The organism is Mesorhizobium sp. ES1-3, assembly GCF_020164795.1.
Classification (GTDB): Bacteria; Pseudomonadota; Alphaproteobacteria; order Rhizobiales; family Rhizobiaceae; genus Mesorhizobium.
The window spans coordinates 54,761-170,103 of sequence record NZ_JAIUGW010000001.1; the positions used below are offsets into that span (position 1 = coordinate 54,761).

99 protein-coding genes and 1 riboswitch (2 of these 100 running past the window's edge) are annotated in these 115,343 nt (G+C 63.8%); of the genes, 59 read left to right on the forward strand and 40 right to left on the reverse strand.

The window, feature by feature from the left end; translation table 11 throughout:
* The 7 genes from LB536_RS00310 to LB536_RS00340 form a co-directional block, all read left to right on the forward strand.
* Positions 1–380, forward strand: the 3' portion of a protein-coding gene (locus LB536_RS00310; RefSeq protein WP_224589675.1) for an SDR family oxidoreductase. Its footprint begins 376 nt before the window's first position; 380 of the gene's 756 nt are visible here — the last part of the coding sequence; its start codon lies off the left edge, out of view; it ends in the stop codon at positions 378–380.
* 10 nt (positions 381–390) lie between these two features.
* A complete protein-coding gene (locus LB536_RS00315; protein WP_224589676.1) occupies positions 391–1,260 on the forward strand; it encodes an aldose 1-epimerase in 870 nt (289 codons plus the stop codon).
* A 97-nt stretch (positions 1,261–1,357) separates the two neighbouring features.
* Complete coding sequence (locus LB536_RS00320) at positions 1,358–2,515, forward strand: fumarylacetoacetate hydrolase family protein (protein WP_224589677.1); 1,158 nt, start codon at positions 1,358–1,360, stop codon at positions 2,513–2,515.
* 293 nt (positions 2,516–2,808) lie between these two features.
* A complete protein-coding gene (locus tag LB536_RS00325) occupies positions 2,809–3,744 on the forward strand; it encodes a substrate-binding domain-containing protein (protein WP_023794606.1) in 936 nt (311 codons plus the stop codon).
* Positions 3,745–3,861: 117 nt separating this feature from the next.
* Positions 3,862–4,848: an ABC transporter permease gene (locus LB536_RS00330; RefSeq protein ID WP_140811731.1), complete on the forward strand. Its 987-nt coding sequence runs from the start codon at positions 3,862–3,864 to the stop codon at positions 4,846–4,848.
* Positions 4,849–4,851: 3 nt separating this feature from the next.
* A complete protein-coding gene (locus LB536_RS00335; protein WP_140759885.1) occupies positions 4,852–5,643 on the forward strand; it encodes an ATP-binding cassette domain-containing protein in 792 nt (263 codons plus the stop codon).
* 26 nt (positions 5,644–5,669) lie between these two features.
* A complete protein-coding gene (locus LB536_RS00340; protein WP_224589678.1) occupies positions 5,670–6,692 on the forward strand; it encodes a LacI family DNA-binding transcriptional regulator in 1,023 nt (340 codons plus the stop codon).
* 310 nt (positions 6,693–7,002) lie between these two features.
* Here the strand turns inward: LB536_RS00340 and LB536_RS00345 are convergent, their stop codons facing one another.
* Positions 7,003–7,593: a TetR/AcrR family transcriptional regulator gene (locus LB536_RS00345; RefSeq protein ID WP_224589679.1), complete on the reverse strand. Its 591-nt coding sequence runs from the start codon at positions 7,591–7,593 to the stop codon at positions 7,003–7,005.
* A gap of 491 nt (positions 7,594–8,084) precedes the next feature.
* Between LB536_RS00345 and LB536_RS00350 the strand changes: the two genes are divergently transcribed.
* From LB536_RS00350 to LB536_RS00385, 8 genes are all read left to right on the forward strand, one after another.
* The gene (locus LB536_RS00350; protein WP_224590065.1) at positions 8,085–11,261 is read left to right on the forward strand and encodes an efflux RND transporter permease subunit; all 3,177 of its coding nucleotides are present in this window, start codon (positions 8,085–8,087) and stop codon (positions 11,259–11,261) included.
* Positions 11,262–11,276: 15 nt separating this feature from the next.
* On the forward strand, positions 11,277–12,428 hold the full coding sequence (locus LB536_RS00355) for an efflux RND transporter periplasmic adaptor subunit (RefSeq protein ID WP_140757625.1): 1,152 nt from the start codon (positions 11,277–11,279) through the stop codon (positions 12,426–12,428).
* A gap of 197 nt (positions 12,429–12,625) precedes the next feature.
* Positions 12,626–13,315 carry a GntR family transcriptional regulator gene (locus LB536_RS00360; RefSeq protein WP_140757626.1) on the forward strand — a complete coding sequence of 230 codons (690 nt, stop codon included), beginning with the start codon at positions 12,626–12,628 and terminating at the stop codon, positions 13,313–13,315.
* Between the two features lie 26 nt (positions 13,316–13,341).
* On the forward strand, positions 13,342–14,448 hold the full coding sequence (locus LB536_RS00365) for a mandelate racemase/muconate lactonizing enzyme family protein (protein ID WP_224589680.1): 1,107 nt from the start codon (positions 13,342–13,344) through the stop codon (positions 14,446–14,448).
* Positions 14,449–14,717: 269 nt separating this feature from the next.
* Positions 14,718–15,482, forward strand: a complete 765-nt coding sequence (locus LB536_RS00370) for an SDR family oxidoreductase (RefSeq protein ID WP_140811755.1) — start codon at positions 14,718–14,720, stop codon at positions 15,480–15,482.
* Between the two features lie 466 nt (positions 15,483–15,948).
* Entirely contained in the window at positions 15,949–16,923 is a 975-nt protein-coding gene (locus LB536_RS00375) for an ABC transporter substrate-binding protein (protein WP_224589681.1), read from the forward strand.
* A 76-nt stretch (positions 16,924–16,999) separates the two neighbouring features.
* On the forward strand, positions 17,000–18,073 hold the full coding sequence (locus LB536_RS00380; RefSeq protein ID WP_224589682.1) for a glycine betaine/L-proline ABC transporter ATP-binding protein: 1,074 nt from the start codon (positions 17,000–17,002) through the stop codon (positions 18,071–18,073).
* Entirely contained in the window at positions 18,070–20,049 is a 1,980-nt protein-coding gene (locus tag LB536_RS00385) for an ABC transporter permease (RefSeq protein WP_224589683.1), read from the forward strand. Before LB536_RS00380 ends, LB536_RS00385 begins: the two co-directional genes overlap by 4 nt.
* Positions 20,050–20,068: 19 nt before the next feature.
* Here the strand turns inward: LB536_RS00385 and LB536_RS00390 are convergent, their stop codons facing one another.
* Positions 20,069–21,427: an NAD(P)-binding domain-containing protein gene (locus LB536_RS00390; protein ID WP_224589684.1), complete on the reverse strand. Its 1,359-nt coding sequence runs from the start codon at positions 21,425–21,427 to the stop codon at positions 20,069–20,071.
* 259 nt (positions 21,428–21,686) lie between these two features.
* On the opposite strand from LB536_RS00390, the gene LB536_RS00395 reads away from it, so the two are divergent.
* A complete protein-coding gene (locus tag LB536_RS00395; protein ID WP_140507935.1) occupies positions 21,687–22,403 on the forward strand; it encodes a helix-turn-helix domain-containing protein in 717 nt (238 codons plus the stop codon).
* A 163-nt stretch (positions 22,404–22,566) separates the two neighbouring features.
* On the opposite strand, the gene LB536_RS00400 is transcribed toward LB536_RS00395, so the two are convergent.
* The 4 genes from LB536_RS00400 to LB536_RS00415 are packed head-to-tail and all read right to left on the reverse strand — an operon-like array spanning position 22,567 to position 26,350.
* Positions 22,567–23,607, reverse strand: coding sequence for a heme-dependent oxidative N-demethylase family protein (locus LB536_RS00400; RefSeq protein WP_224589685.1), 1,041 nt, complete (start codon positions 23,605–23,607; stop codon positions 22,567–22,569).
* Positions 23,608–23,616: 9 nt separating this feature from the next.
* The gene (locus LB536_RS00405) at positions 23,617–24,582 is read right to left on the reverse strand and encodes a PDR/VanB family oxidoreductase (protein ID WP_224589686.1); all 966 of its coding nucleotides are present in this window, start codon (positions 24,580–24,582) and stop codon (positions 23,617–23,619) included.
* Complete coding sequence (locus LB536_RS00410; RefSeq protein ID WP_140811743.1) at positions 24,579–25,175, reverse strand: dimethylamine monooxygenase subunit DmmA family protein; 597 nt, start codon at positions 25,173–25,175, stop codon at positions 24,579–24,581. Before LB536_RS00410 ends, LB536_RS00405 begins: the two co-directional genes overlap by 4 nt.
* A gap of 41 nt (positions 25,176–25,216) precedes the next feature.
* Entirely contained in the window at positions 25,217–26,350 is a 1,134-nt protein-coding gene (locus LB536_RS00415; RefSeq protein WP_224589687.1) for an aminomethyltransferase family protein, read from the reverse strand.
* Between the two features lie 287 nt (positions 26,351–26,637).
* On the opposite strand from LB536_RS00415, the gene LB536_RS00420 reads away from it, so the two are divergent.
* The 15 genes from LB536_RS00420 (at position 26,638) to LB536_RS00490 (ending at position 42,254) form a co-directional block, all read left to right on the forward strand.
* Entirely contained in the window at positions 26,638–26,925 is a 288-nt protein-coding gene (locus tag LB536_RS00420; protein ID WP_140757636.1) for a hypothetical protein, read from the forward strand.
* 11 nt (positions 26,926–26,936) lie between these two features.
* The gene (locus LB536_RS00425) at positions 26,937–27,314 is read left to right on the forward strand and encodes a hypothetical protein (RefSeq protein WP_023771056.1); all 378 of its coding nucleotides are present in this window, start codon (positions 26,937–26,939) and stop codon (positions 27,312–27,314) included.
* 32 nt (positions 27,315–27,346) lie between these two features.
* Complete coding sequence (locus LB536_RS00430; protein ID WP_027142261.1) at positions 27,347–27,508, forward strand: hypothetical protein; 162 nt, start codon at positions 27,347–27,349, stop codon at positions 27,506–27,508.
* Between the two features lie 14 nt (positions 27,509–27,522).
* A complete protein-coding gene (locus LB536_RS00435) occupies positions 27,523–28,929 on the forward strand; it encodes an APC family permease (protein WP_140507951.1) in 1,407 nt (468 codons plus the stop codon).
* A 45-nt stretch (positions 28,930–28,974) separates the two neighbouring features.
* On the forward strand, positions 28,975–29,664 hold the full coding sequence (locus LB536_RS00440) for a hypothetical protein (protein ID WP_224589688.1): 690 nt from the start codon (positions 28,975–28,977) through the stop codon (positions 29,662–29,664).
* A complete protein-coding gene (locus LB536_RS00445) occupies positions 29,661–29,990 on the forward strand; it encodes a hypothetical protein (RefSeq protein ID WP_140813094.1) in 330 nt (109 codons plus the stop codon). The genes LB536_RS00440 and LB536_RS00445 overlap by 4 nt, the downstream gene beginning before the upstream one ends.
* Before the next feature lie 84 nt (positions 29,991–30,074).
* Positions 30,075–30,971 carry a class II glutamine amidotransferase gene (locus LB536_RS00450; protein ID WP_140813093.1) on the forward strand — a complete coding sequence of 299 codons (897 nt, stop codon included), beginning with the start codon at positions 30,075–30,077 and terminating at the stop codon, positions 30,969–30,971.
* Positions 30,972–30,975: 4 nt separating this feature from the next.
* Complete coding sequence (locus LB536_RS00455) at positions 30,976–31,698, forward strand: GXGXG domain-containing protein (RefSeq protein ID WP_140757639.1); 723 nt, start codon at positions 30,976–30,978, stop codon at positions 31,696–31,698.
* 6 nt (positions 31,699–31,704) lie between these two features.
* Entirely contained in the window at positions 31,705–33,033 is a 1,329-nt protein-coding gene (locus tag LB536_RS00460) for an FMN-binding glutamate synthase family protein (RefSeq protein ID WP_140757640.1), read from the forward strand.
* A gap of 31 nt (positions 33,034–33,064) precedes the next feature.
* Positions 33,065–34,372 (forward strand): type III glutamate--ammonia ligase, encoded by a 1,308-nt coding sequence (glnT, locus tag LB536_RS00465; protein ID WP_224589689.1) that lies wholly within the window; start codon positions 33,065–33,067, stop codon positions 34,370–34,372.
* 38 nt (positions 34,373–34,410) lie between these two features.
* On the forward strand, positions 34,411–35,664 hold the full coding sequence (locus LB536_RS00470) for a sarcosine oxidase subunit beta family protein (protein ID WP_224589690.1): 1,254 nt from the start codon (positions 34,411–34,413) through the stop codon (positions 35,662–35,664).
* 14 nt (positions 35,665–35,678) lie between these two features.
* Positions 35,679–35,954: a sarcosine oxidase subunit delta gene (locus LB536_RS00475; RefSeq protein WP_140507961.1), complete on the forward strand. Its 276-nt coding sequence runs from the start codon at positions 35,679–35,681 to the stop codon at positions 35,952–35,954.
* Positions 35,955–36,180: 226 nt separating this feature from the next.
* Complete coding sequence (locus LB536_RS00480; RefSeq protein WP_224589691.1) at positions 36,181–39,162, forward strand: sarcosine oxidase subunit alpha; 2,982 nt, start codon at positions 36,181–36,183, stop codon at positions 39,160–39,162.
* Entirely contained in the window at positions 39,155–39,781 is a 627-nt protein-coding gene (locus LB536_RS00485) for a sarcosine oxidase subunit gamma (RefSeq protein ID WP_224589692.1), read from the forward strand. The genes LB536_RS00480 and LB536_RS00485 overlap by 8 nt, the downstream gene beginning before the upstream one ends.
* Before the next feature lie 103 nt (positions 39,782–39,884).
* Positions 39,885–42,254: a DUF1989 domain-containing protein gene (locus LB536_RS00490; protein WP_224589693.1), complete on the forward strand. Its 2,370-nt coding sequence runs from the start codon at positions 39,885–39,887 to the stop codon at positions 42,252–42,254.
* Here LB536_RS00490 and LB536_RS00495 read toward each other — a convergent pair.
* Positions 42,221–42,514: a hypothetical protein gene (locus tag LB536_RS00495; protein ID WP_224589694.1), complete on the reverse strand. Its 294-nt coding sequence runs from the start codon at positions 42,512–42,514 to the stop codon at positions 42,221–42,223. The two genes, LB536_RS00490 and LB536_RS00495, sit on opposite strands and share 34 nt — an antisense overlap.
* Here LB536_RS00495 and LB536_RS00500 point away from each other — a divergent pair.
* Positions 42,507–44,216 carry an APC family permease gene (locus LB536_RS00500; protein WP_224589695.1) on the forward strand — a complete coding sequence of 570 codons (1,710 nt, stop codon included), beginning with the start codon at positions 42,507–42,509 and terminating at the stop codon, positions 44,214–44,216. The genes LB536_RS00495 and LB536_RS00500 overlap by 8 nt on opposite strands.
* Before the next feature lie 77 nt (positions 44,217–44,293).
* Here LB536_RS00500 and LB536_RS00505 read toward each other — a convergent pair whose 3' ends face one another.
* From LB536_RS00505 to LB536_RS00520, 4 genes are all read right to left on the reverse strand, one after another.
* Positions 44,294–47,440, reverse strand: a complete 3,147-nt coding sequence (locus LB536_RS00505; protein WP_140813084.1) for an efflux RND transporter permease subunit — start codon at positions 47,438–47,440, stop codon at positions 44,294–44,296.
* A gap of 258 nt (positions 47,441–47,698) precedes the next feature.
* On the reverse strand, positions 47,699–48,841 hold the full coding sequence (locus LB536_RS00510; RefSeq protein ID WP_224589696.1) for an efflux RND transporter periplasmic adaptor subunit: 1,143 nt from the start codon (positions 48,839–48,841) through the stop codon (positions 47,699–47,701).
* Positions 48,842–48,895: 54 nt separating this feature from the next.
* Positions 48,896–49,501: a TetR family transcriptional regulator gene (locus tag LB536_RS00515; RefSeq protein ID WP_224589697.1), complete on the reverse strand. Its 606-nt coding sequence runs from the start codon at positions 49,499–49,501 to the stop codon at positions 48,896–48,898.
* 190 nt (positions 49,502–49,691) lie between these two features.
* Positions 49,692–51,323, reverse strand: coding sequence for an acyl-CoA synthetase (locus LB536_RS00520; protein ID WP_224589698.1), 1,632 nt, complete (start codon positions 51,321–51,323; stop codon positions 49,692–49,694).
* A gap of 202 nt (positions 51,324–51,525) precedes the next feature.
* On the opposite strand from LB536_RS00520, the gene LB536_RS00525 reads away from it, so the two are divergent.
* From LB536_RS00525 to LB536_RS00540, 4 genes are all read left to right on the forward strand, one after another.
* A complete protein-coding gene (locus LB536_RS00525) occupies positions 51,526–52,491 on the forward strand; it encodes a sugar-binding transcriptional regulator (RefSeq protein ID WP_224589699.1) in 966 nt (321 codons plus the stop codon).
* 82 nt (positions 52,492–52,573) lie between these two features.
* A complete protein-coding gene (locus LB536_RS00530) occupies positions 52,574–54,628 on the forward strand; it encodes a bifunctional aldolase/short-chain dehydrogenase (protein ID WP_224589700.1) in 2,055 nt (684 codons plus the stop codon).
* 86 nt (positions 54,629–54,714) lie between these two features.
* The gene (locus LB536_RS00535; protein ID WP_140757654.1) at positions 54,715–54,972 is read left to right on the forward strand and encodes a type II toxin-antitoxin system RelB/DinJ family antitoxin; all 258 of its coding nucleotides are present in this window, start codon (positions 54,715–54,717) and stop codon (positions 54,970–54,972) included.
* A gap of 2 nt (positions 54,973–54,974) precedes the next feature.
* Positions 54,975–55,247, forward strand: coding sequence for a type II toxin-antitoxin system YafQ family toxin (locus LB536_RS00540; RefSeq protein ID WP_224589701.1), 273 nt, complete (start codon positions 54,975–54,977; stop codon positions 55,245–55,247).
* A gap of 92 nt (positions 55,248–55,339) precedes the next feature.
* Here the strand turns inward: LB536_RS00540 and LB536_RS00545 are convergent, their stop codons facing one another.
* The 3 genes from LB536_RS00545 to LB536_RS00555 form a co-directional block, all read right to left on the reverse strand.
* Entirely contained in the window at positions 55,340–56,392 is a 1,053-nt protein-coding gene (locus tag LB536_RS00545) for a substrate-binding domain-containing protein (protein ID WP_224589702.1), read from the reverse strand.
* Positions 56,393–56,441: 49 nt separating this feature from the next.
* Entirely contained in the window at positions 56,442–57,437 is a 996-nt protein-coding gene (locus LB536_RS00550; RefSeq protein ID WP_224590066.1) for an ABC transporter permease, read from the reverse strand.
* Positions 57,438–57,518: 81 nt separating this feature from the next.
* On the reverse strand, positions 57,519–59,030 hold the full coding sequence (locus tag LB536_RS00555; protein WP_224589703.1) for a sugar ABC transporter ATP-binding protein: 1,512 nt from the start codon (positions 59,028–59,030) through the stop codon (positions 57,519–57,521).
* Positions 59,031–59,167: 137 nt separating this feature from the next.
* On the opposite strand from LB536_RS00555, the gene mtnK reads away from it, so the two are divergent.
* A complete protein-coding gene (gene mtnK, locus LB536_RS00560; RefSeq protein WP_224589704.1) occupies positions 59,168–60,442 on the forward strand; it encodes an S-methyl-5-thioribose kinase in 1,275 nt (424 codons plus the stop codon).
* A complete protein-coding gene (gene mtnA / locus LB536_RS00565; protein ID WP_224589705.1) occupies positions 60,439–61,533 on the forward strand; it encodes an S-methyl-5-thioribose-1-phosphate isomerase in 1,095 nt (364 codons plus the stop codon). Before mtnK ends, mtnA begins: the two co-directional genes overlap by 4 nt.
* An 11-nt stretch (positions 61,534–61,544) precedes the next feature.
* On the opposite strand, the gene LB536_RS00570 is transcribed toward mtnA, so the two are convergent.
* The 4 genes from LB536_RS00570 to nanR all read right to left on the reverse strand — a co-directional run bounded on the left by LB536_RS00570 (position 61,545) and on the right by nanR (position 65,367).
* The gene (locus LB536_RS00570) at positions 61,545–62,342 is read right to left on the reverse strand and encodes a sugar phosphate isomerase/epimerase family protein (protein ID WP_224589706.1); all 798 of its coding nucleotides are present in this window, start codon (positions 62,340–62,342) and stop codon (positions 61,545–61,547) included.
* A gap of 54 nt (positions 62,343–62,396) precedes the next feature.
* A complete protein-coding gene (locus LB536_RS00575) occupies positions 62,397–63,242 on the reverse strand; it encodes a phosphogluconate dehydrogenase C-terminal domain-containing protein (protein ID WP_224589707.1) in 846 nt (281 codons plus the stop codon).
* 44 nt (positions 63,243–63,286) lie between these two features.
* Entirely contained in the window at positions 63,287–64,579 is a 1,293-nt protein-coding gene (locus LB536_RS00580; protein ID WP_224589708.1) for a ribulose-bisphosphate carboxylase large subunit family protein, read from the reverse strand.
* A gap of 74 nt (positions 64,580–64,653) precedes the next feature.
* Positions 64,654–65,367, reverse strand: coding sequence for a transcriptional regulator NanR (gene nanR, locus LB536_RS00585; protein ID WP_263488777.1), 714 nt, complete (start codon positions 65,365–65,367; stop codon positions 64,654–64,656).
* Between the two features lie 351 nt (positions 65,368–65,718).
* Here nanR and LB536_RS00590 point away from each other — a divergent pair, with 351 nt between their 5' ends.
* From LB536_RS00590 to LB536_RS00635, 10 genes are all read left to right on the forward strand, one after another.
* The gene (locus tag LB536_RS00590; protein WP_224589710.1) at positions 65,719–66,741 is read left to right on the forward strand and encodes an ABC transporter substrate-binding protein; all 1,023 of its coding nucleotides are present in this window, start codon (positions 65,719–65,721) and stop codon (positions 66,739–66,741) included.
* Between the two features lie 73 nt (positions 66,742–66,814).
* Positions 66,815–69,289, forward strand: coding sequence for an ATP-binding cassette domain-containing protein (locus tag LB536_RS00595; protein WP_224589711.1), 2,475 nt, complete (start codon positions 66,815–66,817; stop codon positions 69,287–69,289).
* Positions 69,286–70,320 carry an ABC transporter permease gene (locus tag LB536_RS00600; RefSeq protein WP_224589712.1) on the forward strand — a complete coding sequence of 345 codons (1,035 nt, stop codon included), beginning with the start codon at positions 69,286–69,288 and terminating at the stop codon, positions 70,318–70,320. The genes LB536_RS00595 and LB536_RS00600 overlap by 4 nt, the downstream gene beginning before the upstream one ends.
* Positions 70,321–70,427: 107 nt before the next feature.
* Positions 70,428–71,255: a phosphogluconate dehydrogenase C-terminal domain-containing protein gene (locus tag LB536_RS00605; RefSeq protein ID WP_224589713.1), complete on the forward strand. Its 828-nt coding sequence runs from the start codon at positions 70,428–70,430 to the stop codon at positions 71,253–71,255.
* A gap of 262 nt (positions 71,256–71,517) precedes the next feature.
* Positions 71,518–72,459 carry a D-ribose ABC transporter substrate-binding protein gene (locus LB536_RS00610; RefSeq protein WP_224589714.1) on the forward strand — a complete coding sequence of 314 codons (942 nt, stop codon included), beginning with the start codon at positions 71,518–71,520 and terminating at the stop codon, positions 72,457–72,459.
* 143 nt (positions 72,460–72,602) lie between these two features.
* On the forward strand, positions 72,603–73,265 hold the full coding sequence (locus LB536_RS00615; RefSeq protein WP_224589715.1) for a DUF2291 family protein: 663 nt from the start codon (positions 72,603–72,605) through the stop codon (positions 73,263–73,265).
* Positions 73,262–74,806 (forward strand): sugar ABC transporter ATP-binding protein, encoded by a 1,545-nt coding sequence (locus LB536_RS00620; protein ID WP_140813068.1) that lies wholly within the window; start codon positions 73,262–73,264, stop codon positions 74,804–74,806. Before LB536_RS00615 ends, LB536_RS00620 begins: the two co-directional genes overlap by 4 nt.
* Positions 74,806–75,870: an ABC transporter permease gene (locus LB536_RS00625; protein WP_224589716.1), complete on the forward strand. Its 1,065-nt coding sequence runs from the start codon at positions 74,806–74,808 to the stop codon at positions 75,868–75,870. The genes LB536_RS00620 and LB536_RS00625 overlap by 1 nt, the downstream gene beginning before the upstream one ends.
* Before the next feature lie 2 nt (positions 75,871–75,872).
* Complete coding sequence (locus LB536_RS00630) at positions 75,873–76,907, forward strand: Gfo/Idh/MocA family protein (protein ID WP_224589717.1); 1,035 nt, start codon at positions 75,873–75,875, stop codon at positions 76,905–76,907.
* Complete coding sequence (locus LB536_RS00635) at positions 76,904–78,805, forward strand: hypothetical protein (RefSeq protein ID WP_224589718.1); 1,902 nt, start codon at positions 76,904–76,906, stop codon at positions 78,803–78,805. Before LB536_RS00630 ends, LB536_RS00635 begins: the two co-directional genes overlap by 4 nt.
* Here LB536_RS00635 and LB536_RS00640 read toward each other — a convergent pair.
* Positions 78,753–79,466, reverse strand: coding sequence for a transcriptional regulator NanR (locus LB536_RS00640; RefSeq protein WP_027145252.1), 714 nt, complete (start codon positions 79,464–79,466; stop codon positions 78,753–78,755). The two genes, LB536_RS00635 and LB536_RS00640, sit on opposite strands and share 53 nt — an antisense overlap.
* 189 nt (positions 79,467–79,655) lie before the next feature.
* Between LB536_RS00640 and oiaX the strand changes: the two genes are divergently transcribed.
* Entirely contained in the window at positions 79,656–80,906 is a 1,251-nt protein-coding gene (gene oiaX / locus LB536_RS00645) for a 3-oxo-isoapionate-4-phosphate decarboxylase OiaX (protein WP_224589719.1), read from the forward strand.
* A gap of 8 nt (positions 80,907–80,914) precedes the next feature.
* Positions 80,915–82,237, forward strand: coding sequence for a four-carbon acid sugar kinase family protein (locus LB536_RS00650; RefSeq protein ID WP_224590067.1), 1,323 nt, complete (start codon positions 80,915–80,917; stop codon positions 82,235–82,237).
* A gap of 58 nt (positions 82,238–82,295) precedes the next feature.
* Here the strand turns inward: LB536_RS00650 and LB536_RS00655 are convergent, their stop codons facing one another.
* Positions 82,296–82,835 (reverse strand): Lrp/AsnC family transcriptional regulator, encoded by a 540-nt coding sequence (locus tag LB536_RS00655; protein WP_224589720.1) that lies wholly within the window; start codon positions 82,833–82,835, stop codon positions 82,296–82,298.
* A 48-nt stretch (positions 82,836–82,883) separates the two neighbouring features.
* On the opposite strand from LB536_RS00655, the gene LB536_RS00660 reads away from it, so the two are divergent.
* From LB536_RS00660 to dhaL, 4 genes are all read left to right on the forward strand, one after another.
* Entirely contained in the window at positions 82,884–84,059 is a 1,176-nt protein-coding gene (locus tag LB536_RS00660) for an MFS transporter (RefSeq protein ID WP_140757674.1), read from the forward strand.
* A gap of 101 nt (positions 84,060–84,160) precedes the next feature.
* Positions 84,161–84,305, forward strand: a riboswitch (FMN riboswitch).
* 77 nt (positions 84,306–84,382) lie between these two features.
* Positions 84,383–84,856: a 6,7-dimethyl-8-ribityllumazine synthase gene (locus LB536_RS00665; RefSeq protein WP_224589721.1), complete on the forward strand. Its 474-nt coding sequence runs from the start codon at positions 84,383–84,385 to the stop codon at positions 84,854–84,856.
* A gap of 173 nt (positions 84,857–85,029) precedes the next feature.
* Positions 85,030–86,037: a dihydroxyacetone kinase subunit DhaK gene (locus tag LB536_RS00670; protein WP_224589722.1), complete on the forward strand. Its 1,008-nt coding sequence runs from the start codon at positions 85,030–85,032 to the stop codon at positions 86,035–86,037.
* Between the two features lie 10 nt (positions 86,038–86,047).
* A complete protein-coding gene (gene dhaL, locus LB536_RS00675) occupies positions 86,048–86,683 on the forward strand; it encodes a dihydroxyacetone kinase subunit DhaL (protein ID WP_224589723.1) in 636 nt (211 codons plus the stop codon).
* Here dhaL and LB536_RS00680 read toward each other — a convergent pair.
* From LB536_RS00680 to LB536_RS00690, 3 genes are read right to left on the reverse strand one after another with little or no spacing between them, the layout of a single operon-like run.
* Positions 86,680–87,120, reverse strand: a complete 441-nt coding sequence (locus LB536_RS00680) for an RpiB/LacA/LacB family sugar-phosphate isomerase (RefSeq protein WP_224589724.1) — start codon at positions 87,118–87,120, stop codon at positions 86,680–86,682. The genes dhaL and LB536_RS00680 overlap by 4 nt on opposite strands.
* A gap of 26 nt (positions 87,121–87,146) precedes the next feature.
* Positions 87,147–87,905, reverse strand: coding sequence for a triose-phosphate isomerase (locus tag LB536_RS00685; protein ID WP_224589725.1), 759 nt, complete (start codon positions 87,903–87,905; stop codon positions 87,147–87,149).
* A gap of 18 nt (positions 87,906–87,923) precedes the next feature.
* Positions 87,924–88,694, reverse strand: coding sequence for a DeoR/GlpR family DNA-binding transcription regulator (locus LB536_RS00690; RefSeq protein ID WP_224589726.1), 771 nt, complete (start codon positions 88,692–88,694; stop codon positions 87,924–87,926).
* A 272-nt stretch (positions 88,695–88,966) separates the two neighbouring features.
* On the opposite strand from LB536_RS00690, the gene fba reads away from it, so the two are divergent.
* A complete protein-coding gene (gene fba, locus LB536_RS00695) occupies positions 88,967–90,031 on the forward strand; it encodes a class II fructose-bisphosphate aldolase (RefSeq protein ID WP_224589727.1) in 1,065 nt (354 codons plus the stop codon).
* A 55-nt stretch (positions 90,032–90,086) separates the two neighbouring features.
* Here the strand turns inward: fba and LB536_RS00700 are convergent, their stop codons facing one another.
* From LB536_RS00700 to LB536_RS00745, 10 genes are all read right to left on the reverse strand, one after another.
* Positions 90,087–91,028 (reverse strand): sugar phosphate isomerase/epimerase family protein, encoded by a 942-nt coding sequence (locus tag LB536_RS00700; RefSeq protein ID WP_224590068.1) that lies wholly within the window; start codon positions 91,026–91,028, stop codon positions 90,087–90,089.
* Positions 91,029–91,076: 48 nt separating this feature from the next.
* Positions 91,077–92,594: a glycerol-3-phosphate dehydrogenase gene (locus LB536_RS00705; RefSeq protein WP_224589728.1), complete on the reverse strand. Its 1,518-nt coding sequence runs from the start codon at positions 92,592–92,594 to the stop codon at positions 91,077–91,079.
* A gap of 46 nt (positions 92,595–92,640) precedes the next feature.
* On the reverse strand, positions 92,641–93,681 hold the full coding sequence (locus tag LB536_RS00710; RefSeq protein ID WP_224589729.1) for a 2-hydroxyacid dehydrogenase: 1,041 nt from the start codon (positions 93,679–93,681) through the stop codon (positions 92,641–92,643).
* A gap of 10 nt (positions 93,682–93,691) precedes the next feature.
* Positions 93,692–95,245: an FGGY-family carbohydrate kinase gene (locus LB536_RS00715; RefSeq protein WP_224589730.1), complete on the reverse strand. Its 1,554-nt coding sequence runs from the start codon at positions 95,243–95,245 to the stop codon at positions 93,692–93,694.
* Positions 95,245–96,369 carry an ABC transporter ATP-binding protein gene (locus LB536_RS00720; protein WP_224589731.1) on the reverse strand — a complete coding sequence of 375 codons (1,125 nt, stop codon included), beginning with the start codon at positions 96,367–96,369 and terminating at the stop codon, positions 95,245–95,247. The genes LB536_RS00715 and LB536_RS00720 overlap by 1 nt, the downstream gene beginning before the upstream one ends.
* Entirely contained in the window at positions 96,366–97,484 is a 1,119-nt protein-coding gene (locus LB536_RS00725; RefSeq protein WP_224589732.1) for an ABC transporter ATP-binding protein, read from the reverse strand. The genes LB536_RS00720 and LB536_RS00725 overlap by 4 nt, the downstream gene beginning before the upstream one ends.
* A gap of 2 nt (positions 97,485–97,486) precedes the next feature.
* Complete coding sequence (locus LB536_RS00730; protein ID WP_224589733.1) at positions 97,487–98,344, reverse strand: carbohydrate ABC transporter permease; 858 nt, start codon at positions 98,342–98,344, stop codon at positions 97,487–97,489.
* A 9-nt stretch (positions 98,345–98,353) separates the two neighbouring features.
* Positions 98,354–99,277 (reverse strand): carbohydrate ABC transporter permease, encoded by a 924-nt coding sequence (locus LB536_RS00735; RefSeq protein ID WP_224589734.1) that lies wholly within the window; start codon positions 99,275–99,277, stop codon positions 98,354–98,356.
* Positions 99,278–99,429: 152 nt separating this feature from the next.
* Entirely contained in the window at positions 99,430–100,875 is a 1,446-nt protein-coding gene (locus LB536_RS00740) for an extracellular solute-binding protein (protein WP_224589735.1), read from the reverse strand.
* Between the two features lie 45 nt (positions 100,876–100,920).
* Complete coding sequence (locus LB536_RS00745) at positions 100,921–101,895, reverse strand: sugar-binding transcriptional regulator (protein ID WP_224589736.1); 975 nt, start codon at positions 101,893–101,895, stop codon at positions 100,921–100,923.
* Positions 101,896–102,158: 263 nt separating this feature from the next.
* Here LB536_RS00745 and LB536_RS00750 point away from each other — a divergent pair, with 263 nt between their 5' ends.
* A complete protein-coding gene (locus LB536_RS00750) occupies positions 102,159–102,884 on the forward strand; it encodes an MgtC/SapB family protein (RefSeq protein ID WP_140757810.1) in 726 nt (241 codons plus the stop codon).
* A gap of 26 nt (positions 102,885–102,910) precedes the next feature.
* Here LB536_RS00750 and LB536_RS00755 read toward each other — a convergent pair whose 3' ends face one another.
* From LB536_RS00755 to ftsZ, 7 genes are all read right to left on the reverse strand, one after another.
* Positions 102,911–104,203, reverse strand: a complete 1,293-nt coding sequence (locus LB536_RS00755; RefSeq protein WP_224589737.1) for an amylo-alpha-1,6-glucosidase — start codon at positions 104,201–104,203, stop codon at positions 102,911–102,913.
* A gap of 16 nt (positions 104,204–104,219) precedes the next feature.
* Positions 104,220–105,260: an ABC transporter ATP-binding protein gene (locus LB536_RS00760; protein WP_224589738.1), complete on the reverse strand. Its 1,041-nt coding sequence runs from the start codon at positions 105,258–105,260 to the stop codon at positions 104,220–104,222.
* Between the two features lie 21 nt (positions 105,261–105,281).
* Positions 105,282–106,127, reverse strand: a complete 846-nt coding sequence (locus LB536_RS00765) for a carbohydrate ABC transporter permease (protein ID WP_224589739.1) — start codon at positions 106,125–106,127, stop codon at positions 105,282–105,284.
* A gap of 30 nt (positions 106,128–106,157) precedes the next feature.
* Positions 106,158–107,003, reverse strand: coding sequence for a carbohydrate ABC transporter permease (locus LB536_RS00770; protein ID WP_224589740.1), 846 nt, complete (start codon positions 107,001–107,003; stop codon positions 106,158–106,160).
* Between the two features lie 75 nt (positions 107,004–107,078).
* The gene (locus tag LB536_RS00775; RefSeq protein ID WP_224589741.1) at positions 107,079–108,350 is read right to left on the reverse strand and encodes an ABC transporter substrate-binding protein; all 1,272 of its coding nucleotides are present in this window, start codon (positions 108,348–108,350) and stop codon (positions 107,079–107,081) included.
* Between the two features lie 36 nt (positions 108,351–108,386).
* Positions 108,387–109,430 carry a LacI family DNA-binding transcriptional regulator gene (locus tag LB536_RS00780; RefSeq protein WP_224589742.1) on the reverse strand — a complete coding sequence of 348 codons (1,044 nt, stop codon included), beginning with the start codon at positions 109,428–109,430 and terminating at the stop codon, positions 108,387–108,389.
* Between the two features lie 176 nt (positions 109,431–109,606).
* Complete coding sequence (gene ftsZ, locus LB536_RS00785) at positions 109,607–110,644, reverse strand: cell division protein FtsZ (protein WP_140757689.1); 1,038 nt, start codon at positions 110,642–110,644, stop codon at positions 109,607–109,609.
* A 437-nt stretch (positions 110,645–111,081) separates the two neighbouring features.
* On the opposite strand from ftsZ, the gene LB536_RS00790 reads away from it, so the two are divergent.
* From LB536_RS00790 to LB536_RS00800, 3 genes are all read left to right on the forward strand, one after another.
* Positions 111,082–113,142 carry a N,N-dimethylformamidase beta subunit family domain-containing protein gene (locus LB536_RS00790; protein ID WP_224589743.1) on the forward strand — a complete coding sequence of 687 codons (2,061 nt, stop codon included), beginning with the start codon at positions 111,082–111,084 and terminating at the stop codon, positions 113,140–113,142.
* 188 nt (positions 113,143–113,330) lie between these two features.
* Entirely contained in the window at positions 113,331–114,029 is a 699-nt protein-coding gene (locus LB536_RS00795; protein ID WP_140813540.1) for a GntR family transcriptional regulator, read from the forward strand.
* 248 nt (positions 114,030–114,277) lie between these two features.
* Positions 114,278–115,343, forward strand: the 5' portion of a protein-coding gene (locus LB536_RS00800; protein ID WP_224589744.1) for a glutamine synthetase family protein. 290 nt of this gene lie beyond the right edge of the window; 1,066 of the gene's 1,356 nt are visible here — the first part of the coding sequence; its start codon is at positions 114,278–114,280; its stop codon lies off the right edge, out of view.

A 115,343-nucleotide genomic window follows, 5' to 3' on the forward strand; every position in this document is an offset into this window, starting at 1 on the left:
CCTGCGCGCCGGGCATGAAGGCGAAGGCGTATGGCAAGATCGTGAACTTCTGCTCGATCACACTTAATGGCCGGTGGGATGGCTACGTACCTTATGTCGCATCGAAGGGTGCGATGCTGGGCCTCACGAAATCGCTGGCACGGGAACTGGGGCCGCATGGCATCACCGTAAACGCAGTGTCGCCGGGTGCCGTCGTTTCCGAAGCAGAAGAACGGGTGTTCGGCGAGCGGCTCAAGGAATACAGTGATTGGATCGTGGCCAACCAGAGCCTGAAGCGCCGCATCGAACCGCATCACGTCGCCGATCTCGTGCTGTTTCTTGTTTCGCCTGCCGCAGACATGATCAGCGGTCAGGACATCCACGTCGACGGTGGCTGGTAGCGTTCCGTCGATGACGAACATCGACACCATCGAACTTGCCGACGAACGCGCCAGGGTGGTTGTCAGCCCTCGCCAGGGCGCGGCGATCCTGCGCTACGATGCGCTTCGCTCCCACGGCGCGTTCACACCTGTGATAAAGCCGTCGGAAGGATTGATGAAATTCGGCTCCCAGTTGCTGGCGCCGTGGTCGAACCGGATTTCCGGCGGCGGCTTCGAATTCGACGAGCGTTTCCATGCGATAGAACCCAACGTCGAGGGCGAGCCGTTCCCGCTTCATGGCGACGCCTTTCAAAAGCCTTGGCGTCTGACGCAGCGGACGGGGACCGAGGCGGAGTTCGTTCTGAGCGATGGGGCGATCGGACCCTATCGCTATCATGCGAGCGTGCTCTACGCACTGGAGAACGGCGTGTTGAGCGTTGCTTTGACCATTGAGAACCGGGCCGCGATCCGGCTGCCTTATGGCATTGGCTTCCATCCATGGTTTCCGCGCAACGCGCGCACATCGCTCCAGGCATCGGCCAAGAGCGTCTGGCTCGAGGATGAACGCCACCTGCCGACCAGGATGGTGCCGCTCATCGACCACCCCAACTGGGATTTCTCGAAACGTGCGCCGCTTCCCGATACCTGGGTAAACAATGCGTTTGAGGGATGGAATGGACGCGCCTCGATCGTCCAACCCGATGATGCCATAGTCGTCTCGATCGAAGCGCCGCCGCCTCTCGGCGTCTTCATTCTCTACTCGCCGGCGCGAGACGCCGATTTCTTCTGTTTCGAACCTGTCTCGCATACGGTGGATGCTCATCACATCGGCGGCCTGAGGACACTCGAGCCGAGGGAATCGATGGCTTCGCGGATGCGACTACGCTGGCATGAGCTTTGATTGCCGGAGAAGCGTGTAGCGTTCGGCACGAATTGACTTGAAGAGAGGCCGTCGGAATTTCACAGTCCGGATTGTCACGCCCAACAACGAGAGAACGATGACGAACATGACTAACCTCCCCGGTGACGGTGTCTTTCTCGGCCGCGCCCGATTGCCGGCCGCCTCGCATCCCATGGTGGTCACGGTGCGTGACGGCACTGTCTTCGACATCACGTCGAGCGCGGCGCCTACCGTGCGTGACGTCTGCGAGTTGGCCGATCCGGCCGGCCATGTGGGCTCGGCCAAGGGCACGCCGATCGGCCAGCTCGATGACATCGCGGCCAACAGTTTCGAAGCCACGCGTGATCCGGCAAAACCCTTTCTGCTGTCTCCGGTCGACCTGCAGGCGATCAAGGCATCCGGCGTCACCTTCGTGGTCAGCCTGCTCGAACGGGTGATCGAGGAACAGGCGCGCGGCTCGGCGGAAAAGGCCGACGCCATCCGCGCCGACATTGCCGGTCTGATCGGCCATGACCTTTCGAAGCTCAAGCCCGGTTCGCCCGAGGCGATGGAGATCAAGGCCAAGTTGATTTCGCGCGGCGCCTGGTCGCAATATCTGGAAGTCGGCATCGGCCCGGATGCCGAGATCTTCACCAAGTGCCAACCGATGGCCTCGGTCGGCTTCGGCGCCGACGTCGGCCTCCATCCGGTGTCGACCTGGAACAATCCGGAGCCGGAGATCGCCATGATCGCCGCATCGAGCGGCAGGATCGTCGGCGCCACAATCGGCAACGACGTCAATCTGCGCGACGTCGAAGGGCGCTCGGCGCTGCTGCTCGGCAAGGCCAAGGACAACAACGCCTCGGCCTCCCTTGGCCCCTTCATCCGGTTGTTCGACGACACGTTCTCCATCGCCGACGTGAAGCAGGCCGTAGTGCGCCTGAAGGTCGAGGGAGACGATGGATTCTCGCTGGAGGGGGCAAGCTCGATGGCCGAGATCAGCCGCTCGCCGGAAGAGCTGGTTGCCGCGGCCATGGGGCCGCACCACCAGTATCCTGACGGACTGGCGCTCTATCTCGGCACGATGTTCGTGCCGTCGAAGGATCGCGGCGAAAAGGGCAAGGGTTTTGCGCACAAGGTCGGCGACATCGTCACCATCTCGTCGGAAAAATTCGGCGCGCTGGTCAACCGCGTGCGGCTATCGCCCGATTGCCCGCACTGGACCTACGGCGCCAGCCATTTGATGCGCGACCTCGCCAGGGCCGGCCTGCTCTAAGCGGTTCTTCGGGGACTTCGCCCCAAGTGACCGCCCAAACATGATCGGGACAGTCGCCTCGGCTGAGCCTCGGCGACGATCATCCGACTGCCCGGAAAAAATCATCCCAACTGATGCGATCTGATGGGGTCGTTGATGGCGCCGCGTCAGGCGCCAATTACGACTTGCAGATGGAGGCTTGCCATCCGCCGAAAAAGGGAATGCTCTTAGGCATCCGAGCGGCGCTGGCAAAAGACGCAATCCGGCTGAAGCCGGAACAACGGACGGATCATCTTCAACCGGGAGGAAATCAAATGCTGACGAGATTGAGACTTGTGCTCTACGGCCTGCTGATCGCGCTGACGGTCATTCCGGCAGCCGCGCAGGCCAAGACGTTCTACTGGATTTCACATGGCGGACCGGCAGACCCGGTCTGGACCTACTTCCTCGCCGGCGCCAAGCAATGGGCCAAGGACACCGGCAACACCGTCAACACCTCGTTCCACAATGGCGACGTCGCCTCGCAGCAGGAAGCGGTGCGCGCCGCCCTCTCGGCCAAGGCCGACGGCATCGTCACCACCAGCCCCGATCCGGGCAGCCTGGTCGAGATCGTCAAGGAAGCGCGCGCGGCCAACGTCCCGATCATCAACTTCAACACGCCCGATCCCAAGGCCAATTTCAACGCCTATGTCGGCGGCGACAACGTCACCTTCGGCAAGCACTGGGCGCAGTATCTGGTCGACAAGGGCCTGGTGAAGAAGGGCGACTTCGTCTGGATGCCGGTCGAGATCCCCGGCGCCACCTACGGCGTGCAGGAAGAAGAGGGCATCAAGAGCGTCTTCGGCCCGCTCGGCATCACCTATGAAGTGACCGAAGCGACGCTCGACCAGGCCGAGGTGATCAACCGCATGGTCGACTACCTCACCGCCCACAAGGGCAAGGTCAAAGCCATCATCGGCCTGGGCGACCTCGTTACCGGTTCGATCAAGCGCGTGTTCGACCAGGTCGGTGTCAAGCCGGGCGAAATCCCGGTCGTCGGCTGGGGCAACTCGCTCGACACCACCCAGGAAGTGCTGAACGGCTACGTCAATGCCGGCCAGTGGCAGGACCCGCAGGCGACCAGCTATGTGGCGCTGTCGCTCGCCAACATGGCGGCCAGCGGCATTCCTCCGGGCTTCAACGTCATCACCGGCGCGCTCTATGAGAAGGACACCGCGGCGGTCTACGACAAGATCCTGTCCGGCAAATAGTCCGCGATCCCTGGCGCCGCGCATCTCGCACGGCGCCAGATATCTTCCTGTGCCGCGGCCATGTCCACCCGATACGGTGGAGGTCGCTGCCCGTTCCAACCATGTCGCGGGTTCCCAGTGGAAAATCATTCGCTCACCCAACGCCTGATCGCGCGGCCGGAATTCGGCCCCTTCGTTCTGCTCATCGTCGAGATCGCCGTTTTCTGGGGTTTCAACCACGACTTCCTGTCACCGCAGAACATCTCCAACACGCTGGCCTTCACCGTCGAGCTCGGCCTGATAGCGCTGGCGATGACGCTGTTGATGACGTCGGGCGAATTCGACCTTTCCGTCGGGTCCCTGTTCGGCTTCTCGCCGGTGCTGATGTGGACGCTGTTCAATGCCGGCGTCACCTCGCTGGAGATGGGCTTCGTCGTCGCGCTGGTGGTTGCCGCCTTTATCGGCCTGGTCAATGGCTGGTTCGTCACGCAGCTCAAGATCCCGTCCTTCCTGGTGACGCTCGGCATGCTCCTGGTGGTGCGCGGCAGTGCGCTTTTCATCACAGACGGGTTTCCGCAGCGCACCTGGAGCGCCGAAGGCAGCTGGCTGGCGAAGGCGCTGGTCGGCGATTTCTTCATCGGCCCGTTCCGCATCTACATGTCGCTGTTCTGGTTCATCGCCGCGGCGATCGCGCTCGGCTATGTCTTGACGCAAAGCCGGACCGGCAACTGGATCCAGGCGGCGGGCGGCAATCCCAACGCGGCGCGCGCACGCGGCGTCAATGTCAACCGCGTCAAGGTCGGCCTGTTCGTCCTCTCGTCGCTCATGGCCTCGCTTGCCGGCGTCATCTCTTCGCTGCGCACATCAGCCGCCAACCCCAACAGCGGCACCGGCTACGAACTCGAGGTGATCGCCATGGTGGTGATCGGCGGCACGGCGCTGACCGGCGGGCGCGGCACCATCATCGGCACGGTGCTCGGCATCCTGATCCTGCGCGTCATGCGCAACGGCATCGTGCTGATCGGCGTGCCCGGCCTTGCCTACAACATCTTCATCGGCGCGATCATCCTTGGCATGATGGCGTTGCATTCATGGCTGGAACGCCGGCACCAGGCGGGGACTTGAACCATGGCCGAGCCACTGATCCGCATGCAGAACATCCGCAAGTCCTATGGGCGCGTGCAGGCGCTGGTGGACGCCAATTTCCATGTCAACGAGCGCGAGATCGTCGGCCTGCTGGGCGACAATGGCGCCGGCAAATCGACGCTGATCAAGGTTCTCTCCGGCGCGGTGCCGCTGACCAGCGGCGATATCTTCATCCGCGGCAAGAAGGTCATCCTGCGCAGCACCAGCGACGCCATCGCGCACGGCATCGAGACCATCTACCAGGACTCGGCCCTGGTCACGCAATTGTCGATCGCGCGCAACCTGTTCCTGGGGCGTGAGCCGATCAAGCCGCCGCGTTTCCTCAACCGCATGGACCAGGACGCCATGAACACGGTCGCCCGCGATCTGCTCAAACAAGTAGGCATCTCCAAGAACATCCCGCCGACGACGCCGATCGGTTCGCTCTCCGGCGGCGAGCGCCAGGCGGTCGCGATCGCGCGCGCCATGCATTTCGACAGCGACCTGATCATTCTCGACGAGCCGACCAACAATCTCGGCGTCGCCGAAACACAAGGCGTGCTGAGCTTCGTGCGCAACGCCCGCGATTCCGGCCACTCCTGCATCTTCATCGCGCACAACATCCACCATGTCTTCCAGGTGGTCGACCGCATCGTCGTCATGCGCAGGGGCAAGGTCGTCGCCGACGACATCGATCCGAAGACGACGACCGTGACGGAAGTCGAGCGCATCATTACCGGCATGTCGGACAAGGACATCCGCGACGCTCTCGCCGACGGCAAGCCGGGGCACTGAGGAGCATCGACGCATAGGGTCGCGGCATGAAGGCCACCGTTTCCGACATTGCCAGGAACTGTGGGCTGTCGACCGCAACGGTCGACAGGGTGCTCAACAATCGGCCCGGTGCGAGCGCCGCCAACAGGCAGCGCGTCATGGAGGCCGCCAAGCAGCTCGGCTATCTGCCGGTCGCCGACCAGGTGACGCTTCCCTCGAAGCCCGCAAACCTAGAATTCCTCCTGCCGATCGGCAGCAACGCCTTCATGCAGGACCTGGCAAAGCATATCGAGGACTACGCCTCGCGCCTGCCCCTTGTGGCGTCCTGCCGGATCCACAATCTTGCCGGCATCTCGCCCAATGCGCTGCGGACAGCGGCCGAAAGACTGTCGCTGCGCGCCAACGGCGTCGGCGTCATCGCGGTCGATCACCCCAGGACACGCAACATCCTGCGCGACATGGTCGAGGCCGGCATTCGCCTGGTGACGCTGGTGTCCGATATTCCGGCCGCACCCCGCTCGGCCTATGTCGGGATCGACAACCGCGTGGCGGGACGGACGGCAGCACTCTTGATGGGACGCTTTCTCGGCGGCCGCGAGGGGCAGCTGGCGATGGTCGTCGGCTCGCGCTCCTATCGCGGCCATGAAGAGCGCGAAATGGGCTTCCGCTCCGTGCTTGGCGAGGACTTTCCCAACCTCACCGTCAGCAGCGCCGTCGAGATCAACGACGAGCCGGACGCAAGCTATGCCGAGACCATGAAGGCGCTGCACAACGAACCGGAACTGCTCGGCATCTATTGCGTCGGCGCCGGGCGCTCCGGAATTGCCAAAGCAATCCGGGAAGCCAGGCCCAACCGCAAGCCGGTGTTCATCTGCCACGACCTGACAAGGGAAACACGCGGCTATCTTGTCGACGACCTCGCCGACGTCGTCATCGATCAGAACGCCAGGCTGATCGCGGAGCAGTCGGTCATCCAACTGCTCGGCTCGATCGCATCATCGGCGCCCTATCTCACGCGCAAATTCATCGAGCCGCGACTGATTTTCAGGGAAAACGTGCCGGTGCAGTGAGGTCGCACTTCCTGAATTCACGCAGCGTTACGGCGAATCTGCACAGCAGCTATGCACAATTCATTGTTGCCGAATCATTGGGCAATTCGTAGTTTCTGGTTGTCGGCCATCTACTCCTCCCAGATGCGATGCCGACGCTGAGTGGGGTGCACCTCCTCCCGCACCACATTCGAAATCGAGCCCGCTGCCACCTCCTCCCGGCAGCGGGCTTTTTTCGTTCAGTCAACGGGAATGCTGCGCAGCCTGCCAGGGCAGCAGGTATCACCTCGGTCATGCGACCGGCAAAATCACCGACAGCCACGGCAAAACTTTAACCGGCGGCAGTGCCCCGGAAGGAAACGATCAGCCCTTCCGCCATGCGCACGAACTGCGTGCTGGGGCCCTCGGCACCGACGGTCTGCACGCTGACGCGCGCGCCTTCAAAAAGCAGCGACAGCGTATCGGCGAGAAGTTCGGCCTGGCCGATGCCGGCATCCCGGCAGAGCCCGACCAGGCGTTCGCGCTGGGCTTCCTTGAGTTCCTTGATCACGCGCCTTGCCGGATGATCGGGTTCGGTCAGTTCGGCGGCGGCGTTGGCCATGTCGCAGCCGCGGCCGTCGGTGTTGAGCATGGCGGCGGCCTTGTGAACCCAGGCGTGAAGCTGGGCAAGCTTGTCGCCCGGATGCTCGGCCTCGAACGTTTCCCACATCGCGCCAGCTTTCAACGCGTTGGCGCGCAGGCATTCGACGATCAGTTCGTCCTTGGACTCGAAGTGACGATAGAGCGTCATCTTGTTCGTGCCGGCAGCCTCGGTGATGGCGTCGACGCCGACGCCCTTGATGCCGTGCTTGTGGAACATGTCACGCGCCGTCTCCAGAATCCGATCCCGGGGACGAGAGCGCTCCACGACGCCGTCTGTCATCATGATCTCCTTTCGTTTCCAAAAAACCCTCGGCCACCTCTTGACTAGGGTGTTACCGGTCTGTAACTTCCAGAATGTTACTTACTGGTAACACCTATAACGTCCGTCGTCAATAACAAGGTCGTGAACTGGTCCTACCAGATCGAGATGGACGAAAAGACTGCCAATCATGCGGCTTCGGCCGGTGAAGAGATGAAAAACGGTTCGCGAGCATGGGCTGCGAATCGACAGACAAGGAGCCGGCCAATGCCACAGCGCCGCGATCTTACCATAGATGAGGCCGTCCGGGATCCGATGATCCGGCTGGTCATGAAAGCAGATGGGGTCGACCCCCGCGCCTTCGAGAACATGTTGCGCTCGCTCGCCGATGGGCAGCGTCGCGAGGTGCCGTTGCTGCGTTCACGGGAAGGGTCCCGTGACCGGCACGGCCAATTGTCCAGAGTCGCCAGCGCCTTCGGGCGGGCAAGAGCGGCTGGAGAGGCGTGCGTGTCGTGGTAAACTTCTTCATCCATCGTCCGATCTTCGCCTCGGCCATCGCCATCATCATGGTGCTCGCCGGGACGATTTGTTATTTCCTGCTGCCCGTTTCGCAGTTTCCCGACATCACACCGCCCCAGGTCGTGGTCAGCGCCCACTATCCGGGCGCCAGCGCGCAGGTGGTGGCAGACACGGTGACGACGCCGCTGGAGCAGCAGATCAACGGCGTGCAAGGCATGACCTACATGTCGTCGACGAGCTCCAATGACGGCTCGTCGACCATCACCATCACCTTCGATGTCGGCTATTCCCTGAGCACCGCCGCCGTCGACGTGCAGAACCGCGTCTCGCAGGCGGCCTCGTCGCTGCCGGCGATCGTCAACCAGGGCGGCGTGACGATCAAGAAGCAGAACCCGAATTTCGTCCTGATCGTCAACCTGACCTCGCCCGACCATTCCGTCGATCCGGTGGCGCTCTCCAACCTTGCCTATCTGCAGGTGGTGGATCCGCTGAAGCGGCTGCCTGGTGTCGGCGACGTGCAGATCTTCGGCGAACGGCGCTATTCGATGCGTGTCTGGCTCGACCCGGACAAGCTCGCCAATCTCGGCATCACCGCCGTCGACGTCCAGAACGCCATCGCCGAACAAAACGTCCAGGTGGCGGCCGGCAAGATCGGCCAATCGCCGGCGCCCGCCGGCACCGCCTTCGAGATGCAGGTCAACGCCGTCGGCCGGTTGAGCGACCCCAAGGAATTCGGCGACATCGTCGTGCGTGCCAACACCGATACGGGTTCGCTGGTGCGGCTGCGCGACGTTGCTCGTATCGAGCTCGGCGCCCTGCAATATTCGTCGTCGGCCTTCTTCGGCAAGGACCCGACCGTGGTGCTCGCCGTCTATCAGATGCCCGGTTCCAACGCGCTCGATCTGCAGCAGCGCGTCAAGGACAAGATGCAGGAACTGTCGGCCCGTTTCCCCAAGGGCGTCGACTATGCGATGCACTACGACACGACGCGCTTCGTCTCGGCCTCGATGCATGACGTGCTGATCACGCTCGGCGAAGCCCTGGTGCTCGTCGTGGCGGTGGTGTTCATCTTCCTGCAGAGCTGGCGCACGACCATCATTCCGACCATCGCCATTCCTGTGTCGCTGGTGGCGACACTTGTCATCATGGAGATGATGGGTTTCTCGCTCAACATGCTCTCGCTGCTCGGCATGGTGCTGGCCATCGGCCTTGTCGTCGACGACGCCATCGTCGTGGTCGAGAATGTCGAGCGACAGCTCGAGGCCGGACTGAAACCACTGGCGGCGACAAAAGCCGCCATGGCCGAGGTGACAGGCCCCATCATTGCGACCACGGCGGTGCTGATGGCCGTGTTCGTGCCGGTTGCCTTCATTCCCGGCGTCTCCGGCAAGCTCTATAACCAGTTCGCACTGACGGTGGCGATTTCCGTCGGCATCTCCGCCTTCAACTCGCTGACGCTCAGCCCGGCGCTCAGTGCTGCCTTCCTGCGCCATCGCGGCGAGACGCAATTCTTCCTGTTCCGTTGGTTCAACACAGGCTTCGACAGACTGTCGCATGCCTACGCCAATGGCGTGCGCATCCTTATCCGGCTGCGCTGGATCATGCTCGGCCTGTTCGCGGCCGGCCTCGTCGCCACCTACTTCGTCTGGCAGAAGCTGCCCTCGACCTTCCTCCCGGTCGAGGACCAGGGCTATTTCTTCGTCGTCATCCAGCTGCCCGACGGCGCTTCGCTGGAGCGCACCGATGCGGTGGCACAGAAGGCGCGCGACATCCTGCAGGCCACGCCCGGCGTCGACATCGTCGGTTCGATCAGCGGCCTGAACTTCCTGACCAGCGCAGCGCAGTCGAACTCGGCGGTCGAGTTCGCCATCCTCAAGCCGTGGGAGGAGCGTGGCCCCGACCAGAGTGCCTCCAAGCTCGTCGCCGACGTGCGCGGCAAGCTGATGCAGATTCCGGAGGCCTTCGCGCTCTCGTTCGATCCGCCCTCCATCCCTGGCATCGGCACCACGGGCGGCTTCGAATTCGTCGTCGAGGACCTCACCGGCCGCGGCAGCACGGCCCTCAACGATGCCACGCAAGCGGTGATCGCCGAGGCGCGCAAGCAGCCGGAAATCAATCCGCAGCAGCTGTTCTCGCCTTTCTCGACCTCGACGCCGCAGTTCAACTACGATCTCGACCGCGCCAAGGCGAAGCTGCTCGGCCTCAACCTGCCCGACGTCTTCAACACGCTGCAGATCTATCTCGGCTCGCTCTACGTGAACGACTTCAACCTGTTCGGCCGCACCTTCCGGGTGACCATCCAGGCCGACAAGGATTCACGTGCGGGTGCGGCTGATATTTCACGGCTTTATGTGCGCAATGCTTCCGGCGGCATGGTGCCGCTCAGCACGCTGGGCAAGCTGGTGCCGTTCGTCGGCCCGGAAACCGTGCCGCATTACAACAACAACGCCTCGGCCACCATCAATGGCGGCGCTGCGCCCGGTTATTCGTCGGGCCAGGCAGTCGCCGCCATGGAACGGGCCGCGGCGACAGCACTGCCCAGGGATTTCGGCTTCGAATGGACCGGCATCACCTTCCAGGAGCTCAAGGCAGGATCGATCGCGTCGGTGGTCTTTGCGCTGGCCATCGTCTTCGTCTTCCTGATCCTGGCAGCGCAGTACGAGAGCTGGGCGATGCCGTTCATGGTGCTGCTGGCGGTGCCGCTCGCCCTGTTCGGCGCGTTCGCCGCACTTTGGGCGCGCGGCATGCAGATCGACGTCTATTCGCAGATCGGCTTCGTCATGCTGATCGGCCTGGCGGCCAAGAACGCGATCCTGATCGTCGAGTTCGCAAGACGGCGGCGCGAGGAAGGCCTCAGCATCATCGAGGCGTCGATGGAGGCCGCGCGGCTGAGACTACGGCCGATCCTGATGACCGCGTTTGCCTTCATCCTCGGCGTGGTGCCACTGATGATCGCCACCGGCGCGGGTGCCGCAAGCCGTCAATCGATCGGCACCACCGTGTTCGGCGGCATGGTCGCGGCGACCATCCTGTCGCTGGTGTTCGTGCCGGTCTTCTACGCGGTCATCGAGCAGCTGCGCGAACGGCGCGGCGGCGACGAGCCCGCCTCTCAACACACTGAACCAACGGCCAAACCCGCCTTCCCTCCCCTGGCGGAAGCGGCTGAATAAGATTGGAGACTCACTATGCGTAAATGGAAAATCGCGTTGGGAACGGCAGTCGCGCTGGGTGCGATCTCGGTGGCCAGCGTCCACCTGCTGGACATGGGCAATCTCAGCCTGAATGCCGGCACGGCCGGGGCGGCGCCCGCTCCAGCGGCGTTCGTCATGCCGGTGCCGGTGGCGAGCGTGGTCAAGAAGACGATCCCGATCTATCTCGACTATGCCGCGCGGACCGAGCCGATCCGCAGCATCACGCTGCAGGCGCGCGTCCCCGGCTACCTGCAGGAACAGACGGCGCAAGACGGCGCCGACGTGCGGCAGGGCGACCTGCTCTACAAGATCTCGCCTGACGATTTCCAGGCCGCGCTCGACCAGGCGAAGGCACAGGTTCAGCGCGATACGGCGACGCTCGATTATGCGCGTTCCAATCTCGGCCGCGGTACCGAGCTCGCCAAGAGCGGTTACCTGGACAAGGACAGCTTCGACCAGCGCACCAGCACCTTGCGCGAGGCGCAGGCGTCGCTGGCGCTCAACCAGGCTGCCGAGCGCACGGCCGAGCTCAATCTGAGCTACGCTGAAATCCACGCGCCGTTCCCCGGACGCCTGGGCCGCAACCAGGCTTCCGCGGGAACGCTGGTCAGCGTAGCCGGCACCGTGCTCAACACGCTGGTCCAGCTCGATCCGATCTACGTCACCTTCAATCCGAGCGAGACGGATCTGGCGCAGATCGAGGAAGCGCGCGCTGCCGGCCCGATCGAGGTCGAGGTCCTGCTTCCGGGTGAGACCGAAGCCCACCAGAAGGGCGAGCTCACCTTTATCGACAACACGATCGATCACTCGACCGGCACGATCACCGCACGCGCCACCATCGGCAACGCCAAGTTCACGCTCTTGCCTGGCCAGTATGTTCGCGTGCGGCTGCACGTCAAACAACAGCCCGATGCGCTGATGGTGCCGCAGGTCGCACTGGGATCAAGCCAGCTCGGCAAATATCTCTACGTTGTCGGCAAGGGCAATACGGTCGACCAGCGGCTGGTTTCGCTGGGGCCGACCAGCGGCGACATGGTCGCCATCCTTAGCGGCGTCGCCGAAGGCGACCAAGTGATCACAGGCAATCTGCAGAAGATCGGCCCCGGAATGCCGATTTCGCCTCTCCCACAGAAACCGGCTACCTGACTCCCCCGCAGGCCCGGTTTCCGCGCGGCGCCCTCGACCTTTTCTCAGGCCGAGGGCGCCGTTTTCACGAGCAAGCCGACCGGAGCGGCGACGTCTGCGCGGCCGGCCGTCGGAAACTGAGAAATCAGACCACGACCTCTTGTTAGATTGTCGACAATCTGATTGTCTTGCCATCTGTTCTCGCTGGAGTGGGCCGGATGGTGAAGACGGAGTTCGGTCCGATTGCCGACACGACACGCCGTGCCGAAATCGTGGCACTGCTGCGGCGCGCGATCCTGACCGGTCAGCTTGAGCCCGGCCAGAAGCTCAACGAGCTCAGGATTTCCGAACAGATGCGGGTCAGCCGCGCGCCGCTGCGCGAAGCGATGCGCGAGCTGGCGCAGGAAGGCATCCTGACGAGCGTCCCCTATGCTGGCACCTTCGTCATCAATGTCACCGCCAAGGACATCGACGACGCCTATTCGCTCAACAAGGTGCTGGACGAGTTCGCCATCGAGCGGATGTGGAAGCAGCGCGACCAGCGTTTCTTCGACGAACTCGACCGGCGCCACGAGGCGGTGAAGCAGGCGACGCGCGACCGCGACACCACAAGGCAGATCGAAACCGCGCTGCAACTGCATGGTCTGATCCATGAATGGGCCGACAATTCGGTGCTCCTGGAAACCTGGCAAAGGCTGGCGAGCCGGCTGCAGATGTATTTCGCCCTGCATCAGCGCGCCCGCAACGAGCCGGTGCCTGCAGAGGACCTGCACGAGACCTATGTGGCGCTGCTCAAGGGCTCGGACATTCGCGCCGCCCAGCGCCATGCGCGCGAGCATATCGACCTCGATTTCGAAGAGCTTCTCGCCTATGCGCGCAGCCTTGAAAAGCGCGCGTCGAAGAACTGACACCCCTGCGGACAACGGAAAGCAAAGTGAAGATCGAAACCATCAAAGCCTATCGCGTCGTGCAGCCCTTCGTGGACGGCCCCTACCGCATGTCCAAGGGGCGGGTCGCCGACTGCTTCGACGCGGTGATCGTCGCCATCACCTCGGACAGCGGCGTGACCGGCTGGGGCGAGATGGCGCCGCTCGGCAATTTCTACTCGGCCGCGTTCCCGGCCGGCACGCGTGCCGGCGTGCCGGAAATCGCGCCGCATCTCATCGGCCAGGACCCGCGTGGACTTGCCGGCATCGGCAGGCTGATGGACACCGTGTTCAAGGGCCACCCCTACATCAAGTCCGCGCTGGACATGGCGTGCTGGGATCTCGCCGCCCGCGCGGCCGGCGTGCCGCTGGTGATGCTGCTCGGCGGCAAGGAAAGCGACACGGCCGAACTCTATAAGGTCGTCACCCATGGCACGGTCGATCAAATGGCCGCACTTGCCGGGCGCATCGTCAAGGACGGCTTTCACCGGCTGCAGGTCAAGGTCGGCGGCAATGTCAATGACGATATCGAACGCGTCACCGCGGTCGCCGCCTCGGTGACGAAAGGCACTGTCATTTTCTGCGACGCCAATGCCGGCTGGACGCCGTACCAGGCGCGCCGGTTCGCCGATGCGACGCGGGCGATCGACTATACGTTCGAGCAGCCCTGCACGACGATCGACGAGAACATGTCGGTGCGCCGCATGCTCGACAAGCCGATGGTGCTCGACGAATCCGTCACCTCGCTTGAGGCGATGCTGGAAATCCACCGCAGGGGCGCGGCCGACGGGCTGACGCTGAAGATCTCGCGGCTGGGCGGCGTGACGCAGACGCGGCTGATCCGCGACGTCGCCGTCGATCTCGGCTTCATGATCACGGTGGAAGACACCGGCGGCGCCGAGATCGACACATCAGCCATGGCGCATCTGTCGCTGTCGACGCCAGAGGAGCGCCGGCTGCACGCCATCGCCTTCCATGAATGGGTCACGGTGCGCACCGCGTCGAATGCGCCGCCGGTCACCGGCAGCCGCATGGGCATTCCAGACGGCCCGGGCCTCGGCATCGATGTGGATCCAAGCATGCTGGGCAAGCCCTTCTTCGAGATCGGCCGCTGACGATCCGCAGCACCAAGGCAACGCCGCCGACGCCGGCGGCCGCCGCCATCATCAATGATGTTCTCGCCCAACGGCTGGTCGGCCGCGACGCCTTCGACATTGCCGGCGCCGAACATATGTGCCTGCCCTTCTGGACCGGCGTGCAGTCGATCAATGACCGCACCCGCTCAAGGCCTGGTCCGGTGACCGGCGCCCAAAGGCTTGCGACTTCTGAGATTGATCAAAGTACGGCAACGCGCATAACCTCTCTCAACAAGGGAGGGCTACCAATGGATCTTTTCAAACTGGACGGCGATGTCGCGCTGGTCACCGGTGCCGGCAGCGGCATTGGCCAGGCAATCGCGATCGGGCTGGCCGAGGCAGGCGCCGATGTCGCCTGTTTCGGCCATACGTCGAAGGGCGGGTTGGACGAAACCGCTCACCGGATCACGGCACTCGGCCGCCGGGCGCTGGTGCTGACCGGCACCGTGACCTCGGATAGCGATCTCGCGGCGGCCATCGATCGCATAGAGGCCGAACTCGGTGCGTTGACGGTCGCCGTCAACAATGCCGGCATTGCCGGCTCCGAACCAGCCGAGACACTGCCGCTGGAAAAGTGGCGGAAAGTGCACGAGGTCAATGTCGCGGGCGTATTCCTGTCCTGCCAGGCCGAAGCGCGCAAGATGCTGGCGCGGGGCAAGGGCTCGATCATCAACATCGCCTCGATGTCGGGCACCATCGTCAATCGCGGGTTGACGCAGGCGCACTACAATTCCTCGAAGGCCGCCGTCATCCATATGTCGAAGAGCCTCGCCATGGAGTGGGCCGATCGCGGGCTGCGCGTCAATGTCGTCAGCCCGGGCTACACGCTGACGCCGATGAACAAGCGCCCCGAGGTGGCCGAAGAGGTTAAGATCTTCAAACGCGACACGCCGATGGGACGCATGGCGGCGCCCGAGGAAATGGTCGGGCCGACAGTGTTCCTGGCCAGCCGCGCGTCGAGCTTCGTCACCGGCCTCGACCTGATCGTCGATGGCGGCTACGTCTGCTGGTAAACAGGGCATGCCAGCCATGTCCCGCCTGCGTCGGCCGGCTTCGCTTGCAGTCTGAAATTCCGCCGCGAACATAGCGTTAGTCGTTGCGCGGCATGAACGTTGGTATATATAATTTCATCCTATGAAACGGCGCTGGCGAGATGGGGCTTGCTGGGGCTATAGCCGAGAGCAATTCCGCCGGAATGCTTGGGATCATGGGACCTTGATGGCTCGCAGCTTGCAGGGCGCCGCAGGACTGGCAATTGATCCGCGGATGATCGCCATCGCGGCGATCGATCGGCCATGAGACTGCCCGCCTCGGCAGCGTCCGTCATCACCGAAATCGAGCATCATCACGCCTGCGCCGTCCTTGGCCGCGACATGGCGACAACGGCCTTGCGCAACAGCCAGCCTTTCCAACACAATCAAGAAAAGACGCAAGAAGGGAACGACCGATAACCGTCACAGCTTGAAGGAGAACCAAGCAATGCCACTTCGCAGTGTGATTTCGAAATTCTCAATGGGAGCTTTTGCATTTGCCGCGGCAAGTGTCCTGACGCCAACAGCGCAGGCAGCGGCACCGGAATCCAACGACCCGATCAAAATCGCGCTGTTCGACTGGACCAGCGTCAACCTCAACGCCAAGATTCTCGGCGGCATCCTGGAAAAGCTCGGCTACACCGTCGAATACCCGACCGCCGATTATCTCTCCAGCCTGACCACCGGCCTCACCAATGGCGACCTCGATGTCGGCCTGGAGTACTGGGACACCACGGCCGGCGAAGCCATGAAGGCCTCCGATGCCACCGGCCAGACCGAACGGCTCGGCAAGCTCGGCCCGAAGGCAAAGGAAGAGTGGTGGTTTCCCGAATATATGAAGGAAAAGTGCCCGACTTTGCCAGATTGGCATGCACTGCTCGACGCCACCTGCGCGGCATCGTTCTCGACCGCCGAGACGGCGCCGAAGGGGCGCTATCTCGGCGGCCCGGTGACCTGGGAAGGTTTTGACGACGAACGCGTCGCGGCGCTGAAACTGCCCTTCACGGTCATCCATGCCGGCACCGATGCCGCGATGTTCGCCGAACTCGATTCCGCCTATCAGCGCAAGGCGCCGATCATGCTGTGGATTTATTCGCCGCATTGGGCGCCCGCAAAATACAAGGGCGAATGGGTGCAATTCCCGGAATATACGCCCGAATGCTACAACGACCCGAAATGGGGCGTGAACCCGGACGCCAAATACGACTGCGGCAAGCCGCATGGCGAGATCTGGAAATACTCCTGGAACGGCATGAAGGACAAATGGCCGGTCGCCTACAAGGTGGCCAAGGCCTACACGGTCGATACCGATGAGTTGAACAAGATGAGCGGCGAGATCGACCTCGACGGCAAGACGCCGGAAGACGTCGCCGCCGCCTGGATCGCCGCCCACGAGGCCGACTGGAAAGCCTGGGCGCAGTGATCGCTCCGACTGGAAAAGGGAGACCTGGCTGGTACCAGCTAGGTCTCAATTCCTAGTGTTCCAGAAGGACGACTGAATGACGGAAGCTATTGAACAGGCATCAAACGCGACGGGAAAGGATCCCCGCCCGATAAAACTTGCCTGCCATAATGTCTGGAAACTGTTTGGGGCGAACGCCGCCAACTTCATCCGCGAGCGCAACGGCAAGGCCAGCACGACCGACATAGCCGCGGCGGGGCTAGTCGGCGCGGTGCGCGCCGTCGATCTGGAGATCCGGCAGGGCGAGATTTTCATCATCATGGGTCTGTCGGGGTCCGGCAAGTCGACGCTGGTGCGCTGCATGTCGCGGCTGGTCGAACCGACACATGGCAAGGTCGAGTTCGAAGGCAAGGATCTGCTCGAGATTTCCGATGCCGCGCTGATAGAACTCAGGCGCCACCGCATGGGCATGGTGTTCCAGAACTTTGCCCTGCTGCCGCATCTCAACGTGCTCGACAACATCGCCTTCCCGCTCAGCATCCAGGGACAGGATCGTTCGACACGCGAGGCGCGCGCCCGCGAAGTCATCGAACTCGTCGGCCTGCGCGGGCGCGAGCATTTCTATCCGCGCGAATTGTCCGGCGGCCAGCAGCAGCGTGTCGGTATCGCCCGCAGCCTGGCGACGAAACCCGAGATCTGGTTTCTCGACGAGCCCTTCTCGGCGCTGGACCCATTGATCCGCCGCGAAATGCAGGACGAGCTGATGCGGCTGCAGACCATGCTGCACAAGACCATCGTCTTCATCACCCATGATTTCGACGAGGCTATAAGGCTCGCCGACCGCATCGCCATCATGAAGGACGGAGAAGTCATCCAGATCGGCACGCCGGAGGAACTCGTGGTCAATCCGGCGACCGACTATGTCGCCGAGTTCACCCGCGACGTCGACCGCGCCAAGGTGATTTCGGCGCGCAGCCTGATGCGTGCCTGCGACGGCGCCGAGCATGGCGGCACGGTGGCGCCGGAGGCCAAGATAGCGAGTTTCTCGGCCAGCATCGTCGCCGCAGGCAAGCCTTTCGCGGTGATCAACGGCACCGGCAAGCCGATCGGCGAAGTGACGCCGCAAGCGGTGATCGATCTGCTGGCCGGCATCGAGCGAGCCGGCGCATGACGGTAACGGCAAGCGCCAGCCAGGCAAGGCCGCCGATTCAGCGGTGGCTGGTGATCTGGGTGCTCGCGCTTGCCGCCGTGCTGGTGGTGTTCCTGCTGCACGACAAACTGCCATGGGCCGTCAACTATCCGGTCGAGGCGGTCGTTCCCGTCGCCGACTGGGTCAGCGCGCTGATGGGCTGGATCAAGTCGAACCTGTCCTGGCTGACCCGCTCGATCACCGCGGTGCTCGGCGTGCCGCTCGACTTCGCGCTCAATCTCTTGGCCAAGAATTTCAAGTTCGGCCATGGCGCCGACGCTTCCGTGTTGCCGCGCTTGTCCTGGGTTGGCGTCTGCGCTGCGGCGTTCCTTGCCGGCTACGCGACCGGTGGCAGAAAACTCGGCATGCTGGTTGGCGGCTGCTTTCTCTACATCGCGCTGTTCGGCCAGTGGACCAGCGCCATGCTGACGCTGGCGCTGATCTCGATCGCCGTGCCGTTCTGCATCGTCACCGGGCTATTCCTCGGCATCTGGGCGTGGCGCAAGCCGTGGGCGGAGCGGTTCATCGTCTCCCCCGCCCTCGACCTGATGCAGACGATCCCGACCTTCGCCTATCTCATCCCGATGCTGCTGCTGTTCGGCAACAGCCCGGTCTCGGCGATGATCGCCACCGCCATCTTCGCCACGCCGCCGATGGTGCGGGCAACGATGCTCGGCCTGTCGCGGGTGCCGTCCGAGATCGACGACTTCAGCGAAATGGCCGGCTGCACGGCGCGGCAGAAATTGTGGCGCGTGCTGTTGCCGTCGGCGCGGCCGACGCTGATGGTCGGCGTCAACCAGGTTATCATGCTGGCGCTGAACATGGTGATCATCGCCTCGATGATCGGCGCTGGCGGGCTCGGCTACGACGTGCTGCTCGCCCTGCGCGCGCTGAAGGTTGGCGAGGCGATGGAGGCCGGTCTTGCCATCGTCGCGCTCGCCATCGCGCTCGACCGTCTGAGCCAGGCCATCGCCCACAAGCAGGCAACAGGAAATGTCCACCGGTCGGCGAGCCCGCGTTTCTGGCGGCGCTACCCCAGTCTGACGCTGGCCATCGCCATCCTTGTCGTCACGACGCTGCTCGGCCTGTTCGTGCCGGCCTTCGCGGCCGTGCCGAAGGCGATCACCTTCACCACCGCGCCACTGTGGAAAGCGGCTGTGAACTGGGTGACGATCAACTTCTTCGACATCATCGAGGCGTTTCGGGTGGCGTTGATCCTCAATGTGCTCAATCCGGTGCGCGCCTTTTGCGAGGGATTTCCGTGGCTGGGCGCGGTGTTCTTGCTCGGCCTTGCCGGCTACCAGCTGTCAGGTTTGCGGCTGGCCGCACTTGTCGCGGCACTCACCGCCTTCTGTGCCATCACAGGCCTTTGGGAAAAGACCATGGCGACGGTCTATCTCTGCGGTATCTCGGCCTTCATCGCCTGCCTGGTCGGCATTCCGATCGGGCTTGCGGCGGCGCGCAGCGACCGTTTCGAAAAGATCGTCACGCCCATCATCGACACGTTGCAGGTGCTGCCATCCTTCTGCTTCATCATTCCGGTGGTGATGCTGTTCCGTGTCGGCGATGTCACCGCGATGATCGCCACGGTCGCCTTCGCCGTGGTGCCGGCAATCCGCTACACCAATCACGGCATCCGGCAGGTGCCGCCGGCTCTGATCGAGGCGGCGAAGGTTTCGGGGTGCACGCCGCGCCAGACCTTTTTCCGGGTGCAGCTGCCGCTGGCGCTGCCGGAGATCATGCTGGGCGTGAACCAGACCATCCTGATGGCGCTGGCGATGATCATCATCTGCGCCATGGTCGGCACGCGCGATCTCGGCCAGGAAGTGTTCATCGCATTATCGAAGGCCGATTCCGGCCGCGGCATCGTCGCGGGCCTGGCCATCGCTTTCATCGGCATCGTCGCCGACCGGCTGTTCAATGCGTGGACGGCGAAGGCCCGGGCAAGGCTGGGATAGTCAGCAAGATGCGCCGCGGCTACTCCGCCGCGACGCCCTTCACCTCGAGATAACTCTCCATGGAGTCGTCCAGCGCCTGTAGCCAGGGCGTGTGGTGCAGCGGCGCCATGGTGCCGGTCATCAGCGAGCGGTAGGCGTGGTCGCGGAAGCTCATAATGTCTTCCGCCTTGTGATGCTCCCACTCCATGAAGGTCTGGTTGACCGCCTCGACGTCGAAGCCGGGATAATCGGTCTGGTCCATCAATTCCTTGGTGTAGTCGCCCTGGAACCAGATCATCTGCTCGGCGTCCTCAAGCGTTTCCTCGCGGGCGCGCCATTTCGCGCCGTGCGCCGCCATCGCCTCGGCCGAGGGCAGCTTGATGCGGCCCATGATGACGTCGCGCGCGAACCAGGCCTGAGCGTCGAACATGTTGAAGGTGTAGAACTGGTCCTGCATGCCGATGTAGGAAAGCTTCGGGTTCTTCTCCCAGACGACGCCCTCGTAGAGCGAGTCCGGCCACATGCGGTTGGCGGTCTTGAGCTTGAGATCGTCGGTGAGGAAGGGGAAGGAATGGAGGTAGCCGGTGCACAGGATGATGGCGTCGACGTCCTTGGTCGTGCCGTCCTTGAAATGCGCCGTCTTGCCGACGACTTTCTGCAGCAGCGGCACCTCTTTCCAGTTCTCGGGCCATTTGAAGCCCATCGGCTTCGAGCGATAGCTGGAGGTGATCGATTTGGCACCGTATTTGTAACATTGCGAACCGATGTCCTCGGCCGAATAGGAGCGGCCGATGATCAGGATGTCCTTGCCCTTGAACTCCATGGCGTCGCGGAAATCATGGCTGTGCAGGATGCGGCCGTTGAAGGTCGAGAAGCCCTCGAAATAGGGCACGTTGGGCACGGAGAAGTGCCCTGAGGCGACGACGACATTGTCGAACTCTTCCGAATAGGTGACGTCGTTGGTGCGGTCATGCGCGGTGACGGTGAATTTCTTCGTCTCGTCGGAGAAGGTGACCATGCGCACCGGGCTGTTGAAGCGCACCCATTTGCGCAAGCCCGATTTTTCGACGCGGCCCTTGATGTAATCCCACAGCACGGCGCGCGGCGGATAGGAGCCGATCGGACGGCCGAAATGCTCCTCGAAGGTGTAGTCGGCGAATTCGAGACACTCCTTCGGACCGTTCGACCAGAGATAGCGGTACATCGAGCCGTGCACGGGATCACCGTGCTCGTCGAGGCCGGTGCGCCAGGTGTAGTTCCACAGGCCACCCCAATCGGACTGCTTTTCAAAGCAGACGATCTCGGGAATGTCGGCGCCCTTGTCGGCCGCCGATTTGAAGGCCCTGAGCTGGGCCAGACCGGACGGTCCGGCTCCGATGACGGCAACGCGAGTTTTCATTTCCGGGCCTCCATTTTTTTGATTTCCCCAGCGAAACAAATTTCACTGACAGTGACAGTAATTGGCCGCTTGGTGCTGTCAACAGACATCTGCGGGAACGGCGTTTACGCGCAGCGGATTCCTGGCGAAAAACCCACGGCGGCCGCGATGGCCGCACTGCCGCGTGCGACATAAGATGGCTTGCCGTTGCGGTTGCGCTCCGTATCGGCACCTGACATGTTCACCTTGAGTGAAATAAATCCTGACGATCGGGGGCGACATGGCAAAGGCAATTTCGGATACCAAGGCTCCCGCGAGCGCAAAGGCAAAACCGTCGCCGAAAGTGTCGGCGGACGGCAGGACCATCCGCGCGCCGCTGACACAAAACCCGCACGCCATTCGCGACACCCGCGAAAAAGTGCTGGAGGTCGCGATCGGCCGCGAGGTGCGGGCCTTCCGCAAGAAGCTCGGCATCACCGTCGCGGATCTCGCGGTCGCCACCGACATTTCGCTGGGCATGTTGTCCAAGATCGAGAACGGCATCACCTCGCCGTCGCTCACCACCTTGCAGGCACTGTCGCGGGCGCTGGGCGTTCCCGTCACCGCCTTCTTTCGCCGCTTCGAGGAGGAGCGAAGTGCTGTCTTCGTCAAGGCCGGCCAAGGCCTCGATGTCGAGCGCCGCGGCACGCGCGCCGGCCACCAGTACAACCTGCTTGGCCATATCGGTTCGAACACCAGCGGCGTCGTCGTCGAACCCTATCTGATCACGCTGACCGAGGATTCGGATGTGTTCCCGACCTTCCAGCACGAGGGCATGGAGTTCCTCTACATGCTCGAGGGCGAGGTCGTTTACCGGCACGGCAGCAATCTCTACCCGATGAAGCCCGGCGACAGCCTGTTCTTCGACGCCGACGCGCCGCATGGGCCCGAACAACTGACGAAACTCCCGATGCGCTATTTGTCGATTATCTGCTATCCGCAGAACAGCGCGGGTTAGGCGGGCCGCCGCAGCCCCCCTCACCCGGATTGCCAACCGAATTGCGAAGAGCAATTCGGGGCAATTCGACCTCTCCCCAAGGGGAGAGGAGTGCGCCGGCGCCAAGTCTCTTCTCCCCTCGGGGAGAAGGTGGCCCGAAGGGCCGGATGAGGGGGCCTTGCTTTCAATCCGGCCCAAATCCCGCTGATGTCGGGCTGTCGTCATCCAGCTTCGACAGCCACTCGACCAGCGTCGAACGATAGCGCGTCAGGCCTTTGTAGGTGGCCAGTTCCTCGGGCAGATCGCGGATCACGCGGTGCAGGCGGCGCGCCCATTTCGGCTGCGTCACCAGCTCGTCCATCTTGATCAGGTAACAGCGGATCGGGAAGACGATGCCGTTGGAACGCGGCAGCCGCCAGAAGCTTTGCAACTCGACCCGCAGATGCACCTTGTCGCCGACGTTTTCGGGCGTCACGGTCGTACGATCCGGTCCCCACTTGTGATAATTTTCGGGGCTGGTGTCGAGGCGCGGATTGATGGTCATCGTCCAGTTCAGCCGCCGCGCCGGTTTGCCCTGCTGGATATTGGTGAGGAATTTCAGCGCCCTGACGAAAATCCCCTTCTCGTGCGCCAGCGGCACCGGCGCGTGCCACTCGAAGAAATTCATGCCGATGTCGAAATCGAGCGACCAGTCGGCCTGGGTGGTGACCATGCCGGCATCCATCCACAGATTGCCGTCGCGCTGGTCGAGGATGCAGAAATCGCCCTGGCTCTGGCGGGTGATGTATTCCATCGGCCCGTAAGGCAGCGTCGAGGTGTCGCCGAAGGTGAAGGTGTCGTCGATGCCGAGCGGCCGGTTGATCCAGCGCCAGCGATCGCCGTCCCGCGTCAGCGTGAAATGCTCGGGATAGCCCAGTGCCTGCTGCTCCATCAAAAGTTCCAGCAGGTCCCAGCCGGCGAGCGTCATGTGCGGCAGCGACTGGCAGCGCAGCGGATCCTCGGCCAGCACCATCGCGCGGTCCTGCATCTCGGCGACATAGTGCTCGTCGACGTCGATCAGGTTCTCCAGCACCGAGCCTTTCGGGCCGACGACATGCGGCTCTATGTTGACCGCATACATGTAGCTGTCTTCGTGGAACGGAAACGGGAACCGCCTGATGTGCTCAGGGCTGTTCCTGAAGGTGAAGTCGTCGCGGAACGTTTCCTTGCGAAAGGTGATGCCCAAGCTCGCCTCCTATCTTTCCAAGACCAACGATTTGCCCTCGAAGCGCGAGACGCACGGCATGATCTTCCTGCCGGAACGGTGGTCTTCCTCGCTCAGCCAATGGTCGTTGTGGATGAACTTGCCGTCACAAGAGATGACGTTGGTCTCGCACTGGCCGCAGACGCCGCCACGACAGAGATAAGGCGGATCGACGCCGGCCGCCTCGATGGCTTCGAGCAGGCTCTGCTGCTCGCCGACGCGGATGATCTTGCCGCTGACGGCAAGCGTCACGTCGAATGGCAAACCGGGCTGCGGCGCCGCGAAATGCTCGAAATGCACGGTCTCCGGCGGCCAGCCGAGCGCGGCGGCACGGTCGCGCACCCAGTTGATCATGCCGGCGGGGCCGCAGACATAGAGATGAGTGCCCAGCGGCTGCGAGGACAGCAGGCGGTCGAGATCGATACGCTCCTCGCGGTCGTCATGATAGAGCCGGACGCGACGGCCGTAGCGTTCGCTCAGCACATCGGCATAGGTGCCGAGCGAAGCGGTGCGGCAGGTGTAATGCAGTTCGAAATTGCCGCCTTCGCCTGCCAGTTGCGCGGTCTGCGCCATGAAGGGCGTGATGCCGATGCCGCCGGCGAGCATCAGGTGCTTTTTGGCGCGCAGGTCGAGTGAGAACAGATTGACGGGATAGCTCACCACCATCTCCAGCCCCGGCCGGACCTGGTTGTGCATGAACAGCGAGCCGCCACGGCCGACATCGTCGCGCCGCACCGAGATCGTGTATTCGCGCGTGTCGAGCGGCGAGCCCATCAGCGAATAGGGATTGAGCCTGGTGCGCTCGCCATCGCGCATCTCGACCACGACATGGGCGCCGCCGGAAAAGGTCGGCAACAGCTCGCCGTCACGCCGGCGAAAATGGAAACGGGTGACCAGTTCGTTGACCGGGACGACATCGCTGACGACGACGTCGAGCTTGGTGGTTCCGGTGCTCATCGGAAGATCTCCTCCATCGGAGGAATTTCACTGCGGTCTTCGGCATTGATGCAGACGCCCTGGAAGGCGGCGAGGCGCCGGGAGTAGTGATCGCGTACCAGGAGAAGCAGGCCACAATGCGAGCAGGTCGCCGGCTGCGTCGTCACATTCTCGGTGATGCCCTTGCAGTGCACGCACTGCATGCGCCGTGCCAGCGAGCCGCGATGCTCGGTCTGCATGGAGGTGTGGTCGATGCCGGCTTCGAGCGCCACCTGCATGGCCTGGCCGATCAGCCCTTCCGTGCCGGCGAGGTAGAGGCGCAGACCCATATGCGCGTTGGCCAGCGTCTGCTTCAGACGCGGCAGCAGACTGGCGAAGGACGGTGCGATATGCAGTTGCGCCGGCTTCAACGCTTCGAGAGCGGCACCATATTTGCCTTCAGGACCGGCAATGAAGACGATTTCGGCGCCGTCGAAGAACCCGGCCGGAGCCCTGACGGCCATGTCCGTTATCGCGAGCGCGCCTTCCGCATCCGCCAGGAAAAGATGATGCTTGCCCGGCTGCGGAGACAGGGTCCCGTAAATAGGCCGGCTGATGATGGTCTTGGCTGCCATTCTGTCTTTGTGCCTCGAAACCCCTCGCTGTCGATTATGCCTCAGCCTTTCGCCGTGCGCTTGGTCTTCTTGGGATCGTCGAACGGCAAGGGCTGCGCCGTCGCCTTGATCGACCCGCTCTTGTTGCGGATTTCGAGCTTGGTGTCCTTGACCGCGCAGTCGACGTCGAGCCGGGCGATGCCCATCGATTTCTCGACCAGCGGCGAATACATGGCGCAGGTGACAACGCCGACTTGTCTGCCGTCGCGATAGACCGGAGCGCCCTCGTCGGCCGGCTCCTTGCCGTCGAGCAGGACGCCGTAGATCTTGAAGCGCTCCTTGCCTTTCAGGCGATAGTGCTCTTCGGCGCCGCGGAAACCGGTCTTGCCGGGGCTGACGGTGAAGTCGAGGCCGAGTTCCCACAGCGTGTCGCCGGGACCTTCATTCTCGAACGGGTATTTCTGCGAATTGTCATAGGGATAGAACAAGAGGTAGCTCTCGACGCGCAGCATATCGAGGGTGGTGAAGCGGCACTGAATGATGCCGGCGCTCTTGCCCTCGTCGAGGATCCTGTCCCAGATCGTGCCGGCATCCTGGCCACGGCAGAAGATTTCGTAGCCGCGCTCGCCGGTATATCCGGTGCGCGAGATCATGACGGGGAAGCCGAACAGCTGCGTCTGCATGTGATGGAAGTAGTTGAGGTGGCGGATGCCGGGCACATGCTTGGCCAGATAGTCGACCGCCGTCGGCCCCTGCAGCGACAAATCGTGCAGATTGTCGTCGAAGCGCAGCGACACGTCCCGGCCCATCGCCGCTCGCTGCAATTCCTCGTGGCCGGTGCCCGAGCCGTGCACCACCATCCAGGAATTTGGTCCCGTGCGGTAGAGGATGCAGTCGTCGGTGAATTTTCCTGCTTCGTTCAGCATGCAGGCATAGGCCGACTTGCCGGGATAGATTTTTTCGACGTCGCGCGTTGTGGCGAGGTCGATGAGATGCGAGGCGTGCGGCCCTGTGATGTGCACCTTCTTCAGGCCGGAAACATCCATAAGCCCGGCCTTGGTGCGGATGGCGGTATATTCCTCATCGGCATCCTTGTCGTAGGTCCAGGCGGTGCCCATGCCGCTCCAGTCTTCGAGTTTCGACCCCAGAGCGCGATGGCGGTCCGCCAGGGTTGAAAATCTCCAGGATGCCGTCATCCGCTCGTCCTCCGTTCGAAAATCCTGATGTTCCCTGCTCCTTTGCCCAAGGCCGGAGCTTTGGATTGAATATTGACCGCAAACGCGGGAAGCCTGCAATCCCCTTGAAGCAAATAATTTCATTGTCAGGCAAAATTGTTCACTCGAAACGAGCGGTTAACGCCACGTAAATTCGTCTTGACAAGTCCGGGATTCGGGCGGAGTTTATGAAAAAAATTTCACTCTCTTGAAAGAGAGCGGCGGGCGGTGGATTCGGAACCGGGCGTCGGCGAAGAAGGGGAAAACCGATGTCAGACCTGCACCAGCGCATCGAGGCGCTGTATCGCTCCGATTTGCGCGGATCCGCGCTCCTGATCGTCTGCCTGTGGGCGACGATCCTCTTCGTCCTCTTCATGACATGGCCATACATTCCGCAGGGCGGCATCAAGGCCGTCGTCGCCATGGCCGCCGCCGCGGTGCTCATCTTCAACACGGCGGCCATCCTGGCGATGGTCAAACACTACAAGGAAGACAAGGAGTTCATCTACGGGCTCGACATCAAGAACGCCGACGCATCCCGCAACCGCAAGTCCTGAGGGGAGAAACAATGTCCCGCTATACGCCGCCGGAGCAGAGCAAGGCCGGACAAGTCTTCGACATCGCCGTTGTCGTGGTCGCCATCTTCGTGGCGCTGTGGCTACCGCTGAAGCTTGGTCTTGCCGGTGCCGCGAAATCCATCGATGCGCTCGATGCCAAGACCTGGGAAGCGCTCGGGCAGAATCCGACCATGGCGTCGATCTGGGAAAAGCTCGGCTATACGCCGGAGACCGCGCACGACGTCATCCAGAACCGGTTCCACTATATCATCGACTGGCCGACGCTGATCATCATGGCGGCCGTGCTGATCGGTTATTTCGTGTTCCTGTTCCGGGCATCCGACCGCGAATATCGCGATGTCATCAACGAAAAGTTCGACGACAAGTAAAGTTTGGCGACGAAGAATTTGGGGACACGATCATGTGGGTGGCACTCTCTTACGCATGCTGGGGCATCTCGATCGTCCTCGCGCTGTGGATGCTCTACGACTGGTTCAAGGTCGATACCAACTACTCCGAGGACGTTCTGACCTCGTCGCGCGAAGGCGAGCTTGAAGCCGTTTCCGAAAAACACCGGATCTGAGTGGGGATTGATCGATGACGGTCGCGCTTGAAAACACCACCACCACCACAATACACGGCGACCGGGTATCGCTGCTTCGGGTGCTTGGCCCGGCCCATGTCTGGGCGCTCGGTGTCGGCATCGTTCTGGTCGGCGAGTTCACCGGCTGGAATTTCTCGGCCGACAAGGGCGGCGCGCTGGCGGCCCTGATCGTGTGCTGGGTCGTCGGGCTGCTCTACACCTCGGTGGCCATGATCGATTCCGAGGTGACGTCGACGGTGGCCGCCGCCGGCGGCCAGTATGCGCAGGCCAAGCACATCGTCGGCCCGCTGATGGCCTTCAACGTAGCGCTGTTCCTGGTCTTTGCCTATACGATGCTGGAAGTGTCCGACGCCATCCTGCTCGGCGACACCATCGTCGCCAAGGCGGGAGTCGAAGGGCTGACCCACAATTCCTTCATCGCCGCCACCATAGTGGTCCTGGCTTGGCTCAACTATCGCGGCGTGCTGATGACGCTCAACGTCAACTTCGTCATCACGGCCATCGCCTATGTCTCGATCGTCGTTCTGTTCTTCTCGGTCAGCCCGTGGACGCAAGGCGCGGTGCTGAAGCTCAACGAACTGGTCACTCCAGGCAATGCGCTGCCCTATGGCTGGATCGGTGTCATCGCCGCCTTCCAGTTCGGCATCTGGTATTATCTCGGCATCGAAGGCACCACGCAGGCGGCCGAGGAAGTGCGCTCGCCGGCACGCTCGCTGCCCTACGGCACCATGGCCGGCATGATCACGCTTCTGATCGCCGCCGCCATGACCTGGTATGTCTGCGCCTCGCTGATGCCCTGGGAATATCTCGGCATCACCTATTATCCGCTGTGGGATGCCGGCAAGCTGACCGGAAGCCCGCTGCTCGAGAACCTTCTGTTCATAGCGACGCTGCTCGCCGCGCTTGCCTCCGCCAATGGCTGCATCAACGACGCGGCGCGCGCCTGGTTCTCGCTCGGCCGCGACCGCTATCTGCCGAGCTGGTTTTCGGCGGTGCATCCGAAATATCGCACGCCCTACCGCTCGATCCTGTTCCTGCTGCCGATCGCGCTGGCTTTCGCCTTCATCGCCGATCTCAACCAGGCTATCACCTTCTCGATCCTTTCGGGCGTGCTGCAATACACTTTCATGAGCATCAACATCATGATGTTCAGGAAGAAGTGGCCGCTGGGCTCGATCCGCCGCGGCTACACGCACCCCTTCCATCCGCTGCCGGCAATCGTCCTGTTCTGCCTGTGCGTGGTGACCTTCTTCGCCATCTTCCTCGGCTTCGGCTCGCAGTTGATCGCCATGGTCGCCTTCTATTTCCTGATCTCGCTGTGGTTCCATTTCTACCGCTACAAATTCGTGCGGCGCGGCGACCAGTTCACCATGCCGTGGCCGAAACCGCAGGGCTATTGATGGGAGTAGGCCCGCCCAGGATCTGGACGGGCCTTGCACGATAAAATGTCCGAAGTGACATCAGCACTGCTTGCCGGGGCAATTGTCCTGGCTCTCGTCCTTCATTTTGCGTGGCTGGCACGCCGCAGCCGCGACAGGGCCTCGGCAGCGCTCGCCGCCGATACGGCCAGCATTCGCACTGTCGTCGCGGACGCGACCAATGTCTCTGACGGCACGGCCGGCGTCATCACCTGGGAAGGTTCCTGGAACGGCCAGCGCGTGCAGGTGCGCACCATCGTCGACACGCTGGCGACGCGGAAACTGCCGGCGCGCTGGCTTAGTGTTTCGATCACCGAGAAGGTCGCGGTGTCAGCCATTTTCGACATGATGATGCGGCCGGGATCGCCGACGACGTTCTCCAATTTCGATCATCTGGACCATACGCTCCCGAAAGCTCCGGGATTTCCAGCCGAGGCGGTGCTGCGGACGGACCGCCGAGGCACGCGTTTTCCGCAAGGCATCATCGCCGGTCATCTCGAAGCCTTTGGCGATGGCCGCGCCAAGGAACTGCTGATCACGCCAAACGGAGTGCGCATCGTGTGGCTGCTAGCCGAGGCCGAGCGGGCACGCTACGGTGTCTTCCGGCAAGCCGCGTTCGGTGACACGCGGATCGATGCGACGCTGATCGAGCGGCTGCTCGTCTCTCTCTCGAAGCTGCGCGACGCCATCAACCGAAGCGAACGGCAGGCCGCATGAGCACTTCAAACACTTCGCCGGCACCAGTGAGCCCTTATCTCGTCCTGGGCGCCGCAATCGTGCTGCCGGCAAGCGGTCATGTCATTCTTGGCGTACCGGTGCGCGGATTGCAGTTCCTTTTCTTCATGGTGATCCTCGCGTGGGTGACCGCCAAGATTTCGCCGCCGGATGCCAGCTTCGTCGGCCGTCACGCCGGCGGCTTCCTGATCTATGCGCTGTCGATCCTCGACGCCTACAAGATCGCTCGCATCCGTACCGCCAAATGGGCTCATAATGCACGATCGGACGGCGATGATACGCGGAGCGGCATTGAGCCACATACGTAACCAGAGGAAAATTTTTTTCATCCCATTGAATTCGGTGATTTCATTCGGTACATCATCTCTAGTCACAAACGTCGGGAGGCTGACATGTGCGGAATCGTTGGACTTTTCCTGAAGGACAAGGCGTTGGAGCCGAAGCTCGGCGCGATGCTGTCGGAGATGCTGGTATCGCTCAGCGACCGCGGCCCTGACAGCGCCGGCATCGCCATCTATGGCGCGACGTCAGGCAACGAGGCCAAGATCACCATTCAGTCGCCGAAGCCGGAACGCGATTTCCGCGGCCTGGACGCCGAACTCGCCAAGGCTCTCGGAGCGCCGGTGAGCATTGCGGTGAAATCGACCCACGCGGTGGTCAGGACCGCGCCCGACAAGGTCGACGCGGCGCGTGAAGCCCTCCAGTCGCTTAGGCCCGACATCCGCATCATGGGCGCCGGCGAAGCGGTGGAGATCTACAAGGAAGTCGGCCTGCCCGAAGCCGTCGTCGATCGCTTCGACGTGCGCAAAATGACCGGTACGCATGGCATCGGCCACACTCGCATGGCGACGGAATCGGCGGTGACGACGATGGGCGCACATCCCTTCTCGACCGGCGCCGACCAGTGCCTGGTGCACAATGGTTCGTTGTCCAATCACAACAATGTCCGCCGCGAACTGGTGCGCGAGGGCATGAAATTCGAAACCGAGAACGATACCGAAGTGGCGGCCGCCTACCTTTCCTCGCAAATGGCGCATGGCAAGAACCTCGGCGAGGCGCTGAAAGGCACGCTCTCCGACCTGGACGGTTTCTTCACCTTCGTCGTCGGTACCAAGAATGGTTTTGGCGTGGTGCGCGATCCGATCGCCTGCAAGCCCGCCGTGATGGCCGAGACCGACCAGTATGTCGCCTTCGGCTCGGAATATCGCGCGCTGACCAAACTGCCCGGCATAGACAATGCGAGGGTCTGGGAACCGGAGCCCGCAACCGTCTATTTCTGGGAGCATTGAGTTCATGCCGGCAACCTCCAAGGCAATGCGCGACAGCCATGCGCGCGTCTTCGACCTCGACATCCTGTCGCTGCGCGAACTCAACCAGGCGCTGCACAATCTGGCTCCCGGTTCGAACGAGACGGCGTGGGAAGTGCTCAACCCGAAAGGCAACCATTCGGTCGCCGTCGGCGTCGACCAGCCCGTCAGCATCGATGTGCGCGGCAGCGTCGGCTATTACTGCGGCGGCATGAATTCGGGCAGCACGATCACCGTGCACGGCTCGGCCGGCCCGGGCGTCGGCGAGAACATGATGGCGGGTTCGATCGTCATCAAGGGCGACGCCAGCCAATATGCCGGCGCCACCGGCAAGGGCGGGCTGCTGGTCATCGAGGGCAATGCCTCCTCGCGCTGCGGCATCTCGATGAAGGGCATCGACATCGTCGTGCACGGCAATATCGGCCATATGTCGGCCTTCATGGCGCAGTCCGGCAACCTCGTGGTGCTGGGCGATGCCGGCGACGCGCTGGGCGATTCCATCTACGAGGCGCGGCTCTTCGTACGCGGCAAGGTCGACAGCCTGGGCGCCGACTGCATTGCCAAGGAGATGCGGCCCGAGCATCTGGAGTTGCTGCAGGGCCTGCTCGATCGCGCCGGCGTGACCGGCGTCAAGCCGTCGGAGTTCAAGCGCTACGGCTCGGCGCGCACGCTCTACAATTTCAATATCGACAACGCCGACGCGTATTGAGGCAGCATGACCTATCGCAACCCGCCGACGACGCCGCGCAAATCCGCGACTTTCGACGACTACACGCTTTCCGAAATCCGCCGTGCCGCTGCGACCGGCATCTACGATATCAGAGGTGCCGGCGCCAAGCGCAAGCTGCCGCATTTCGATGATCTTCTGTTCCTCGGCGCCTCGATCTCGCGCTATCCGCTGGAAGGCTACCGTGAGCGCTGCGACACGTCAGTCGTGCTGGGGTCGCGCCATGCCAAGAAGCCGATCGAGCTGAAAATTCCGATCACTATCGCCGGCATGAGCTTCGGCTCGCTGTCCGGCCCGGCGAAAGAAGCGCTCGGGCGCGGCGCGACGCTGGCGGGCACCTCGACCACGACCGGCGATGGCGGCATGACCGAGGAAGAACGCGGCCATTCCAAGCAACTGGTCTATCAATACCTGCCGTCGCGCTACGGCATGAACCTGCGAGACCTGCGCCGTGCCGATGCGATCGAAGTGGTGGTCGGCCAGGGCGCCAAGCCCGGCGGTGGCGGCATGCTGCTCGGCCAGAAAATTTCCGACCGCGTCGCCGAGATGCGGACGCTGCCGAAGGGCATCGACCAGCGCTCGGCCTCGCGCCATCCCGACTGGACCGGCCCGGACGATCTCGAGATCAAGATCCTCGAGCTGCGCGAGATCACCGACTGGGAAAAGCCGATCTACGTCAAGGTCGGCGGCGCCCGCCCCTATTACGACACGGCGCTTGCGGTGAAAGCCGGCGCCGACGTCGTCGTCGTCGACGGCATGCAGGGCGGCACGGCGGCGACGCAGGAAGTGTTCATCGAAAATGTCGGCCAGCCGACGCTCGCCTGTATCAGGCCGGCGGTGCAGGCGCTGCAGGATCTCGGCATGCATCGCAAGGTTCAGCTCATCGTCTCCGGCGGCATCCGCAACGGCGCCGATGTCGCCAAGGCGCTGGCGCTCGGCGTCGACGCGGTGTCGATCGGCACCGCCGCGCTCGTCGCGCTCGGCGACAATGATCCCCGCTGGGAGGCGGAGTACAACGAACTCGGCACCACTTCAGGCGCCTATGACGACTGGCATGAGGGCAAAGACCCTGCCGGCATCACCACGCAGGATCCGGAACTGATGAAGCGGGTCGACCCCGTGGCCGCCGGACGCCGGCTGGCGAACTATTTGAAGGTGATGACGCTGGAGGCGCAGACCATCGCCCGCGCGTGCGGCAAGAACAGCCTGCACAATCTCGAACCCGAGGACCTCGTCGCATTGACGATCGAGGCAGCCGCCATGGCCGGCGTACCGCTGGCCGGCACCAACTGGATACCGGGGAAGAACGGCTTCTAGAACACATCCAAAGACATAGCGAGGAACTATAATGGGGAACGATCTCGCCGCATTCGCCAAAGAGAACGGCGTCAAATATTTCATGATTTCCTACACTGACCTGTTCAGTGGCCAGCGTGCCAAGCTGGTGCCGGCGCAGGCGATATCAGACATGCAGAAAGATGGTGCCGGCTTCGCCGGGTTTGCCACCTGGCTCGATCTGACGCCGGCGCATCCCGACATGCTGGCGGTGCCGGATCCGAACTCGGTCATCCAGCTGCCATGGAAACCGGAAGTCGCCTGGGTCGCCGCCAACTGCATCATGGACGACAAGGAGGTCGGCCAGGCGCCGCGCAACACGCTGAAGCGGCTGATCGCCGAGGCAGCCGCCGACGGCATGCATGTCAAGACCGGCGTCGAGGCCGAGTTCTTCCTGATCTCGCCGGACGGCAAGGCGATCTCCGATGAATACGACACGGCATCCAAGCCTTGCTACGACCAGCAGGCGGTGATGCGCCGTTACGATGTCATCGCCGAGATTTGCGACCACATGCTGGCGCTCGGCTGGGGCGCCTATCAGAACGACCACGAGGACGCCAACGGCCAGTTCGAGATGAACTGGGCCTTCGACCACGCGCTGCCAACCGCCGACAAGCACTCCTTCTTCAAGTTCATGGTCAAGTCGATCGCGGAAAAGCATGGGCTGCGCGCGACTTTCATGCCCAAGCCCTTCCAGGGCCTGACCGGCAATGGCTGCCACGCCCATATCTCGGTATGGGACGAGACCGGCAAGACCAATGTGTTTGCCGACAACTCGATGGAACTCGGCCTCTCGGCCAAGGGCAAGAACTTCCTCGGCGGCATCATGAAGCACGCTTCGGCGCTTGCCGCGATCACCAATCCGACGGTGAATTCCTACAAGCGCATCAACGCGCCGCGCACCATTTCGGGCGCGACCTGGGCGCCGAACACGGTGACCTGGACCGGCAACAACCGCACCCACATGGTGCGCGTGCCGGGGCCGGGCCGCTTCGAGCTGCGCCTGCCCGACGGCGCGGCCAACCCGTATTTGCTGCAGGCCGTCATCATCGCCGCCGGCCTCGACGGCATCCGCTCCAAGGCCGATCCCGGCAAGCGCTACGACATCGACATGTACCAGCTCGGCCATACCGTCACGGATGCGCCGAAACTGCCGCTCAACCTGCTCGACGCGCTGCGCGAGTTCGACCACGACAAATCGCTCAAGGCGGCGCTGGGTGAGGAATTTTCGTCGGCATACCTAAAGCTGAAGCAACAGGAATGGAATTCCTATGCTTCGCACTTCACGCAATGGGAGCGCGACCACACGCTGGATATCTGACCTCCAACGCGTAGGGCGAGCGGCCTTGGAATGATTTTATGAAATACTCGATCTTCTCGCTCGCCCGCGCCGCCCTTTCCGGCCACAAGAACTGGCAACGCACCTGGCGCGACGCCGCGCCGAAGGACCGCTACGACGTCGTGATCATCGGCGGTGGCGGCCATGGGCTCGCTACCGCCTGGTTCCTGGCCAGCGAGTTCGGCATCAAAAACGTCGCGGTGCTGGAAAAGGGCTGGATCGGCTCCGGCAATGCCGGCCGCAACACCACCATCATCCGCTCCAATTACGGCCTGCCCGGCAATACCGGCTTCTACGAATTGTCGATGAAGCTGTGGGAGCGGATGGAGCAGGACCTCAACTACAACGCGATGGTCAGCCAGCGCGGAGTCATCAACCTCTACCATTCCGACGCGCAGCGCGACGCCTATGCGCGGCGCGGCAACACCATGCGCATCAACGGCATCGACGCCGAACTGCTCGACCTGGCGGCGGTCAAGAAGATGATCCCGTTCCTGAACTTCGACAATGCGCGCTTTCCCGTGCAGGGCGGGCTGCTGCAACGGCGCGGCGGCACGGCGCGGCACGACGCGGTGGCCTGGGGCTACGCCCACGCTGCCAGCGAACTCGGCGTCGACATCATCCAGAATTGCGAAGTCACCGGCTTTGTCAGGGACGCCAACGGCAAGGTGACCGGCGTCGAGACCTCGCGCGGCAGGATCGGCGCCGGCAAGGTCGGCATGGCGGTGGCCGGCTCTTCGTCGCGCGTCGCTGCGATGGCCGGCCTGCGGCTGCCGATCGAAAGCCATGTGCTGCAGGCCTTCGTCTCGGAGGCGATCAAACCGCTCATTCCCGGTGTCATGACGTTCGGCGCCGGCCATTTCTATGTCAGCCAGTCCGACAAGGGCGGGCTGGTCTTCGGCGGCGACATCGACGGTTATAATTCCTACGCCCAGCGCGGCAACATGCCTGTGATGGAAGATGTCTGCGAGGGCGGCATGGCGCTGATGCCGATGATCGGCCGCGTGCGCCTGCTGCGCCAGTGGGGCGGCATCATGGACATGTCGATGGACGGCTCGCCGATCATCGACAAGACCCCGGTCGACGGGCTCTACCTCAACGCCGGCTGGTGCTATGGCGGCTTCAAGGCGACACCCGGCTCAGGCTTTGTCTTCGCCCATCTGCTCGCCCGCGATGAATCGCATGAGGAGGCCGCCCGCTTCCGACTCGACCGGTTCCGGTCTGGCGCTGTCATCGACGAAAAGGGCCAGGGCGCCCAACCGAACCTGCACTGAAGGCGGCTGGAACCATGCGCATCACCTGTCCCTTCTGCGGCGAACGCGAACTCGGCGAATTCACCTACCTCGGCGACGCCAAGCCGGTGCGGCCGGCACCTGGAGCATCGGAAGACGAAGTCTACGATTACGTCTATCTGCGCGACAATATCGCAGGCGTGATGGACGAGAACTGGTATCACGGCGGCGGCTGCCGGGCCTGGCTGAAGGTCACCCGCAACACGCTGACGCACGAGATTTCGGCGGTTGAGCCAGCCGCGGGCGCTGGGGCCAGGCAGGTTGCGAAATGAATATCTTCTGTCAGGTTGGCGCTGCCCCTCATCCGCCTGCCGGCACCTTCTCCCCGTATAGTGACGGGGAGAAGGGAGCTGGCTGCTACTTCGGCGCCCATTCTGCAGCGTCGATGATCGGCGAAACCACCGACGAAGACGTCCTTCTCCCCGTCACTATACGGGGAGAAGTGCCCGGCAGGGCGATGAGGGGCAGCGCCGACCTTCCGATTGTGAGGCGTGCATCGTGACTTCCTTTCAATCCAATCGCCTCACCTCCGGCGGTCTCGTCGACCGCTCCGCGCCACTCAATTTTCGTTTCGACGGCAAGAGCTTCTCCGGTTTCAAGGGCGACACGCTTGCATCGGCACTGGTTGCCAACGGCGTCAAGCTGGTTGGCCGCTCGTTCAAATATCATCGCCCGCGCGGCATCCTGACCGCGGGGTCCGAAGAGCCCAACGCACTGGTGGAACTGCGCAGCGGTGCACGGCGCGAGCCGAACACCAAGGCGACGACGGCGGAGCTCTATGAAGGGCTCGACGCCGCCAGCCAGAACCGCTGGCCGTCGCTCGGCTTCGACGTGATGTCGGTCAACCAGCTGTTCGCGCCAATCTTCGTCGCCGGTTTCTACTACAAGACCTTCATGTGGCCGGCGAAGTTCTGGGAAGCGATCTATGAGCCGGCAATCCGCCGCGCCGCTGGTCTCGGCCGCGCCGCGGGCATCGCGGATCCCGACCATTACGACAAGGCGTGGGCGCATTGCGACGTGCTGATCGCCGGCTCAGGCCCGACCGGCCTCGCGGCCGCGCTCGCAGCAGGCCGCAGCGGCGCCCGCGTCATCCTGTGCGAAGAGGATTTTGTCCTCGGCGGCCGCCTGCTCGCCGATGGCGGCACGATCGACGGCATGCCGGCGGCCGAGTGGATTTCACGGACGCTGGCTGAACTCGGCTCCCTGCCCGACGTGCGCATCATGACGCGCACGACGCTGTTCGGCGTCTATGATGGCGGCACCTATGGCGCGATCGAGCGTGTCAACGACCACCTGCCCTCGCCGCCGGAGCACCAGGTGCGCCAACGACTGTGGCGGATCGTGGCCAAGCGCTGCGTCGTCGCGGCAGGCGCGCTCGAACGGCCAATCGTCTTTGCCGGCAACGACACGCCAGGCGTGATGATGGCGCCCGCCATGCGCAGCTATATCACCCGTTACGCCGCGGCACCGGCCAAGCGCATCGCGCTGTTCACCAACAACGAGGATGGCTGGCGCACGGTCGAGGCGGCACTCGGCGCCGGGCTGCAGGTCGCCGCCGTGATCGATGCGCGCGCGGAAATCTCGCCCGAGCACCGCTCGCTTGCCACCAAGGGCGGCTTTCCCATCCTGCATGGCTCCGTCAGCGGCATCGATGGCGGCAAGAATGGCGTGCGCAAGATTTCCGTCTCGCTCACCGGCGGCGCGCGCGCCGAAGTGGAAGCCGACGGGCTTGCCGTTTCCGGCGGCTGGAACCCGGCTGTCGGGCTCACCTCCTATCATCGCGGCCGGCCGAAATGGCGCGATGACATCGCCGCCTTCGTGCCCGACGGCGCGCCTCCGGGAATGGTCGCGGCTGGTGCCGCCAACGGTGCCTTCGGACTTGGCGCCTGCCTGCGCGAAGGATTTGCGGCGGGCGCGGCGGCGGCACGCGATGCCGGACACGGCAATGGTTCAGGTTCCACGCCGGTCGCCGATGACGAGGCCTTTTCGCTCACACCGCTGTGGCATGTCGCCGGCAAGGGCAAGGCTTTCGTCGACCAGCAGCACGACGTCACCGCATCGGATATCGAGCTGGCGCAGCGCGAAGGTTTTGAATCGGTCGAGCACCTGAAGCGCTACACCACGCTCGGCATGGCGACCGACCAGGGCAAGACCTCGAACGTCGCTGGCCTCGCGATCATGGCGGCAGTCACTGGCAAGTCCATTCCAGAGACCGGCACGACAATCTACCGGCCGCCCTATGTGCCGGTCGCCATCGGCGCCTTCGCCGGCCATCATCGCGACGAGACTTTTCACGCGACGCGGCTGACGCCGTCGCATCAGTGGGCCGCCGAACAGGGTGCGATCTTCGTCGACACCGGGCTGTGGAAGCGCGCGCAATGGTATCCGCGCACTGGCGAGAAGGACTGGCTGGAATCCGTGACCCGCGAGGTCAAGGCAGTGCGCAGCGGCGTCGGCTTCTGCGATGTCTCGACACTCGGCAAGATCGACGTGCATGGCGCGGACGCCGGCGCCTTCCTCGATCGTGTCTACATCAACACCTTCTCCAACCTTGCTGTGGGAAAAGCGCGCTACGGGCTGATGCTGCGCGAGGACGGCATCGTCTACGATGACGGCACGACGTCACGGCTGGCCGAGGACCACTATTTCCTGACCACCACCACGGCCAAGGCCGGGCTGGTGATGCAGCACCTCGAATTCTGCCGGCAGGTGCTGTTTCCGGAACTCGATGTGCAGCTGACCTCGGTCTCGGACCAGTGGGCGCAATTTTCGATCGCCGGGCCCAAAACCCGCGACCTGTTGAAGGAGATCGTCGATCCATCGGAAGACCTTTCCAACGAAGGGTTCCCCTTCATGGGCGCACGCGAAGTGGCGTTGCGCGGCGGCGTCAGGGCGCGGCTGTTCCGCATCTCCTTCTCCGGCGAAATGGCGTTCGAGATTTCGGTGCCGGCGCGCTACGGCGAGGCGATGGCCCGCAATCTGATGATTGCGGGCAAGCCGTTCGGCGTGACACCTTACGGCACCGAGGCGCTCGGCGTCATGCGCATCGAAAAAGGCCATGTCGCCGGACCGGAACTCAGCGGCACGACAACCGCCACCGACCTTGGCCTTGGCAAGATGATGTCGACCAAGAAGGATTTCATCGGTCGCGTCATGGCCGGCCGCGAGGCGCTGGTCGCACCGGATCGGCAGGTCGTCGTCGGCATCAAGCCGACCGACAAGGCGCGGCGCCTGCGTTCGGGCGCGCACATCATTCCGAAGGGGCAGACACCCGGGCCCGGCAATGACCAGGGCTACGTCACCTCGGTCTGCTTCTCGCCGACATCAGACCAATGGATCGGGCTTGCCCTCGTCGAGCGCGGCCGCGAGCGTATCGGGGAGATCGTGCATGCGCACGATCCGCTGCGCGGCGAAGACTATGACGTCGAGATTTGCAACCCCGTCTTCTACGATCCAGATGGAGGGCGCCAGCGTGGCTGAGTTTTCCTGGGAAACCCGCAGCCCGCTCGATCGCGCGCTCGTTTCGGGACCGCATGGCGTGCATGGCGGGGTCGGCGTCACCCTGACCGAAATCCGCAATTTTGACCTCGTCCAGGTGATGGCGCGACGCGGCAAGGCGGCCGACATGGCGAGCGCTGCTAAGGCGCATTTCGGCGTTGCGGTTCCGGAAACACCGACGACGGCTGGAGCAACCGAAGCCACGCTCATCTGGTCGGGACCGGATCAGTTCTTCGTGCTGTCGAAAGGCGGCAGACATCAGGTGGCGTCGCTGTCCCCTGCGTTCGCGGCCTCGGCTTCGCTGTCGGACCAGTCACATGCGCGGCTGTTGATCAGAATTTCCGGCGCCAAGGCACGCGCCCTGCTCGCCAAACTGTCGTCGATAGATCTGTATCCGGCGACGTTCCCGGTCGGAGCCGCGGCAGCCACCTCGATGGACCACACCAGCGTCACGCTGTGGCGCGGCAACGATGCGCCGGACGGCCAGGCCGTGTTCAACGTCCTGGTGTTCGCGACCTTCGCCGAAAGCCTGTGGCACACGATGCTGGACTCGGCTGCCGAGTATGGAATCGAGATCGGGCATTCGGAGGACTTGGCGTAGCACTGCGCTTCCCCCGCCTTGCCAAACTCCGCTCCGCTGCTATTCTTGCTGCTAAAATAATTTCACGCACAGGCAAACTTGTTTCTCGAACCGCAAGGCTGAGATGAGCCAGTCGCCCTACCCCGCCGTGACAGCCGGACCGCCCCGGCCAAGCCTGATCCTGCGGCCCGGCCAGATCGCGCTGCCGGCCGGCATGGAGCGCTATACCGTACAGGGCAACGGCGCGGTGCTGATCGAGGTCGAGGCCGGCGATACGATCACGGTTCGCAATGTCGAGGGCGGCCAGGCTTGCGAGTTGCTGGCCTGGGACGAGTCGGGCGTCACCGATCCCGGCATTCTCGGCGAAAAATCGAACAGCAATGCCGCCGGCATCAAGGCGCTGCTCGCCGAGGGCGACGACAGTCTCGGCACACTGCGCCGTGGCCTCGAGCGTCGCCAGGTTCAGCTCGACCAGGCCAAGGCTGTGCGCGTGTTTGGCGGCGCCACTCCGGCCGGTGCCGAGCAGGCATTCGCGATAGCGCGCGATGGTGCGATGCTGATTGCCGCGCCCGGCGGGCCGATGCTGGTCGACGGCCACGACACGGCGACGCCGCTCAGCGTCATCGTGCGGCGCAACACGATCCGCCTGAAAGCAAAATCCCGGCTTGCCGATCCACTGGCCGATCCGATGCTCGATCTGCGCATTCATTCGGCGACGGCCGAATCCTATTTCGTCAAGGCGGGCGACTATCTGCAGATCATCGACGTCGATGGGCGCCAGTGCACCGACTTCCAGTGTTTCTCGGCACGCAAGCTGGACAAGGGGCTCGACCATCCGCTCGACGTCACGACGACGCGCACGCTGATGGGCGCGAGCTATCCGATGCCCGGCCTGCATTCCAAATACTATGACCAGGACATGGAGCCACTGGTCGAGGTGGTGCAGGACACATGCGGCCGGCATGACGCCTTCGCGCTCGCCTGCGCGGCGAAATATTACGACGACATCGGCTATCCCGGCCACACCAACTGCTCGGAGAATTTCAACCGCGCGCTCACCGGCAAGGGCGTCAATCCCCGCGCCGGCTGGATGGCGATCAACTTCTTCTTCAACACGGCGATCGACGCCCATGGCGTGATGGTGTCGGACGAGCCGTGGTCGCGGGCCGGCGACTATGTTCTGCTCAGGGCGCTGACCGACATCGTCTGCGTCTCCTCCGCCTGCCCCGACGACACGACGCCGGCCAATGGCTGGGACCTGACCGACATCCACGTTCGAACCTATTCCGGCCAGCACAAATTCTCGCGAGCGATCGCCAGACGCATGACGCCCGATTCGGAACCGAAAATGACCCGCGAGACAGCCTTTCATTCGAGCTTTGCCGAACACACGCGCGACTTCGTCGAGTACAGGGGCTATTGGCTGGCCAACTCGTTCGCCAAAGAAGGGGCTATCGCCGAATACTGGGCCTGCCGGCAGGACGCGGTGATCATGGACCTGTCGCCGCTGCGCAAATTCGAGGTCACCGGTCCGGATGCCGAAGCGCTGCTGCAATACACGCTGACGCGCGACGTCAAGAAGCTCGGCGTCGGCCAAGTCGTCTACTCCGCCATGTGCTACGAGCATGGCGGCATGATCGACGACGGCACGCTGCTCCGGCTCGGCAAGGACAATTTCCGCTGGGTCGGCGGCGACGATCTGTCCGGCGAATGGCTGCGCGAGACGGCGACGAAGCTCGGCCTCAACGTGCTGGTGCGCTCGTCCACCGACCAGATGCACAACATCGCCGTGCAAGGGCCAAAGAGCCGCGACATCCTGAAACAGGTGATCTGGACCTCGCCGCTGCAGCCATCGATCGAGGAACTCGAATGGTTCCGCTTCGCCGTCGCCAGGATCGGTGGGGGCAACGGCATTCCCATCGTGGTCTCGCGCACCGGCTATACCGGCGAACTCGGTTATGAGATCTGGTGCCATCCGCGCGACGCCGAAAAGGTGTTCGACGCCATCTGGGAAGCCGGCCAGCCGTACGGGCTGAAGCCGATGGGCCTGCAGGCGCTCGACATGGTGCGCATCGAGGCTGGGCTGATCTTCGCCGGCTACGAATTTTCCGACCAGACCGACCCGTTCGAGGCCGGCATCGGCTTCACCGTGCCGCTGAAGACCAAGACCGACGATTTCATTGGCCGCGAGGCGCTGATCCGGCGCAAGGACCATCCGCAGACGAAGCTGGTCGGCCTCGACATAGACAGCAACGTCGCCGTCGGCCATGGCGACTGCGTCCATGTCGGCCGCGCCCAGATCGGCGTCGTCACGTCGGGCATGCGCTCGCCGGTGCTAAACAAGAACATTGCGCTGGCGCGGCTCGACGTCACCCATGCGGCAGTCGGCACGGAGGTCGAGATCGGCAAGCTCGACGGCCATGCCAAGCGGCTGCCGGCGCGGGTCGTGGCCTTTGCCCATTACGATCCGCAGAAGACCAAGCCGCGCTCCTGACCTGCCCTTTTTGGGTTCGCAAAGCGCCCGCCGGCCACGCCGCCGGACACTTTTTCATCCACGCGCGCAAGCGTGATGTGCACGGCTTCACAAATCGCTTGACGTGAAAGCGCGCCGGATTGATCTTCACTCTTAAGAAAAAAATACGACTGAGTGGAAACACCGCAGCCGGAGCGATCATTGCCGGGGAGCAAGCTTCGCGTAGCCGGGGCATCGCTGGCGGGGAACATCGAAAAAGGGGAACTCATCGACATGAGCACGATAAGTACGGTCCTGGACCAGCCTGCCGAAAGCAAGCTGCTCAGGCATATCGACTGGCGCGGCGCCTTCTGGGTGGCGAGCGGCGTTCCGGCGCTGGTTCTGTTCTCGATCGGCGGCATTGCCGGCACGACGGGAAAGCTGGCCTTCCTGATCTGGACGGTGTCCATGATCATGGGCTTCCTGCAATCCTTTACCTATGCCGAGATCGCCGGCCTGTTTCCGAACAAGTCCGGCGGCGCCTCGATCTACGGCGCCACGGCCTGGCTGCGCTATTCCAAGTTCATCGCGCCGCTGTCGGTGTGGTGCAACTGGTTCGCCTGGTCGCCGGTCCTGTCGCTCGGCTGCTCGATCGCCGCCGCCTATATCCTCAACGCGCTGGCACCGGTGCCGATCTTCACCGAGACCTCGCCCGATGTCGTCGCCTACATCGCCGCGCATGCCGGAACGAGCGCCGCCGACGCCATCACGGCGGTGACGGCCGCCGCGACGCCGGCGATCCGTAACTGGACGCTGTGGAGCCACACGCTGGGTCCGGTCTCGTTCACGCTCAACGCCACCTTCTTCATCGGCGCGGTGCTGATGTTGATCATCTTCTCGATCCAGCATCGCGGCATCCTGGGCACCGCCAGCGTGCAGAAATATATCGGACTGCTGGTCATCATCCCGATGCTGATAGTCGGCGTGGTGCCGATCTTCACCGGCCAGATCGACTGGTCGAACTTTTCGCCGCTGGTGCCGCTCGCCGCCGCCTACGCGCCCGAGCCCGGCTCCTGGAACATCGCCGGCTGGACATTGGCGCTCGGCGGCATGTTCATCGCCGCGTGGTCGACCTATGGCTTCGAAACGGCCGTCTGCTACACGTCGGAGTTCAAGAACCCCGGCACCGATACGTTCAAGGCCATCTTCTATTCCGGCCTGCTGTGCATGCTTTTGTTCATCCTGGTGCCCTTCACCTTCCAGGGCGTGTTGGGCCTGAACGGCATGCTGGCAACGCCGATCGTCGACGGCTCCGGCGTGGCCGATGCGCTGGCCGGCATGGTCGGCGGCGGCAGGCTGATCCACAGTCTTCTGGTGATGCTGATGATCCTGGCGCTGGTGCTCTGCATCATGACGGCGATGGCCGGCTCGTCGCGCACGCTCTACCAGGGCTCGGTCGACGGCTGGCTGCCGCGCTATCTCAGCCACGTCAACGAGCACGGCGCGCCGACGCGAGCCATGTGGACCGATCTCTGCTTCAACCTGGTCGTGCTGGCCATCGCGTCGGCCGACGCGACGAGCTTCTTCTTCATCCTCGCCGTGTCGAATTGCGGCTACATCATCTTCAACTTCCTCAATCTCAACGCCGGCTGGATCCACCGCATCGACAACGGCCATATCGCACGGCCATGGAAAGCGCCGAGTTGGCTCTTGGGGATCGGGGCGATCTTCGCCTATGTCAACGCCATCTTCATGGGCGCAGGCGCCAAGGTGTGGAACCCGATGGCGCTGTGGGCGGGGCTGATCACGGCCGCGCTGATCATCCCAGTGTTCTGCTTCCGCCACTACATCCAGGACAAGGGCAAATTCCCCGACCACATGCTGGCCGACCTCGGCATGGCGGGAGCCGACCTTTCGATCAAAAAGGCGGGCATGCTGCCCTATCTGACGCTGGTCGCCGGCGTGGCGGTCATGCTCATCGCCAATTGGGTGTTCGTCATCTGATGGTCTGACCGCCAGGCGGCCAAGCCACTGCATCAAGAAAAACCGGCCGGTCGCAAATCGACGGGCCGGTTTTTTTCTTATTCGGCCGCCAACGCCAGTTGCGGACGTTCGATGCCTTCGATCGCTTCCGGCTCCGGCGCCTGTTCGTCGGTCTTCGCCTTCTTGGGCTCGCGGCCGAAGAAGAGCGCATACCCCGCCGGCAGCACCAGGATGGTCAGCACGGTAGCGACCATGATGCCGCCCATCATGGCGTAGGCGAGCGGCCCCCAGAACACGGCACGCGAGATCGGGATCAGCGCCAGCACCGCGGTCATCGCCGTCAGCACGATCGGCCTGAAGCGGCGCACCGCCGAGCCGATGATCGCCTCGGAACGGTCCATGCCCCTGGCAATGTCCTGATCGATCTGGTCGACCAGGATGATCGAGTTGCGCATGATGATGCCGAGCAGCGCGATGACGCCGAGGATGGCGACGAAGCCGAACGGCGCGCCGCTGATCAGCAGAGCGGCGGCGGCACCGATGATGCCGAGCGGACCGGTGGCCAGCACCAGCATCGCCTTGCCGAAGTTCTGCAGCTGGATCATCAAGAGCACGACGATGATGGCCAGCATGATCGGCGCCTTGGCGGCGATCGAAGCCTGGCTTTCGGCCGAATCCTCGGCCCCGCCCTGGATCTCGATCTTGTAACCAGGCGCCAGGCCGTCACGCAGGCCCTGCATGTCCTTGTACATCTTGGTGACGACGTCGTTGGACTGCACGCCGTCGGGCAATGTGGCGCGCACGCTGATCGTCGGCAGGCGGTCGCGGCGCCACTCTATGCCCTGCTCCATCACCGGCACCACCTTGGCCACCTGCGACAGCGGCACGAAGCCGCCGAAATCGGTCGGGATATAGACCGAGTCGACCGACGACAGCAGGCTGCGGCTGGCATCCGGCTCGCGGGCGACGATGGACACCGTCTCCTCGCCATCGCGGAAATCGTCGAGCGGCGCGCCCGACATCGCGGCCTGCAGCATCTGGCGGATGCGCTGCGAGGTGACGCCGAGCGCACGGGCGCGATCCTGGTCGATGACCAGTTTCATCGCCGGAACAGGCTCCAGCCAGTCGTCATGCACCGCGCCGAGCAGCGGATTCTGCCGGAACTTCGCCTTCACCTGGTCGGCGATGCGGCGCACCTCCTGGCGGTCCGGACCCATGACGCGCATCTGCACGGGCCAGCCGGTCGGGGGTCCAAGGAACAGGCGGTCGACCTTGGCGCGGATCGACGGGAAATCCTGCGCCAGAACCGTGCGCAGCTTGACGATCAGCCGCTCGCGCGCCGGCTCGTCATTGGCCATGACAAGCATCTGGGCGAAATTCGGGTTGCGCAGTTGCTGGTCGAGCGGCAGGAAGAAGCGCGGGGCGCCCTCGCCGATATAGGTGGCGATGAAACGCTTGTCCTTGTCGTCCATCATCTTGGCTTCCAGGGCCTTGGCCTGTGCCTCGACCTCCTTGATGCTGGTGCCTTCCGGCAGCCAGAGGTCGACGAGGATTTCGGGCCGAGACGATTGCGGGAAGAAATTCTGCGGGATGAACTGGAACGCCCACAGGCTGGTGCCGAAAGTCACCAGCGTCATCACCAGGACGATGATGCGATGGCGCACGGCCCAGCCGACCGTGGCACGCAGCCGGCGATAGAAGCTCGTGTCGAAGGCGTCGTGATGGCTGCCGGCATGCTTGCGCTGCTTCAGGATCATATGCCCCAGCCACGGCGTGAAATAGACGGCCACGAACCACGACACGATCAGCGCGATGCCGACGACATAGAACAGGGTGCGCACATATTCGCCAGCCGTCGAAGCGGCGAAGCCGACCGGGATGAAGCCGGCGGTGGTGATAAGCGTGCCGGTCAGCATTGGGAAGGCGGTCGAGGAATAGGCGAAGCTCGCCGCCTCGATCTTCACCAGCCCCTCCTCGAGCTTCCGCTCCATCATCTCGACGACAATCATCGCATCGTCGACGAGCAGACCGAGCGCGATGATCAGCGCGCCCAGCGAAATGCGCTGCAGGTCGATGCCGATCTCGTACATGATGGCGAAGGTGGCGGCGAGCACCAGAGGTATGGCGATGGCGATCACCAGGCCCGAGCGCCAGCCGATCGACAGGAACGAGACGACGAGCACGATCAGCAGCGCTTCGCCGAGCGCATGCATGAATTCGCTGACGGCATCCCTGACGACTTCGGGCTGGTCGGAAATCTGGTCGACCGAAACGCCATAGGGCAGCGCTTCCTCGAAGCGCTTGTAGGTCGCCTCGACATCCTTGCCGACGTCGGTGACCTTAAAACCCTTGGCCATGACGACGCCAAGCTGCACGCTGTCGTGACCATTGAAGCGGTACTTGCGCTGGAAGGGGTCTTCCAGTCCCGAAGTGACGGTGGCGATGTCGCCCAGCCGGGTGACCTGGCCGCCGGCGCGCAAGCGCAGTTCGCGGATGTCGGCCGCCTTGGCGACGTCGCCTTCGACCGAAATGCGCACCGAATTGACGCCGGTGTCGACGGAGCCCGCGGGGTCGACGTTGTTCTGGCCCTTGATCGCATTCTGCAGGTCGGTCAGCGTCAGGCCGCGTTCGGCCAGCGCCTTGGACGAGACATCGATGTAGAGTTTTTCCGGCTGGTCGCCGATGATGACGGCCTTTTCGACGCCAGGCGTCGTCAACAGCATATCGCGCGCCTGGATGGCGAACTTCTTCAGCTCCGGATAGGAGAAGCCGTCGCCGCTGATCGAATGCAGCGTGATGAAGGTGTCGCCGAACTCGTCGTTGAAATACGGACCGAGCAGGCCCTGCGGCAGGTCGCCCTGGATATCGCTGACCTTCTTGCGCACCTGATAGAAGGCGTCCTTGACTTCTTCGGCATTGGTGTCGCCCTTGATCTGGACAGTGATGATGGCGCTGCCGGCTCGGGTGAAGGAACGCACGAAATCGAGATGCGGCGTCTCCTGCAATTTGCGCTCGATCTTGTTGACGACCTGGTCTTCCATCTCCTGGATCGACGAGCCCGGCCAGATCGCCTGCACGACCATGACGCGGAAGGTGAAGTCGGGATCCTCCTTCTGGCCCATACGCATCAGGCCGAGCGCGCCGGCGATGATGATCAGCCCGAACAGGAAGCGCGCAATCGAGGGATGGCCAATTGCCCAACGAGAGAGATTGAAGGGCCGCTTTTCTTCAGTGGAGGTCGTCATCGGTGCTGGTCCACTTTGCTTGGTTGCCGGCGCCATTGTGCTTCGAGGAAGGTGCTCCGAAGAAGCGCGGCGCGCGAAACGAAATCATCTGCGTTCGGTACTGGTTTCCGGGCGGCGTCGCTCTTCGAGCGGAGAGACACTCATCGCGGTGGGACGCGAGGATCGATGCGGGGGTACATCGGTCTTGACGTCTCGACCTTTCGGGCACGCCGCCCGGAAACCTGCGGCCGCGGGAACGCGCGGCCGACCTGTCTGTCGTCAGCGCAACTGGCTGGCTTCCCCGCCCTCGGCCGAGGCGGACTGCTGTGTGATGCCGCCGGCGAGCTTCACCTTCAGGTCCTCGGTCATGAACTGCGTACCGGCGGCGACCACGATATCGCCCGGTTTCAATCCCTCCGCGACACGCACGCCGTCGGCGGCGAACTCGGCGACCTTGACCGGACGGGCATGAACGGTGTCGGCGCCACGATCGACGGTCCAGACGATCGATTGGCTGTCTTTCTCGGCGAGCGCACTGAGCGGGATGGACACGAGCTGCTTTTCGTTGGCTGCCGACGCCTCGATATTGGCGGTCATGCCGAGCAGCACGCGCGGGTCGTTGGGCAGGCTGACGCGGACGGCAAAGGTGCGCGACTGCGGGTCGGCGCTGCCGGCGACCTCGCGAACCTTGCCGTCGAGCTTCAGCCCATCGTCTGACCAGAAACCGGCCTCGACGTCCTTGCCCGGCTTGAATTGCGCGATCTCCATTTCCGGAACCGCGATCAGCACTTCCTTTTCGCCATCGACCGCGACGGTAACCACTGGCGTGCCCGACCCGACCACTTGGCCGACATCGGCGTTGACCGCCGTGACGATGCCGTCCCTGTCGGCCTTGAGGTCTGTATAGCCGACCTGGTTCCTGGCCTGGGCAAGGGTCGAGCGGGCGGAGTCGCGGGTGGCGACGGCCTGGTCATAGGTCAGCGTCGCCTGTTCGAGCTGCGATTTCGGCGCGAAGTTCTTGGCGAATAGCTGCTCGGCGCGCTTGCGGGCGAGTTCGACGGTTTCAACCTGCCGTTCGGCGGCATCCAGCGCGGCCTGCGCGCTCTTGACCGACAGGTCGTAGTCTGACGGATCGATGCGGGCGAGAACATCGCCAGGCGCCACGCGCTGGCCGATGTCGACGAGACGCTCGGTGATCTTGCCGTTGACGCGGAAACCCAGCGTGCTCTCGGTGCGGGCGCGCACCGATCCGGAATAGGACAGCGTGCGGGTATCATGCACCTGGGCGATCTCGACGACCTTGACCGGGCGGATGATGTCCTTCACCTCCGCTTTTTCCTGCGAGCAGCCGGCGAGCCCAAGCGATGCGACGATCAGGCCGGCAACCGGCAGCTTGCGAAGGATGGAACTGGGCAAAAACATCGTGATACTCCCGACTGGAGACGGACTGTCGACACCGGCACCGGCTGGCGGCGGCTATTTCAAGGCTCTGATTGCGTAATCGATGAGGTCGTCGGGCATCGCCCGATTGGTCTTGGCGAGGCACTGCGCCACCATCTGCGGATGGCACAGGATGACGGTGGCGGCACCGAAACAGCGCGACGCGGTCACCGGGTCCTGTTTCCTGAACTCGCCGGCCTCGATGCCCTCGCGGATCACCTCGGCGAAGAGATCGTGGATGCTGTCGACATGCTTGTCGATGACGCCCCAATCGCGCTCAAGGGCGACGACGACCATCTCGTGGACCTTCTGGTCGTCGAGCATCACCTCCATCGTCATCTTGTACTGTGCATGCACGTAGCGCCGCAGCCGCTCCTCGGCGCTGACCGGCAGGTGCATAATCTCGTAGGCCATGTTGTAGCTGGCGCCGAGCATCCGGCCACAGACGGCCTGGTGGATTTCGACCTTGGAGGCAAAGAAACGATAGATGTTGGCCGGCGACATGCCGAGTTCGCGGGCAATGTCGGCGACGTTGGTCTTGCCGTAGCCATAGTGCCGGAACAGGCGCTCGGCGCAATCGAGAATGCGCGTCACATTTTCCTGTCGGGCGACGTCGGCGACGATGTTGGCGGCTTCGGACATAGTTCTCTGTCAAATAACGAGTGACGAATTTCGATTTTCATCACTCGTAAATCGAAAAGAGCACTGTGTCAACGCAGATTCGATGTACGCGTACGATAGGTGACAGATGGTGACATCCAATAGACGTCACAAGGCGCCCTCAGGATGCGGGCCTCTGAAAATAATTCTCTCGAAAGGCCGCCGGACGGATTCAGGCGACCTTGGCCATTTCCCGCAGCCGGAATTTCTGGATCTTGCCGGTCGAGGTCTTCGGTATCTCGGCGAAGATCACCGCTTTCGGCACCTTGAAGCGGGCGAGCAGGCCGCGGCAGTGCTCGATGATCTCGGCCTCGCTCGCCTCCTTGCCCGGCTTCAGTTCGACATAGGCGACAGGCACCTCGCCCCATTTGTCGTCATGACGCGCGACGACGCCGCAGGAGGCGACGGCGGGATGCTTGTAGAGCGCGTCCTCGACCTCGATCGAGGAAATGTTCTCGCCGCCCGAGATGATGATGTCCTTGGAGCGGTCCTTGAGCTGGATGTAGCCGTCGGGATGCATGACGCCGAGATCGCCCGAGTGGAACCAGCCGCTGGCGAATGCCTCGTCCGTCGCCTTGCGGTTCTTCAGATAACCCTTCATGACGATGTTGCCCCGGAACATGACTTCGCCGATGGTCTCGCCGTCGGCGGGCGTTTCGGCCATGGTTTCGGGATCCATCACCGTCAGGCCTTCGAGCGCGGCATAGCGCACGCCCTGCCGTGCCTTCTTGCCCGCCCTCGCCCCTTTGTCGAGCGCGTCCCAAGCATTGTGCCATTCGTTGACCACGGCGGGACCATAGGTTTCGGTCAGACCGTAGAGATGGGTGACGGCAAAGCCGGCATCGGCCATGCCCGACAGCACCGCCTCCGGCGGCGGGGCGGCCGCCGTGTTGAAGGTGACCGTCTGCGCAAACGCGCGCTTGTCTTCCTCCCTGGCGTTGATCAGCACCGACATGACAACCGGCGCCCCGCACAGATGCGTGACGCCGTGGTCCGCGATGGCGTCATAGATCGGCTTCGGCCGCACCCAGCGCAGGCAGACATGCGTGCCGGCCTGGACGGCGAGCGTCCAGGGGAAGCACCAGCCGTTGCAATGGAACATCGGCAGCGTCCAGAGATAGACCGCGTGCTTGGCCATGCCGGCATGGATGGTGTTGGTGTAGGCCATCAGCGCAGCACCTCGGTGATGATAGACGACGCCCTTGGGATTGCCTGTCGTGCCCGACGTGTAGTTGAGCGAGATGGCGTCCCATTCGTCGTCGGGCATCGACCAGGCGAACTCCTCGTCGCCGCCAGCGACAAAATCCTCATAGTCCGACGTGCCGGCCCGCTCGCCTTTCGGATAAGCGGCGTAATCGGGATCGTCGTAATCGATGACCAGCGGCTTGACCTTGGCCAGACCGAGCGCCTCACGCACGACTCCGGAAAACTCGCGATCGACGATGAGCACCTTGGTCTCGGCGTGCTCGAGCTGGAAGGCGATGACCGCGGCGTCGAGGCGCGTGTTGAGCGAGTGCAGCACCGCCTTGGTCATCGGCACGCCGAAATGCGCCTCCAGCATCGGCGGCGTGTTCGACAGCATGACCGTCACCGTATCGCCCTTGCCGATGCCGTGCTTGTGCAGCGCCGAAGCGAGCTTCAGCGAGCGGCGCCAGAAATCACGATAGCTGATGCGCTGGCCGCCATGGATGATGGCAATGTGGTCGGGATAGGTTTTCGCCGCGCGCTCCAGATAGGTGAGCGGCGTCAGCGGCTGGTGGTTGGCGGCGTTCCTGTCGAGATCCTGTTCGTAGGGATTGGCCATCCCGTCCTCCCCAAAGTCTTTTCGAGCTTTCTAACCCCGGGCTCGTCGTCACGCTATCCCCCTGAAGGGCTGAGAATGCTATACTGCGCCGACTTGCTGGAATGGTGATCTCGATTGTGCCACGACGGCAGAAGATTCCTTCCTGTTCATCCGAATTTGACTTTTGTCGAGAGCCGTGACTAATGTCAGCCAAGGAGGCGGCATGGCGATCCGACCGGCAGAACAGCTCATCCACAAGGCGGCCTGGCTTTACTATGCCCATGGGCTTCGCCAGGACGAAGTGGCCAATCAGCTCAACATTTCACGCGCTTCCGTCGCCATGTATCTGCGCAAGGCGCGCGAGACGGGGATCGTCAACATCTCGACCTCGACGCAGCTCTTCACCGACGACGTCATGGCGCGCAGGCTGGAAGACGCCCTGAAGCTCGACGCCGTCTGGATCGCGCCGGAAAACGCTTATCTCGCCGACCCCTCGACCGATATCGCGGTGCTGGCGGCAAGCGTCTTCCTGGAACTGGTCAGGAAAGGCGACCGCATCGGGGTCGCCTGGGGCCGCACCGTCTACACGATCGCCGACATCATGTCCTATGCCGACCTGCAGGACGTCACCGTGGTGCAGCTCTGCGGCAATCTGGGAGCCCCCTATTCCTACCGACCCGACCAGTGCACCATGGAAATCGCGCGGCGGCTCAATGCCAAGGGCCTCAACTTCTACGCGCCTCTGGTGCTGTCGACCGAGGAACTGGCGCAAGGCCTGCGCGCCGAGCCGGTAATCCGCGACCAGCTTGCCGGGATCAGCGACTGCGATCTTGCGCTCTACTCCATCGGCGCGGTCGATGCCGACAGCCATCTGGTGAAGTGCGGCGCGCTGACGGCAGCCGAGATGGCGGCACTGCGCAGGGAAGGTGCCGCCGGTGTCATTGCCGGGCAGATCATCGACGCCGGTGGCGAGTTGCTCGACTGCAGCTACAACCGGCGGGTCATCTCGGCTGGGCTTGCCTCACTGCGCGTCATCGAGAAGCGGCTGATGGTCGTGCAGGAAGACAGTAAGTTCGAGCCGCTGCTCGCGGCCATCGCCGGCGGCCTCTGCACGCATCTGGTGGTCGGCGCACGCATGGCGCAGCGGCTGCTCGATCATGCCGGAACGTCAGCAGAAAAGGCATCCTGAAAACCAATCCTTTGCCGACGCATCGTCATCAAGGCGTCGTGCATTCCTGTTTCACCAAAGACAGCAACTGGACGAAGCGAACATGAAGAATTTGTGGAACGACGACACGGCCGAAAAACTCGTTGCCGACTATGCGAAGAAGGGCGTCGGCCGCGACCTGGCCTTGCGTGTCTACACGACGCGGCTTCTGGGCGGCGTGCCACAGCTGGTCCTGCATGGCGGCGGCAACACCTCCTGCAAGATCAAGGCGACCGACCTCGTCGGCGACGAGTGGGACGTGCTGTGCGTCAAGGGCAGCGGCTGGGACATGGCCGTCATCGAGCCGCAGGGCCTGCCCGCCGTCAAGACGGGCGCCCTGCTCAAGGCGCGCAGGCTGGACAGGCTTTCCGACGAGGACATGGTCGCCCTGCAGCGGGCAAACCTGATCGACCCCGCCTCGCCCAACCCTTCGGTCGAGACCCTGCTGCATGCGTTCCTGCCGCACAAATTCGTCGACCACACCCATTCGACCGCCATCCTGGCCATTGTCGACCAGGAAGACAGCAAGCCGCTGGTGGCAAAGGTGTTCGGAACAAAGATGGGCTACGTGCCCTACATCATGCCGGGCTTCGACCTCGCCAAGGCAGCGGCCGATGTCTTCGACGCCGACCCAACGGTAGAAGGCCTGATCCTCGACAAGCATGGCATCTTCACCTTCGGCGACGACGCCAGGCAAGCCTATAACCGGATGATCCACTATGTGAACGTCGCCGAGGACTATGTGGCCAAGCATGCCAAGCCCAAGGCTGCAAAGGCGGCATTGCCGGCAAGGCTCGCGTCACCGGCGGAGATCGCGCCGATGCTGCGCGGCGCTGTCGCGGCGCCACGCGGCGAAGGCCGCTTCGACCGCATGATCAGCGATTTCCGCACCTCGGACGCGATCGTCGATTTCATCAATTCGGCAGAGATCGCCGACTATGCCGGACGTGGCGTGTCGACGCCGGATCTGTCGATCCGCATCAAGACCGGGCCGATGGCCGTGCCTGCGCCCGATGCTGACAAAATCGGTGACTACAAGGCGGTGATCGAGAGCCATGTCGACGGCTTCGCCAGCGATTATCGCGCCTATTTCGAGACCAATGACGCGCTCGACGACGTCAAGCGCACCATGCTCGACCCGATGCCCCGGCTGACGCTGGTGCCGGGGCTCGGCATGTTCGGCCACGGCCGCACGCTGAAGGATGCCAGGATCGCATCGGACGTCGGCGAGATGTGGATCGAGGCAGTGCGCGGTGCGGAGGCGGTCGGGCGCTTCCACCCATTGTCCAAGGCCGACCTGTTCCCGCTCGAATACTGGTCGCTTGAACAGGCCAAGCTCGCTTCCAACAAGCCGAAGCCGCTGACCGGACAGGTGGTGCTGATCACCGGCGGCGCCGGCGCGATCGGTGCGGCGACGGCAAAACTATTCGCCGACAATGGCGCTCATGCCGTCGTCGTCGATCTCGACGCCGAAAAGGCCGCTGACGCCGCCAGGAAGGCCGGCAACAATTCGATCGGCGTTGGCGCCGACATCACCGACCCGGCTCAGATGCGCGCCGCCTTCGACAAGGCGGTGGCCGTGTTCGGCGGCGTCGACATATTGGTGTCCAATGCGGGTGCTGCCTGGGAAGGCCGCATCGGCGAGCTTGACGATGCGCTGCTGCGCAAGAGCTTCGAGCTCAATTTCTTCGCCCACCAGTCGGCGGCGCAGAACGCCGTGCGCATCATGCTCGAACAGGGCACCGGCGGCGCTCTCCTGTTCAACACCTCCAAGCAGGCGGTCAACCCCGGTCCGAAATTCGGCGCCTATGGCGTGCCGAAAGCGGCGACGCTGTTCCTGTCCAGGCAATACGCGCTCGACTACGGCGCCCATGGCATCCGTTCGAACGCCGTCAACGCCGACCGCATCCGCTCCGGGCTGTTGACCGACGCGATGATCGCCAGCCGCTCGGGCGCGCGCGGCGTATCGGAGAAGGAATACATGTCCGGCAATCTGCTCGGCCAGGAAGTGACGGCGCAGGATGTGGCACAGGCCTTCCTGCATCACGCCCTGGCCGACCGGACCACCGCCGATGTGACCACGGTCGACGGCGGCAACATTGCCGCGGCGCTGCGATAGGCTTGCTGCCTGAACGTTCGCAGCGATCCGCTTGTAAGAGTTGCGAATCGTAGCTACATTGTGGCTCAACATGAAGGAGCCACGATATGGCAACGGATTCAGTGGTCCGCGCTCGCATCGACAGCGCTACGAAAGATCAGGCAACGGAGGCCTTGGCAGCCATGGGCTTGTCGGTCTCAGATGCCATTCGCCTGCTTCTGGTGCGCGTCGCCGCCGACAAGGAATTCCCTTTCCCCGTGAAAGTGCCGAACGCCACCACTCAAAAGGCCATGGCCGAGTTGGAAAAAGGCAAAGGCAAGCGCTTTGCCTCGGCTGATGAGTTGTTCAAGGATTTGGGAATCTAAGCGTGCCAGTGCCCATTCACTCCGGGCAATTTCGCCGGGACGTGAAGCGTATGGAAAAACGTGGCAAGAACCTGGGCAAGTTGCGCGATCTGTTAGGCCTGCTCATCGCCGGACATGAACTGCCGGCGATGTATAAGGATCATCCTCTGAAAGGGGATTGGGAAGGCTTTCGTGACGCGCATATCGAACCAGACTGGCTCCTGATCTACCGCGTTGTCGGCGACGAATTGCAGCTTGCTCGTACCGGTTCGCATTCCGACCTGTTCAACGAGTGAACGTCATCGAAAAAGCCGCCCGCAGCGATTTGCTGCAGGGCGGCTTTCATTTCGTCTCAACTCAGCAACCAGCAAGAGTTTTGTGCCGAAAGCTACTTCGCGTTCGGGTTCGGCATCCAGGCAGGCATGGCGACATCGGCATGGGCGAACTGCGGCAGCTTGGCCGACAGGTCTTCCATGTTCTTGATGTCCTTGTCGATCAGCTCCTTCTGGGTGATCAGCGTCGGCGGCACGATGACGTTGTGGCCGGGATCTTCGCCGGCGAGCAGTTGCGCCAGGGCGCGCACCGAGACCTGGCCGACGACGGCCGGGTTGGTCGCCGCGGTCGCCGCCCACGCACTGTCAGGCTCGCGCATCGCCGCGATGTCGGACGTCGAAATGTCGGCCGAATAGATCTTGATCTTCTTGTTCAGGCTCGCTTCGTCGACGGCGATCTTCACGCCCTTGGCGAATTCGTCATAAGGGGCGAACATCACGTTGATGTCGGGGTGCGCCGACAGCACCGAGCGCGCCTGGTTGGCGACCGAGTTGGCGATCGGATTGTCGAGCGTGCCAAACATGGCGGCTTCCTTGATGCCGGCATATTTCTTCTTCACGTCGATCCAGGTTTCGTTTCGGCGGTCGAGCGGCGCGATGCCGGCGACGTAGACATAGCCGGCGTTCCAGCTGTCGCCATTGTCCTTGACCGCCTGCTCGAGGGCCAGACGCGCCAGGTCCTTGTCCGACTGTTCGATCTGCGGGATCTTGGGGTTTTCGACATTGACGTCGAATGCCACCACCTTGATGCCGGCGTCGACGGCGCGCTGGGCGGCATCCTTCATCGATTCCGTCAGGCCGTGCTGGATGATGATGCCCTGCACGCCGAGCGCGATGGCCTGGTCGACCATGTCGGACTGAAGGGCGGCGTCCTGGCGGCTGTCGAGCACGCGCAGGTCGATGCCGAGCGCCTTCGACTGCGCCTCGACGCCCGACAGGTAGGCCTGGAAGAAGTCGCCGGTCGAGAGATAGCGCACCAGCGCGATCTTGACGCCGGGCTTGTCGAATGGCGCCGGCTTGTCCGCGGCCAATGCCGGGACCTGCATCAGCATGGTTGCGCCGGCCAGCCCGAGCGCCACCTTCCCCAGAAGTCTTCTTGTGATGTTCACCTTGTTTTCCTCCACTTTTGTTGATCCCAAAATCCTATCCGGCCGAATGCTAGCTCCTGCCCCTGCCCGAAAGGGCAAAGGTGAAGACAAGGGCGACGACCAGAACCACGCCCTTGACGAAATCCTGCGTGTAGTAAGGCGCGTTCATCATCGTCAGGCCTTGCAGCAAGATGCCGACAAACAGCGCGCCGACGGCGGTGCCGAAGGCGTTCGGCTTGGCGGCGCCGAGCACCGCGTAACCGATCAGCGCCGCGGCAACCGCATCGAGCAGCAGATTATTACCCGAGGCGATGTCGCCGCGTCCGAGCCGGGCGGCGAGCAAAATGCCGCCGATCGAGGCAAAAACTCCTGAAATAACGTAGGCCCAGATCTTGTATGCCTTGACAGGCGCACCGGCGAGTTCGGCGGCGCGCTCATTGGAGCCAACGGCATACATCATGCGGCCGAAGCGGGTGTATTCGAGGAAGAACCAGATCAGCGCGGCCAGCACCAGAAGCACGACGACCGACACCGGAATGAGGTTCGGGATGAAGAAGTCGAAGCGGTGGCGGCCGAGCGCCAGGAAGGCATCGGAGAACTTGCCGTTGGCGACCGAGCCGTCGGGCATGGTCATGCCGGTGGCGATCGAGCGGCCCTCGGTGGGGATGCGTTGGAGGCCGACGAGCAGGAACATCATGCCGAGCGTCGCCAGCAGGTCCGGCACGCGCATGTAGACGATCAGCCAACCGTTGATCAGGCCGACAATGGCGCCGATCAAAAGGCAGACGACGACCGCAGCGAACGCGTTTTGCTCCAGCACCACCATGACATAGGCCGCCGCCATCATGGCCGAGGTCGCGACCGAACCGATCGACAGATCGAAGCCGCCGACCACCAGAGTGGCGGTAACGCCGAGCGCCAGCACGCCGGTGATGGCGACCGACTGGAAGATGAAGACGGCGCTTTGCGGCGAGACGAACCCGTCGGCGGCGATCGCGAAATAAGCGACCAATCCGAACAACAGCACTATGAACCCATAGCGGATGGCGTAGTCGCGCAGCGTCATTGCGCGCACCCCGGCGCCGCTGCCGTTTTTACCCAACTCCAACCCATGGTCTCTCCATTCCAATTCCATCGGCCGCCACGCTCAGGCAGCGCTGTGCAGCCGTCCGCCGGCGACCTCGGCCAGCAGACGGTCGAGATCGACATCTGCGTTGCGGTGTTCGCCGACGATTGTATGCTCCGACATCACCAGGATGCGGTCGGCCGTCTCCAGCGCTTCGTCGAGTTCGGTGACGAACAAAAGCGTGGCGCGGCCATTGGCGCTTGCCCGCAGCTTGGCAGCGATATCGCGCCGGGCCGAAATGTCGACGCCCTGGAACGGCTCGTCGAGGATGAACAGCGCGGCATTCTGGGCCATCCAGCGGGCGACCATCACCTTCTGCTGATTGCCGCCGGACAAGGCCGACATCTCATCCTTCTCGGAGCGGCAGACGATGCCGAGTTGCTCGATCTGCTGGCGCGCGGTGGCACGTTCGAGGCGGCGTTTGAGGACACTTAGACTGGACATCCGCCTGAGGAAGGGCAGGCTGACATTGCGCTCTATGTTGAAGCCGCCGATGATGCCGCTGGTGGCGCGATCCTTGGCGACGAGGAACACGCCGGCGGCGATCGCGTCGCCCGCCGAGCGCGGCGCGTAAGGCTTGCCGTTCATTGTCATGGTGCCGGCGAGCGGTCGGCGCACACCGAACAGCGTCTCGGCAAGAGCGGTCTTGCCGACACCGACGAGACCGGTGATGGCGACGACTTCGCCATCACCAAGCGTCAGCGAGATCGGCCGGGCACCCTGTGCGATGCGCAGCCCTTCGACGCTCAGGACCGCCCTGGCTGAACTCCTGGCGACGATCCGGTCGAGATGGATCTTGCGGCCGAGCATGGCGTTGACCGCGCCTTCATAGTCGAGCGGCTTGGTGTCGAAGGCGCCAGAGACGACACCGTCGCGCATCGAGACGATGCGGTCGGCGAGCCGCCTGATGTCCGACATGCGGTGCGAGATATAGAGGATCGCCACGCCTTGCTCGCGCAGCCGGTCGACCAGCGCGAACAGCCTGTCGGCTTCGGCGCTGGAGAGCGACGAGGTCGGCTCATCGAGGATCAGCACCTTCGGCTGATGGGCGAGCGCTCGGGCAATCGCCACCATCTGGCGATCGGCGAGCGAAAGGTCGCTGACGCGGGCCTTGAGATCAATGGCCAGCCCCATGCGGTCTGCGACTACCTTGGCCTCACGGCGCACGCGAGCGGGATTGAACAGGGTCGGCGCGCCTTTGCCGCTCAGCCTGTCGAGGGTGAGATTGGTGGCGACATCGAGGTCGGCGACGACGCCGTCATTGATGTTCTGGTGTACGGTGACGACGCCGGCGCGGATCGCTTCCGCCGGCGTGTTCGGCGCGAAATCCTGCCCGGCGAGCGTCATGGTGCCGCCGCCACGCTCGTAGACGCCGCTGACGATCTTGACGAGGGTGGATTTGCCGGCGCCGTTGGCGCCCATCAGCACGGTCACTTCACCGGCATGGAGGTCCAGCGCGATGCCGCCAAGCACCTCGTTGCGGCCAAAGGATTTCCTCAGTCCCTCTACGCGGAACACGGCATTGCCGACCATGCGTTCCTCCCTGACCATGACGCTATGGTCAATGTCGTCAATTGTCAACACGATTGACAATTGCCAGATAGCTTCCTAGCTTGGCCTCGCCGCTAGGGCTCCCTTATGATCGGAGCACATCGGCGGGAGGGACAAGGATGACTGGGAAATTGCCGTTCGAAGCATTGTCGGTGGAGACCCTCGCAACACGTCTCGGTATGAACGAAGCGCTGTGCGCGAAGATCGGCAAGGATGCTAGCGCCTGGAAGGTCCGCGAGGTCGGGGACGGCAATCTGAACCTGGTGTTCATCGTCGAAGGTGCCAGTGGCGGTGCCATCGTCAAGCAAGCCCTCCCCTATGTCCGCCTCGTCGGCGACAGCTGGCCGCTGCCGCTCAAACGCTCCTTCTTCGAGTATCACGCGCTGACCCGCCAGGAGGCGCGCGCGCCGGGCTCGGTGCCGGCGATCCACTACTTCGACGAAGTTCAGGCGCTGATCATCATGGAGTATCTGGCGCCGCCACACATCATTCTGAGGCGCGCCCTGATCGACGGTCGCCAATTGCCCAACATTGCCAGGGATATCGGCCTGTTCATGGCCCGCACGCTGTTTCGCGGTTCCGATCTGTCGATGGCGACCAAGGATCGCAAGGCGGACCTGGCGTTGTTCGCCGACAATGTCGAACTTTGCGACATCACCGAGAACCTGGTGTTCTCAGACCCCTATTTCGACGCCAAGATGAACCGCCACAACAGTCCGCAGCTCGACGGGCTGGTGGCCGAACTGCGGGCCGACCGTGACCTCAAGGTGGAGGCGCAGCGGCTGAAGCAGATCTTCGCCGCCAATGCCGAGACGCTGCTGCATGGCGACCTGCATTCCGGCTCGATCATGGTCACGGACCAGGAAACGCGGATGATCGATCCGGAGTTCGCCTTCTACGGTCCGATGGCGTTCGATGTCGGCATGCTGCTTGCCAATTTCTGGATGTCGTTCTTCTCGCAACGCGGGCATGAGCAGAAGGGCAAGCGCGACGCCATGCGCGCCTATCTGCTCGATGTCGTCGTCGAGACATGGGCGGTGTTCCGCGCCGAGTTCTCGCATCTGTGGCGCACCGAGCGCACAGGCATGCTCTATCAAAAGAGCCTGTTCGAGGATCAGGGCGACAGGCTGGGCGCCGAGCAGGCGCTCGATAATGTCCTGCACCAGATCTGGGACGATCTGCTCGGTTTTGCCGGCATCGAGGTGCACAGGCGCATCCTCGGCCTCGCCCACAATGCCGACTTCGAGACCATTGCCGATGAAGATCTGCGCGCCAGTTGTGAGGCGAAGGCGCTGAAATTCGGTCGTCACATCGCCGTCAACCGGCGCCAGATTCACAGCATCGACGAGGTCAACACACTGGCCGCGCTGATCGAACGGGAGAACAGCATTTGAACGTCGGCGACCGCCACTATCGGACCATCTGGCTCAGCGACGACGGCCGCTCGGTGGAGATCATCGACCAGCGCTGGCTGCCGCATGAATTCCGCATCGAGAAGCTCGGCACGGTCGCCGACATCGCCACCGCGATCCGCGACATGTGGGTGCGCGGCGCACCGTTGATCGGGGTCACCGCGGCCTATGGCGTCGCCATGCAGATGGCGCATGATCCGTCCGACGAAGCGCTCGACACTGTGTGGGAAACTCTGCACGAGACACGGCCGACGGCGATCAACCTGCGCTGGGCTCTGGACGAGATGCGGCGTTTCCTGCGACCGCTGCCGGCCGGACAACGCGCAGCGGCCGCCTATCGGCGCGCCAGTGAAATCGCCGACGAGGATGTCGGGCTGAACCGCGCCATCGGCGAGAATGGCCTTGAAATCATCAAGGCGATCGCGGCGCGCAAGCAGCCGGGCGAGCCAGTCAACATCCTCACCCACTGCAATGCCGGCTGGCTGGCGACAGTCGACTACGGCACAGCGACTTCACCGATCTACCTCGCTGTCGAAGCCGGCATTCCCGTCCATGTCTATGTCGATGAAACACGGCCGCGCAACCAGGGCGCCCAGCTAACCGCCTGGGAGATGGCGGGCCACGGCGTGCCGCACACGCTGATCGTCGACAATGCCGGCGGCCATCTGATGCAGCGTGGCGCGATCGACATGGTCATCGTCGGCACCGACCGCACGACAGCCGATGGCGATGTCTGCAACAAGATCGGCACCTATCTGAAGGCGCTCGCCGCCGCCGACAATGACGTGCCGTTCTACGTCGCGCTGCCCTCTCCCACCATCGACTGGACGGTGGGCGACGGCCTCGCCGAGATCCCGATCGAGGAGCGCTCGGGCGACGAGGTGTCGCTGGTCTGGGGCAAGACCGCCAAGGGCGAGATCGCCCAGGTGCGTGTGTCGCCCGAAGCGACGCCGGCAAGGAACCCCGCCTTCGACGTGACGCCGGCTCGGCTGGTGACCGGACTGATCACCGAGCGCGGCATCGCCAAGGCTTCGCGCGAAGGGCTGAAGGCGATGTTCCCCGAACGCGGATAATCGGGACGCGCTCAGAACTCGACGTCCGGGATCTCCAACGCGTTCACGAAATCCAGGGAGCGCCGCAAGGCGCCGCGAATGGCGGCGATGTCGACGGGCGTGTCGCGTCGCTCAGGATCACGGCGTCCCGGGCGCTCCAATCGCAACGGCAGTTCGATGCTGACCGGCAGCATCGCGGGAAGCATCGCCCAATAGGCTTCATAGCCGACAGAGCCGTCGCCGATGGCGCAGAACGCCCATCCTGCCCCGGTGCTGACGACATCCTTCAGATGAGCATGGCCGACCATGTCGATGGCATCGGCGATATCTTGCGACGGCTGCATCGTCTCGCCGCTGTAGGTGAAAATGTTGCCGGCGTCGTGGTTCAGGCGGATGTGCGGCGATCCGATGGCGCGGATGAAGCTTGCCCCTGATCGCGCGCTGCCGAGCAGATCGCCGCAGCCATGTCCGGGGTTCTCGAGCGCCAGAACGATGTCAGCCTGTTCCAGCCTCGGCAGAACGGCATCGATCGTCGTGCGGATCGCCGCGCTGTCCGTCATCGGGCCGGCATTGGTGATCAGGAAGGATGCGCCAAGGCCGGCGGCAAAGCCGATACGCCGGGACAACGCCTCGATGGCATCGGGTCCCGACAGGTCGAGATGAGCCGACACGGCATTGATGCCAAGCCCGGCATGTTTCGCCGTCCGGCGCAACCGCGACGCGTTCGCGTCGGCAAACATGCCTTCATCGAAATCGACATAGCCGCGAATGAAGGCCGGCTCGACATGGGCAGCACCCACAGCGGCAATCTCTTCGACGGCCAAGTCCATGGAGTAGCCGTCGAAGAGCGCGGTCGATACCGATATGATCCGCGAAGGCAGGGCTCAGGCCCCCTTGCCGTAGACGATCAATTCGGAGGCTTCCTTCACCTTGGCCGGCGACAGCGCTTCGCGCCAGTCGTCGCGGACCACGACGCCCTTGGCGAACCGCATCAAGCGCAGCGCCGCGTCGGACGGCACTTTCGGCGAGAAGCCGAACCACATGGCGATCTCGACGTTCAAATGGCCGATCAGAAAATCGAGCGCGGCCTGCCTGGGAATACCGTATTTGCGCTCGCACTCCTCGACCGCCTCGACCATGGTGTCGACGAAAGGCATGGCGACCATTTCGGACAGGCCGGGCTCCAGGATCGCCAGTTGTTCGACCGTGACGCGGTGGCTGTCGATGATCGGCGACCACATCGCCCTGCACACTTCCTCGCCAAGCGCGTAGTGCTCTTCGGGACCTTGCATCAGGGCGCAGACGATCGATTGCCTGGCAATGCCGCCATGATAGTCGCGACGCGCGGCCCACTCCGTTTCGTCGCCGAACAAGGGTGGATGGCAGGGGTGGCCGACGAAATAAGTGAGGTCCGGCCGGTCCTTCGGCAGGTCGCCGGCATAGGGTGCGGCCGCATCCAGAACGAGGATCATGGTGCCCTTGGCAAGCATGGGCGAGATCTGCCGCGTCACCTGGCCGATGATGTTGTCCGGCAAAGCCATCACCACGACCTTGGCGCCGGGAATACCCTCCTCCATGGCGATGGCGGCGATGCCTGATTCAGCCAATCGTTTGCGGCCTGCCTCGCCGACCTCCACGGCACGGACACCATAGCCAGCGCCGATCAGCTTTCCGGTTACGCGGAAGCCCATTTTCCCGCCGGCTCCAAGCACCGCTACCGATATCGTCATTTGCTCTTCTCCCATTTCATCTTGATGGCGCGGTTGGCGCAGGTTCAGCCGAACGCCCGCAGCGCGGCCTCGAGGTCCGGATGCGTGGCGGCATGGTCGCGCGCGGGAATGCCGGCCGCCGCGGCTTCGAAGGCATCATGCAGGCTTCGAACGCCCGCGGCCGGTCCGCCGGGATGCGCCATGATCCCGCCGCCGCAGCAATAGATGAAATCGTTCGAGCCGAGCCTTTCGTAGGTCTCGCCCGCCTGCATCGCTGTCTGTCCAGACGAAAACACCGGCATGACCGTATCGGGGCGGTCAGCCCGTCCGAACATCGGAGTCAGGCAGGCATGGGCCGAGGCCATCACCGATCCGTCGGGTTCGCAGAATTTGTTGGACAGCCCGTTGACGTGCATCTGGTCGATGCCTGCCAGGCGCCAGAATTTCTGGTACGCGATATAGCTCATGCCCAGATCAGGGGAACGGCTGAAGAGGCCCCAGCCTGCCCGGTGGCCGTGTAGCGCAACGCCGGAATGACGACGCATCTCGACGACACCCGACAGGCCGACGGAATTCAGGACAAGCATGGCGCAGGTGCCGCCACGGCGCTCGATGAGATCCAGCTGGCGGCGCATGGCGTCGATGTCGCCGGAAATGTTGGCAGCATACATGACCTTGCGGCCGGTTCTGTCCGCGTGCCTGTCTATGACAGCCATGACCGCCTCGAACCGCTGTTCAAACGGCGAATGCGGGGGATCTCCCATCAGTTCGTCGTCCTTGATGAAATCGAGACCGGCGGCGATCAGCGTGTCGGCAAGGGTCGCCGTCTCTTCGGGCGTAAGGCCAACGCTCGGCTTGACGATCGTGCCGATCAGCGGGCGTCCCTCGACTCCCGTCAGGCGACGCGTCCCTTCGACGGCGAAAGCCGGTCCCGGATAGGCATCCGCGAAGGCATCGGGAAAGGCGACGTCGAGCAGGCGCATGGCCGAGAAATGATGCAGCTCGAACAGATTGCCGAGGACCGTCGACCAGACCGAAGCCAGCACGGTGCCTGTATTCTCGATGTTCCAGGAAAGACCCACCTTGGCCCGTCGCGGCTTGGCGGCGGCATTCTTGGGCGAACGCGAAAACGGCAGCGCCTCGCCGTCAACCTCGACAACATCCTCGATGAATTCGACGCGCGCTCCGAACCGGCGCAACAGTTCCGGCGTTTCCCCGGGTATGGCACGGAACGTCCCGCTCGACTGCTCGCCCGCCATCGCGGCCGCTGCAATCTCCGACGGGTAGCGGGTTTCGATCAGGTAGGTAGCGCGGAGGCGACCGGTCAATGCAGGTTTCCCGGCTGGAATGAACTTCATGGCAGCGAGCGATAACACCAAAAAGACATCATGTCATCACATGAGTTTTCTTGATCAAAAAATTTTGGGCGCTGTCAGCCCCCGCCGCCATCGGCCAGTTTCGAATAAAGTTCATTGGCACGGCCGATATGGTCGGCCATGGCGGCGCTCGCGCCTTCCGCATCGCCGCTGGCGACTGCCTTGTATATCCGTTCGTGCTCCTCGACCGTCAGGCGCTCGGCGCCTTTCACGGCGACGAGATCGCGCTTGAAGCGGGACAGCCATTCGAGCATGCCTTTGGCTACGGCAGCGATCATCGAATTGCCGCTCATCTCCGCTATGACGGCGTGGAATTCCATGTCGGCAGTGACAAATCGTGCCTGGTCGCCCTTTGCGTCGCGCAAGTGACGCAAGGTCTCGGCAAGCCGTTCGAGGCTCTTGGCGGTGGCGCGTCGCGTGGCTATCCGGACCAGCCCTGTTTCCAGCAAGAGCCTGACTTCCTTGAGTTCTTCGAGACCACGAGAGTTCGTCGCCAGCATCATGACCATTGCCGCGGAGACCTGGTCGACGATCACTTCGGGCGTCGGATTGATGACACGCGCACGTTCGCCGTGCGAGATCCTGATGAGCCCCATCTGCTGCAGCGTCAGCATCGCTTCCCTGATCGACGGCCGCCCGACGCCGATCATCGCCATCAGTTCCTTTTCCGACGGCAATTGGGAACCGGGCGGGAATTCGGACGTCGAGATCGCCGCCATCAGCCGGTCGAGCACCTCGACATACAACTTCTTCTTCTGGACCGGTTCCATCCGCATCTCCCCTGATCGTTCCCAGGCATAATCGATCCCGAGTCGCACCGACAGGCAAGGGCCCAGCAATTGACATTACATATATGATGACCTAACGTCCAGCCATAGCCAACGTCGATGCGCCCCATAGCGGCAAACATGGCTGCCGGGACGGACAGCTCACCTGGCAAGGGTGACACAGAAGAACCCGGCGGGCCGGCTTCGCTCCCGTCGACGCAATCAAATGAGGTTCCGACCGGCTTGTCTATTTGGTATGCTGGTATAACATGTAGCTGGTATGGTGTCTTTCGGAAGAGACACGGAATGACGGACGAGCCGATCAGGTCGGCCGGTTTTTTGGGAGGAGAAATCATGAAGTTTTCAATTGGGGCGGCGCTTGCCGGCGCCGCGCTCGCCAGTGTTTCGGTCTTGCCGGCGATGGCGTCGCCGGACGCACCGGTAATCGCGCTCGCCAACGCCTATTACGGCAACACCTGGCGGCATCAGATGGTGGAGGCTTTCGAGGCCTCGGCCAAGGAAGCCAAGGCCGTCGGTCAGATCGCCGACTACATCGTCATGAACGGTGACGGCTCGGTGGCGCAACAGAACAGCCAGATCGCCGAACTCATCCTCAAGAAGGTCGACGTGCTCGCCGTCGACGCCGCCTCGGAGACCGCGGTCAACGGCATCATCGAAAAGGCCTGCAAGGCCGGCATCATCGTCGTTTCCTTCGATTCGGTTGCTTCGGCGCCCTGCAATTACCAGCTCAACTTCGACTTCAAGGGCTACAAGGCGGCCCAGGCCGAAGCCGTCTTCAAGATGATCGGCGGCAAGGGCAACGTCATCCAGGTGCGCGGCGTGAAGGGCTCGGCGCCCGACAACGACATGTTCAACGCGCAGCAGTCGGTGCTGGCGAAATATCCCGACATCAAGGTTGTCGCCACCGTCTATGGCCAGGCGACCGCCTCGGTCGCGCAAGCGGCGATCGCCAACGTCCTGCCCTCGCTGCCGCATGTCGACGCCGTGCTCGGCCAGGGCGGCAGCGACGATGTCGGCATTGCCCAGGCCTTCGTCCAATATGGCGGCGATTATGCCGGCAAGATGCCGATCATCGAAGGCGGCGGCGGCACCGACTTCGTCAAATGGTGGGCCGACGAGAATGCCAAGAACGGCTACCAGACGGTCTCGATGAACACCACACCGGGCATTGGCGGCGCCGCACTCTGGCTCGGCCTTTCGCTGCTCAAGGGCGGCAAGGCACCGAAGCTGATGATCATGCCGGTAGCGACCGTCGATGCCAACAATCTCAAGGAGTATGCGAAGCTGCCGGGCGGCCAGATCATCAGCCCCAGCTATTCGCTCGACTGGGTCAAGCAGAACCTGCTCAGCAAGTAAGGCTGCCATTGCCAGGGACCGGACGCAGCCAAACGCCGCGCCCGGTCCTTGTCCGTAAAGAAACGGAGGACGAATGTCCCATCTCGCCGTAGCCAGTCCGGAAGGCGCAGCCGCTACGATGCCCGACATCAGGCCCAACGTCGTCTCGCTGTCGCAGATCACCAAGAGTTTCGGCCCGACGTTGGCGAATGCGCAGATCGACCTCGCCGTCTCGGCCGGCGAAATCATCGGCCTGGTCGGCGGCAACGGCGCCGGCAAGTCGACGCTGATGCGTATCCTGTGTGGGGCGACGTCGCCGATCCTCGGCTCGATTTCGTTCGCCGGACAGGGCGTGAGCTTCGCCGACTACGACACGGCGGAGGCGCAAAGGCGCGGCATCCGCATGGTGCATCAGGAACTGTCGCTGTGCGCCAATCTTTCCGTCGCCGAGAATTTCTTCCTGGAGACGCCCGGCGAAGCGACCAACCGGCCGGGCTGGCGCGCACTCTACCGGACCCGCGCCCGCGCGGCGCTGGACGCCGTCTTTCCCGCCAACGGCATCGATGTGAATGCCGAAGTCGGCCACCTTTCCATCGCCGAGCGGCAGATGGTCGAGATCGCGCGCGCCGCCGCAACGCCCGACGTCAGGTTGATCGTGCTCGACGAGCCGACCTCCTCGCTCGACCTCGACCGCTCCAGGCAGTTGCGGACCTTCATCCGCGAGCGAGCCAGATACGGCCTCGCCTTCATCTTCATCAGCCACAAGCTGCAGGAAATCATCGACATCACCACGCAGGTGATGGTGCTGCGCAACGGACGTACCGCCTGGCGCGGAGATGTCGCCGACACCTCGATCGGCCAACTTGTGCACCTCATGGGCGGCGACGCCAATTCAATCCACCAGCACAGCGCCGCCGCCGCCAGCAGCGGCGAGGCGCTGGTCAAATTGTCCGGCTCCCTGACCGCCGGCCTCGGCCGCGACATCGCGATCGGCCGCGGCGAGATCATCGGACTGGCGGGGCTCGAGGGCAGCGGCCAGAAGGAGTTGCTGCACGCCATCTTCGAGCCGGTTTCCACCAGGGGAACCGCGGTCACCAGGAGCGGCGATGCCGGTTTCATTGCCGGCGACCGCCAGAAGGAAGGCGTGTTCCCGCTGTGGAGCGTGCTTGGAAACATCAGCATCGGCAGCCTTGCCCGCCGTCCGGCACTGGGGCTGGTTTCGGAACGCGCCAGCCGCAAGGCGGCGGCCGATGCGGCCGGCCGGCTGCGGCTCGACGACAATCGCTTCGGCTCCAATATCCTCGAACTCAGCGGCGGCAACCAGCAGAAGGCGCTGGTCGCCCGCGCCCTCGTCGCCGACACGCCGATCCTGCTGCTCGACGATCCGACGCGCGGCGTCGACATCGCCACCAAGCAGGACTTCTACAAGCTCTGCAACGAGATCGCGCGCAGCGGGCGCACACTGGTCTGGCACACGACCGAAGATGCCGAGCTTTTGGCCTGCGACCGCGTGCTGGTGTTTTCGGGCGGGCGCATCGTCAAGGAATTGAGCGGCGAGGCGATCACGGAATCGGCCGTCGTCGGCGCATCCTTCACCCAGCAGGCGGACACCCGCGTCGGCGCGGGACATGGCGCCGCCAGCGCCGGGCTTGCCCGCCGCTTGGTCAACGCGGCTCCCTTCATCGGCCTCGCCGCCGTGCTGGCGGTGATGATCTCGGCCAACCCGGCGGTCGCCTCGATCTTCGGGCTCGACCTGCTGTTGATGCCGGCGCTGTCGCTGGTGCTGGTGACGGCGGCGCAGATGTTCGTCGTCGGCGGCAGCGAGATCGATCTCGGCGTCGGCGCCTTTGCCGGTCTCGTCAGCGTGCTCTCCGCCACGCTGCTCTACGATCAGCCATGGCTCGGCGGGCTGGCGCTGGCGGCGGCGGTCGCCGCCTATGCCGGGCTCGGCGGCCTGATCCAGGCACGCAAGATCCCGGCCATCGTCGTCACGCTCGGCGCCTCCTTCATCTGGATGGGACTAGGCTACGCGCTGCAGCCGACACCTGGCGGCGCCAGCCCCGAATGGTTGTCGGCGATGTTCAGCTGGTCGCTTGGCTTCCTGCCCACCTCCGTCATCCTCATCGCCGCGGTCGCACTGATGGTGTTGGTGATCGACCGGCTGCCGCTCGGCGTGGTGCTGCGCGGCTTCGGCAACAATCCGACCGCCATGATCCGCTCCGGCTGGTCGCCGACGCGCTATGCGCTGGTGCGCTACCTCGTCGCCGGACTGTTCGCGGCTGCCGCCGGCCTGTCGCTGACGGCGATCAACACGGCAAGCGACATCAATTCCGGCAACTCGTTCACGCTGCTCAGCGTTGCCGCCGTGGTCATGGGCGGCTGCTCGCTGCTGGGCGGCGTCATTTCGCCGATCGGCGCCATCGCCGGCGCGGTCACGCTGGCCTTGATCGGCGCCCTGCTCGGCACGCTGAACGTGAGCAGCGACTTCAACGCGGCAACGCAAGGGCTGATCCTCATCGCCCTGCTGACGCTGCGCAGCCTGACCGCAGACCGCAGGAGCGAACAATGAACGGCCTCGCCGCCTTCAGCCTCTGGGCGCAGAAGAACCGCTGGGTCTGGTCGGCGATCGGCGTGCTTGTGCTTTGGCTGGTGCTCTCGGTGGTCACCAACCGCTTCAGCCTCTCCAGCCTGTCGGGCATCATGCTGTCGGCCTCGTTCCTGACCGTCGTCGGCATCGGCCAGATGTTCGTCGTCACCACCGGGCGCGGCAATATCGACCTTTCGGTGGCGTCGGTGATCACGCTCAGCGCCTTCGTGGCGCTGCTCACCATCAAGGGCCAGGACGCCAACCTTGCCATCGGCGTGGGTGCGGCGATCCTGCTCGGCCTCGCGGTCGGCGGCTTGAATTCGCTGCTCGTCGTCGGGCTGAACATACCGGCCATCATCGCCACGCTGGCGACAGGCTACGTTCTCGCGACCGCGACACTGCTATCGAACCGCGCCATATCGGGTTTTGCCGTCAGCCCGCTGCTGAAGACGCTAGCGACAGGCCGCGTCTCCGGCATGCCGATCATGGCCATCATCGCCATCGTTGGCGTGGCCGCGACCGCCTTCGTGCTGCGCTACACGGTGTTCGGACAATTGCTGTCGGCGGTCGGCCAGAACCGCACCGCCGCGCGGCTGGCGGCGATCCGCAACAACCGGGTCATAGCTTCGGCGTTCATTATCTCGTCGGTGCTGGCTTCGCTCAACGGGCTGCTGCTCGGCGCCTATATAGGCGGCGCCTTCCTCGAAATGGGCCAGCCCTATCTCTTGCAGTCGATTGCCGCGGTGGTGCTGGGCGGCACGCTGATCTTCGGCGGCTCGGCGAGCGCCGTCGGCACGCTGTTCGCCAGCATCCTTTTGATCCTCATCGTCACCACCATGCAGATCGTCGGTCTGCCGCCGGGTGCGCAAGACATCGTGCAAGGCATCGTCGTCATTTTCGTTCTGGCGCTGGCCGGCCGGCAGGTGCTGTCGCGTCGAGCCGCCGTCGACCGCGCCGACGACGACGGCACCGTGAAATCCGAGCCAAGCGCGGCGGCAGGCCGACCGGAATGACGAGCGGATGATGATTTCTCTTGCCAAGTTGTGGTAGAGTGATCATACCAGTGGATAAGGTGACGATCGGCAACGCCATCGTCCACGACCAGGGGAGCAAGGGCTAGATGACGACGATTGCGCTGTTCGGTGCCGGCGGGAAAATGGGCTACCGCCTTTCGACCAATTTCCGCGGCTCGCCCTACACGATCCGCCATGTCGAGGTCAGCGAGGCCGGGCGTGATCGACTGAAGACCGGACTGGGCTTCGACACGGTCAGCGCCGACGAGGCGCTGAAAGGCGCCGACGTGGTGATCCTGGCCGTGCCGGACACCCATATCGGCAAGGTCGCGACAAGCATCGAGAGCAAGCTCGCGCCGGGCACGATGGTCATCGTGCTCGACGCGGCCGCACCGTTTGCCGGCCATTTGCCCGATCGTCCCGACCTGACCTACTTCGTCACCCATCCCTGCCATCCGCCGATCTTCAACGACGAGACCGACATGGCGGCCAAGAAGGATTATTTCGGTGGTGTCAAGGCCAAGCAGCACATGGTCAGCGCCCTGATGCAGGGACCGGAAGCCGACTACGCCAAGGGCGAGGCCATCGCCAAGATCATCTGGGCGCCGGTAATGCGCTCGCACCGCGTTTCCGTCGAACAGATGGCGCTGCTCGAGCCAGGTCTTTCGGAAACCGTATGCGCTTCGCTGCTGGTCGTCATGAAGGAAGCGGTCGACGAGGTCGTGGCGCGTGGCGTCGACCAGCAGGCGGCGCTCGATTTCCTGCTTGGCCACATGAACGTGCTCGGCGCCGTCATCTTCGGCGAAACCAAGGGCGTGTTCTCGGACGCCTGCAACAAGGCGATAAAATTCGGCAAGCCGGTGCTGATGCGCGACGACTGGAAGCGCGTCTTCGAGCCGGAAGAGATCGCGGCCAGCATTCAACGGATCACTTGAGTGCCTCAGGTACAGATCACCTGAATTTGTGATTGACTCATCATACCAGTTGGCTAAGCTAATCTTCGCTCGGATCAATCACGCTTCGCCGGCAGTTCGAAGCTGAAACGGGTGGAGGATGGCGGGGAACAGGAACTTGCTTTGGCGGAGCCGACCGACGGCTTGAGCCCAGGCGTTCCGCAACCTTCACAGCCTGACGGATTCAAACGCGGACAGTGGCCTCGATCGATCGAGACACAGACTTTTCAAACGGGAGGACTTCATGAAACTGACACGCAGAATGACGCTTGCGGCTTTCGCCGGCGTGCTGGCACTCGGCACGGCGATGCCCGCCTACGCGGCGGACCTCATCGCCATCATCACGCCATCGCACGACAATCCGTTCTTCAAGGCCGAAGCCGTCGGCGCCGAGGCCAAAGCCAAGGAACTCGGCTACGAGGCGCTGGTGCTGGTGCATGACGACGATGCCAACAAGCAGTCCGAACTGATCGACACCGCGATCGGCCGCGGCGCCAAGGCGATCATCCTCGACAATGCCGGCGCCGACGCCACCGTCGCCGCCGTGCAGAAGGCCAAGGACGCCGGTATTCCCTCTTTCCTGATCGACCGCGAGATCAACGCCACCGGCGTCGCCGTGGCGCAGATCGTCTCCAACAACTACCAAGGCGCCCAGCTGGGCGCGCAGGAATTCGTCAAGCTGATGGGCGAGAAGGGCAATTTCGTCGAGCTGGTCGGCAAGGAATCCGACACCAATGCCGGCATCCGCTCCAAGGGCTATCACGACGTCATCGACGACTATCCGGACCTGAAGATAGTCGCGCAGCAGTCGGCCAACTGGAGCCAGACCGAGGCCTATTCCAAGATGGAATCGATCCTGCAGGCCAATCCCGACATCAAGGGCGTCATCTCCGGCAACGACACGATGGCGATGGGCGCCTATGCCGCGCTCGCCGCCGCGAACCGCAAGGATGTCATCGTCGTCGGCTTCGACGGATCGAACGACGTGCGCGATTCCATCACCTCGGGCGGCATCAAGGCGACGGTGCTGCAGCCTGCCTATGCCCAGGCGCAGATGGCGGTCGAACAGGCCAACGACTTCATCAAGAACAAGAAGTCGCCCGAGAAGGAGAAGCAGCTGATGGACTGCGTGCTCGTCAACGGCGACAATGCCGCCAAGCTGGAAACCTTCGCGTTGAAGAACTGAGCCGACGCAAAATAACAGGGAGGGGCGGACCCGTGTTCGCCCCTCGCCCAGTTTTGTTTTGACGCAATTCCGCACGGAAAACCGCTTCACACTTTTCCTGGAATTGCTCCAGTTCCACGTTCCGGGTGATTTTTTTGACCGCCATGCCGAACAGATTGACCTGGCTGACCCCTTTCACTTGGCTGACGCTTGTCGCCCTCGCCGGCATCGGTCTCAGCGCCTGCAAGATCCTGCCGACGTCGTCGGCACAGGAGGAAAGCAAGGCGCCCACCTTCAACCCGGACAAGATGGTCGAGGAAATCTGGGCCTCGAAGGTCATCCCCTATCTCGGGCAGAAAGCCGGGCCGTTCGCCGAGGTCCATGCGCTGGCGAAGACGGATCCGGCGGCGGCCGGCGCCAAATATGGCAATCCCAGGAAGCAGGCGAATTCGCCATGGACCTTCGCGGTGCGCGTCGAGGGCAAGATCGTCGCCGCCAACACGCAGTCGCGCGCGGCAACGATGGACATCGACGTGGACGGCGACGGCAAGGCCGATGCGCGCGTCCAGATCGGGCCGGCGATGCGTGGCACCGCACTGCGCGACAGCCTCGATTTCGTCCAGTTCAACGACTTCACCAACCAGATCGACTTCGCGCAGTTCGGCAAGGCCTTCAATGCCTATGCCGACAAGACCGTGCTGTCCAAACTGCCGCGCGAGGCACTTGAAGGTCGCACCGCCAAGGTGATCGGCGCCTACACGATCGAAGGCGGCCAGGACCTGCCGCTGGTGACGCCGGCGGAGGCCGAGATCGGGCCGAAGCCATGAGCATGGCAGCCGCTCACGAGGTCATCCTCAAGCTCGAGGACGTCTCGAAGGTCTATGCCGGCACGGTGGCGGTCAAGCAGGCCAACTTCGAGGTGCGCAGGGGTGCGGTCAACGTGCTGGTCGGTGAAAACGGCGCCGGCAAGTCGACGCTAATGAAGATCATCGCCGGCGTCGAGCAGCCGACCGCCGGCCGCATCCTGCTCGAAGGCGAAGAGGTTTCCTTCTCCTCGTCGGGAGATGCGGTGGCGCGCGGCATCGGCATGGTGTTCCAGGAGCTGAACCTGTTCGGCAACATGACCGTGGCCGAGAACATCTTCGCCACACGCGAAATCACCAACCGGCTGGGCAAGATCGACCGCAAGGAGCAGGAAAAACGAGCGGGCGAATTCCTCGACCGGCTCGAAGCCGGCATCCGGCCAGACATGCTGGTCGAGGACCTGCGCATCGGCCAGCAGCAGCTGGTCGAGATCGCCAAGGCGGTTTCGCTCGACGCCAAGATCCTGATCATGGACGAGCCGACCTCGGCGCTGAGCGCGGCGGAAGTCGAAATCCTGTTCAAGGTGATCGCCGACCTCAAGGCGCGCGGCGTCGCCATCGTCTACATCTCGCACCGGCTGGAAGAACTGATCCGCATCGGCGACACCGTCACCGTACTGCGCGACGGCCGTATCACCGGCCAGGAGGCAATGAGGAACGTCGACACGCAGTGGATCGTGCGGCAGATGATCGGCTCGGATGCCAAGGATTTCGCCAAGGCCGACGGCCATCAGCCCGGCGAGGAGATCTTCCGCGCCGAGGAGATCTGCCTGCCGCGCGTCACCGGCGGACTGGCGGTCGACCATGTCTCGCTGTCGCTGCGCGCCGGCGAAATCCTTGGGATATATGGGCTGATGGGCGCCGGGCGCAGCGAGCTGTTCGACTGCATCATGGGTCGCCACGGCCATGCCAGCGGCAAGATCTTCATCGCCGGCAAACAGGTGAAGGAGCGCGACACGACGCGCCGCATCCAGCGCGGGCTGGCACTGATACCGGAGGACCGCCAGCGCGAAGGGCTGGTGTCGATCCTCTCGGTCGCCAGCAATTTGACGCTGGCAAGCCTGTCGCGCTTCGTCAGCCTGTTTCATATCCGCGGCGCCGCCGAGCGGCAGGCCGTCGTGCAGATGGTGCGGGAACTGGCGATCAAGGTCGCCGACCCGGCGCAGGAAGTGTCGTCGCTGTCGGGCGGCAACCAGCAGAAGGTGGTGATCGGCAAGGCGTTGCTGACCGAACCGAAAGTCCTGTTGATGGACGAACCCAGCCGCGGCATCGATGTCGGCGCCAAGGCCGACGTCTTCCGCACCATGCGCAAACTTTCACGTGACGGGCTCGGCATCCTGTTCGCCACCTCCGATCTCGACGAGGTGATGGCACTGTCCGACCGCATCGCGGTGATGAGCAATGGCAGACTGACCGGCATGTTCGATCGCGCCGAGGCGACGGAAGCGGCGATCGTCGCGGCGTCGGCGCTGGGTCACGGACCGGCACATGGAGAGCAACGCTGATGACTGACATTCCGGCCAAGGCGGCCGCTCCTTCCGCCTCCAGCGGTTCCGCGCTGCTGACGCTGATGAAGCTCAGGACCTTCATCGCGCTGATCGCGGTTCTGGTGTTCTTCTCGATCGCCGCGCCGAACTTCCTCTCGGCCGCCAATCTGATCCTGATGGCCAAGCACGTGGCGCTCAACGCCTTCCTTGCCATGGGCATGACCTTCGTCATCATCACCGGCGGCATCGACCTTTCGGTCGGATCGATCGTCGGCCTGTGCGGCATGGTGGCCGGCTATCTCGTGCTCAACGGCATCGACCTGCAGATCGGCTACACCGTCTATTTCAACGTCTTCGAGATCATCCTGATCACGCTTCTGGTCGGCATAGCAATCGGCGCGGTCAACGGGCTGCTGATCACAAGGCTCAACGTCGCGCCCTTCATCGCCACGCTCGGCGTGCTCTATGTCGCCCGCGGTTTCGCGCTGCTGTCCTCCGACGGCCGCACGTTCCCCAACCTCGTCGGCAAGCCGGAACTCGGCACCACCGGCTTCGGCTTCCTCGGCGCCGGCCGGCTGCTCGGCCTGCCGGTGTCGATCTGGATCCTGATCGTGGTGGCGCTGGGGGCTGCCTATCTCGCGCGCTACACGCCGCTCGGCCGCCACATCTTCGCCGTCGGCGGCAATGAACGCGCGGCGCGCATCTCGGGCGTGCGTGTCAACATGGTCAAGATGTTCGTCTACATGTTCTCCGGCTTCTGCGCCGCGATCGTCGGGCTGATCATCTCGTCCGAGCTGATGGCCTCGCATCCGGCGACCGGCGAGAGCTTCGAATTGAATGCGATCGCCGCAGCGGTGCTCGGCGGCACCTCGATGTCGGGCGGACGCGGCACGATCGGCGGCACCATCGTCGGCGCCTTCGTCATCGGCATCCTGTCGGACGGGCTGGTGATGATGGGCGTGAGTTCCTTCTGGCAGATGGTGATCAAGGGCCTGGTCATCATCGTCGCCGTCGTCGTCGACCAGGCGCAGCGCCGGCTCCAGCAACGCGTTACCCTGATGCAGATGGCGAAGGCGGGTTGAGCATGGCGAGCTTGAGTGGAGCGCTGATCGGCTGCGGCTTCTTCGCCGTCAACCAGATGCATGCCTGGCGCGACATCGGAGGCGCCTCGATCGTCGCCATCTGCGACCGCGATGCCGAGCGACTGCGGATCGTCGGCGACCAGTTCGGCGTGGCGCGGCGCTACACGGACGCAGCGGCGATGTTCGCCGCGGAGAAACTCGACTTCGTTGACGTCGCCACCACGGTCGGCAGCCATCGTGCGCTGGTCGAGATGGCTGCCGCGCATGGCGTTCCCGTCATCTGCCAGAAACCATTCGCGCCGACGCTTGGCGATGCCAAGGCGATGGTGAAGGCCTGCGAAACCGCCGGCGTGCCGCTGATGGTGCATGAGAACTTTCGTTGGCAGTCGCCGATCCAGGCGGTGCGCGCGGTGCTCGACAGCGGCGAGATCGGCACGCCCTTCTTCGGCCGTATCTCTTTCCGCTCCGGCTATGACGTGTTTTCCGGCCAGCCCTATCTGGCGACGGGCAAGCGCTTCATCATCGAGGATCTCGGCATTCATATCCTCGACATCGCCCGCTTCCTGCTCGGCGATGTGTCGAGCCTGACCGCGAGGACAACGCGTATCAATCTCGCCATCGCCGGCGAGGACGTCGCGACAATGCTCATGGACCATGTCGGCGGCGCCACCTCGGTGGTCGATTGCAGCTACGCGACGAAGCTTGCCGTGGAGCCGTTCCCGGAAACGCTCATCGAACTCGACGGCAGCGACGGCACGATCCGGCTGGCGCAAAGCTACAGGCTGACCGTCACCGGCAAGAGCGGAACCAGAGTGAGCGATGTCTCTCCGCCGCTGCTGCCCTGGGCCTCGCGGCCTTGGCACAACATCCAGGAAAGCGTTGCCGCCATCCAGCAGCACTGGATCGACTGCCTTGCATCAGGCCAGGAACCGGCGACCTCGGGCGCGGATAATCTCAAGACATTTGCCCTGGTCGAGGCCGCCTATGCGAGTGCCGCGAGCCGCGAGCCGGTGCAGATCGACGCCTTGCTGAGATGACATCAGACGCTTTCCAGCTCTATGGCACGCACGCGGTCGAGCCCAAGCCGGTCACGCTGCGCGCGGGCGCATTGAGCGCGGAAATGGTCAACGGCAATCTGCGCACCATCCGACATGGCAGCACCGAAGTGCTGCGCGCCATCGCCTATATCGTGCGCGACCGCGACTGGGGCACCTATGAGCCTGACCTGACGAACCTGACCATCGACCAGGAGGACGACCGTTTCTCCGTCAGCTACGCGGCAAGCTGCCTCGGCCCAGACGGCAGCCGGCTCGTCTTCCACGCCACGATCGAAGGCTCCGCCGACGGCAGGCTGGTCTTCGATGTGACAGCATTGCCGCAGAGCAATTTCGAAACCAACCGCTGCGGCTTCTGCATCCTGCATCCGATCGCTGGCCTCGCCGGCAGCCCGGTGACGGTCGAGCATACCGACGGCAGGGCGGTCGAGACGGAACTGCCCGATCTGATCGACCCTTGGCAGCCTTTCAAGGATTTGCGCGCCATCACGCATCGCGTGCGACCCGGTGTTGTCGCGCAATGCCGTATGGAAGGCGACACATTCGAGATGGAAGACCAGCGCAACTGGTCTGACGCCTCCTACAAGACCTATGTGCGGCCGCTGGCGCTGCCCTGGCCCTATGTGCTGCCGGCCAGACAACCCCTGCGCCAGACGATCAGCCTGCAAATCACCGGCGATGCCAACGTGCATGCCTCGGCAGCGCCGGCCGGACCGGTCCGCGTCGAACTCGGCAAGGCCGGCTCGAAGCTGCCTGACATCGGCATCGTGATCTATCCCGAGGATGTCGAGGCGGCGTTTGCCGACCTGCCGATGCTGGGAAGGCTTGGTCCCCGGCAGCTGCTTTTCCACTTCGATCCGACGCGCGGCCACGGCCTCGAGGCGCTGCGCGCCCATGCCCGCCTCGCCGCCGCCTATTCCGTTTCGACAACGCTGGAATGCGTGGTCGCCTGCACCGGCGATCTCGACGCCGAACTTTCCGATGTCGCCGATATGGTACGCCGGGCGGGTCTGGGGCTCGACGCCATCGCGGTATCGCCCGCGGTCGACCGGCAGTCGACGCCGCCGGGCAGCGCCTGGCCGGCATGTCCGCCGCTCGAGGACGTCTACGCCGCGGCGCGCCGCGCCTTTCCCGGCCTCCGTCTCGGCGGCGGTATGTTCAGCTATTTCACCGAGCTCAACCGCAAGCGCGTTCCGGCCGACCAGCTCGATTTCATCACCCACTGCACCTGTCCGATCGTGCATGCCGCCGACGATCTCAGCGTCATGCAGTCGCTGGAGGCGCTGCCCTTCATCACCCGGTCCACCCGGGCGATCTTCGGGACAAAGCCGTACCGGATCGGGCCATCGACGATCGCCATGCGCCAGAACCCCTATGGCGGCGCGACCAAGGACAATCCGCAGGGACAGCGCATCGCCATGGCGAACCGCGATCCCCGCCATGCCGCACAGTTCGCAGCCGCATGGACGATCGGCTATGCCGCGCGCGTCGCGCCGGCGGGACTGGAGATGCTGACACTGTCCAGCTTCAGCGGGCCGTTCGGCGTGGTCGCGGAATCGGGCGAACCCGTCGCGCAAGGAACGTCGCGGCCGATCTTCCGGGCCATCGAAGGGCTTTGTGAGTTGGCCGGGCTAACCCATGTTTCCGCCACGACGAGCGACGAGACGCGGGTTCTGGCGCTGGCCGGCCGCTCCGCCTCAGGGGAAACCATCGTCTGGCTGGCGAACCTGACGGCCAACGACGTCCCGGTCGACGCTTCCGCGCTTGGCCAGGGCGATCTCGTAATGTCGCCCTATGCGATTACCAGGATTGGTTTGGCAAACAGCCTTACTTCTCGGAATTCATCACATAGAGCGCACGCGAGCGCTCGAGGTGCTTGATCATCGCCTTCTCGGCGCCGTCGGCATCCCCGTGCTCGATGCGGTCGATGATCTCCTCGTGCTCGGTCAACGTGTATTTTTCCTTGCCGGTCCAGATCAGCATTTCAGTGTGGTATTCCTTCAGCCAGCCCAGCGTGGCTTCGCTGACGGCGACATAGATCGGGTTGCCTGAAATGGATGCGATCTGGGTATGGAACTTCATGTCGGCGGAGATGAAGGCTTCGGAATCGCCGCGCGCGGCGCGCTGTTCGGCCACGGTCGCCTTCAGCAATTGCACATCCTCCGATGTGGCTTTTTCCGCGGCTTCCCTGACCATGCCGCGCTCGAAGAAGATGCGCGCGGTCTTCAGGTGCTCCAGCGTGTCCCTGGACGAGGACAGGATGATCTTGGCCGCGCCGTCGACCTGCTTGATGATCGACTTGGCGGTCAGTTGCAGCACCTTGGCACGCTCGCCATGCGAGATGGCCACGAGCCCCATATTGCTCAGCGCTTGCATGGCCTCGCGGATCGCCGGCCGGCCGACCTCGAAGCGCTCCATCAACTCGCGCTCGGACGGCATGTCGTCGCCCGGCTGCAGTTCGCCGCTGGTGATCAGCCGCTTCAGTCTTGCAAAGACTTCGTCGGAAAGTTTGCGCCGGACGATCGGCTCCGAACGGTTCATCGTGACGAATCACTCCCTGGCCCGGTTCCTGTTTAGCATTCCCGGCAGGATTACCGGAATGCCCGCGCCTGGAGCGGGTCGCTCCAATGCCGAGGCTCGGATATTTCTTGCAATACTTATGTACTCATTATACCAGATTTCCTGCGCGACGAAACTTTTTTCGAACCCTTTTCGAGCGGCCGGCCGACCATGATCACGCTTACCTATCGCATCGAAACCTCTGGCAGCATCGAGGCGCTGGCGGCCAAGATCGCCAGTGACCAGTCGACCGGGACCTTCGTCGCGCTGCCGGGCGAGACCGAGGAACTGAAGGCGCGCGTGGCGGCGCGCGTGCTGGCGATCCGGCACCTGCCCGATGCCGCGCAACCGTCTCTCCCGGGATCCGGCAACGGGCCCTTCAGGCGCGCCGACGTCGACATCGCCTTTCCGTTCGACGCCATCGGCACCGACCTGTCGGCGCTGATGACCATCGCCATCGGCGGCACCTATTCGATCAGGGGCCTGTCCGGCATCCGCGTCATCGACATGAAGCTGCCGGAACAATACCGGGGAGCCCATCCGGGCCCGCAGTTCGGCTTGGCCGGCAGCCGCGGGCTGACTGGGGTCGAGGGTCGCCCGATCATCGGCACGATCGTCAAGCCGGCGCTGGGGCTCAGGCCGCATGAGACGGCCGAAATGGTGGGCGAACTGATCGAGGCCGGCGTCGATTTCATCAAGGACGACGAGAAGCTGATGAGCCCTGCCTATTCGCCGCTCGCGGAACGGGTGAAGGCGATCATGCCGCTGATCCTCGACCACGAGCAGAAGACCGGCAAGAAGGTGATGTACGCCTTCGGCATCTCGCATGCCGATCCAGACGAGATGATGCGCAACCATGATCTCGTGCTCGAAGCCGGCGGCAACTGCGCTGTGGTCAACATCAACTCCATCGGCTTCGGCGGCATGGCTTATCTGAGGAAGCGCTCCGGGCTGGTGCTGCATGCGCACCGCAATGGCTGGGATGTCCTCACACGCCATCCCGGCCTCGGCATGGATTTCAAGGTTTGGCAGCAATTCTGGCGGCTGCTCGGCGTCGACCAGTTCCAGATCAACGGCATCGGCTCGAAATACTGGGAGCCGGACGATTCTTTCATCCGTTCCTTCGAGGCTGTGACGACGCCGCTGTTTTCACCAGACGATTGCGCGCTGCCCGTGGCCTGTTCCGGCCAGTGGGGCGGCCAGGCGCCCGAAACCTATGAGCGCACCGGCCGCACGGTCGACCTTCTCTACCTCTGCGGCGGCGGCGTCGTCAGCCATCCGGACGGGCCCGGCGCCGGCGTACGGGCCGTGCTGCAAGCCTGGCAAGCCGCCGTCGAGGGCATTGCCCTGGCGGACTATGCCCGCGATCACATCGAACTGGCCCGATCGATCGAAAAGTTCGGCGACGGCAAGGCAGCATGAGCATGGCCGTGCAAAACCTGCTCCTCAGTTACTACGGCGACGATCTTACCGGCTCGACCGACGTCATGGAGGCGCTCGAACTCGGCGGCGTGCCGACCGTGCTGTTCATGCGCCGGCCCGACCCTTCCTTGCTGGCACGGTTTTCGCATTGCCGCGCGGTCGGGTTGGCGGGCACCAGCCGAAGCGAAACGCCGCAATGGATGGAGGAAAACCTGACGCCGGCCTTCGAATGGCTGAAAGGCCTCGGGGCGGCTGTCTGCCACTACAAGATCTGTTCGACTTTCGATTCCAGCCCGGCAGTCGGCAGCATCGGCCGCGCCACCGAGATCGGCAGGCGCATCTTCGGCGGGGCAAGCGTACCGATGGTGGTCGGGGCGCCGCAACTCAAGCGCTACACCGCCTTCGGCCATCTCTTCGCGGCATTCCGTGGCGCGTATTTCCGCATCGACCGGCACCCGGTGATGAGCAGGCATCCGGTGACGCCGATGGACGAGGCCGACCTGCTCGTTCACCTTTCGCGCCAGACCAGCCTCGGTTCCGGCCTGGTCGACCTGGCGACCCTGCAGGCTCCCGATCTCGCGCGAACGGTCGACCAAATCCTGCAGGACAAGGACATCGTCCTGTTCGATGTCGATAGCCCCCAGACGCAGAAACGGGTCGGCGAACAGCTCTGGCGCATTCACGAGAAAGGCCATGGTTTCGTCGTCGGATCTTCCGGCGCCGAATATGCCTTGCTTGCCGAGTGGGCCGCCAAAGGCATCGTGTCGGGGCATGCGGCATTTGCACCGCCCGGTCCGGTGGATCGGCTCGCCGTGGTGTCGGGCAGCGTCTCCCCGACCACGGAAAAACAGATTCGCCACGCGCTTGCCCGCGGGTTCGACGGCGTCGAGATGGATGCAATGCGACTGGTCCGCGAAGGCGCCGGCGAAGCGATCGAGCAGGCGGTCGCGGCCGGGCTGGCGAGCCTGGCCAAGGGCCGCAGCGTCATCCTCTACACCGCGCTTGGTCCACAGGCCGATCGCGGCGCCGAGATCGACCGCATAGACGGCGCCCGGAACACGCTCGGGCGGGCGCTGGGGACCATCCTGCGCCGTCTGATCGCCGAGCAGAAACTCGAGCGCGCGGTGATCGCCGGTGGCGACACGTCCAGCCACGCGCTCGGACAATTGGCCATCGACGCGCTGACCGTGCGCATGCCGTTGCCGCAATCGCCGGGGTCGCCGCTCTGCGTCGCCCATGGCAGCGGTGCGATCGATGGCCTGGAGATCGCACTGAAAGGCGGCCAGGTCGGCACCGACGCCTATTTCGAGACGATCCGGCTGGGGAGCTAGACCGTCTCTCGGCGCGATTCCAGATGGAAACCCGCTGCACATTTTTCCTGGAATTGCTTCAGTACAGCGGCTTGCCCATGTGCTTCGGCGTCGGCCACTGCGCGGTGATGCCGGGCTGCACCGGCCGTTCGAGGTAGGTCGCCAGAACCACGTAGCTGCGTGTCGAGGTGACGCCGGGTGTCTCGTAGAGACGCAACAGCAGTCCTTCGAGCGCCTTGGTGTCCTCGGTACGCACCTTGAGCAACACGCATGTATCGCCGGCGACGGTGTGGATCTCCTCGACTTCGGGATATTCCGAGATCGCCATCAGTTCCGGGGTCTTGCCCCAGCCACTGGTGTCGATGTGAACGAAGGCGAGCAGCGGCTTTCTCACCGCGTTGGGATCGATGATGGCGGCGGTGCTGCGGATGGCGCCGCTGCGCCGAAGCCGCTTGACGCGTTCATGCGCGGCCGGCGGCGACAGGCCGACGCGATCGCCGAGCTCGGCATAGCTGACCGTCGCGTCGTCGACCAGAACGCCTAATATCTTTCGGTCGGTCGCGTCGACATCCCGGGCCGCCGGCCTGTTCCGCTGAATGCCATCTGTTTCTTCATCCATATCGACATTCCCAATTGTCACGGAATTTAATACGGCCATTATGATGAAATGTCGAACAACGATCAAGCTACGGCCTTGGGAGCGGACACCAGGCCGCCCATCCCGGCCCTTGCCTATCTGCTGACCGGATGCATCGCCGTGATCGGCTCGAATTCGCTGGTGCTGGGCCCGATCGCTCCGGCGGTGGCCGTATCGTTCGCGACCAGCGTTCCGATGGTGATGATGGCGGCGGCGGCCTTCGGCCTCGGCACATCGGCGAGCGCCCTGTTCCTGGCACGCCATATCGACCGGGTCGGCGCGCGCCGGATGCTGCAGGCGGCCTTGCTGTTGCTGGCATTGGCCTTGGTCGCCAGCGCGGCTTCGCCGACAGTGAGCGCGCTGGTTGCCGCGCAGCTTGTCGCCGGCATTGCCGCCGGCGTCGCCATGCCGGCGATCTACGCCAGTGCCGCGGCCATCGCTCCGCCCGGGCGCGAAAGCGGCACGATCGGCGTGGTGCTGACCGGATGGACGCTCAGCATGGTGGCCGGCGTTTCCCTGTCGGCGGTGCTTGCCGATCTCGTGCACTGGCGCGCCGTCTTCGCGGCCGTGGCGCTGCTTGCTGCTCTCGCTTGGGCGGGACTGACAATGACCTCGCTCAGCGACGCCAGAAAAGCCGGGCCTGCGCCAGCCCCGCTGGAGGCGCTGAGCACGCCTGGCATCATCCCGCTGCTGGTCGCCTGTGCGGCATTCATGACCGCCTTCTACGGCGTCTATGGCTACCTCGGCGACCACCTTCATGTCGGCCTGGGAGAGCCGGTCAGCGCCAACGGGCTTGCCGCGCTTGCCTATGGGGTGGGGTTCGGCGCGGCGGCGCTCTTCGACGGCATCATCGATCGCCTGGGCGCCGGACGCGTCATGCCTTTCGCCTATCTTCTCGTCGCCATCGTCTATGTAGCGATTGCCGCGACCAGCGACAGCTACGGTCTCACCCTCGCCATGGTAGCGGCCTGGGGGCTTGCCAATCATTTCGGGCTGAACGTGCTGGTGATGCGCCTGTCGGCGCTCGATCCGTCACGACGGGGCACGATCATGGGCCTGAACAGCGCGGTGACCTACCTCGCGGTGTTCGTCGGCACCACCGGCTTCGGGCCGCTCTATTCCGGCTTCGGCTTTGCCACATGTGCGATGGTCGCGGCGGTGCTGATGCTGGTTGCCGCATCGGCTGCAGCATGGCGCACTCGGTAGAGACAGCCTCGCATCGCGTTGCTCCAGTCGACGGAATGTGGTTGGCCACCGGCCGCTGGCGCGGTTGACAGCGGCACCCCTACCCTTCCATACAGAGCCGTTAATGTTCTCAGGGCGGGGTGAAAGTCCCCACCGGCGGTAACGGTTTCGGCCGAAGCCCGCGAGCGCTTTCCGGCATCGGAAAGGTCAGCAGATCCGGTGTGATTCCGGAGCCGACGGTTAGAGTCCGGATGAAAGAGAACGAAACGGAAAACGGACCGCCCCGGCGGGCCGGATTTCGTATCGTGCGTCCTGATTCTGGTTCGAAACGGAAGGATGGACCCATGAATCAGCATTCCCACAAAGACTTTGAAACGATCCGTGTCGCCGTCATCAGGGCGCGCTGGCATGCCGACATCGTCGACCAGTGCGTGCAAGCTTTTGGGGCGGAACTGGCCGAGATCGGCAGGGGACGCTTTGCCGTCGATGTCTTCGACGTGCCCGGCGCCTATGAAATTCCGCTGCACGCCAAGACGCTCGCCGGGACGGGCCGCTATGCCGCGATCCTCGGCACGGCGTTCGTCGTCAATGGCGGCATCTACCGGCACGACTTCGTCGCCGGCGCCGTCATCGACGGCATGATGAACGTGCAGCTTTCAACCGGCGTGCCGGTCCTTTCGGCGGTGCTCACGCCGCACAATTTTCACGACAGCGCCGAGCATCACCGCTTCTTCTTCGAGCACTTCACGGTCAAGGGCAAAGAGGCGGCCAAGGCGTGCGTGGAGATTCTCGCCGCGCGGGAAAAGATCGCGGCCTGAAGTACCGAAGCCGGGTGGAAATCCCGATGACAGCCGGTAGTATCGGATGCACGTCGCCGAAAAGCGCGCAGCGGTTTTGGGATAAGGACGTGCATAGAAAAAGACCTGGAAACGCGTCGCGTTAATTCAGCGCGACGCGTTTCCAGGAACATGCCGAGTTCAGGAGGATGCTGGTGCAGACCAAGAAGATCATCAATGACGGCAACCGCGCCGTCGACGAAATGCTCGAAGGGATACTGGCCGCGCATCCTCGCCATCTCGCAAGCGTGGACGGCAGCCCGCGCTCGATCATCGCCCGCGACGGACCACGGCCCGGCAAGGTCGGGCTGGTGATCGGCGGCGGCTCCGGCCACGAGCCCACCTTTCTCGGCTTTGTCGGCAAGGGGCTGGCGGACGCAGCGGCCATCGGCAACGTCTTTGCCTCGCCACCACCGGATCCGATCCTGGAATGCGCCAAGGCAGTCAGCGGCGGCGCCGGTGTCCTGTTCATGTACGGCAACTATGCCGGCGACGTTATGAATTTCGACATGGCGGCCGAGATGGCCGGCATGGACGACATCGAGGTGCGCACCGTGCTCACCACCGACGACGTCGCCTCGGCACCGCTCGACCAGCGGCAGAAGCGCCGGGGTGTCGCCGGCAATTTCTTCATCTTCAAGGCGGCCGGTGCCGCCTGCGATCTCATGCTCTCCCTCGACGAATGCGAACGCGTCGCGCGCAAGGCAAACGACCGCACCTTCACCATGGGCGTGGCGCTGTCGCCCTGCTCGCTGCCGCAGACGCGGCGGCCGAATTTCGAGATCGGCGCCGACGAGATGGAGATCGGCATGGGCATCCATGGCGAACCCGGCATTGCGCGCGGCAAGCTCGGAACCGCCGATCAGATCACCGACGAGATGCTCGACAAGATTTTCGCCGAGATGGCGCCGAAGCGCGGCGACAAGGTCGCGGTGCTGGTCAATTCGCTGGGATCGACGCCGCTGATGGAGCTCTACATCATGAACCGCCGGGTCAAGCAGAGATTGGACGCAATCGGCGTTTCCATTCATGCGACCTGGGTCGGCAATTATTGCACGTCGCTGGAAATGGCCGGCGCTTCGGTGACGCTGTTTCATCTCGACGAAGAATTGCAGGCGATGCTCGACCACCCCTGCGACTGCGCCATGTTCCGTGCCGGCTGAGGAGCGCTCCATGACGATCGGTGTCTCCGACCTGAAGAGAATGTTCGACGCGATCGCGATCGCGATCGAGGCAGACAGGGACCGGCTTTGCCAGCTCGACGGCGTCATCGGCGACGCCGACCACGGCATTGCGATGGCGCTCGGATTCAACGCCGTGCGCGATGCGCTGGCATCGCTCGACCTTACGGCGACCGAACCGACCACGCTCCTCAACACGGCGGCGAAATCGTTTCTCAATGCCGTCGGCGCGTCCTGCGGCCCGCTCTATGCCACGGCCTTCATGCGCGCCGGCGCCGCCGTCAAGGGCAAGGCGACGCTGGCGGATGCCGAATTCATCACGCTGCTGCAGGCGATGGCGCAAGGCATCAAGGATCGCGGCAAGGCAGAGATCGGCGAAAAGACGATGGTCGATGCCTGGCAACCGGCGGCGGAAGCGGCTGGCGCTGCAAATGCGGCCGGCAAGCCTTTGCCGGAAAGCCTTGGGGCAGCCCTTGCCGCCGCCGAGCGCGGCGCGGAAGCGACAAAGGACATGATCGCCGCGAAAGGCCGTTCGTCACGGCTTGGCGAGCGTTCGCTTGGCCACATGGATCCGGGCGCTGCATCGGCCGTCACCGTCATCGGCGCTATGCGCGACAGTCTCGCTTAGCTCTTCGCCGCGTCGAGCTTGTTGATCGCCTGGACGTTGCCGGCCGATGGCCCCTTTTCGTCGAACTCCGAGGCCAGCCACGTATCGACGATGGCCTTGGCCAGTTCCGGACCGATGACGCGGGCGCCCATGGTGATGATCTGGGCGTTGTTGGATTTCGCCGCGCGCTCGGCCGAATAGGTGTCGTGGGTGAGCGCCGCGCGGATGCCCGGCACCTTGTTGGCCGAGATCGAGACGCCGATGCCGGTGCCGCAGAACAGGATGCCGCGGTCGTTCTCGCCTTCGACGATCGTCTGGGCAAGTTTCTGCGACAGGTCCGCATAGAAGCCGGCCTGGCTGAGGTCGCTGACGGTGAGGCCGGGCTTGGTCGCCAGATGCGCGGCGATGACGTCGAGCAGCGGCTTGCCGGCGCTGTCGGCTCCGATGGCTATTTTCATTTCTTGTCCTTTCCAGTTCGATTGGTTCAGATTGCCGCCGAGGCGCGGCGCAGGATGTCGATGTAGCCTTCGGCCTGCCAGGCGGAGCGGCCGATGAATAGGCCGTCAATGTTGGGCTGGCCGATCAGTTCCGCGGCATTGCCAGGGTTGACGCTGCCGCCATAGAGCACCGGCGGCACGGACGGGAGCAGACCGCCGGCGATCTTCTTGATCAGCGCCTGCTGCTTGTCGGCATAGTCGGAGCTGGCCGGAATGCCCTTGTCGCCGATCGCCCATACCGGCTCGTAGGCGAACAGGATTTCTGCTCGCCTCGCCTCGTCTTCGAGGAATTGCAATGCACCCTCGACCTGGCTGGTCAGCACCGCATCGGCCTTGCCGCTTTCGCGCTCGGCCAGCGTCTCGCCGACGCAGATCAGCGGTATCAGTCCATGCCTGACCGCTGCCGCCGTCTTCAGCCCGACCGTGCGATCGGTCTCGCCGAAATGCTCGCGCCGCTCGCTGTGGCCGAGTTCGACCAGGTCGAGGCCGCAATCGCTCAGCATGACCGGCGAGATCTCGCCGGTCCAGGCTCCGGCATCGGCCCAATGCATGTTCTGCGCACCGACCTTGACGCGCGTTGCCGACAGCGCCTGCCTGACCTCGCGCACCGCCGTGAAGGGCGGGATGACGAAAGGCTGGATCCGATCGTCGAAACCCGGCACGAAGCCGGCCAGCGCCCCGGCAAAATCAAGCGCCTCGGCGAGCGTCTTGTTCATCTTCCAGCTTGTACCGACCCAGTAAACCACGCGTACTCTCCTTGACCCTCAATCCTTGTCGGCGACGACCGTCAGCGAAACCCCGGCCGCATCCAGCGTCGCGCGCATCCCGAGCTCCGGCTCGCGCCCGGTGAAGACGGCGTCGAATGCCTTGAGATCGGTCAGGAAATGCAGCGCGCTGCGGCCAAACTTGCCGTGATCGACCAGCAGGTATTTGCGTGTCGCCGCGGCCATCATCAGCCGCTTGGCCTGCACCACTTCCTGGTCCTGATGGAAGGCGGCCGCGCCATGGATGGCGGATGAGGACAGGAAGGCGACGTCGGCGCGCAGCGATCTCAGCGAAGCCTCCGCGAGCAGGCCGAAGAAGCCATGGAATTTCTTCGAGTACTGGCCGCCAAGCGCGATCAGGTTGATGCCTCCGGCACCGGCCAGATCCTGGATGACGGCGAGGTTGTTGGTGATCACCGTCAGCGGCCTGAGATCGGTGAGATGACGCGCGATGCCGCCCGCCGTCGAACCGTCGTCGATGACGACCGTCTGGCCAGGCTCGATCATGGCCACGGCCGCAGCCGCAAGGCGCTGTTTTTCCCCGATCGCCTGCTTCTGCCGGTAGCGGAAATCGCTTTCGAAGAGGCTGCTCGGCTGGATCGACGCGCCGCCGCGCACCTTGCGCAGGAAGCCGCTCTCCTCGAGTTCGTCGAGGTCGCGGTGCACGGTCATCCTGGAGACGCCAAAACGCGAAGCGAGGTCGTCGACGCTTGCCGCGCCGGCGTCCACCAGGAAATCCATGATGCCTTGCCGCCTGTTGTCGCTCTTCATTGCCACAGACCTGCCAACGCAGAAGCCTGGCTCCTTGATCGAACCCAGATATAACAGATATCACCGCAAAAGTATCATAATTTTTGTGATAATGAGACATTTCCGTGGGATATTTCGCCGGCTTTTATCGCGACGCTGTAACAAGAATTGCGGCCGGTACCCTCTGTCACGGTTGCGGTTGCGCGGAATTCCGGCCAGAAGCATCGGTGGGCTGAACGATGCGCGGACAGCCAGCAACCACAGGTTTGAAACCAGATACGGGAGACTAATCGTTGGCTCGCATCACACTGAGACAATTGCTCGATCACGCCGCCGAATACGGCTATGGCGTGCCGGCCTTCAACATGAACAACATGGAACAAGGCCTCGCCATCATGGAGGCCGCGGAGGAGACCAAGTCGCCGGTCATCCTGCAGGCAAGCCGCGGTGCGCGCGCCTACGCCAATGACGTGGTGCTGGCCAAGCTGATCGACGCGCTGGTCGAAATCCACCCCGACATCCCGGTCTGCATGCATCTCGACCACGGCAACAACGAAGCCACCTGCGTCACCGCCATCCAACACGGCTTCACCTCGGTGATGATGGACGGCTCGCTCAAGGAGGACGGCAAGTCGCCGGCCGACTATGCCTATAATTCCGGCATCACACGGCGCGTCGCCGACATGGCGCATTGGGGCGGCGTCTCGGTGGAAGGCGAGATCGGCGTTCTGGGTTCGCTGGAGAGCGGCGGCGGTGAGCAGGAAGACGGCCATGGCGTCGAAGGCGCGATCAGCCACGACCAGCTCTTGACCGATCCGGTGCAGGCCGAACAGTTCGTGCGCGACACCCATGTCGATGCGCTGGCGGTGGCCATGGGCACCAGCCACGGCGCCTATAAATTCTCGCGCAAGCCCGACGGCGCGGTGCTGGCGATGAACGTCATCGAGGAGATCCACCGCCGCCTGCCGAACATGCATCTGGTGATGCACGGCTCGTCTTCGGTGCCGGAGGATTTGCAGGAGATCATTAACAAATATGGCGGCCAGATGAAGCCGACCTGGGGCGTGCCGGTGGAGGAGATCCAGCGCGGCATCAAGCATGGCGTGCGCAAGATCAACATCGACACCGACAACCGCATGGCGCTGACCGGCGCGATCCGCAAGGTGCTGACCGAAAACCCCAGCGAGTTCGATCCGCGCAAATACCTGACCCCGGCGATGGCCGCCATGCGCAAGCTCTGCAAGGAGCGCTTCGAGCAATTCGGTACCGCCGGCAATGCGCCGAAGATCAGGCCGCTGCCGGTCTCGGAAATGGCCAAGCGCTACAAGTCGGGCAGCCTCAATCCGAAATTCGCCTGAGTTCGCTCCCCGTTGCATTTCATGGACAGGAGCCGCATCGGCTCCTGTCCGATTTCTATCCGGCTTTCGGCAGCAGGCCAGGCCTGCCGGTCTCGATGAAGGGCGCCCAGTAGTCGACCGACTCGCGGATCATGGCGACCACCTGATGGTCGACCGGCTCGCGCTCGCGGAACGATAGTTCGAGGCAGATCTCGTTGTCGGTGCCGCCGCCTCGCCGCACCGTCTCCAGCAGCTTCTCAGGCGTGATGCGGCCGTCCTTGTTGTGGGCTGCGGTGAACGGCCAGTGGCCGCCCTTGTTCATCGACGACTGCTTGATGTGGATGATCGGTGACTTCAGGGGGAAGGCCTCGGCCCAGGCATAGGGATCGATGTCGGCCGGGTTGGAGGAAGTCACGTCGCCATGGTCGATGTCGACCATCATCTCCAGCGGAATGGCCATGCCGGCAGCATCGATCGCATTCTGGAGCATCCGGCAATTCTCGATCGTATGGCCGAACTCGCGACCGACCGACATCGGCTCCCAGAACAGGTAGGTCAAGCCTGCCGCCCGGGCGTGTTCGGCGACCTCTCGCCAGCAATCCAGCGCGATGTCTAACAGCCGCGCGCGGCGGTCGGGGTCGTCATAGTCGCGATGCGTGAAGATGGCGAACTGCGTGCCCATGCCGCCAGCGCCAAGCTCGGACGAGATATCGGCGAAGGTCTTGAACCAGTCGACGTAGTAACGGCGCACATCGGCATCGGGGTGGCCGAAATGGTTGAGCCGACCATAGGGGCCGGTCATGCCGGAGGTGACACGCACGCCGGTGCGATCCAAGGCATTACGGAACAGGCGGATGAATTTGACGATCGTCGCCGCCGGCCAGCCCGGATTGACGAATTCATGCGTGAGCTGAATATCCCTGATGCCGATGTCGTAGGCGATGGTGTCGATCACATCGTCCGGCTCCGCGAAGCGGTTGACCAGCGGATTGGTGTTGAGGGAGAGCGTGAAGGCCAAGGTCGCGATCCCTTCAACGCCGTCGCCGAGCATGGGCAATGAACGCCATCAGCCCGCCCTCACCTGCCGGCTCGCGCACCAATGCTCGAAGGCCGACTTCTCCTCGGCGGACAGATGCAGGCCATGCTTGGTGCGCCGTTCGAGAATGTCGGCCGCGTCTTCCGCCCATTCCTGTTCGAAGAGGTAGTTCGCCTCGCGCTCGAAGAAATCCTTGCCGAAGCACCGCCCCAGCGCGGCGAGCGAATGGGCGCCGCCGACCACGGACCGCGTCCTGGTGCCGTAGAGCCGGCCGTAATGCTTCAGCAGCGACGCGGGCATCCACGGATACTCGTTTGCGAGGTCGCCGAGGAACTGTTCGAAGTCGGCATTGGCGATGTCGCCGCCGGGCAGATGCGCCTTCGCGGTCCATGCTTTGCCCATCTTCGGAAAGAACGGCGCGATCCTGTCCAGCGCGTGCTCGGCCAGTTTGCGGAAGGTGGTGATCTTGCCGCCGAAGACGGAGAGCAGCGGCGCCTGCGCGTCCGGCGCGTCGAGTTCGAAAATATAGTCGCGGGTCACCGCACTCGGATTGTCGGCGTTGTCGTCGTAGAGCGGCCTGACGCCGGAGAAGGAATAGACCACATCGTCGCGCGCAAGGCCGCGCTTGAAATAGCGGTTGACCACCCTGATCAGGTAATCGATCTCGCTCTCGTCCGCCGTCACATCCTCGGGCCGGCCTTCGTAGGGAATGTCGGTGGTGCCGATCAGGGCGAGATCGTTCTGGTAGGGATTGATGAAGATGACGCGCTTGTCGCTGTTCTGGACGAGATAGGCCTGCCGGCCTTCCCAGAATTTGGGCACGACGATATGGCTGCCCTTGACCAGGCGGACATTGCGCCTGGAATTCTGGCCGGCAACGCGGTTGACGATGTCGTTGACCCATGGACCGGCGGCATTGATCAGCGCGCGAGCCCGCACACTGGCCTTGATGCCGGTCCTGACGTCGCGCATCTCGACGACCCAGAGGCCGCCCTCGCGGCGGGCGGCGGTGCAGGCGGTGCGGGTGAAGACCTTCGCTCCTCGTTCGGCCGCGTCGAGAGCATTGATGACGACGAGGCGGGCATCGTCGACCCAGCAGTCGGAATATTCGAAGCCGCGCTTGAAACTATCCTTGATCGGCGCCCCCTCGGGCGCGGTGCGCAGGTCGAGCGTGCGGGTAGCGGGCAGCCGCTTGCGGCCGCCAAGATGGTCGTAAAGGAACAGGCCGAGCCGCACCAGCCATGCCGGCCGGTCGTCCGGGCTGTGCGGCAGCACGAAGCGCATTGGCCAGATGATATGCGGCGCCGATTCCAACAGCACCTCGCGCTCGATCAGCGCCTCGCGCACCAGGCGGAACTCGTAATATTCGAGGTAGCGCAGGCCGCCATGCACGAGCTTGCCCGAGCGCGAACTGGTGCCTTCGGCGAGATCGTCCTTTTCGCACAGGATGACGGAAAGGCCGCGGCCGGCGGCATCGCGCGCGATGCCGGCGCCGTTGACGCCGCCGCCGATGACAAAGAGATCGACGATGTCGGGGCCGACGCTCATCTTGTCATCACCCCGCGACCGGACTCTCGCATCATGGCTCTCGCTCTCAGCACGGATTGACCGGAGGCAGGCCCGCAATGTAGCGGCGCACCTCCTCGGCGGCCTGCTCGGCGGCATAGGTCACGGTGCGCACCGAGGCCCCGGCGATGTGCGGCGTCATCGTCACGTTGGGAAGCTGCAGCAGCGGCCAGTCCGAGGGCACCGGTTCGACCGCGAAGGTCTCCAGCATCGCGCCGGCGATCCGCCCCGAAACCAGCGCCTCGTAAAGCGCGTCATAGTCGACCAGCGGCCCACGCGCGGTGTTGACGAAGATCACCCCCGGCTTCATCCGCGCGATGGTGTCCTTGCCGATCAGGCCGCGTGTCTCCTGCGTCACCCGCGAATGCAGCGTAACCACATCGGAGCGCGACAGGAGATCGTCGAGCGCAACCAGTTCGACGCCGGCGTTGCGGTCCTCGGCGCTCAACTGCACATAGGGGTCGCTGACCAGGACATGGCAGCCGAAGGCGCGCAGCAGGCGCACCACTTTCGTGCCGATATTGCCATAGCCGACGACGCCGACTGTCATTTCACCGAGTTCGCGACCGGTGCGGTCGGCGCGGTAGAGATCGCCGCGCCATTCCCCCTTGCGCAGGGCCTCGTGACCGACCCGGATCAGCCGCGTCTCGGTAAGGATCGCGCCGATGGTGAACTCGGCCACGGCGGTGGCGTTGCGGCCGGGCACGTTGACCACGGTGATGCCGTTCGCCCTGGCCGCTTCCATGTCGATGTTGATCGGGCCGCCGCGCGAGACAGCGACCAGCCTGAGCCCCGGCAGGCGCCGCATCATGCCTTCCGACAGGGGCGCAAGCTGAGTAACGAGGATTTCGGCATCGCCGATGAAGTCGACGACCTCGTCGGGATGGCCGAAATATTCCTTGACCTTGTCGAGGCCGAGCGCCGGATCGCCGAACTCCATCGGCTCGTCGGGCCAGGCCGTCTGCAAGGTCCTGATATCGAGGCCGCCACTGACGACGTTCTCGATTTTGGCGCGAAACACCTCCGGCAGCATGAAGTTGTCGCCAATGATCGCTATTTTCCTGGGCATACTCGACTTCTCAATTTTCCTGCGATGTCGCCATGGCACGCCAAACCGGCCGCAGGGCCTGATGCGCCAGCATGTAGGACGGGGCCATCCTGTCGTAGATCGCGGCAAGGTCCGGGTCGCTCGGTTCGGCCTCGCCGAGCAGCGGCGTCACCCATTCGCCGACGCATTCGTCCATCGAGGCGTATTGACCGACGCAGACCGCGGCGATCATCGCCGCACCGGCGGCGCCAGCCTCCTCGCGCGCGCTGGTGCGCGTGTCGGCACCGATGGCCGCGCCCAGGATCTTGCGCAGCGCCGGGCTTCGGGCGGCCCCGCCGGTCAGGCGGATTTCGCGTGGCAGCGGACCCATGGCGGCGTAGCAGTCGCGCGCCGCGAAGGCCAAGCCTTCGAAGACGGCGCGCACCAGATCGGCATAGCCGTGGCGCGAGGAAATGCCGACGAAGCCCGCCCTGGCATTGGCATCGACGAACGGCCCGCGCTCGCCGGCTTCCGACACGTAGGGCTGGTAGAGCAGCGACGCCGGCTGCGATGCCGCGATCCAGGCATCGACCAGGGCGATCATCTCGCCATTGCTGCGGGTTATGCCTTGCGAGGCGAGAATGCCCGAGGCAAGCCCAAGCACCCAGTCGATGTTGAGCGTCGCGGCCATGTTGGACTGCATCTGCGCGAACACGCCGGGCGCCGGCATCGCCATGGTGTAGCCGGTCGCCGCTTCGTTGAGCTGCACATCGTCGGGCGTCTCGGCCAGCCGCATATGCATCCCCGTGGAGCCGATGATCGAGCAGCCGGGCTTGCGCTCGCGGTCGAGGAGGCCGGCGCCGAGCGCGGTGCAGACGACATCGACATAGCCGAGCACGACGGGTGTACCGGCAAGCATGCCGGTGACGGCGGCGGCGGCAAGCGATAATCCCGTGCTGTGCCTCGTGCCGTCGACAACCGGCGGCAGCAGGTGCCTGAGATCGGCGACGCCGAGCACGTCGAGCACCTCGTCGCTGTAGTCACGGGTGCGAAAGTCGCCGAAGGTGAAAGTGCCTTCCGACGGATCGGTGGCACGCTCGCCGGTCAGCTTGAAATAGAGCCAGTCCTTGCAGTGGAACGCGGTCGCCGCCTTGCCGAGCATTTCGGGCATGGTGCGCTTCATGAAGACGAACTGCGAGCCTTGCTGGCAGGCGGCAAGCCCGCTGCCGGTCTTCTCGAAGCGCAGCCGGTCATCGGGCCGCGCGCGGATCTCCTCGACGACGCCGGCGGCCCGCGCATCGAGCCAGAGCCATCCCTTGGCCACCGGCTCGCCCTTGCCATCGATCAGCCAAGTACCGTCGCCCTGACCGGTGACCGCGATGGCGACGGTCCGGCTGGCGAGATCGGGCACCTTGTCGGCAAGCTGGCGCAGGGTCGTGGCGGCATCGGCCCATGTGCGCGCCAGATCCTGTTCGGCGCCGCCGCCCGGCAGCGTCTCATAATGGTTCGGCGTTGCCGCGGCCGCGATCTGGCGGCCCGCCGTGTCGAAGGCGATGGATTTGATGACGGAGGTGCCGGCATCGATGCCGATCAGTATGTCGCGCATCACGCGAGCTCCATGCCGTGCGAGATGGCCTTGCCGCTCGCCTGGTCGAAGAGGTGCAGGTTTTTCGGATCGATGCTGACATTGATGGGCGCGCCGAGGTCGAGCCGGGTGCGGTCATGCTCGACCAGAACCAGCGAGCCGCCGGCGAAGTCGGCGGCGATGTGGGTCTGGTCGCCGAGCCACTGGTTGGCCGAGACCCTGGCCGGGACACCTTCCTTCGAGCGCCGGACCGCGTAGGGTCTGATGCCGATGACCACCCGTTCGCGGCTGAGCAGCTGGTCGCGCACCGGAGCGCTGAAAGCGTCCTTGTCGTAGTCGAGCGACAGCCCGTCGGGCAGCCTGAGATTGATGCGGCCGGCGGCGGTCCCGACAAAGGCCTCGAAGACGTTCATCGGCGGCTCGCCGACGAAGGTGCCGGTGAACAGGTTCGCCGGACGCTCCTTGATCCTGTCGGGAGTGTCGAACTGCTGCAGCACGCCGCCTTCCATCACCGCGATGCGGTCGGCAAGCGCATTGGCCTCGGTCTGGTCGTGGGTGACCAGGATCGCGGTCAGGCCACGCTCCTTGATGAAGTGCTTGATACGGCCGCGCAGCACGGCGCGAAGCTGCGGCTCGAGTTGCCCCATCGGCTCGTCGAGCAGATGCAGGTCGGCCTCGCGGATGAGCGCCCGGCCAAGGCTGGCACGCTGCTGCTGGCCGCCCGAAATGGAACTGGGATAGCGCTCCAATATGTCCTCGATCTCCAGCAGTTTGGCGATGCTGGCGACCTTGGCGTCGACCTCGCTCCTGGGCAGCCGGGCGGCCTTGAGGGCAAAGGCCATGTTCTCGCGCACGGTCAGCGGCGGATAGAGCGAGTAGCCCTCGAAGGCCATCGCCACATTGCGTCTGACCGGCGGCAAGGTGTGTACCTTGCGGCCGGCGACCGCGATCGTGCCGCGCGAGACTTCCTCAAAGCCGGCAATCATGCGCAGCGTCGAGGTCTTGCCGCAGCCCGACGAGCCGAGCAGCGCAACGATCTCGCCCTTGCCGATCTCCATCGTCAGGTTCTTGACGGCGTGAACGCCCCTGTCGATCGGGCCGTAGAACTTGTCGACGCCGGAAATGGTGAGTGCGCTGGCGCTCATGCCGCTTCTCCGTTGCGTAGTTTGACGACGTTCTTCGCGCCGATGCGCTCGCCGCTCGCCCGATCGAACAGCAAGGCGCTCTTGCCGTCGACGACGATATGCGCCTTGCCTTCGCTGCGGCCCGGCGTTCCGGCCGGGCGCGAGACCAGGATTTCACGGCCACGAACGGTGCGCACCAGGGTGACGATCTTCTCGTTGAGCGGCGTCTCGGCCTCGACCGTCACCGGAATGGCGCCGGGCTCGTTTTCGCCAACGAAATGCAGTGCCTCGGGTCTCAGCCCGATGATGCAGTCGCGACCGACGGCGGTATCGGGAACGTCGGCGAGATGGACCTGCACGTTGGACAGGCCGACATAGACCCCTCTGGCACCCCGCGCGGGCTTGACGTCTAGCAGGTTGATGGTCGGATCGCCGAACAGCCGCGCGATCTCGATATTGGCCGGCTCACGATAGATCTGCTCAGGCGTGCCGAGCTGCCGGATGACGCCTTGCGACATCACCGCGATACGGTCGCCGAGCGCCATGGCTTCCTTGTAGTCCTGAGTGACGTAGACGACGGTGGCGCCGCGATCGGCGAGCAGCCTCGGCAATTCGAGCCGCATCTCGAAGCGCAGCTTGGCGTCGACATTGCGCAGGGGATCGTCGAGCAAGAGAAGCGGCGGCGAGCCGACCAGCGCGCGCGCAAGTGCGGTGCGCTGCTTCTGGCCGTTGGACAGCGCGCGTGGCTTGTGGCTGAGCACATGGCCGATCTTCAACAGCTTGGCGACGCTCTCGACGCCGGCCTTGATCGCGCCCTGTGAGGAACGCTTGGCCTCCAGCGGCGTCGCGATGTTGTCGAACGCGCTCATGTGCGGAAACAGCGCGAAATTCTGGAACGCCATGCCGACGCCACGGAATTCCGCGTCGACATCGGTCATGTCCTCGCCACCGATGAGGATCTTGCCTTCGTCGGGATCGATGACGCCGGCGACGAGGCGCAGCAGCACAGTCTTGCCGGCGCCCGAAGGTCCGAACAGCACCAGCGTCTCGCCATCCGCGACGGTCAGCGACAAATTGTCGAGGACGGTCTGGCTCTTGTAGCGCTTGACGAGATTTCTGAGTTCGAGGCTGGCCATGTCTATCCTTTCACCGCGCCGAGCGACAGGCCTTCGACCAGATAGCGCTGTGCGTAGAGGGCGAGCGCCAGTGTCGGCGTGATCGACAGGACGATGGCCGCCGAAATCTGGCCATACTGGATGCCGGATGAGGTGATGAAGGCGAGCGCGCCGACCGTCACCGGCTGCTTGTCGGCCGAAGCCAGCACCAGCGCGAAGACGAAATTGTTCCAGGCGAAGATGAAGGCGAGCAGGCCGGCCGCCGCGATGCCCGGACCGGCGAGCGGCAGCGCGATATTGCGGAAGGTGGCGAACCACGAATGGCCGCCGATGCGGTAGGCGTATTCGATGTCGGCCGGGATATCCTCGAAATAGCCGCGCACGATCCACAGGATCAACGGCAGGCAGATCAGCTGGTAGACCCAGATCAGCCCGATATAGGTGTTGGCCAGGCCGAGCTTCTGGAAATAGAGGGTCAGCGGCAACAGCACCAGGAGCGCCGGCGCGAACCTGAACGACAGAAGCGTGAAGGCGATGTCCTCCGAACCGCGGAACTTGTGGCGCGCGAAGGCGTAGGCGGCCGGCACGCCGAGCAGCAGCGAGACGGCGACCGAGGTTACCGACAGGAACACCGAGTTCCAGAGATTGCGCATGAAGGCGATGTCGAGCGTGCCGGCTGCGGTCATCAGCTTGCCGGTGATCAGCGCCGTGTAATTGGCGAGCGTCGGTTCGAAGATGAGCTGCGGCGGGATGCGCAGGATGGTCTCGTTGGTCTGGAACGACATCATGAAAATCCAGACGATCGGGAACATGAAGAAGATCACCACCAGGGTCAGTGCTGCGCCGCGCAGGATGCGTTCGAGAAGCGAGGTGTGTTCCATCGCCGCCTCCTATGCCTGGCCACGGGCGCGTTCGCGCAGCCTGAGCCAGTTCTTGATGAAGATGTTGGAGAGTAAATAGGTGATCGCCCACAGGATGATCATCAGCGCCGCCGAGCGGCCGACATTGGTCGACTGGAAGAAGTTGAGATAGGCCTCGACCTGGAAGACGGTCAGCGTGTCGCCCGGCCCGCCCTGGGTCATCGCGTAGATGATGTCGAACTGCTGGATCGAATCGAGCAGTCGGAACAGCGTCGCCGTCAGGATGTAGGGCGTCAGCATCGGCAGCGTGATGCGGAAGAAGACGAAGCTCCTCGGCACGCCGTCGAGCGCCGCCGCCTCGAAGGGCTGCGTCGGCAGGCTGCGCAGGCCGGCGAGCAGCAGGATCATGATGAAAGGCGTGTAGACCCAGATGTCGACGAGCACGACGGTGAACAGCGCGGTCGACGGCGACGACGCCCAGCGGAAATCCTGCAGCCCGACGAGGCTGGCGAGATAGCTCAGCACGCCGAAGCCCGGATTGGTCATCAGCTTCCACATCAGCGCTGCCAGCGCCGGCGCCGTCATCAGCGGCATCAAGAGCATGATCGAGATGAAGTTGTTGAGCGTCGAGCGCTTCTGCAGCAGCAAGGCGATAGCGAGACCCAGAAGCAGTTCCAGCACGACCGTGGTGCCGGCATAGACCAGCGAGACTTTCAACGTGTTCCAGAACTTCGGATCGGTGAAGAAAGAGATGTAGTTGTCGCCCCAGTTGAACTGGCGCGCCCAGGGCTGGCTCAGACGGTAGCGCTGGAAGGAATAGACCACCGAGGTCAGGAACGGGATCAGGATGCCGATGCAGACCAGCAAGGCCGGCAGGCTGAGCACATAGGGCAGCACCCGCTTGCTGATCCTGAAGCCGGATGGCCTGGGCCTTTGCGATACCACCGCAGTCATCGAGCTGCTCCGTTGTTGCCTCGCCCTGCCGGCCGCCCAAGGGAGCAAGGCGGCCGGTCGGGCGAAATGGCGGTCACCTTTCGGCACCGCATCGCAAACGTGAAAAGGTGTAACCAGGGCCGACTCGCCAAGCAGGCCGGCGTCCTTGCGACTTAACCGAGACCGGCTTCCTTGAGCTGGCCGTTGATGCTCTCGGCGAGCTTGTCGAGGCCCTCGTCGACCGGCACTTCCTTGGCCACCATCTTCTGCAGCGTCGCCGCCCATTCGGTGGTGAGGTCGAAGAACAGCGGCTGCGCCGTGAACTTGATCGACGCGCCGGCCGCCGAAGCGTCGAACATCTCGACATAGCCGGGGTAGCTCTTGTTCAGCTTCTCGCGGAACATCTCGTCCTTCCACACCGACTGGCGGACCGGATCGACGAAATCCATCTTGGTGGCGCCGAACAGGCCGTGCTCCGGTCCCGAGGCCCATTGCAGGAAGTACCAGGTCGCGTCCTTGTCCTTGGAGAAGTTGGACATCGCCAGCGACCAGATCCAGATATTGGGCGTCGAGGCCTTGGCTTCCGGGTTGGCGGTGAAGGCGGCATAGGCGAGCTTGCCGGCCATCTTGTTGTCGCCGCCATTCATGAAGTAGCCGAGGCAGTCGGCGTCGAAGATCATCGCCGAGGCGCCGGCGCCGAGATCGGTACCGACCTGGTACCAGGTGTAGGTCGACCAGTCCTTGGGGCCGCTCTCCTGGATCATCTGCACCCATTTGGCATGGAAGGCCTTTGAGCCGGCGGTGTTCATCGCCGCCGCGAGCTTGCCATCGGCGGAAACAGTCAGATCCTTCTCGTTGAAATTCGAGTAGGCAGACAGGAAGCCCGGATGGATCGTCGCCCAGGAGCGCGAGCCGCGCACGCCGATGCCGTAGACGCCGCTGCCGATATCCTTCTGCAGCTTGGCCGCCGTCGTGATCATCTCGTCCAGGTTGCCGGGGACGCCGACGCCGGCCTTGTCGAACATGCCCTTGTTGTAGGTGATGTTGTTCTGCTCGAAGGCCCACGGAATGCACCACTGCTTGGCGTCTTCCGAACCCAGAGCGCCACCCGGCTTGCCGTTCCAGGCGCAGGACGACTTCACGCCTGGGAGAAAATCGTCCCAGGCATAGTTCGGGTTGGTCTTGGCCGGATCCTTGATCCATTCGTTGAGGTCGGTGATCCAGCCGGCTGGGCCATAGGTCCAGGTCATGTAGGCGCCGGTCATGAAGGCGTCGTATTCGGGCGAGCTCGCCGACAGGGCCGCGGTCACCTTGTCGAAATAGACGTCTTCGGGGAAGACGTCATAGACGACGTTCATGCCGGTCAGCTTCTTGAAGTTCTCCAGGTCGGCGATCATCGCATCGGCATAGGGATGCTTGTTGAGCAGGAGCTTGATGGTCTTGCCCTTATGCGCCTGCCAGTCGAAGTCGGCGGCGAGCGCGCGGGTCTGGCCCAGGTTGAGCAGCGTGCCGGCGGTGCCGGCAGCGAGGCCCATCGCTCCCAGGCCCTTGATCAGTCCGCGACGGTCGACTTGTCCGCGCAGGAAGGCGTCTATTAGGTCTTTCTCTTTCTCATGCATTTCGTCTTCTCCTCCACAGGGTAGTTTCAACTGAACCGTTGCCGGCTACCCGACCGGCGTCTCTTCCACGAGCGATCGCGCCGTCCGCTCGTCTGTTATCAGGCCCTTGAGATAGCGCCCCTCCAGCACCGACTTGATGGCGCGAACCTTGATCCTGCCGCCGGCGACGGCGACGATCCTACGGCTGGCGATGTCCTCGCGCGCCAGCGCCAGCGCCCGGTTGGAAACGGTCGTCGCCACCGCCTTGCCGGCCTCGTCGAAGAAATGGCCGAGCAATTCGCCGACGCCGCCATTGCGGCGGATCTCCTCCATCTCACCCTTCTCGATCATGCCGGTGGCGACCAGCGAAGCCTCGCGTTCGGCGGTACCGATGCCGGCGAAAACCAGGTCGGCGGATCTGGCGAGATCGAAGACCTCGCTAACGCCCTTCTGGCCCAGCAGCACGATGCGGTCCTCCGCCGTGTTGGCGAACATCGGCACCGGCATCACATAGGCTTCGGCGCCGGTGCGTTCGGCGAGACGGTGGATGACGTCATGCGGGTTGGCCGAGAATTTCCGCGTCAGGCCGCCGAGCAGCGAAACGAAACGGATCCGGTCGGTGGTCGTGCGCGGCAGGTATTCCACGCAAGCCGCGAGCGTGCGGCCATGGCCGACGCCGATCAGTGCCTGCTCGCCGCGTTCGATCTCGCGCTTGAGGAACTGCGCTCCGGCAATGCCGAGCGCCTTGAGCGGCAGATCCTCGGAATCGAAATCCGGGACCACCTCGCAATAGTCGAGGCCATAGCGGCGGGACAATTCGTCCTCGAGTTCGACGCATTCCGACACTTCGCCGTCGATATAGACCTTCACCAGCCCTTCCTGGTTGGCCTTGGTGATGAGGCGGTGGGCCTTGAGGCTGGTCAGCCCCAGCCGCTTGGCGACCTCGGACTGGGTCAGGCCACCAGCGTAATGAAGCCACGCAGCCCGCGCCGCCATGCTGGCATCATCGTCGCGCAAAAGGCCGTTTCCAAAACCAACCACGTTTCCGTCCCGGTGATATTTTTATCAGTTGCTGCAAAATTTTTCACATGGATTGGCCGAAGTCAAGCGCCACCTTTCAAAATCGCATGGCGGTTGGCCGGCCGGCCGCGCCGCGGCCCGGCCGGAACTTCAGGAGGGCAAAGAGGTTCTTACATCGAGGTCGCGGCGCGCCGGCCAGCCGCAAGCAACGCCGGCACTGAGCGGTGCCGAAAACCCGGGGGAAACAGTGGAGAGGCGGAGCACTGGCGCCGCCTGACAGGACAATGTTCGAGCCGCTTTGCTGCGATATGCCGCTTCATCCGACATGGCCCGATCTTGTCGCACGGCTGCTGTTTGTGGTGCTTGCAGGTTTCCTCATTGGCCTGAACAGGGAAGCGCGTGGCCACACCGCCGGGCTTCGGACGACCATCCTCGTCGGCCTTGCGGCCGCGGTTGCGATGATCCAGGCCAACTTGCTGCTTGATACGACAGGCAAGGGAATGGATTTCTTCTCCCGCATGGACGTGCTGCGCCTCCCGCTTGGCGTGCTGACCGGCGTGGGCTTCATCGGCGGCGGTGCCATCCTTCGGCGCGGCGACCTCGTGACCGGTGTCACCACCGCGGCCACCATGTGGATCATGACGATGATCGGACTTGCTTTTGGCGGCGGCCAGTTCGGTCTTGCGGGAATTGCAACCGTGCTGACGCTGCTGACGCTTCAGGTGTTGAAATGGGTCGATCTCAAGATCCCGCGCGACCACCATGCGATCCTGTCGGTTTCCTGGGCGAAAAGTTCACCGCCCGACCTTCAAGAGATGGTGCGGCCGCTCGGCTATGACGCACGCCTTGCCACGATGGAGCACGATTTCAGCCGCGACCGCTTCGTCTACTCGTTCAATCTCGAATGGAGACAGCCCGATGCGACCGAACCTTCAACGGAAATCCTAGCGCTGGTCGCCCGCGAATGTGAGATCGAGCGATTTGATCTAGTCGGCGAGAAAGCGTCCTGAAGAGAAACGTTCCCACCCCGACGCGCTTAAACCCCACCCACTTGCGCCCCACGCAGAAACTCGATCACCATCGCCGCCGTCCAGGTGAAACGGCCGCCGCCGAGCGGCTCACCGGTCAGCGGGTCGTAGTATTCGGCAAATCCGCTCTCCCGGATCAGGTCGAGGCTGGATCGCGTGATGCGCCGTGCGACCTGACCGTGGCCGGCGGCGGCAAGGCCGTCGGCGATCATGTAGTTGACCACCAGCCAGACCGGGCCGCGCCAGTAGCGTTTGGCGTCGAAGCGCGGATCGGCGGGATCATGTGACGGCACGACGTAACGCATAGTGTCGGCAAGGCGTTCGACGGCCGCGGCGACTGCAGCGGCTCGGTCTTTCGGAATCGCCGCAAAGGCTGGCAGGATGCCGCCAACCGAGGCGCTGTCGACAAGCCTGCCGGACACGCGGTCGAGACAGAGGTATTGACCGTGTGCGTCGCTCCACAGCCGCTCCATGGCGACCAGGCCCTTTTCGGCAAAGGCACGGTTGGCTTTGGCGATCGCTGTCTCGCCAAGCGCTTCGGCAAGATCTGCAAGGTCGGTGGCGGCGCGGATCAGGATGGCGTTGAAGCCGGGATCGACAATCTGGAAAGGCGAGGCATCGTGCAGTTTCGCATTGTCCCAACCGAGCCCGCGAAAACGCTGCACCAGCCAGAGATAACGATCGTACTGCGCCTTGGTCGGGCGATGTGCCGGATCGGCATGCAAGGTATCACGGCGGGTATAGGGCTCGATGCCCTCGGTCGGCACGCGCTCGAAGGCGTCGTCCCAATCGATGGAATTGTCGCGGCCGGATTCCCAGGGATGGATGATGGCGACCAGCCCCTCACCTTTCGGGTCGCGGCTTTCGTAGAACCAGCGATGCCAGGCGTCGATCTTCGGCAGCAGCGCGCGGACCCGCTCGGCGGCCAATGTCCTGTCCTTGGCGCGGTCGAACAGGCGCCGCACGGCAAAGCCTGCGACGGCTGGCTGGGTGATGCCCGACGTGGCGGTCGGGCGACCGGTTCGCCAGACCGCGGGACCGGGAAAATAACCGTCGTTCCAGACATGGAAGACGATATGCGGCACCATGCCGTCCGGCCACTGATGCGCAAACAACGTCTCGATCTCGGTCCAGGCGCGCGCTTCGTCATAATGGGCAAGGCCGAGCGCCGTCAGGCAGGAATCCCAGTTCCACTGGAACGGATAGAGACCTTTTGTCGGGATGGTATAGGTCCCCTGATCGTTCTCCTTCAGCACTTCGACGGCGCGGGCGATGATGTCATTGGTGGCATGAGCGGTCATGGACGTTTCAGGTCTTTCACAAGGCTTGCGTCGTTTCGGGGTCGAACCAGCGGATGCGGTCGGGCTTGGGAGCGAGCCGCAGGCGATCGCCGACGGTAATGGCTACGCCGGACTCGAGCACGGCCCGGAACAGGCTGCCCCCGACATCGCAGGTGACCAGCGTGTGCGGCCCGAGCGGCTCGATGATCCGCACCGTGGCGGGCAGGCCCTCGCCACCGGCATCGACATCCTCGGGGCGAATGGCGAACTCGACTTTCTGCTTGTCCGATTTGGGACCGGACAGCGCCAGCCCGGCAACGTTCCAGTTTCCGTTCGCTGCCTTGGTCGCGGGCAGGAAATTCATCGGCGGATTGCCGATGAAGGAGCCGACGAAGCGCGCCGCCGGATTGCGGTAGACCTCGACCGGCGACGCAGCCTGGACGATGCGGCCCTGATGCATGACGGCGATGCGGTCGGCGAGGCTCATCGCCTCGACCTGGTCGTGGGTGACATAGATGGTGGTGGTCTTCGACCCGGCAAGCACGCCTTTGAGTTCGGCCCGCATTTCCAGCCGCAGCAACGCGTCGAGGTTCGACAGCGGCTCGTCCATCAGGATGACGTCGGGCTCCATGGCGAGCGCGCGAGCGACGGCGACACGCTGGCGCTGGCCGCCTGACAACTGGCCGGAGTAGCGCTTCAGCAATTGCTCGATATGCATGAGTTCGGCGGTGCGGTTGACGCGGCGCTCGATTTCCTGCCGCGGCAATTTCTTCATGCGCAGGCCGAAGGCGATGTTCTCGAACACGGTCAGGTGTGGAAAGACGGCATAGTTCTGGAACACCATGGCAATGCCGCGATCGCGCGGCGGCAGATGATCGACACGGCGGCCGCCGATCCAGACCTCTCCTTGGCTCGGCGTCTCCAGCCCGGCGACGATCCTGAGCAGCGTGGTCTTGCCGCAGCCCGAGGCGCCGAGCAGCACCATGAATTCCTGGTCGGCGATGGTGAGGTCGATCTGATGCAGCGCGGTGAAGTCACCAAACCGCCTGGCCACGCCCTTGATTGCGATTTCAGCCATCAGCCGTCTCCGTGGCGCGTGTCATCGGTTGGCAATCCCCCACATGGCGAACAGGTATTTTCGAACGGCGAAGATGAAGATCAGCGCCGGCACGACCAAGGCCGCGCCGCCCGCGAATTTGAGATAGAGCGGCGATTCACCGAGGCTTTGCAGCAGGAAGGCGGTCAGCGTGCGGTTCTCGATGGTGAGCACGGCGGCGGCGAACACCTCGTTCCAGGAGATGGTGAAGGCAAACACCGCCGAGGCGGCGATGCCGGGCAGCGCCAGCGGCAGGATGACCTTGCGAAAGGCTTGCCAGCGTGTGCAGCCGAGCGTCCAGGCCGCTTCCTCGAGCTCGACCGGAATGCCTGAGAAGAGCGAGAAGGTGATGAGCACGGCGAACGGCAGCGCCAGCGTGGTGTGGACCAGCGCCAGCCCGATGGCGGTGTCGTCGAGGCCAGTGTGGATGAACATCACCGCCAGAGGCAAGGCCAGAAGCGGCAGCGGGAAGGCGCGGGTCATCAGCACCAGGAAGCGGAAGGTGCCCTTCCCCGGAAAATCGAAGCGCGACAGCGCGTAGCCGGCCGGCGCGCCGAAGCCGATTGCCAGGATCATCGTCAGCGTGGCGACCAGCACCGAGTTCCACAGCGCCCTGGCGACGCCGGCGAAATTGATGAAGAACGACAGGCTGCCGAGGTCGAAGGACGGGAGGAAGCGCTTGGGGAACGCGGTAACCTCGCCGGGCGACGACAGCGCATTGACGATCAGGAGGTAAATCGGCACCAGCACCCAGACGCTGAGCACGATCGCGGTGGCGATCAACAGCCAGTTGCCGGCCTTGCGGGCATCGGCTGACGTGGCGACCTGTGCTTCGGCCACGGCGCTCATATCCTGGCTTCCTTCATATCCTGGCCTCCTTCATATCCTGGCCTCCTTGGGCACGCGTAGCACCCTGAGGAAGAACAGCGTGAAGCCGATCGAGATGGCGAGGATGAGCAGCGCGGAGGCGGCTGCGACATTGCGGTCCTGCAACGTGAATTGCCAGTTGTAGGTCTCGCCCATCAGCACCGGCAGGTTGGTGCCGCCAAGTGCCGCCACCACGGCGAAGACCTCGAAGGCGAGGATGACGCGCAGGATGATGGCCGTCTGCAGGCTGGGGCGAAGCAGCGGCAGCGTGATGCGCACAAAGCGCTGGCACGGGCTTGCCCCGAACACTTCCGCCGCCTCGTAATATTCCTTGGGGATCAGGCCCATGCCGGCGACGAGGATGACCATCATGATCGCGGTGGCCCGCCAGATCTCGGCCAGCGCCACGGCGATGAAGATGGTCAGCTTGCTCTGGTAGCCGAGGAACATGACCGGCCTGTCGACGATGCCGAAACTGGAAAGCAGCGTGTTGAGGAAGCCGGACTGGTCGAAGATGGCGAGCCAGATCAGGCCGGCGGCGAGATCGGAAATGCCGAGCGGGATGGCGAAGACGTAGAGCACGGCACTTCGTCCGGTCTCCAGCCGCGAAACCACGCTGGCCATCAAAAGAGCCATGACCAATTGGATCGGCACGACGATTGCCGCCAGCAGCAGGGTGTTGCGGACGGTGGCGGGGAATTTCCAGCTGCCGGCCATGGTGCGGAAATTATCGAGTGTGAAGGCGCCGTCGCGGGTCACCGCCTCGAAGACGACCAACGCGAATGGATAGAGGAAGAAGATGCAGAGGAACAAGGTCGCCGGCATCAGCAGCAGATAGGGCAGAGCCTTGCCGTGCATGGTGTTCATCCTTTGCGATGCCGCGGCCTGGGCGCCCGGAGTGCAACAAACTCCGGACGCCCCCTTGGGAGGATGTCAGTCGACGGGACAAGCGCCGTCGGATGGCTTGTCGGGCGCCCAGCACGGCGCCTTGGACTGGTCGATGATCGCCTTGAGCGCCGTCGCCTCTTCCGCGAGCACGCCATGCACGTCCTCGCCACCAAGCACGATGCGCTCGAAACTGTCGGTGTAGATCTGGTTGAACTTGCCGCCGAGGTCGCCAAGACCCATCGGCAACAACGCCGGCATCGCATCGGGAGCTCCGGTCATGGTGGCGATCGCCGGGCCGAAAGCCTTCACCGAAGCCGGCATGTCGTCGGGCAGCTTGACGTCGACGACGGGGAAGAAATTGGTCGCCCTGAGCGTGGCGATCTGGGTTTCGGGCTTGAGCATATAGGCGACCAGCGCCTTCGCCTTGTCCATGTCAGGCGAAGTCTTGGGAATGGCGACACCGGCAACGACAGGCATGAAGCCGCGACCGGCGGGGCCAGCCGGGGCCGGGAAAGCGACGAAGTCGTCAGGCTTCTTGTTGAACGCATCGGCGAGCCGCGCGACGTGATCGAACGCCACCCATACCTCACCAGTCAGCAACGGCTCCTGCATGAAGGCGTAGTTGGTCGAGTTCGGGTTGGTGTACTGCCACAATTCCTTGAACTTGTTCCATGCCGTCTCGGCCTCGGCCGAACGGAACTTGGTGACCATCGAACCCGTATAGGACGGATAGAGGAAGCCCTCGAAGAAGCGATGCTTCAGCCCCTTGGGGCCAGCCGGAAAGCCGAATTTCGGCGAACCGGTCTTCTCGGCGATGGTCTTCGACCATTCGATCAACTGGTCATAGGTGATGGTGTTGAGGTCGACGCCTGCGGGCAGGTATTGCAAGGCCTGTTTGTTGGCGGCCATCAGGTAGGTTGCCTGCATCCAGGGCAGGTACTTCTGTTCGCCGGTGCCGAGCATGCCGAGCTTCCTGTAGGCCTCGTTGACCTTGACGCCGCCGACATCGATTCCGGACAGGTCGACGAGGTTCGCGCCGACGGTCGAGAAATCGCCATGCAGGCCGCCCAGCAGACCGATGGTGCCGGAGCCGGCCTGCAATTCGGCCTGCAGGCGGGTGAGCCAGGGACCGTCCTCGGCGACCTGGTAGTCGACCGGACCGTCGAAGCCTTTCAGCACCTCGTCGCGCATCTTCTGCGTTTCTTCGACCGGGCGCGCCTGCGTCGACCAGAACAGCACCTGCTGGGCCTCGGCGCCACCAGCGGCGACCGACAGTGCCAGCGCGGCGCCCGCCAGTGTCTTCAATGCTTTCATCATGGTCTTCCTCCCTGGATACGCGCCGTCATGACGGCATCAGCTTCTTGTTCGCGGCGCGGGCCCGTGGCTTGCCCGCGCAACCAGTGTCGGCCGGATCAGCCGCGTCAGCGGTTTGCCGGGTTGCCCGGCGATGACGGCAAGCAGCATGTCGGCGATTTCACGCGCGCATTGGCGGATCGAGGCGTCGAACGTGGTGAGGCCCGGGGGCGCATAGGCCGAGGCGGCGATGTTGTCGAAACCGATGACGGAAAGGTCGCGCGGCACGACGAGCCCCGCACGCGCCGCCTCTTCCATCACCGTCAGCGCCAGTTCGTCGAAAAGGGCGATGACGGCGGTCGGCCGGCCAGGCCCATGCAGCATCTGGTTGACGGCCTGGACACGGGCTTCATGGTCGAAGCGCGGTGCCGTCGCCACGTCGAGGCGCACCGACGGGTCGCCTCGCCGGGCGATGGCCGCGGCAAGACCGTCCTGCCTGAGATGGCGGAAGGTCATCGGCTCGGAGATCGTCACCAGGCCGAAATGGCGGTGCCCGAGATCATAGAGCATGTCGAAGGCTTCGCCGAAGGCGTGTGCGCCGTCGGTGTCGAGCCAGTTGTAGCCAAAATCGCTGTCGAGCAACCTGCCGTGAGCGACAAACGGAAAGCCGCGCTCGCGCAAATAGACCAGGCGCTCGTCGATCTCGGCGATACGTGTGACGACGACGCCGTCGGCGCGCCCGGATTCCACGACATGGCGCAGCACGGACAATTCCGAATGGCCGAGTGCGGCGGTGGCAAGGATGAGGTCGGCGCCATGCGACACCAGCCCTTCGCCGAGCCCGGTGACGAATTCGCCCAGAAAGGAATCGACAAGATTGGGTCCGCGTATCGGCAACACCAGGCCGACGAAACCGCTGCGGCCGGAGACCAGCGTGCGCGCCGCGGTGTTGGGCACGTAGCCCGCTTGGCGCGCCGCCTGCGCGACACGCTCACGGGTCTTGAGCGCTATCTGCTCATGGCCGGCAAGCGCTCGCGAGACGGTCGTGATCGACAGGTCGAGGCTGGCCGCAAGCTCCTTCAGCGTGATGACGCGGGTCGTCACCGATCCTCCCTTGAACGAGTTTGAAACGTTTGTAATTGGCTTTTGCGAAAATGCAAACGTTTTAAATCGCGATCAGACGATCTTGTGCCCGGGTACGGAACGCAGCGAGCACGAGGCGGCCCGCGCAATTCCGCAGGCCGCCTGACCGATGCCAGCCGATTTGAAGGGAGCAGCCCTTACTGCAAGGTCCGTGCGGCGGAAGGTAGGGAATGATCCCGCGCGATGCCGGCATCGGCGTCGCCCTCGGCGAGCGAACGATCGAGGCCCGTCGCCACCACCGATACCCTGAAGCGGCCTTCCATGCTCTTGTCGAAGATGGCGCCGACGATGATGTCGGCGTCCTCGTAGACTTCCTCGCGGATGCGCGTAGCCGCCTCGTCGACCTCGAACAGGGTCATGTCCCTGCCGCCCGAGATCGACACCAGGACGCCCTTGGCGCCCTTCATGGACATTTCGTCGAGCAACGGGTTGGCGATCGCGGCTTCCGCCGCCTTCATCGCCCGGCCGTCGCCCGAGGCCTCGCCGGTTCCCATCATGGCGCGGCCCATGCCGCGCATCACCGATTTGACGTCGGCGAAGTCGAGATTGATCAGGCCTTCCTTGACGATGAGGTCGGTGATGCAGCTGACGCCGGAATAAAGCACCCGGTCGGCGATGACGAAGGCATCGGCGAAGGTGGTTTTGGCATCGGCGATGCGGAACAGGTTCTGGTTGGGGATCACGATGACCGTGTCGGCGGCCTCGCGCAGCCGCTCGATGCCCTCTTCGGCCATCTGCATGCGGCGCCTGCCCTCGAAGGTGAACGGCTTGGTGACGACGCCGACCGTCAGGATGCCGGCCTTGCGCGCCGCCTGGGCGATGATCGGAGCCGCACCGGTGCCGGTGCCGCCGCCCATGCCGGCTGTGACGAAACACATGTGCGTGCCGGCCAGATGATCCATGATCTCGTCGAGCGATTCCTCTGCAGCGGCACGGCCGATCTCGGGCAGCGAACCGGCGCCAAGGCCTTCCGTGACGTGCGCGCCAAGCTGGATCAGCCGCGTCGCCTTGGACATGGTCAGCGCCTGGGCATCGGTGTTGGCGGCAATGAACTCGGTTCCCTGAAGCTGTTCCACGATCATGTTGTTGATCGCGTTGCCGCCGCCGCCGCCGACACCGATCACGGTGATCTTGGGTCTCATCTCGGAGATTTCCGGCTTCTTGAACTCGGCCATGCCTGCTTCTCCTTCGCCAACTGCGTGCGCTTCACGTCCCACAAGCAGACCGCCTGCAAGACATTGCAATCGAGCGGCATGACGCGAATCAGTCCGTTCGGATGGGTACCCCAAAAAGCCAGAGAGCGAGCGGACGTGCAAGTGCGGGAAAGGTCAAGATTTGTGATGAAGAGGTCGAGCTACGAGAACGATTGTCCGGTTTTGGACGATCGCGATAGTGTCGCCGTAGATCAGGCACCACGCGGATGCCTGTCGATGGCTGGGTAGAACCCGCCTTGGCCGGTTGTCTCAATAGCCAGGGCGAGATCTCCGCGGACTTCGTCAGCAATCAAAGCTAGAGGTATATCCCCTCCAGAACCCAAGGGTGTGAGAGAATTGTCCAGCTTGCCATCCATGAGATTGCGACCGCCGGGATCGCAGCGCGGACGTTTGCGGCGATGAAACGCCCCGTCGATCACGGCGCCATGGCCGTCTCGGGCTATACCGTTCCCTGGCATACAGCGGCCGGAACACCGGTCGCCCTTCATGTCTCGTCGGCGCGGCAGGTACGCGACGTGCACGTCGTGCGGCTCGACACGCCCGCGGCCGAGCCGATGGGCTGGCGCGTCGAGTCGACAGGAAATGCCGTGTCGCATCGGGACTTCGATCATGGATCCTTCCTGAAGATCGCGGCGACCGAACTGGCCAAGGCCACCGAGATCGAAGGCGTCGCCTTCGAAGTGTACTTGACCCGCAATGATGGCGCCCGCGTGCTGTTCGAGAGCGGAAACCTGCGCCTCGGCCTGCAGGACGGGCGGCTGATGTCAGGCGACCGCGGCAAGCCGCTCGATAGCGGCGTGGCCTTGCCGGCAAACACCTGGCTCAAGGTCGAGATTTCGTCGAACGACGGCGCGGCCGTGCTGCGGATCGATTCGGACGATCTCCTGTCGTCGTTTCACCTGGATCATCGATTCGACCTGCCATGGCGCCCGCTGACCGGTGACATGGTCTTCGGTACCAGCGCGGCTAACGATGCCAGGTCGCTCAATGCGAAAATCTCTGCGATCTCCCTTCAAACCACGGCTGGTCGTATCGCCTGGACGTTTCCGACCCTGCTGCCGAGCGGCCCGCTCGCCTCGACAGGCACCGATCGCGTCCTCTTCCTGGAAACGATCAACCAGCCCGCCTTCTGCATGACCTCGCGGCGCTGGGACGGGTCGTGTTTCGACCCCCGCCTGGTGCCGTCGCATTACGACGCCGTGCATTGCCACGACGACGACATGGGCGCGTTGCAGTGGCCCGCCTCATACCATGCGCAAATCTCCGCCGAAGCATCCGCCGGCGTCTATGCCTTCGAGGTCAGCCATGATGCCGGATCGGAGCGCATCGTCTTCTTCATCACTTCGTCGGTACGCCGCGCACCGCTGTTGTTCCTGGTGCCGACGGCTACCTATGTCGCCTACGCGGATGAATTCTTGCCGGGCCATCTCTACGAATGGAGGTGCGAGGATCGCGGCCATCGCTTCGCCATCGACAACAATCTGAGGTCGCTCTACGACTACCACAGCGACCTCAGCGGCGTGTCGATCTGTTCCACCAGGAAGCCGAAGGCGACGCTGCGCGACGACTACAAGTACCCGCTGTGCGGCTGCCCGCACAACCTACCGGTCGACCTGCACTTTCTGCGCTTCTGCCACAGCAACGACATTGCCTTCGATCTCATCACCGACCGCGACCTGCACGAGCGGGGCCTTGCCGGGTTGCAGGACTATCAGGCCGTCATCACCGGCAGCCATCCCGAATACATGTCGGTCGAGATGGAACATGCCTTGCGCCAGTTCGCGGCGGCGGGTGGCAGCATCGCCTATCTCGGCGGCAATGGCTTTGCCGGCAAGGTGGCGTTCCAAGACGATCTGATGGAACTGCGCCGCTCGCCGCTGGAGGCGGGCCGGACCTGGGACGGTCCCATCGCCGAGCAGTCGCTGTCGATGACCAACCAGCCGGGAGGCTATCTGCGCGCCAGCGGGCGCGGCGAGTTCTCGCTGACCGGCGTCGCCATCTCGCTGATGGGGTTCGACGGCGCGCGGCCTTTCACACGCACGCCGGAAAGCCGTCAGCCTTCGGCCGCGTGGTTGTTCGACGGCGTCGCCAGCGAGACGTTCGGCGACGAGGGCATCGTGCTTGGTGGGGCTGCCGGCTACGAGGTCGATGCCACCGACCCGCATCTGGGCACATCCCCCGACACCATCGTCATTGCGCGCGCGACCGGTTTCCCGGACAGCTTCGTCCATGACGCGACCCGTTGGTACGAGGGAGGTGACAGCGAGCGCGACGGGCGCCGCTGCGCGGAGATGACGCTGCGCCATCTGCCTTCGGGCGGTTTGATCTTCTGCGCGAGTTCGGTCGCCTGGTGCGGCGCCTTGCCGGCGGGCGACGCCATGAACGACGTCGGCCGGATCACCAAGAATTTGCTGACGCGTCTGGCGGCGGCAGAGAGCCGGCAGGCCCCGGATCGGTAGCCCGGAAAGGAAGGCAAACCACTGCACTCGCGCCGGTTCCAGCAGTTCGCTTGCCGCGCAACGATCGAAGCGTCTATCATGCCTGATCAATCGGCGGCTTGGGTGTTCCCGCCATACCCGGCTCAAGGTTTGTCCGCGGCCGATGTCGTCAGGTCATTTTCAGAACAGATAAAGTAGCGCCCTCGCCAATGGCCGACAGAACACATTTCGGCTTGACCGCCGTCGACACCGTGCCCTTGCACGAGAAGGTCTATCTGGAGCTCGTGCGAGCCCTGATGTCGGGCCAATTCCTGCCCGGCCAGAAGCTGACCTCGCGCAAACTCGCCAAGGAACTCGGCACCAGCGACATGCCGGTGCGCAGTGCCTTCATGCGGCTGCAGGCATTGCGGGCGTTGAGCCCGATGCCGAACGGCAGCGTCGAGGTGCCGGTGATCTCGGCCGAGCGGTTTTCGCAACTGACCGCCGTGCGCACGCTCCTCGAAGGCCCGGCGACCGAGCTTGCAACGAAACTCATCAACGGCAACAATCTGCGGGCGATCCGACGCCATTGCACCGAATTGACCCTGGCGGCCCGCAAGGGCGATATCGGCGACTATCTCAGGAAGAACCACGACTTCAAATTCTCGATCTATCGCCATTGCGGCAACGAGCAGATGATCTTCCTGATCGAAACGGTGTGGATGCAGGTCGGCCCGTTTCTCCGAAACCTCGCCACGGGGTTCGAGGACGACCTCTCCTCCATTCTGGACATCGACTATCACGAGGAAGTCGTCGCGGCGATCGAGGCACAAGACGGCGCGCGGGCGCGGGCGGCCATCGTTCGCGACATCGACGAGGGCGCGACCCACATCCTGCGGCAGGGCAAGTTCCCGGAAGCGAGGAGCTAGACCGGTGTCTCCTGGACACGTCACCAGATGCCCCTTGGCTTTCCCTTGCCTTGTCGCTATGTTGCGATCGCAAATCGCGCAATTGGTTCCTGAAATGCCTCCCGACATCCCAGCTAATGATTTGAAAAAATGAAGGAAACTCTTCCGACTGACGTCGGAGATACCTTCATGAACTCATCAGCTGTCTTGTCGTGAAATAGGGTGGCCGCCTCAGGCGCTGCACCGCAGGGAACCAGAGGTAACGGAAATTGAGCGATGCAATTGCGGACGTTTTGAATTGGCTCGAGAGCCGAAGCGACATCCAGAGCCTGAGGGCCGCGGTGTGCGACCTCAACGGCATCATGCGGGGAAAGCGCATCCCGGTCGAGCAGGCCCGCAAGGCGCTGGAAGGCAAGCTGCGCATGCCCTATTCGCTGATCGGGCTCGATGTCTGGGGCGAGGACATCGAAGGCAACAGCCTGGTCTTCTCGACCGGCGATGCCGATGGCCTTTGCCAATGGACGGGGCGTGGCATTCTGCCGGTGGAATGGACGGCGCATCCGACGGCACTCGTCCCGCTCTGGCTCGCCGACGAGAGCGGCGCGCCCTATCTCGGTGACCCCCGGCGGGCACTGGCCCGCATCCTCGATCGCTACAAGGCGCTCGGCCTCACTCCGGTCGCGGCGACCGAACTCGAATTCTACCTGGTCGATCCGCAATCGCAGCGGCCGGTCGGACCGGTCTCACCGGTCACCGGGCGGCGTCTCGATTCCGACGCGGCGCTGTCGATCGACGAGATCGACGATTTCGAAGCCTTCATCCACGACATCTACGAAGCCTGCCGAGCGCAAGGCATTCCCGTCGATACGGCGATTGCCGAAAACGGCGTCGGCCAGTTCGAGATCAACCTGAACCATGTCGCCGACGCTTTGCGAGCGGCCGACGATGCGGTGTTGTTCAAGCGCACGGTGAAGGGCATTGCCCGCAAGCACGGCTTTGCCGCCTGCTTCATGGCCAAGCCCTATGGCGACCGCGCCGGCAACGGGTTTCACGTCCATTTCAGCCTGGTCGACGGCGAAGGGCGCAACGTGTTCGACGACGGCACCGACCAGGGCTCCGACACCATGCGCCACGCGGTCGGCGGGCTGCTGGCGGCAATGGCCGAGAGCACGCTGGTGTTCGCGCCGCATTTCAATTCCTACCGCAGGCTACGCCCGCGATCCTACGCACCGACCGCGGTCGCCTGGGGTTACGAGAACCGCATGGTCGCGATCCGCATTCCCGGCGGCCCGACCGGGGCGCGCCGTATCGAGCATCGCGTCTCGGGCGCGGACG

Bases quoted from the DNA above. Each gene is read 5' to 3' on its own strand.
- LB536_RS00315 (WP_224589676.1), top strand. From the start codon at position 391: ATGACGAACATCGACACCATCGAACTTGCCGACGAACGCGCCAGGGTG.
- LB536_RS00320 (WP_224589677.1), top strand. From the start codon at position 1,358: ATGACGAACATGACTAACCTCCCCGGTGACGGTGTCTTTCTCGGCCGC.
- LB536_RS00325 (WP_023794606.1), top strand. From the start codon at position 2,809: ATGCTGACGAGATTGAGACTTGTGCTCTACGGCCTGCTGATCGCGCTG.
- LB536_RS00335 (WP_140759885.1), top strand. From the start codon at position 4,852: ATGGCCGAGCCACTGATCCGCATGCAGAACATCCGCAAGTCCTATGGG.
- LB536_RS00340 (WP_224589678.1), top strand. From the start codon at position 5,670: ATGAAGGCCACCGTTTCCGACATTGCCAGGAACTGTGGGCTGTCGACC.
- LB536_RS00345 (WP_224589679.1), bottom strand. From the start codon at position 7,593: ATGACAGACGGCGTCGTGGAGCGCTCTCGTCCCCGGGATCGGATTCTG.
- LB536_RS00355 (WP_140757625.1), top strand. From the start codon at position 11,277: ATGCGTAAATGGAAAATCGCGTTGGGAACGGCAGTCGCGCTGGGTGCG.
- LB536_RS00360 (WP_140757626.1), top strand. From the start codon at position 12,626: ATGGTGAAGACGGAGTTCGGTCCGATTGCCGACACGACACGCCGTGCC.
- LB536_RS00370 (WP_140811755.1), top strand. From the start codon at position 14,718: ATGGATCTTTTCAAACTGGACGGCGATGTCGCGCTGGTCACCGGTGCC.
- LB536_RS00375 (WP_224589681.1), top strand. From the start codon at position 15,949: ATGCCACTTCGCAGTGTGATTTCGAAATTCTCAATGGGAGCTTTTGCA.
- LB536_RS00380 (WP_224589682.1), top strand. From the start codon at position 17,000: ATGACGGAAGCTATTGAACAGGCATCAAACGCGACGGGAAAGGATCCC.
- LB536_RS00385 (WP_224589683.1), top strand. From the start codon at position 18,070: ATGACGGTAACGGCAAGCGCCAGCCAGGCAAGGCCGCCGATTCAGCGG.
- LB536_RS00390 (WP_224589684.1), bottom strand. From the start codon at position 21,427: ATGAAAACTCGCGTTGCCGTCATCGGAGCCGGACCGTCCGGTCTGGCC.
- LB536_RS00395 (WP_140507935.1), top strand. From the start codon at position 21,687: ATGGCAAAGGCAATTTCGGATACCAAGGCTCCCGCGAGCGCAAAGGCA.
- LB536_RS00405 (WP_224589686.1), bottom strand. From the start codon at position 24,582: ATGAGCACCGGAACCACCAAGCTCGACGTCGTCGTCAGCGATGTCGTC.
- LB536_RS00410 (WP_140811743.1), bottom strand. From the start codon at position 25,175: ATGGCAGCCAAGACCATCATCAGCCGGCCTATTTACGGGACCCTGTCT.
- LB536_RS00415 (WP_224589687.1), bottom strand. From the start codon at position 26,350: ATGACGGCATCCTGGAGATTTTCAACCCTGGCGGACCGCCATCGCGCT.
- LB536_RS00420 (WP_140757636.1), top strand. From the start codon at position 26,638: ATGTCAGACCTGCACCAGCGCATCGAGGCGCTGTATCGCTCCGATTTG.
- LB536_RS00425 (WP_023771056.1), top strand. From the start codon at position 26,937: ATGTCCCGCTATACGCCGCCGGAGCAGAGCAAGGCCGGACAAGTCTTC.
- LB536_RS00430 (WP_027142261.1), top strand. From the start codon at position 27,347: ATGTGGGTGGCACTCTCTTACGCATGCTGGGGCATCTCGATCGTCCTC.
- LB536_RS00435 (WP_140507951.1), top strand. From the start codon at position 27,523: ATGACGGTCGCGCTTGAAAACACCACCACCACCACAATACACGGCGAC.
- LB536_RS00440 (WP_224589688.1), top strand. From the start codon at position 28,975: ATGTCCGAAGTGACATCAGCACTGCTTGCCGGGGCAATTGTCCTGGCT.
- LB536_RS00445 (WP_140813094.1), top strand. From the start codon at position 29,661: ATGAGCACTTCAAACACTTCGCCGGCACCAGTGAGCCCTTATCTCGTC.
- LB536_RS00450 (WP_140813093.1), top strand. From the start codon at position 30,075: ATGTGCGGAATCGTTGGACTTTTCCTGAAGGACAAGGCGTTGGAGCCG.
- LB536_RS00455 (WP_140757639.1), top strand. From the start codon at position 30,976: ATGCCGGCAACCTCCAAGGCAATGCGCGACAGCCATGCGCGCGTCTTC.
- LB536_RS00460 (WP_140757640.1), top strand. From the start codon at position 31,705: ATGACCTATCGCAACCCGCCGACGACGCCGCGCAAATCCGCGACTTTC.
- glnT (WP_224589689.1), top strand. From the start codon at position 33,065: ATGGGGAACGATCTCGCCGCATTCGCCAAAGAGAACGGCGTCAAATAT.
- LB536_RS00470 (WP_224589690.1), top strand. From the start codon at position 34,411: ATGAAATACTCGATCTTCTCGCTCGCCCGCGCCGCCCTTTCCGGCCAC.
- LB536_RS00475 (WP_140507961.1), top strand. From the start codon at position 35,679: ATGCGCATCACCTGTCCCTTCTGCGGCGAACGCGAACTCGGCGAATTC.
- LB536_RS00490 (WP_224589693.1), top strand. From the start codon at position 39,885: ATGAGCCAGTCGCCCTACCCCGCCGTGACAGCCGGACCGCCCCGGCCA.
- LB536_RS00500 (WP_224589695.1), top strand. From the start codon at position 42,507: ATGAGCACGATAAGTACGGTCCTGGACCAGCCTGCCGAAAGCAAGCTG.
- LB536_RS00505 (WP_140813084.1), bottom strand. From the start codon at position 47,440: ATGACGACCTCCACTGAAGAAAAGCGGCCCTTCAATCTCTCTCGTTGG.
- LB536_RS00510 (WP_224589696.1), bottom strand. From the start codon at position 48,841: ATGTTTTTGCCCAGTTCCATCCTTCGCAAGCTGCCGGTTGCCGGCCTG.
- LB536_RS00515 (WP_224589697.1), bottom strand. From the start codon at position 49,501: ATGTCCGAAGCCGCCAACATCGTCGCCGACGTCGCCCGACAGGAAAAT.
- LB536_RS00520 (WP_224589698.1), bottom strand. From the start codon at position 51,323: ATGGCCAATCCCTACGAACAGGATCTCGACAGGAACGCCGCCAACCAC.
- LB536_RS00525 (WP_224589699.1), top strand. From the start codon at position 51,526: ATGGCGATCCGACCGGCAGAACAGCTCATCCACAAGGCGGCCTGGCTT.
- LB536_RS00530 (WP_224589700.1), top strand. From the start codon at position 52,574: ATGAAGAATTTGTGGAACGACGACACGGCCGAAAAACTCGTTGCCGAC.
- LB536_RS00535 (WP_140757654.1), top strand. From the start codon at position 54,715: ATGGCAACGGATTCAGTGGTCCGCGCTCGCATCGACAGCGCTACGAAA.
- LB536_RS00550 (WP_224590066.1), bottom strand. From the start codon at position 57,437: ATGACGCTGCGCGACTACGCCATCCGCTATGGGTTCATAGTGCTGTTG.
- LB536_RS00555 (WP_224589703.1), bottom strand. From the start codon at position 59,030: ATGGTCGGCAATGCCGTGTTCCGCGTAGAGGGACTGAGGAAATCCTTT.
- mtnK (WP_224589704.1), top strand. From the start codon at position 59,168: ATGACTGGGAAATTGCCGTTCGAAGCATTGTCGGTGGAGACCCTCGCA.
- LB536_RS00570 (WP_224589706.1), bottom strand. From the start codon at position 62,342: ATGGACTTGGCCGTCGAAGAGATTGCCGCTGTGGGTGCTGCCCATGTC.
- LB536_RS00575 (WP_224589707.1), bottom strand. From the start codon at position 63,242: ATGACGATATCGGTAGCGGTGCTTGGAGCCGGCGGGAAAATGGGCTTC.
- LB536_RS00580 (WP_224589708.1), bottom strand. From the start codon at position 64,579: ATGAAGTTCATTCCAGCCGGGAAACCTGCATTGACCGGTCGCCTCCGC.
- nanR (WP_263488777.1), bottom strand. From the start codon at position 65,367: ATGGAACCGGTCCAGAAGAAGAAGTTGTATGTCGAGGTGCTCGACCGG.
- LB536_RS00590 (WP_224589710.1), top strand. From the start codon at position 65,719: ATGAAGTTTTCAATTGGGGCGGCGCTTGCCGGCGCCGCGCTCGCCAGT.
- LB536_RS00595 (WP_224589711.1), top strand. From the start codon at position 66,815: ATGTCCCATCTCGCCGTAGCCAGTCCGGAAGGCGCAGCCGCTACGATG.
- LB536_RS00600 (WP_224589712.1), top strand. From the start codon at position 69,286: ATGAACGGCCTCGCCGCCTTCAGCCTCTGGGCGCAGAAGAACCGCTGG.
- LB536_RS00605 (WP_224589713.1), top strand. From the start codon at position 70,428: ATGACGACGATTGCGCTGTTCGGTGCCGGCGGGAAAATGGGCTACCGC.
- LB536_RS00610 (WP_224589714.1), top strand. From the start codon at position 71,518: ATGAAACTGACACGCAGAATGACGCTTGCGGCTTTCGCCGGCGTGCTG.
- LB536_RS00615 (WP_224589715.1), top strand. From the start codon at position 72,603: ATGCCGAACAGATTGACCTGGCTGACCCCTTTCACTTGGCTGACGCTT.
- LB536_RS00620 (WP_140813068.1), top strand. From the start codon at position 73,262: ATGAGCATGGCAGCCGCTCACGAGGTCATCCTCAAGCTCGAGGACGTC.
- LB536_RS00625 (WP_224589716.1), top strand. From the start codon at position 74,806: ATGACTGACATTCCGGCCAAGGCGGCCGCTCCTTCCGCCTCCAGCGGT.
- LB536_RS00630 (WP_224589717.1), top strand. From the start codon at position 75,873: ATGGCGAGCTTGAGTGGAGCGCTGATCGGCTGCGGCTTCTTCGCCGTC.
- LB536_RS00635 (WP_224589718.1), top strand. From the start codon at position 76,904: ATGACATCAGACGCTTTCCAGCTCTATGGCACGCACGCGGTCGAGCCC.
- LB536_RS00640 (WP_027145252.1), bottom strand. From the start codon at position 79,466: ATGAACCGTTCGGAGCCGATCGTCCGGCGCAAACTTTCCGACGAAGTC.
- oiaX (WP_224589719.1), top strand. From the start codon at position 79,656: ATGATCACGCTTACCTATCGCATCGAAACCTCTGGCAGCATCGAGGCG.
- LB536_RS00655 (WP_224589720.1), bottom strand. From the start codon at position 82,835: ATGGATGAAGAAACAGATGGCATTCAGCGGAACAGGCCGGCGGCCCGG.
- LB536_RS00660 (WP_140757674.1), top strand. From the start codon at position 82,884: ATGTCGAACAACGATCAAGCTACGGCCTTGGGAGCGGACACCAGGCCG.
- LB536_RS00665 (WP_224589721.1), top strand. From the start codon at position 84,383: ATGAATCAGCATTCCCACAAAGACTTTGAAACGATCCGTGTCGCCGTC.
- dhaL (WP_224589723.1), top strand. From the start codon at position 86,048: ATGACGATCGGTGTCTCCGACCTGAAGAGAATGTTCGACGCGATCGCG.
- LB536_RS00680 (WP_224589724.1), bottom strand. From the start codon at position 87,120: ATGAAAATAGCCATCGGAGCCGACAGCGCCGGCAAGCCGCTGCTCGAC.
- LB536_RS00690 (WP_224589726.1), bottom strand. From the start codon at position 88,694: ATGAAGAGCGACAACAGGCGGCAAGGCATCATGGATTTCCTGGTGGAC.
- LB536_RS00705 (WP_224589728.1), bottom strand. From the start codon at position 92,594: ATGAGCGTCGGCCCCGACATCGTCGATCTCTTTGTCATCGGCGGCGGC.
- LB536_RS00710 (WP_224589729.1), bottom strand. From the start codon at position 93,681: ATGCCCAGGAAAATAGCGATCATTGGCGACAACTTCATGCTGCCGGAG.
- LB536_RS00715 (WP_224589730.1), bottom strand. From the start codon at position 95,245: ATGCGCGACATACTGATCGGCATCGATGCCGGCACCTCCGTCATCAAA.
- LB536_RS00720 (WP_224589731.1), bottom strand. From the start codon at position 96,369: ATGAGCGCCAGCGCACTCACCATTTCCGGCGTCGACAAGTTCTACGGC.
- LB536_RS00725 (WP_224589732.1), bottom strand. From the start codon at position 97,484: ATGGCCAGCCTCGAACTCAGAAATCTCGTCAAGCGCTACAAGAGCCAG.
- LB536_RS00730 (WP_224589733.1), bottom strand. From the start codon at position 98,344: ATGGAACACACCTCGCTTCTCGAACGCATCCTGCGCGGCGCAGCACTG.
- LB536_RS00735 (WP_224589734.1), bottom strand. From the start codon at position 99,277: ATGACTGCGGTGGTATCGCAAAGGCCCAGGCCATCCGGCTTCAGGATC.
- LB536_RS00740 (WP_224589735.1), bottom strand. From the start codon at position 100,875: ATGCATGAGAAAGAGAAAGACCTAATAGACGCCTTCCTGCGCGGACAA.
- LB536_RS00750 (WP_140757810.1), top strand. From the start codon at position 102,159: ATGTTCGAGCCGCTTTGCTGCGATATGCCGCTTCATCCGACATGGCCC.
- LB536_RS00755 (WP_224589737.1), bottom strand. From the start codon at position 104,203: ATGACCGCTCATGCCACCAATGACATCATCGCCCGCGCCGTCGAAGTG.
- LB536_RS00760 (WP_224589738.1), bottom strand. From the start codon at position 105,260: ATGGCTGAAATCGCAATCAAGGGCGTGGCCAGGCGGTTTGGTGACTTC.
- LB536_RS00765 (WP_224589739.1), bottom strand. From the start codon at position 106,127: ATGAGCGCCGTGGCCGAAGCACAGGTCGCCACGTCAGCCGATGCCCGC.
- LB536_RS00770 (WP_224589740.1), bottom strand. From the start codon at position 107,003: ATGCACGGCAAGGCTCTGCCCTATCTGCTGCTGATGCCGGCGACCTTG.
- LB536_RS00775 (WP_224589741.1), bottom strand. From the start codon at position 108,350: ATGATGAAAGCATTGAAGACACTGGCGGGCGCCGCGCTGGCACTGTCG.
- ftsZ (WP_140757689.1), bottom strand. From the start codon at position 110,644: ATGGCCGAGTTCAAGAAGCCGGAAATCTCCGAGATGAGACCCAAGATC.
- LB536_RS00790 (WP_224589743.1), top strand. From the start codon at position 111,082: ATGAAACGCCCCGTCGATCACGGCGCCATGGCCGTCTCGGGCTATACC.
- LB536_RS00795 (WP_140813540.1), top strand. From the start codon at position 113,331: ATGGCCGACAGAACACATTTCGGCTTGACCGCCGTCGACACCGTGCCC.